This is a genomic window from Neorhizobium sp. T25_27 (genome assembly GCF_002968565.1).
Taxonomy (GTDB): domain Bacteria; phylum Pseudomonadota; class Alphaproteobacteria; order Rhizobiales; family Rhizobiaceae; genus Neorhizobium; species Neorhizobium tomejilense.
This window is the reverse complement of record NZ_PVBJ01000001.1, coordinates 1,064,824-1,177,455: the sequence shown is the minus strand read 5'-3', so window position 1 is coordinate 1,177,455 and position 112,632 is coordinate 1,064,824. Positions and strand designations below refer to the sequence as shown.

Here is a 112,632-nt window from a genome sequence, read left to right as displayed (position 1 = left end):
ATCTTGATTTCGGCTCCCTTGCGGAGGCTGCCCGACTTTCGGAACGGACGCTGGCACGAAAATTCGATGCGGAGCTCGGCATGAGTTTTCGCGATTTCCGGCATCGGGCGCGGATGGTGAGGGCCAAGGAGATGCTGCTCGCCGGCCGGGAGTCGATCACCGAAATCGGCCTCGCTTGCGGGTTCGAAAGCACGAGTTCCTTCATCAAGGCGTTTCGGACCTTTGCGGGCGCGACGCCGCGGCAATACCGGATGGGTAAAGCCGGCTAGGCCCTCAGTCGCGCCAGAAGCTTCTCGCCCGACAATTCCTTCGCGGCATCCTTGCCGATCCAGCGGGCGGTCTTGTCCGGCGAGGCGGCGAGCTTTTCGGCAAGTGCCAGGGCAGGGACGTGGCAGGTTCGGTTGCGCTTGCCGATATTGCGGAGCGCCCAGTTGACCGCCTTCCTGACGAAATTGCGCGGGTCGACAGAATGCGCCTCGATCAGCGGCAGATAGGAAACGAAGGTATCGTCCGGCTCCTGTTTGCGATGCACGGCGGCGCCGGCGATCATCGCAAACGCGGTGCGGCGGACGAACTCCCGATCGTCCTCGGCGAAATCCGCGACAAGTTCCTGCCAGTACGGTGTCTCGGTCAACAGGTCGGCGGCGGTGTCGACGATTTCCCAGGAGGCAAAATCCTCGGCCCATCCGCGCGCCTCGGCCGGCGTCAGCGACGCGGGATCGGCGGTATAGATCGCCAGCATGCGGGCTTCGCGGATGCCGGTGCGCCAGAGGTCCAGCGCCCGGCCGTGATCGCGTTTGACGGCCCGCGCGATCTTCTGCAGGTCGGGATTGGAAATGCCGATGGCCTTGTCGGTGACGATGCCGAAACGGGCCATCCCCAGGATGCTCTCCTCCGAGCGCAGCGTTTCGAGATGCGCGATGATCCCGGCGACGTCGGAGGAGGGGCCGATCATGATCGGCCTATTTCTTTTCGAGCCGGGCGAGCAGCGAGGACGTATCCCAGCGCTTGCCGCCCATCGCCTGGACGTCGCCGTAGAACTGGTCGACGAGGGCGGTGACCGGCAGCTTGGCGCCGTTGCGGCGGGCTTCGGTCAGCACGATGTCAAGATCCTTGCGCATCCAGTCGACCGCAAAACCGAAATCGTATTTGCCGGCATTCATGGTCTTGTAGCGGTTTTCCATCTGCCAGGAGCCAGCCGCACCCTTGGAGATCACCTCGATGACCTTTTCGATGTCGAGGCCGGCCTGCTTGCCGAAATGGATCGATTCGGCCAGCCCCTGGACGAGGCCGGCGATGCAGATCTGGTTCATCATCTTGGTGAGCTGGCCGGCGCCTGCCGGACCCATGAGGCCAACCATGCGGGCATAGGCGTCGATCACCGGCCTGGCCTTTTCGAACGTCGCCTTGTCACCGCCGCACATGACGGTGAGCACGCCGTTTTCGGCGCCGGCCTGGCCGCCGGAAACCGGCGCGTCGATGAAGCCGACGCCCTTTTCCCGGGCCGCGGCATTGAGCTCGCGGGCGACTTCGGCGCTGGCTGTCGTATTGTCGATCAGGATGGCGCCCGGTTTCATGCCGGCGAGTACGCCGGTCTCGGTGATTGTCACCGAGCGGAGATCGTCGTCGTTGCCGACGCAGACGAACACGAAATCGGCATCCCTGGCCGCTTCGGCAGGCGTGGCGGCGGCCTTGCCGCCGAACTTCTTCGCCCAATCCTCGGCCTTGGCAGCCGTGCGGTTATAGACGGTGACGTCATGGCCGCCCTTGACCTTGAGATGCCCGGCCATGGGATAACCCATCACCCCGAGACCGATGAATGCCACTTTCGCCATGCTGAACCTCCAGAATTTTGTTGCCAGAGGATTAGAGCAAAGCGGACCTTCGGAAAAGCGCAGTTCGGTGAAAAGCGCAGATTTCGGTATCCGGCGCGGGACGTTTATCCGCCTGCGGCGGCCAACGCGTAGCGGCACTGCCGGATGTTTTCTCCGCGCGGCCGCGAAAAGCGGTCGACGGTATCGAGATAGTGAAAACCGAGCTTGGCGAGGATGCGTCCGGAAGCCGGATTGTCCTGCGCATGTCCCGATTTCAGGACCGAAAGCCCGATCTCCTCGAAGGCAAAACGGATCGCAGCACGGGCAGCCTCCGACGCATAACCGAAACCCCAGGCGGACCGTTCGAACCAGTAGCCGAGCTCTCCTTCGGCATCGGCAATCTCGTCGATATCGACGAGGCCCACCATGCGGCTTTCGACTTCCACGGCGAAACGGCAGGCTTCACCGGCGAACCATTCCCGCTCGTGATCGGAAAACCATGCTTCCGTCGCCGGGAGGTCCGGCGGAAAGGCGGCCATGCGCAGCATGCGCGTGACCTCCCAGTCGGACTGGATTTCGAGTGCGCGACCGGCATCGGCGCCCGTCGTCGGCCGAAGCACGAGCCGTTCGGTCTTCAGCGGACGGCGCGGGGGGACCGGCATCGGCCTTCGCCGCAGCTCAGAACGGCTTGATGACCGCCAGCGCGACGATGATGACGACCGAGCCGAGGACGATCGGCAGGCCGGCGCGCACGAAGGCCGGAGGATCGAGATGCGGATCGGCTTCCATGCGGCGCATCCAGGCGCCCTGCATGCCGTGCAGCGCCGACAGCATGAGGACGATCAGGAATTTGAAGCCGAACCAGCCGGAAGTATAGAAACCGTAGCCGAAGGCGAGCCACAGGCCGAAAAGCCAGGCGCCGCCGAGTGCGGCCGTGGTGACGGTGCGGTCGTATTTCCTGAGCGCCGAAATGACGCCGGTGCGGATGGTCGGCGGCACCATGCCGATGACGAAGGCGTTGATCAGCATGCCGCCGATCAGCAGGAAGTCGGACAGAATGTGCAGGGCCTTGATAACGAAATACAGCATGGTCAACTCCAGATCATGGCTTCGGTGAAGCCCAGTTCGGCAAAATCCTGTTGTCTCAATTGGTCTTCGCCCATGCAGAAGAACTCGTCGAGCTGCGGCGGTTGAACGGTGGTTCCCGACAGCATGGCGTGAACCTGGCCGCGATGATGGATCTGGTGCTGGAAGAGATGCATCAGCAGCCGATCGGCAGGTTCGACCTGCACGAAGGTGCGCCGGGGAATACGGATGTCCTCGGCGATCGTTTTCTCATCCAAGCTTCGACAGTGGTCGATGAGGCGGCGATCGGCGGCACGCTGCTCGCGATCGAGATCGGCGAAGAGCGGACAAGGAATCTCCGGATCGAAGGCGGCGGGGCCGAGGCAATCGCCTTTGAGCGCGCTGATATAGAGCCAATCGACGGTCAGGATATGGTTGAGGGTATGGATGATCGACGGGAAGAAGCTGACCCGCGTCGCATCCAGCTCTTCGCGCGAAAGTTCTCCGCAGGCTTTCAGCAGCCGGTGGTTGGCCCATGCGTTGTTATAGGCCTGGGCAAGAAGATAGCGCTGCGGCGTCATCCGAATCCCTCCGTTGCGGAGGCAAACTATCGATGAAGAGGGACGATGAGAAGATGGCTCGCGAACACTAGGATGATTTCACTTGGTCGCTGTCGGCGCCTGTCACGACCTGTGACGGCGCCGAGAATTGCCATTGCGCTCTCAACCTGCAATCACGACTTTACAATCAGCCGCGCGATCACCAGATGCCCTGGCGTCGGATTGCCGTCCTGCATCCGCACGTTGATGTCGGAGATTTCAAGAAGCTCGAAGCCGGTGGCGGCGAGGCGTTCGCGGACATAGGTTTCCGAATGGGCGAAACGCTGGTGCGGGGCGACGATGTAGGGCCGGCCGGCAAAGCTCTCGTCGGGCAGGGTCTCAGAGGAGAATACAAACAGGCCGCCGGGAGCCATGTTTTCTGCCGCGCCGAAGAACAGCGGTTCCAGCGCGCCGAGATAGGGCAGCACGTCGGTGGCGGTTACCAGGTCAAAGGGCTCGTCGTCGTTGTCTTCGAGGAAATCCTCGACTTCGGCCACGTAAAGCGTCTCGTAGAGATCCTTTTCGTGCGCGATTTCAACCATGTTCTCGGAAATGTCGATGCCGGTGATGTCGTCGACCATGTCGCGCAAAGTGCCGCCGGTAAGCCCGGTGCCGCAGCCGAGATCGAGCATCCGCTTGAACGGCCCGAGCTTCAGCTCCTGCAGGCGCTGGCGTACGATTACCGGCACGGCATAGCCCAGCTGCTCGACGAGAATGTCCTCGAAGCTTTCGGCGTGCTGGTCGAACAGGGTTTCCACATAGGCGTCCGGCGCCTTGGGGGGCGTCTCGCCGCGGCCCATGGCTGCGATGCGCACGGCGGCGCCGCCATGGTCCTCGGGATCGAGTTCGAGCACCTGCTCGTAGGCCTTGACGGCGGCATCGATATCGCCCGCTTTTTCCAGCGCCAGCGCGCGGTTATAGGCCTCTGCCAGGGCTTCCTCGTCGATCTTCTTCATGGCCAGCGTCCTTCTTTTTGCAAGCGGCTTTAAGCCGCTGGCCGGCATTTGTCCATCAGGGGGAACGCGGCGGGTGCTCATTCGTTGAAAGGTCAAAGCAGAACGGCTTTTTGAGAACCACCTCCGGGAGAAGGTCATGCCTGCCGATGAGGGCAAGAGCGTGCTGGAGCAGAATGTCGAGCGGCGCGCGCCGTCGCTGCCGATGACCTCCGCCGAAAAGGCCAATGTGATCATCCACTATTACCGCGGCGAACTCGGGCGGATGACCAGCTGGCGCGACCGCATCGACCGCACCTCGAACTGGTCGATCACGGTGGTGGCGGCGCTGCTGTCGGTCTCGCTGTCGACGCCGACATCGCATCACGGCGTGGTTCTGTTTGCGATGCTGCTGATCTCGCTGCTTCTCCTGATCGAAGCACGGCGCTACCGCTTCTTCGATGTCTACCGCGCAAGGGTCCGCAAGCTGGAACGCCATTATTTCGCGCAGGCGCTTTATCCGCAGGCGGACCTCAAGCCAGACTGGGCGCAGGCGATCGCCACGAGCCTGCGCAATCCCTGTTTCCTGATCAGCAATCGCGAAGCATTGTTTCGCCGGGTAAGGCGTAATTACGTCTGGATGTACGCCATCCTGCTGATGGCGTGGCTTCTGAAGATTTCGACACCCAAACTCCTGCCCAACGATACTGAGGCGGATGTCGTCTTTTCATGGTCGGAGGCGGTCAATAACGCCGCGCTCGGTCCGCTGCCGGGATGGAGCGTGATTGCGCTCGTCGCGCTGCTTTATGCCGCCGTGATTTTCTCAGCCCTGCATCGCGAGCCGGACGACGGCGAATTCGCCCATGGCGAAGTGCACGTCTGAAACGCGCGGCTGCCGAATGCGAGCCCGCCAACCGAAGCTCCTAATGGGCCTTCATACGATGAAATAACGCTGCGGTTGAAAAGGCGCACACTTGAGAGAAAAAGGAAGTAGACAACCCCACGTAAAATGGAAAAGAAGATGCCGTAAATAAAGTAGATTTTCCAACGTATTTTTCTTCAGAAATCCCAACGTGATGGAAGAACGATATGTTCGTCATGAATAAAGTGATCATATAAAAGATTCCTGTCCCAATTATCATTCCGTTATTGTATCCACCGGCAATATTTAATGTTTTTTGTTTCGAATAAGCAATAATCGCAGCAAAAAATAGGACAGTACTCCCGACAAAATAATTTATCAATCCGGCAACATAATAGAACCCCGAAATATTGTCGTACTTGTTCAAATCTTCAAATCGAGCTTGAAATGACTTACTTAAGTTCAAGGTTGAAAATAGCAATCTATCAAAATATCCAATAGAGAAAAAATATCCCAGCAAATATGTTGCAGATGTGACGATTATTATCGATGATATTATCGTAATATTTATGTAGCTCTGAAGCTGAGGATGATCTTTATATTGGAAAGGGAATATTTTATCGTTATCGATTTTGGGCATTTTTAACCTCTAGAAATGTCGCCACATATCCAATTCGAGCACAACAGAAGATAATAATTTGCAAGCTTCACGTTGGCAAATCAGACATCTACGCTATTCCTTTGTTCGAAATCCGTTCCATATCCAGTCAATAAGCAAATTAAAAGTCTTGTAGGCGTTTGGAATTCTACCGGAGTTGGAGATTTTAACTGAGTAATCAAGGATTTTCGAAAAAAAATAACAAGACAGCATAAATAAAAAGTATTTTCTAGTTTGAATTGAGTAATACATGAGGAAAAACGAGACTAAAATTAGAAGAGTGCGGCCAAAGATCTTCATAAATTTTACTCTTACTCCCAATTAAACCACCATTTAATTTCTTAATTTAAAGTGTGCGCCCCACCCACAAACCTCGCTTCTGCCGCCTTCATCAATCGATCCGTCGCCTTGATGTTGGAGCCCGTTGTCACGTGAATGGAGGAATGGCTGGGTATTGAGCAAGACAGCCCATTGCCTGAAAGTGGCGACGTGCGCAGCAAGAAGGTCGCCCTCCGCACCGGCGGTGCACTCTCCGGACGCCTCAAAACCTGCCACACCTCCCCCGAAGTAACGCCTCGAAGAGCACTGTCATCATTAACAGCCGTTATGCAGAAACCTAGGTTTTCACGTCAAACGTGTGAGGTAATCACACTAAAACAGCAACCAAGGGAATGATTGCCTGGATCGCCAATGCGCGACGGGGTCAATTGACCGCAGGCAAACAAGGCCGACGTTCTGGCTTCAGGCTGGATGCGCATAAGGCATTCATCATCGGCACTTCGCAGCAGCCGGATATGACCCGACTAAAATGGACGCGCCGTAGACCGCTGTTTCTTAGTGCAGGATGATCTCGCCCTTCACGGCTCGCCACTCGCTGGCCGAGATCAGCTTGCGGTGGACATAGCGGACGGAATGCAGCGGGCCGTCGAGCTTCTCCTGCCAGAATTTGAGAAAACCGTTCATCTCCGGGAAGTCCGGGGCGAGGTCGTAGTTCTGCCAGACATAGCTTTGCAGCAGGGCCGGATGGTCCGGCAGGCGGTAGAAGATCTGGGCGGTCGTCAGCCCGTAGCCTTTCAGCATCAGTTCCATTTCAGACATGCAAGCAGTTCCCGTTTGTTGTTTCGAACTGACGTCGTTGCGTCATTCGATAGGAGAACATGCCATGTTTAACCGAAGCTTTACAATTGCGCCTTAAGAGCACATTTGTGATAATTTTCAGTATGTTAGCAGCTATGATTTCCGAGTGCTGCTAACGCTTCAGATGGCGCGTCAGGCGCGCCTCGATGAAGGCCCAGAGGTGCCGCAGCGCTTCGACGATGGCGAGATAGAAGATCGCCGCCCATAGATAGCTCTGGTAGTCGAACGTGCGGGAGAAGGCATAACGCGTCTCGCCCATCAGGTCGTAGACGGTGACGACCGCGACGACGGCCGATCCCTTGATCAGAAGCACGATCTCGTTGCCGTAGGGGCGCAGTGCGACGATCAGCGCCTGAGGCAGGATGACCTTGCGGAAGGCGTTGCGTTTCGAAAGGCCGAGCGCGGCGGCACCCTCGTGCTGGCCGCGCGGGACGCTTTCGATTGCGCCGCGCAGAATCTCCGCCTGGTAGGCGGCGGTGTTGAGTGTCAGCGAAAAAAGGCCGCAATACCAGGCTTCGCGAAAGAACCACCAGAGGCCGACGGATTCCAGCTGCGGGCGGAAACTGCCGAGCCCGTAATAGATCAGGAAGAGCTGGGCGAGCAGCGGCGTGCTTCGGAACACGTAGACATAGGCGTAGGCGATGGCGTTCAGCGCCTTGTTACTCGACATCCGTGCAAAGGCGATCGGCGCCGACAGGACGGCACCGAGGACGACGGCGAGGCCGACCAGCGAGATGGTGGTCCAGAGGCCGTGGAGGTAGCGCGGGCCGTAGCGCAGGAATTTGTCCTCGTTCCAGCCATTGATCATCATGAAGGCAAGCGCGATCGCAAGGGCCGCCCACACCACCAGCACGACGATGCCGGCAATGCGCGCCGGCGCCAGCGTTTTTTGGATCAGGGCCGGGGGCACGCGGGGCGGGATCAGTTCCTTGACGTAGCTCATCGATGCCCCTCCGAACGTTTCGCCCAGCGCTCGACGAAACCGAGGCCGACGGACGAGATCATCGCGAGGATCAGATAGAGCAGGCAGGCGATGCCGTAGAAGAAGAAGGCTTCCTTGCTGACGCGCGCCGCAATGCCTGTCTGGCGCAGGATGTCGGCAAGCCCGATCACCGACACATAGGACGTATCCTTGAGCAGGATCAGCCAGAGATTGGTAAGGCCGGGCAGCGCGATGCGGATGAGCTGCGGCAGGATGACGAGAAGCATGGTGCGCGAACGGTGGAGACCGAGCGCATCGCCTGCCTCGTACTGGCCACGCGGGATCGCCCTGAAGGCCGACAGCATGACCTCCGAGGAATAGGAGGAGAAGACGACGGCGAGCGCCGCCATGCCGGCAATGAAGGCGTTGATCTCGACGCGCCCGGCATAGCCGAAGGAGGCGAGCACAGCCTGGATGAGGATCTGCAGGCCGTAATAGACGATGAACAGGGTCAGCAGTTCCGGCAGGCCGCGGAAGATCGTCGTGTAGATGCCGGCGGCAAGCCTCAACAGCTTGTCCTCGGACTGTGCGGCAAGCGCGATCAGGAAGCCGATGACCAGCCCGACGGGCAGGGTGGCGAGCGCGAGCGTGATCGTCACCTTGACGCCGAAGGCGATCTCGTCGCCCCAGCCGGCCTCGCCGCAGGCAACGATGCTACCGGAACCGAAGAGTGAAAAAAGCCCGACAGGCCCGCAAAGCGGATCAAGCACCGAAAAGAGGGCGGAAAAGAATCCGCTCATAAGGTCGTTTTCCCCTGCGGCCTTTTTGTGTGCCGCTTTTGTCTTGTGTTAACGCCATTAAAAAGAAAAACGGCGGAAGGGCAAGCCTCCCGCCGCGCGGTAACCGGGTTCTCCGGTCGATTACTTGCCGTAGGCGTCGAAATCGAAATACTTGTCGTTGACGGCCTTGTACTTGCCGTTGGCGCGGATCGCGACGATGGCGGCCGAGAACTTGTCGGCAAGCGCCGTTTCACCCTTGCGGACCGCAATGCCCGCACCTTCGCCGTTGATCTCGACGTCGATCGGCAGCGGCGACAGGATCTTGCAGCACTTGCCGGCATCCGACTTGATCCACTGCGACAGCACGACGATATCGTCGATGACGGCATCAATACGGCCGTTGGTGATGTCGAGCTTGTATTCGTCGGCGGTCGGATAAAGCTTCAGCTCCGAGTCGGGCATATGCTTTTCGGCATAGTTCGAATGGGTGGTGGAGCCCTGCGCGCCGATCGTCTTGCCCTTGAGGCCGGCGGCGGTCGCTTCCTTGATCGGCGAATCCTTGGGGACGGCGATGGCCGGCGGCGTGTTGTAGTATTTCTTCGAGAAGGTGACCTGCTCCTTCCGCTCGGGGGTGATCGACATGGAGGCAATGATCGCATCGAATTTCTTCGACTGCAGCGCCGGAATGATGCCGTCCCAGTCATTGGTGACGAAGGTGCAGGTGACCTTCATCTCGTCGCAGAGCGCTTTGGCGATATCGACGTCGAAACCGGTGAGCTGACCGTTGGCTTCCAGGTTGTTGAAGGGCGGGTAGGCGCCTTCGGTGCCGATCACGAGTTTCTCCTGAGCCATCGCCGAACCAGCGAAAAGCGACAGGGCGGCGATCGAGGCGGCAGCAAGGAATCGGGTGGAGATGTTCATTTTGATCCTCTCTGTTGGCAACCTGCGGTGTTGGTCTTTTTCGGCCGCAGGGAGACGGGGCACGCATGGAGGCGGGCTCCGAGTGGATTTTTAGATACCTGCTCGGGAAAAATTGCAACGGCATTTTACGTGCACGTCTAGTTGCCACCAGCTGATGAACAACACATTCATGCGAGGTTCAGGCCATCCGCAACAGGCTGCAACGGAACCATTTTGGTGCAATACAGTTGAGCCGCCGCGTAAGTCCGCCGAAAAAGGCAATAAAGGACGCGCATGAAAGGGATGACACCCTAGAAGAGGAAATGTCCATGTCGAAAAAATTCAGACTGTTCGCCAGTGTCGCAGCACCTTTCGTGTCGCTGCCGCTGATGCTTCAGCCGGCCGGTGCTGTCCCCTTGAAACCCGCTATGGAGACGAGACCCGCCGTTGAGGCCGCCCAGATGCCGGGCATCGTCGAAGTCCAGCAGCAAATCATTGTCCCTCCGGAAGGGCAGGAAGGCGAGGGGCGTCCGCGCCGCAAGTTAAAGCCGGAGGAGCAGCAGGCCCCGGCGGAACGGCCGCAGGCCCCGCCTCAGGCTCAGCAGCAGGAACAGCCGCAGCGCCAGCGCAAGGCTGAGCCGGAAGCCGCCCCACGCGAAGCAGCACCTCGCCAGGCTCCGCAGGCCGAGCGTCCGGCAGCCGAGGCGCCCGCCCAGGAGCGTCCGCGCCGTCAGCAGCAGGAGACCGGCCAGGGTCAAGGCGGAAACGACGCCCAGCCGCGCCGCCAGCGCGAGCAGGCGACACCCAAGACCGAGCAGCCGGCCGCAAGGGAAGCCCAGCAGCCGAAGGCAGCTCCTGCAGAAAAGCAGGCCGAAACGCCGAAGCCGGAACGGCCGGCGACCAATCGCGCCGCAACCCCGGAAGCAGCACCTGAGGCTCCCGTTCGCCGCGACGCCCAGCAGCCAAAGGCAGCCCCGACCGAGAAGCAGGCCGAAACCCCGAAGCCGCAGCCGCCTGCCACCAATCGTGCCGCGACGCCGGAAGCGACACCTGAAAAGCCGGCCAGCGGCACTGCCCAGCAGCCCAAGGCAGCTCCCGCTGAAAAGCAGGCCGAAACACCAAAGCCGACACAGCCACCGGCTACCGATCGCGCCACGGCTCCGGGAGCAGCACCTGAAAAGCCGGCCAGCGGCAACGCAACCGGCCAGGCGCCGGCTCAGGTCCCCGGACAGGCTCCGGGCACCGGAACCGCGCAGGACAGGGGCAACCAGCAGCCGCCGGCAAATGGCCAGGCCGCTCCCGGCCAGCCGCCTGCCGGCGAGACGCCGCGCCGTCAAACCACCGAAGGACAGCCAGTGGTGCCTCAGGGCCAGCCGGTGCCGGGCCAGCCGCAAGGCCAGCAGGCGACTGGAACACCGGCCGCCCAGCCGACCGCGCCCCAGACGGCGACCACGCCTCAGCAGGTCGAACGCGCCAAGGAGCTTGCGAAGGATCCGGCCGCGGCCAAGAGCGGCGAGCAGGTCGTACTGCCCGTTCAGAACGGGGCAGCCGTGCTCGACAGCGCCAAGGAGGCGCCCTCTGCACGTCCGCCGCGGGATGGAGAGCGTCCGCGCCGCCAAGCTCCGCAGCAGGCCGACCAGCAGCAGCTTGCACCGCCGAAAACCGATGCGGAGGCCCAGGGCAGCACGCGTGCCACCCGCGAGCAGCTGCAGGAATTTCGTCAGCTGTCTGAAGAGCGCGGCCAGCGCCTCGACCAGCGTCCGCAGTTCGAACGGCCCCGCGGCTGGGATTTCCGCGACGCAGCGGGCCTCGGCGGCAGCCGTGACCGTAACGGCGGTCGCGACCGCGATGGCGGCCGGGTGATCATCTCGATCGACAACCAGACCGTGGTTCGCCATGACGACAGCCGTCGTTTCTACAACGATCGCGATCGGGCGCCGCAATACGAGCAGCTCCGCGACGGCCGGGTGCGCGAAGTCATCGTGCGCGACGACGGTACGCGGATCGTCACCGTCCGCAACAGCTATGGCGAGATCGTCCAGCGCTCGCGTATCGTCAGGGGCGGCGAGGAATACGTTCTCTATTATTCGCCGGATTTGATGGATAACCGCCGTGGCCGCGACTACGTCTGGCGCGATCCGGGCGACGACCTGCCGCCGATGCGGCTGAGCGTGCCGCTCGACAACTACATCATCGACACCTCGACCGAGCCGGACCGGGATTACTACGAGTTCCTGGAACAGCCGCCGGTCGAGCGGGTCGAGCGGGTCTATTCGATGGACGAAGTGCGCTACTCCGCCCGCATCCGCGATAAGGTGCCGCGTATCGACCTGGATACGATCACGTTTGCCACCGGCAGTGCCGAAATCCCGATGAACCAGGCGAGCTCGCTGCGCAAGGTCGCCGACGCGATCAGCAAGGTCCTGAAGCGGGATCCTTCCGAAACCTTCCTGATCGAAGGTCATACGGATGCAGTCGGTGCCGACGACAGCAACCTCGTCCTCTCCGACGAACGCGCTGAAAGCGTTGCCCGGGTGCTGACCGACGCATTCGGCATCCCGCCGGAAAACCTGGCGACGCAGGGCTACGGCGAACGTTACCTCAAGGTCCGCACTGACGGACCCGAACAGGAAAACCGCCGCGTGACCGTGCGCCGTATCACGCCGCTGGTCAAACCGGTCGCTTCGAACCAGTAAGGTTCAGGTACCTTGAACCAAAGCCGCCGGAGCGATCCGGCGGCTTTTTGCATCTTGAAATAGTGCGCCTAATGCACTATTTTCATGGCGTCGCGGGGATAGGTGATGCCGACAATCATAAAACTCGGAAATCTGAAGATCCAGATTTTTGCCGGCGATCACCATCCGCCTCATTTTCATATTGTTACGCCGGATCACGAAGTCCTGGTCCGCCTATCCGACCTGGACATTCTTGCAGGCTCCATCGATCGGCGAAGCCTGGATCGCGCGTTGGTTTGGGTACGGGAAAACAGGAGGGTGTTGAATGAAACCTGGGAGCGCCTCAATGAAAGGTGAGGAGATCGTCACCGTCGGTGGGCCTTTGCCGAGGATAGCGCACGCTGATGCGCTCGATGGGCGTAAGGTGAGGATAGTCTGGGAAGATGGAGAGACGAAGGTCGTCGATCTGGCACCTGCACTGGAAAGCCGCCGCATCTACATTCCGCTTCGACAGGACGATGATCTCTTCCGGCAAATGCGGGTTAGCGAATATCGCAACGCCTTGGAATGGCCGGGGGAGGACCTCGAATTCTCGGCGGTATGGCTCGCCGCGCTACCGCCAGTCACATTCGACAACGGTGATTTTCGCAACGCTATGGATGAGCTCGGCATGACATTGGACGGCATGGCGTCGGCCCTGGAGATCTCGCGCCGGCTCGTCGCCGACTACCGTAAGAACAAGCCTATTCCTCGCCATGTCGCACTTGCTACGCGCTATCTTGTAGAGCATCAGGGCAAGGCCTAGGGGGAAGCCCTGTCACCTGTGCGATGAAATCGGCGATCGTGTTCGTATCGTCGAGGTCGAAGACCGGGATGGTGGCATCCGGGACCGGGTGGTCGGCGGCAATCGCGACGATGTGGGGATCGCTCGGCGCCAGCGGTTCGCGGTTGCTCGCCTCAAGGCGGCGGGCTTCGATCTTCGGGACGGGCTCGCGTTTGTAGCCCTCGATCAGCACCAGATCGCAGGGGGCGAGGCGGGAGAGGATTTCCTCGAAGCTCGGCTCCGGCGCGCCGCGCAACTCGTGCATGATCGCAAAGCGGGTGCCGGAAACGATCGCCACTTCGTGGGCACCGGCCTGCCGGTGGCGGAAGGAATCGGCCCCCACCTTGTCTATGTCGAAATCGTGGTGCGCGTGCTTGATCGTCGAGATCGCGTAGCCGCGGCGGGTGAATTCCGCCACCAGCCGCACTGCCAGGCCCGTCTTGCCGGAATTTTTCCAGCCGGAAATGCCGAAGACGCGGGGAGGGGTCATGACAGCTCCTCGGCGAAACGACGCGCCTCTTGAAGATCCTCGGGCGTGTTGATGTTGAAGAAGGGATCGAGCGCCCCCTGCGGCGTCTCGGTCACCGGGAATTCGACGGTCACCGTATGGTGACGGTCGAGGAACGCCTTGATCCGCCGGTTGCCCGGATCGGAAAGCCAGGTTTCCAGATCGTCGGCGATGGAAACCGGCCAGAGCCCGAAGACCGGATGATCGCGGCCGTCCGAGGCGGGGATGACGATCGCGTTCGGATCGTCCGCCTCAGCCTCGAGCCGGCGCGCGAGATCGGCGGGTACGAAGGGACTGTCGGAGGGGACGGTGAGGAGATGGGTTGCTTGAAGGCCGCGCGCCTGGATGTCGCGCAGGCCGGCGAGTACGCCGGCAAGCGGGCCGATCTGGCCGGGAACCAAGTCCGGCAGCAGGCGCAAGCCGAGCGGATTGGTGAAGCCCATCGGCGCGTTGAGGGTGATTTCCGAGATCTGGGGCAGGAGCCGCCGCACCACATGGCCGAGGATCGTGTCGCCGCCGATGGTGAGAAAAGCCTTGTCGGTGCCCATGCGGCTCGATTTGCCACCGGCAAGGACCAGGCCCGGAGGCCGGATGGGAGGAGCGGCGGGCGTGGTCATCAGTCCTCATCCTTTGTCGGGATGGCGCCTTCGCGGCGGTCGATCTGCCGGACATAGGCGGTTGCGACGAGCGCCAGGATGGTCGTGACGCCCATGACGACGAGAAGCGGCATGGCGCCACTCTCTTCCTTGAGTAACGCCGCGGCAAGGGTCGACAGCGCGGCGCCGCCGCCGACGGTGATCGCGCCGCCGAGGCCGGAAGCGGAGCCGGCGAGGTGCGGCCGCACGCTGACGATGCCGGCATTGGAGCTCGGCAGGGTGAGGCCATTGCCGACGCCGGTCAGCGCCAGGGGCGCGAAGAAGGCGAGCGGCCAGGGCGCTTCCGCGACGAGGAACCCGGCGGTGATGAGAACGCCGACAAGGCTGACCAGGCTGCCTGAGATCATCATGTTCATCGTGCCGAACTGGCGGGTATAGCGGCCCGAAATGAAGTTGCCGATCATGTAGCCGGCCGCGATCAGGAAGAACTGCACGCCGAGCATGGTCGGCGATAGATGATAGATTGCCGTGCCGACGAAGGGCGCTCCGCCGAGGAACGAGAAGAACACGCCCGACGAGAAAGTGGAAGTAAACGTATAACCCCAGAAGCGCCGCGAGCGGAAAAGGTCCGGCCAGCTGCGGAATTGGGCGGTGAAGCTGGCGGCCGGCGCGTGGTTCGTTTCGCCGAGATCTGTGAAGACGAGCGTCAGGGTCAACAGGCCGAGACCGAGTATCAAGGCGAAATTCGCCTCCCAGCCGAACATGTCGTTGAGCACGCCGCCGATCGTCGGGCTGATCATCGGCACCAGCGACATGCCCATGGTCACATAGGCGATCATCGAGGCGGCGCTCTCCATCGGCACCGTATCGCGGATGATCGCGCGCGGCAGCACGAAGCCCGCGACCACTGCGGTCTGCAGCAGCCTTCCGATCATGAAGACGGTGACGTTTGCGGCCATCAGGCAGATCACCGTGCCGACCAGCATGATCAGGATGCTGCCGATCATTACGCGGCGGCGTCCAAAAAGGTCGGAAAGCGGACCGAGTACCAGCTGCAGCAAGGCGGTGCCGGCGATATAACCGGAGACGGCGAGCTGCATGACGGCGTAGTCGGTGCCGAAATGGATTGCCATGGCGGAAAGCGACGGCAGGAAGACGTTGAGCGATAGGGCGCCAAGTCCGGCGCAGACGACGAGCGTCAGGATATGGGGCGGGGTTCGTCTATCCAGAAATCGGCTTTGCTGCACGTCGTCTCGTCCTTTCACGCCTGCCTTTCGGCCCTTTCAATCCGGCCCTTCCTCAGGCCGGCGGGGCGGCGGCTGCCTTGCCGGTGGCAATGCCCTGCCGCTTGCGCTCGCGATAGAAAGTATAAAGGCCGGAACCGATAACGACCGCCGCGCCCACGAGCATATAGGCGTCCGGACGTTCGCCGAAGGCGAAAATGCCGATAACCAGAGCCCAGAGCAGGCCGGTATAGCGGAAGGGCGCGATGAAGGAGATCTCGCCCGTCCGCATCGACTGGATGACCGCCTGGTAGCCTGCGAAGACCAGCACGGAAGCAATTGCCAGATGTCCCAGCGCATAGGTGCTGACCGGCTGCCATCCGCCCATCGGCACGATCAGGATTGCCCCGAGAACCGTGTTGGCGAGGGACGTGAAGAGTGTCACCGTCAACGAAGGGATGTCCGCCTGGATGCGCTTGGTGGTGAGATCGCGGCATGCCGTAAAACAGCAGGCGACGACGGCGAGCAGGGCTGCCGGCGTGAAGCCTTCCGGACCCGGGCGGATGATGATGAGCACGCCGAGGAAGCCGATGCCGATCGCCGTCCAGCGCCGCCAGCCGACGGGCTCGCTCAGGAAAAGGGCCGCCCCCAACGTCACGGCAAGCGGCAAGGCCTGCATGATCGACGAAATGGCGGCAAATTCGATATGGGCAAGTGCGGAGAGGAAGGTCAGGGTGGCGCCGAGCTCGAAGAAAGTGCGCAGCAGCACCAGCGGATGCATGACCGCCTTGGCCGACAGGGTCACGCCCATGTAGCGGGCGACACAGTAGATCAGCAGTGTCGCCATGACGCCGCGCACTGCCATGATCTGGGGGATGCTGAGCTCCGGGGTGACCGACTTGACCAGCGCGTCGTTGCAGGTGAAAGCCGCCATGGCGAGCGACATGAACAGTGCGCCCCGCGAATTTTCAGACCATGCCATCTGCGAGATTCCTCCGGTACCGGGTCTCTTAAAGCAACGGCTTACGCGTCGCCAGCCGATTGCCTCCCGGGCGGTACTCTTTTGGGTAGCGACGGGAAATTCCGATATCCGATACAGTGTAATAAAACGAAATGTAAGGGTCCCGAATTAACCGTTGTTCAACCGAATTTGACCATTGTGAACCCATTCATTCCCGCATGAGGCTGGGATCGTGCCGTTGCCGTTTCGCGATGCCGCAGACGCGAAAGCCGCATCTGGTTTGCAGTTGGGGGAAAAATGTCTTTTATCGATCGTCTTCTTCAGAGTCGCAGGATCGTCACCAAGGTCCTTCTTTTCGTCATCCCGCTGGTGCTCTTGATCGCCGGCGTCGGTCTTGCCGGTTATTATACGGCCAGCATGCTGAACGGCCATATGACGGTGACGCGTGCGACGATCGAAAACATCGGCGACTTTGAAAATCTCCAGGCGGTCCTTCAGGAATTCAACAGCAAGCCCGACAATGCATCGCTTGCGGCCTTGAAGGCTGCGATCGACAAGCAGGAGAGCGGCGTCCGCGTGCTCGGCGGGCTGCTCGTGACGGCCGGGGACCGCGAGCGCATCGCCGTGGTGACCGGGCTTGCGCCCAAGATGCGCGCCGATACGGACGTGCTCTGGAAGATAAAGCAGAGGCGAGACGAAAACGCCGCAGCGCTCGACGACAGCATCGATAATGTCCGCACCGTCGCGACAGGGGTCTCGGATCAGGTCGCCAACGTCCGCAAGCAGTTCGAAGGCAAGGAAAAGTTCGCCAAGGGCATGGTGCTGGAAGCCTACGCCTACAAGGCGATCGCCGAACAGATCGGCGAGCTTCGCAATTCCGTCAAGGAGACCGGCACGGACGACGGTGCGATCAGCACCGCCGACATGTATCTCGGCATTCTGGACAAGGCGTTCCAGGAGGTGCAGGCCTTCCTCACCCCGAACGGCATCAAGCAGCTGAAGCCGATCAACGACGCGATCAGCGCACTTGCCGCCACCATCAAGGGCAATCAGGAGGTTCCGGAAAAGGCGAAGGCGGTGCGTGACACCGTTGCCGGCATGGAGAAATTGCAGGCGAAAATGGAGGCGGAAGTCACCAGCAAGGCCGGCAACGCGGCCAGCCGTTTCGCCAGCATCGAGGGCGAGGTCGCGAGCCTGCGCACGCTTCTCGACCGCAGCGCCGAATCGCTGCGCCTGATCGACGCCATGCAGCTCTACGTCGAGCGGCTGCGCGCCAACCAGACGGAGGATGCGCGCAAGGTCGTCCTCGACGTCATGGCAAAGCTGAAGGCCGCCAGCGGGGAAGTGTCCGAACTCGCCAGAAATCCGGCCATGCGCGAGTTCTCGACGACGCTTCAGCCCCGCCTGAAATCGATCGAGGAGGATACTGCCAAGCTTCTGTCCATCGCCGCCGACTGGAAAAAGGCGCGCGCCGCCGCCGGCGAAACTCTGACGGGCGGCATGGCCGGCCTCAAGAATTTCGTCGCCCAGGCCCAGGAGGTCGGCAAGGAAGACAGCGAACGGTCCGCCCAGCTGTCGCTGATCGCCATGGTGGTCGGCACGCTGCTTGCCATTGCCGGTGGCCTGATGCTGGTGGAAACGCTGCGCGGCCCGCTGCGCCGCGTCACCGAAGTGATGAAGCGGCTCGCTGACGGCGACCTCGAGGTCAAGATCGAAGGCCGCGAACGTGGCGACGAAATCGGCGACATGGTTCGCTCGGTCACCGTCTTCCGCGATGCCGCGGTCGAAAATGTCCGTCTCGAGCAGGATGCCGCCGCAGCCCGCGAGCTCTCGACCGCCGAGTCGGAGCGCCGCGCCTCTGAGCGTGCCCGCATTGCCGGCGAGCAGCGCCAGGCGCTGACCGCACTCAACGACATGCTCGGCAAGCTTGCCGAGGGCGACCTCGAGCGCAGCATGGACGAAAACCTGCCGGAAGACTTCATCGAGATGGCGCGCACCTACAACCAGGCTGTCGAGGCGCTCCGTGCCACACTCGCCGACGTGCGCTCGACCGCGGAAGAGATCGACGGCGGCACCGGCAATCTCGCCGCTTCGGCGGACGATCTTGCCCGCCGCACGGAACAGCAGGCGGCAGCGCTCGAACAGAGCTCGCGCGCACTGCGCCATCTGAGCGAAATCGTCCGCTCGACGGCCGAAAGCGCCAAGCAGACATCCGTCTCGGTCAACGAGACGGAAGATTTCGCGGTCCGCTCCGGCGAGGTCGTATCCCGCGCCGTCGACGCCATGGGTGAGATCAGCCGTTCTTCCGAAAAGATCGCGACCATCATCGGGGTTATCGACGAGATCGCCTTCCAGACCAACCTGCTGGCGCTGAATGCCGGCGTCGAGGCGGCGCGGGCCGGCGAGGCAGGCCGCGGCTTTGCGGTCGTCGCCCAGGAAGTCCGCGAACTGGCGCAGCGTTGCGCGGGTGCTGCCCGCGAAATCAAGGGCCTCATTTCGGCAAGCTCGACTCAGGTCAGCAACGGCGTGCATCTCGTCGAGGAGACGGGTACGGCGCTCACCGAGATCATCACGCACATCACCGATGTCCGCAAACTGGTGTCCCAGATTTCGGCGGCCACCGGCGAGCAGTCGACCGGCATCAACGAAGTCACCAAGGCCGTGCAGGAGGTCGAGCTGATCACCCAGCGCAACGCGGCGATGGTCGAGGAAAACAACGCCGAGATCCACGGCCTGCGCCAACGTGTGGAGACGCTGTCCGAGAAGATCGAGCGCTTCAAGACGCGCGATCCGAACATCAGCTTCCATGCCGGCGCCAACGAACGCCGGGGAGGCTTCCGTCGCAGCGACGCTGCCTGAGGCCTGGACAGTCAGGCAAGCGCCGAGACCGTTTCGAGGAAGCGCTGCCCGATCGCAGAAAGTCGCGGTTTCAACCAGGACGCCGCCATCGGCAACGATGGCGGCGTCGGCGTGACTGGCCGGAAAACGACGCCGGGACGCGGCAGGCGAGACAGGCCGCCCGTGACGAACCCCATTCCGACCCCCGCCGCCACCAGGCCTGCAAGTGTGGTCATGGGCGTAACCTCCTGCACGATGCGCGGGCTGATGCCCTGGTCCCGGAAGAGAGCGATGACCCTGTCGTAGATGCTCGGTCCGATGGAGCGGGGTGCGAGGAGGAAGGGTTCGTCGGCGAGCTCGGAGAGCCGGATCTCGGTTTTCATCGCAAGCGGATGGCTTTCCGGCAATGCCAGGACGAGAGGCTCGGCCGGCAGATCATGGGTCGCCAGTTCAGGATTGACGAGCGGTGGATGCAGGACCGCCAGATCGATCGTTCCCGTCATCAGTGCGGTTTCGAGCGACGGGGAGTTGAGCTCGACAAGCTCTATCTCGACCTGCGGATAGCGCTTCCGGAACGCCTGCACCGCTTCCGGCAGGATGCCGTAGAAGGCGATGACCGTGAAACCCAGCCGCAGCCGGCCGACTTCGCCGCGAAACGCCCGTAACGCCTGCTGCCGGGCGACTTCGGCATTTTCAATCGCCCGCCGGGCGGGTTCGAGGAACGCCTGGCCGGCCGGCGTCAGCGCGACGCTGCGGCGATCGCGCGCGAAGAGGTCCGTGCCGATCTCCAGCTCGAGGGCACGAATGCGCTGGCTAAGCGAGGGCTGGGTGAGGTGCATCCTCTCGGCCGCCCGGCGGAAATGCAATTCTTCGGCGACCGCCACGAAGCAGGCCATGGAGCGTATATCCATCGACATTCCTGATATGTTTTGCCTATCACAGATGATGGAATTCCGATTGGAACTCTATCAGAGTGGACCCTATCCTCCCTTCAGGCAATAGGCGGCAAATGTCGCCGCTTCTCGGAAGGAGAATGGATCATGAAGGCTTTGGTTTTTCTCGCAGGCACAGCCCTTTCCTTGGCGACCGTGGCGCCCGGTACTGCTGTCGCGCAATCGGCGGATATCCTGGGCGCGATCTCGGCCGGTCGCGTCGCCGTCATCTCCGACGGCGACTATCTGGCGCGCACCTACGCCGATTCAGTACTGGCTCCCAAGGAGGCTGGGCACAGGGACGTGCTCACCATTCTATCGATAGCCAATGGCCGCGTGACGAGAGGTTCGGTCCCCGTCTCGAACTCGGTGACGGCGGCGCCCGAAATCCTGGAACTGACGCCGGACGGCAGCACGGCATTCGTGACCGAACGATTGGGCGAGCGGCCGGATGGCGGCGGAACGGTCAGGGACCTGCCGCCAGGCAGGCGGCTGTTTGCCGTCGATCTCTCCGACCCATCCACGCCGAAGCTTGCCGATACGGTGGAGGTCGGCATCAATCCGGAGGCATTGGCCGTCAGCCCGAACGGGCAGCGGGTGGCGGTCGTTTCCAATACCGCCGATGCGGCCCTGCTTCAGATCGTCGAATTTGCCGATGGCCGATTCGGCGAAGTCGCCCGCTTCGATCTGGCTGAACTCGGCATTCCCGGATCGCTGGATGCTCCGCGGGGCGGCGTGACGGCCACCAATGTTCAATGGCATCCTTCCGGGCGGTTCCTGGCGGCCAATATCAACACGCGGAACCGTGTCGCGTTCTTCGAATTTGCCGATAGCGATCAGGAGCCTGCCTTGCAGCCCTGGGGCAACAGCGTGGAGGTGGGCAGGGATCCTTTTGTCGGCCGCTTCACGCCGGATGGCCGCCACTATCTGACATCGAACTGGGGGCGCGATTTCACCGCGACCAGCCTCGATGGCCGCATCCCGAATGCGTCCTCCACCATGACCGTGATCCGGCTGGCGGACCCCGAGGCGTCCGAAGCCCGGCACGAGCGGTTGATGACAGTCGACACCGGCGTTTCGGCCGAAGGAATGGCGGTGAGCCCGGATGGCCGGCTTGTTGCGACGATCAACATGCGCGGCACGTCCTTTCCGCCCGGGTCTCCGCGTCATGAACGCGAGGCGGCCGTATCGCTTCTGACGTTCGATCCGGCCGCGGGCAGGCTACACAAGGTTGGCGACTATACGTTCGAGGGTGTTTTGCCCGAGGGCGGAACCTTCGACCTGACGGGTGATCACCTTCTCGCAACCGTTTTCGAGGGACATGAGGGTGCAGGCCCCGAGACCGGGGCGGGGCTTGAAGTCTTCAGGGTGATCAGGGGCGATACGCCGTCGCTGCGACGGATCGCGCGGGTGCCCTTGCCGCACGGAGTACATCATGTCGATATTTCGCGATGATCCCCATATTTCGCGATAATCCCCGGGCGGCGGCAGCGGTCGCCGCTGCGATCCCTGACCCCGGCGCGGATATCACCCACCGGTGACGCTCATGTGGCGGGCGACGGCGGGGCGCTTGTGGGTGCGATCGATGATGAAATCGTGGCCCTTGGGCTTGCGGGTGATCGCTTCGTCGATCGCGGCCGACAGATAGCCGTCGTTTTCGGAGGCGCGCAGCGCGGTGCGCAGGTCGGCCGCGTCGTTCTGGCCGAGGCACATGTAGAGCGTGCCGGTGCAGGTGAGACGCACGCGGTTGCAGCTCTCGCAGAAATTATGGGTCATCGGCGTGATGAAGCCCAAGCGGCCGCCGGTTTCCTTCACTTCGACATAACGGGCGGGGCCGCCGGTCTTGTAGGGGATCTCTGTCAGCGTGAACTGCTCTTCGAGATCGGCGCGCAGCTTGGAGAGCGGCAGATATTGGTCGGTGCGGTCCTCGTCGATCTCGCCCATCGGCATGGTCTCGATCACCGTCATGTCCATGCCGCGGCCATGCGCGAAACGCAGCATGTCGGCGATCTCGAATTCGTTGAATTCCTTCAGCGCCACGGCATTCAGCTTGATCTTCAGCCCGGCTTTCTGGGCGGCGTCGATGCCTTCCATGACCCTGTGGTAATCGCCCCAGCGGGTGATCGCCTTGAATTTTTCGGGGTTCAGCGTGTCGAGCGAGACATTGATGCGACGCACGCCGCTGTCATAGAGCTCGTCGGCATATTTTGCCAGCTGCGACCCGTTGGTCGTCAGCGTCAGTTCGTCGAGAGCGCCGGCCTTGACGTGCTGGCCGAGCTCGCGCACCAGAAACATGATGTTCTTGCGCACCAGCGGCTCGCCGCCGGTCAGGCGAATCTTGCGGACGCCCTTGGAAATGAAGGCGGAACAGAGCCGGTTGAGCTCTTCGAGCGTCAGCAGGTCCTTTTTCGGCAGGAAGGTCATGTTTTCCGCCATGCAATAGGTGCAGCGGAAATCGCAGCGGTCGGTGACCGAGACGCGCAGATAGGTGACCGCACGGCCGAACGGATCGATCATCGGCGCCTGGTCGGCGATGATCGGGGCTGCTCCTCCGACCGGTCCTGCGAAACTGTTCACGTGATAATCTCCCTTACCCGGAAAGTGGGGGTTTCGAGCCGTCGCGTCAAGTGTATGACATCGATCCAGATAGTACAGCGACGGACGCAAAACCGCTTGCAGCGAAACGCCGTAGCTCATAATCCTCCGCCAGGCATATGACAATCGGGAGCCTGAAAAGCATGAGCGACATCTGGCCGACGGAACTGAGGGTCTCCAAGGACCGCCACACGCTGAACGTTACCTTCAGCGACGGCGCGGCTTTTCCACTGCCGGCCGAAACGATGCGCGTGCTGTCGCCTTCGGCGGAAGTGCAGGGGCATGGTCCCGGCCAGAAGGTCACCGTGCCCGGCAAGCGCAATGTCGGCATCGCGGCGATCACGCCGGCCGGCAACTACGCGGTGCGGATCCGCTTCGACGACGGCCATGACAGCGGCATCTTCACCTGGCCTTACCTGCGCGAACTGGGCGAGCGCGGAGCCGAACTGTTTGCCGACTATGAGCGCGATCTCATCGAGAAGGGCCTCTCCCGCGATCCGCCGCAGAGAACGCGGTAGGCGTCAAGCGGTGGTCAGGCCGGTTCGCGGCTGTCCTCCCGGATTTCCGACTGCAGGGTGACGATCAGCCGCTCCATGGACTCCGCCATCGCCATGCATTGATCCAGCGGCTCGGAGGAGAGCGTCCGCTCGATCAGCGCCGTCTGGATCGCCATCGCCTTTTCCGTCACCGAGCGGCCTTCCCGGGTCAGGTAGAGGCGCAGCACGCGCTTGTCCTTCGTATCGCCGCGCCGCTCGATCAGCCCGCGCTTTTCCATCTGCGGCAGCGCCATGCTCATGTTGGAACGCCCCACCAGCAGTTTGTGGGCGAGCTCCTGCTGGGAGATCCCCTCGAACCGGTAGAGATTGATCAGGATGTCGAGATGCGGTGGCTTGATGTCAAGTTCGGTGAGTTCGCGGGTCAGCACGGTTTGCATCAACTGGCAGGCGCGGGCGACGGCAATCCAACTGCGAAAACGCGGATGATCCCAAGGGAGGGATTGATTTTTGTTCATCATTGTACTTTATTGTTCAGCATTGAACATTATTGGGTTTTCTCACTATGCCATCCTTTGCACTCAAGGTCATCCGTTTCGGATTTGCCGCCATGGGGCGGCCTTTCCCCAATGCCGCAGCCGGGCTCGCCTTTCGGCTCTTCTGCCTGACGCCCTCGCGCCGTCCCAAGGGCGGCAAGGCGAGGGCGATGGAGAATGAGGGGCGGGAGCGGCTCTCGGCCGCCCAGAAGATCCCGCTCACCGTCGGACGCTCGACGGTGATGGCCTATCGCTTCAACGGCGACGGCAAGCCCGGCCGGCCCCGTTACCTGGTCGTGCACGGCTGGGGCTCCAATGCCGCCTATATCGCCGCGCTGCCGGCGGGCCTGGCCGAAACCGGCGCCGAGGTCGTGGTGCTCGATTTTCCCGGCCATGGGCTTTCCAGCGGCCGCAGCCTCAACATGCGCCAGGCCGTCGAGGCGATCGTTGCGGCGGAGAACCGGTTTGGCCATTTCGATGCGGCGGTCGGTCATTCGTTCGGCGGTGCGAGCATGATGCTCGCCGCCGGCGGGGTGATGAGGCAAGTCGGCTCGATCTCTCCCTCGAAGCTGGTAGTTATCGGTGCGCCGAGCCATATCCATTGGCTGTTCGACGATTTTTCGCGGATGGTCGGCCTGCCGCCGCGCGTCAAGGCGCTGCTGATCCGGCGGGCAGAAAAGATAGCCGGCGCCTCGCTCGACGATTTCGACACGGTGGCAAGCGCCGCGCGGCTCGAAACGCCCCTGCTGGTCGTGCATGCCGAGGAGGACAAGGAGGTAGCCGCCGACCACGCCCGCCGTTTCGAGGGGCTTGCCACGGCACGGCTCGAATGGGCGAACGGGCTCGGGCATCGCCGCATCGTCAGCGACCGCGGCGTGATCGAGACCATTGCCTCCTTCCTGACGAACGATCGCCGGCCGCTGCGCGAAACCTCCATCGCCGCCAAGCCCGGCAACGACGCCGCTGCTTGATCCACAGGGGACGTCATCATAGTGTCGCCCGCGCGGGCTAAGGCCCGCCGATACCAGAGGGGCGAGCCATGACCATCATCACATCCGTCGAGGAACTGAAGGCGATCTATGACGGCGTCTCGGAGGCTTCGCTCGCCAAGGTGACGAAGACGCTGACCCCGGAATACCGGCAGATGATCGAGGCCTCGCCTTTCCTCGCATTCGCGACCGTGGGGCCGGAAGGGCTCGACTGCTCGCCGCGCGGCGATCTCGGCGGGGCGGTGCGTATCGAGGACGATTCGACGCTGCTTCTGCCCGACTGGCGCGGCAACAACCGCATCGATTCGCTGATCAATATCGTGCGCGACCCGCGCGTGGCTTTGATGTTTCTGGTACCCGGCTCGAACACGACGATGCGCATCAACGGCCGCGCCGTGATCTCGGTGGAGCCCGCGCTGCTCGAAAGCTTCGAGATGGACGGCCGGCATCCGCGCAGCGTCACGGTGATCACCGTCAACGAGGTCTATTTCCAGTGCGCCCGCGCCCTGATACGCGCCGAACTCTGGAACCCGGAGCATTTCGTCGATCCGAAGAACCTGCCGACGCCCGGAACGCTGCTGAAGGCGGCCAAGGCCGACTTCGACAGGGAGACCTACGACCGGGAATGGCCGGAGCGCGCCGCCAAGACCATGTGGTAGACGCCGCACCGGCGTTTTCTTCGTGAAGAAGACATGCCTAGTCGCCGTCCTCATGGACATTTCCAGCGCTCGAGGCGACAATCGAATCGACCCGCCATAGGGGACGGGCACGGGGGATTTCATGAAGTTTGGAACCGGCTTTGCGGCGGTGGTCCTGGCTGCGACGATGTTCGGCGCCCAAGCGGCGCGTGCGGACCAGTTGATCGAGGAATATACGGCCTTCATCGGCGAGGACGACCTGTACAATTCCAACAATGTGCGCCTGCAGGAGCCCTGGCAGATTGTCCGCCAGGATCGCGCGAATTTTCATCGCTTCGGCGTCTCGCAGCGCGGCGACCAGAGCGACAGCTTCTTCGACGATGCCGGCAATCGGGAACTCGTCGAGCGCATGATCAGCCGTGGCACCATCGATCGGGCCGCTCGCAACGCCGTCGTCCGCGGGAATGTCATGATCAACGTGCAGATCTTTCGAGGCCCCCGCGGCGATTACGTCAATGTCCTGGTCTACTGACAGGCCGTTCCTCCGGGCGGCAGCCGTGATGCTGTCGGTCCTCGTCTGCGGCCCGGGCGAGGCGCGCGAATTGCGCCTGGAGGAGAAGATCGCGGCCCTCGTGAAGGCCTATCCCGACATGATCGTGGCCAGCCGCGAGGGCAGGCTGATCATGAAGGAGGGCGCGCCGATTCCGATCGACGACGGGACCAGGCGCAGCCATGCGCAAATGCTGGCCGAGGGCGATGTCGAGGACAGCCTGTCTCAGGCGTATCGGTCGGGCGCATGCGAATACCGCCCGCCGGTCGATTCCGATCCGGGCCGCATCCGCAGCGACGAGTTGATGAAGCGCCTTTATGGCGCGAGCGCCAATGCCGTGCAGTCGAGCCTCGTGCCGGTCGCATGGTTCGGAGAGACGGTGCGCGTCACCAGCCGTAACGGGGTCGACAAGGCGCTCGCCGCCGTCCGCGATGAGCTTGCCGCCGACCCGGGCCTGAAAACCTACCTGACGCCGTCGGCCGGCGTCTTCAACTGGCGCAAGGTTGCTGGACAGACCAATCTCTCCGTCCACAGTTTTGGCGCGGCGATCGATCTCAACACGAAATACGCCGATTACTGGCTTTGGTCGGGAGGCAAACCCGGCAATGTCCCGAACTACAAAAACCGCTTTCCGATGAAGATCGCCGCGGCGTTCGAGCGCCATGGCTTTATCTGGGGCGGTCGCTGGTATCACTACGACACCATGCATTTCGAATACCGCCCGGAACTGCTGGCCATCGCCGGCGCCGCAGGCGTCTCGGCCTGCGACTGAGGGAAATCTACTTCCTGTAGATCAGCCAGCTCTTGCCGACATAGTCCTTCTTCATGCTGTCATCAAAGAAGATCGAGCGGTTCCGGCCGGAGTTCTTGGCGTTGTAGAGGGCCGTATCGGCATTGGCGTAGAGTTCTCCGGGATCGCTCGCCTGCGAGGCCATCGCAAAGCCGAGAGAAATGGTGACCGGGCCGTAGTCGATGCCGGAGCGCGAATTGCGGAAGATGCGGGTTTCCAGTGCGCGGCGGACCCGCTCGCAGATGATCACCACCTCTTCCGGCGTGTTGCCTTCGACGATGATCGCGAATTCCTCGCCGCCGGAGCGGGCGACGAAGACATCCTTGCGGACGTTCGAGCGGATCACGGAAGCAACCGTCGCGAGGATCTTGTCGCCGACCGGATGGCCGTAGCTGTCGTTGATTTTCTTGAAGTTGTCGATATCGGCCAGTACCAGTGCGGTGACCGGCAGCAGGGCCGTATTGTCGTAAGTCGCCGCAAGGCGCTCGTCGAAGGCACGGCGGTTGGCGATCCGGGTCAGCGAATCGGTGTTGGCGATACGCTTGTATTCATCGAGTTCCCGGCGGACCTGGTCCATTTCCTGCGAGCGTTGGACGACGCCGCCGACGGTCTTTTCGCCGTGCGCCATGGTGCTGCCGGTTGCCTCGCTCAGGAGCGCCAGCGCGCTGGTCAGCAGGTCGTTGGAAAAATTGCTCTTCGAGTTGATCCGCTGAGCGGTTTCTCCAAGCAGCTTGCCGTAGCTCTCGAGCGAGTTCTGCTCCTGACGCAGCAGCTTCAGGAGCGCGTCGAGTTCGCCAAGAATCCTGGAATGGGCGTCTTCGATGACGGCCACCTGGCCGGTTCCAAGGTAACGATGCGAAAGCGCGTCCAGCTCCTCCTGCGTGGCACGGCTTCCGAGCCCCGCCAGATCACGGGTCAGGTCGGGATTGGAACCGATATAGGCCTCGTAAAAAAGCTGATAATTGCGAGGGATCGGGGCGACGCCCATCGATCGCACCGCGTAGATGATCTGGCCGATCAGATCGCTAGATTGCGCTCTCGGCGCCGTTGCCGTCGTCATCGACGATCCCCACTAGATCCCACCTGTATGCTATAAAATGAAGTAGTATGTGAAAAATGTTCGAAAAGAATTAAGGGGTGCGAGCTGAAAAGCTTATTCTTAAATTTATTTCGCATTTCTGAAATACCCGATTTTCCCTCAAAACTAATGGGTTTACAGACTTCGAGCCCGAAAAGATATTCACCTGTAGAATGTTGATATATTGTCGGAATTAACCAATGTAGGCTGACCGAAAGAGAAAGCCCGCTAATCGGGAGGCCGGCTTGCTGGTTATATTGTAAATCAGGTCCCCTTATTTGGGGCCGATCATGTTTTCAGGGCGGACATACTGGTCGAACTCCTCGTTCGTCAGGTATCCGCCGCCGACTGCTTCTTCACGGAGCGTCGTGCCGTTCTTGTGGGCTGTCTTGGCGATCTTGGCGCAGATGTCGTAGCCGAGCCTGGTGTTAAGCGCTGTGACCAGCATCAGCGAGTTTTCCACGCCGCGTCTGATATTGTCTTCCCGGGCTTCGATGCCGACCACGCAATTGTCGGTGAAGGAGACCGCGGCGTCGCCGAGCAGCTGCACCGACTGCAGGAAATTGTAGGCCATCATCGGATTGTAGACGTTGAGCTCGAAATGGCCCTGGCTGCCGGCGAAGGTGAGAGCCGCATGGTTTCCGAAGATGTGGGCGCAGACCTGGGTGAGCGCTTCCGACTGGGTCGGGTTGACCTTGCCCGGCATAATCGACGAACCCGGCTCGTTTTCCGGCAGCGACAGTTCGCCAAGGCCCGCACGCGGGCCGGAGCCGAGGAAACGGATGTCGTTGGCGATCTTGAAGAGAGCGGCGGCGGCGGCGTTGATCGCGCCGTGCGCAAACACCATCGAGTCGTGCGAGGCGAGTGCTTCGAACTTGTTGGGGGCCGTGACGAAGGGCAGGCCGGTGATCTTCGAGATCTCCTCAGCGACCTTTTCGGCAAAGCCGACCGGGGCGTTGAGGCCGGTACCGACCGCCGTGCCGCCCTGGGCGAGCTTGGAAAGTGCCGGCAGCGTCAGCTCGATATTGGCGATCGCCGAGCCGACCTGCGCCGCATAACCGGAAAATTCCTGGCCGAGCGTCAGCGGGGTGGCATCCTGCGTGTGGGTGCGGCCGATCTTGATGATGTGGGAGAAGGCCTTGACCTTCACTTCCAGCGCTTCGTGCAGCTGCTTCAGCGACGGGATCAGGTGGCGCACGATGGTTTCGACGCAGGCGATATGCATGGCCGTCGGATAGGTATCGTTCGACGACTGGCTCATGTTGACGTGGTCGTTCGGATGCACGGGCTTCTTGGAGCCCATCACACCGCCGAGCATTTCGATCGCGCGGTTGGAGATCACTTCGTTGGCGTTCATGTTCGACTGGGTGCCGGAACCCGTCTGCCAGACGACCAGCGGGAAATGGTCGTCGAGCTTGCCGTCGATGACTTCCTGGGCCGCTTCGACGATGACCTTGCCGATCGAAGCGTCGAGGCCGCCCAGTTCCATATTGGCGCGGGCGGCGGCCTGCTTGACGATGCCGAGCGCACGCACGACCGCGAGCGGTTGTTTTTCCCAGCCGATCTTGAAGTTGCCGAGCGAGCGCTGCGCCTGGGCCCCCCAATAACGGTCGCTCGCCACGTCGATCGGGCCAAACGTATCGGTTTCGGTGCGGGTCGATGCCATCTTCGCTGCCTCTTTTTGCTCGTGGTCGCTGCCGGTGTCCTTAAAGATCAACAACGCGTTACCGCGTCGGAGCCGGCCGGCGGCATTACTATACGATTGGTGAACGTCCGCAAGCCGGCCGAACAGGCTTTTTGGCAGGCTTTCGTCGTGCCTTTTATGACACGGACAGCGGAATTATACAGCGGAATCCGCCCTCTGGCCGGGTGCTTGTCGGTGGTCGTCAGTAAAAATTTAACGAATAGTTTCTTAACCTTCCGGCTGCGCACCGATGCTGTTTCCGGCGGAGCCGAAACCCGCCGGCCGCTCGGGCGTTTCTTTCCATCCCTCACGCGATCGGTTAGATGGCGTGATATATATTCGAGCCCGCGGATCAAGACGCGGATGCAGGTGACGGGGACGACATTGCAGTACAAACACAAAAGAACTTCGATCGCATTGGCGCTCGTCTCCGGCATCTCGATGTTTACCGGTGCGGCCGTTCCCGCACATGCCGTGACACTTCTCGATCTCTTGCGCGGCGGTCCCGGCGCGGAACGGGCAGGGCGGCACGATAACGGCCTGCCGGGCGTCGGCGGCAATTCCGGCATGCCGACCGAGCGCAGCCTCGCCGATCCCGAGCCGCTGCCGAAAGTCTCCGGTCCTCGATATTACACCTACAAGCCGGATGCCGAGCGGGCCGTGAAGACGACCGCCTTCGCAGCAGCATCCGCGACGGACGGCACGCGCCTCATCGCCGAGGCCAAGGTTTCGGCGCCGGCGGAAATCGCGACCGCGCTCGAAGCCTTCTACAGCAAGGCTGCCGAGCCTCTCTGGGTCACCGCCGGCGACGTCAACGAGAAGGCGAGGGGCGTGCTGTCGCTCTTCGAGCGGGCCGGCGAATACGGGCTGGAACCGGCAGACTACGTCCTGCCGGTCCCGGCGCTGACCACGGCAAGCGTTGCTGCGCCGACGGATGCTACAACCCCCATCAATGTCTCCGCAACGGCATCTGCACCGGTTTCCGCCGCCGACAGCCACGATCGCGCGCTGATGCAGTTCGAACTCGCGCTGTCGGAAAAGGTGCTGACGTTCGCCCAGGACATGACGCGTGGCCGCATCGACCCGAACAAGGTGTCCGGTTACCACGACTTCAAGCGCAAGGACGTCAAGCTCCCGCTCGTCCTGCCTTTCGCGCAGACCGGTACCGACGTGGCGGCCTACCTCGAAGGCCTTGCGCCGCAGGGCCCTCAATTCCAGGCGCTGAAGGCCGAGCTTGCAACGCTGCGCGCCGCAGCGGCCAACGACGGTCCGCAGATCTCGCTGCCGAGCGACATTCTCCTGAAGCCGGGCAAGAGCAGCGCGGATATGGCGAGCATCATCGCCGCCATCCAGCACACCGGCTCGGAAGCGCTGAAGACCAAGCATGCGGCGACGCTGACGGCCTATCAGCAGACCCCGGACTACACGCCGGAACTCGTCGACGTCGTGAAGTCCTTCCAGGCGGAAGTCGGTCTCAAGGCCGATGGCGTCATCGGCAATGCGACGGTGCGCAAGATGGTCGGCCATACGTCGAAGGACAAGATCGAGAAGGTCGAAGTCGCCATGGAACAGGCGCGCTGGCTGCCGGACGATCTCGGCCAGCGTTACGTCTTCATCAACCAGCCGGCCTTCACGGTCTATTACCATGACCGTGGTGCGGAACAGTTTTCGATGCGCGTCGTGGTCGGCAGCAAGTCCAACCAGACCTATTTCTTCCAGGACGAAATCGAAACCGTCGAGTTCAACCCCTATTGGGGCGTGCCACAGTCGATCATCATCAACGAGATGCTGCCGCACCTGCGCCAGGATCCGAGCTACCTCGACCGAATGGGTTATGAGGTGTCGGTCGGCGGCAGGGCGGTCTCGTCGAGCAGCATCAACTGGTTCGGCTCCACCGAGAAGATCTCCGTGCGTCAGCCACCGTCGGGTGACAACGCGCTCGGCGACCTGAAGATCCTGTTCCCGAACAGCCACGCGATCTACATGCATGACACGCCCTCGAAGAGCTTCTTCCAGCGCGACATGCGGGCGCTGAGCCACGGCTGCGTGCGTCTTGCCGAACCGCGCAAGATGGCGGCTGCCGTACTCGGCACCACGATCGACGACGTGAACGGACGGATCGCCGCCGGCGAGAACGTCTCGACCAAGGTGCCGGTCAGGATTCCGGTTTACGTCGCCTACTTCACCGCCTGGCCGAACAAGGACGGCAAGGTCGAGTATTTCGACGACGTCTACGGCCGCGACAATGCGACGGTGAAGGCTTTCGTGGCGACCACCAAGGTCCGGGCGGCCCAGAGCTAAGGTCGGCTAAGGTCAGCTTTGGGCTGAGAATGAGTTTCGGATTGCAGAAGAAGGCGGCCTCCGGGCCGCTTTTTATTTGGCAGCCGCCAGCCGCGTCACGTCGGCGGAAATCAGCGTTTCCACCATCCCCACGGTCAGCTCGTCATAACCGCCGATCACCTGATCCGGGTTGAGCGTATCGACTGCGACGTCGGAATAACCGAAGGTCACGGCGACGGAGGCAATGCCGGCATTCTGCGCGGCAAGGATATCGTTGACGCTGTCGCCGATCATGATGCTCGTCGCCGGAATTCCGCCGGCCCGTTCGATCGTACCGAAAATGTGCCGGGCATCCGGCTTGCGGACGGCGAAAGTATCGCCGCAGGTCATCGCGACGAAGCGATCCAGGAGGCCGAGCTTTTCGAGAAGCGGGAAGGCGAGCCGCTCGGACTTGTTGGTGCAGACCGCGAGCCGCATCCCGGCTGCTGACAGGCGGTCGAGACATGCGACGACGCCGTCATAGGGGCGGCTCCTGCCTGGCATCTGCGCCTCGTAGTGCTCCATATAGCGATCAAACAGCCTGGCCGCCGTCGGCTCGTCGAGCGGAACCCTGCGAAGTTCGAAGGCGCGGCGGATCATCACGCGCACGCCCTGGCCGACGAGATGGGTGAGGTCCTCGAAGGTCACCGGCTGGAGACCTTCGTCCTCGATCGTATAGTTGAGGCTGTCGATAAGATCCGGTGCGGTGTCGATCAGCGTGCCGTCGAGGTCGAAAATGACGAGTGGAGCGGTCAATGGAACCTCGTGAGCGTCGTTCGGGAGATGCCCCGGATTAAGCAATGCTGCCGTGAAAAGCAAATATGCGAGATTCGCCCACCTTCGTAAAACCCATGGCTTCGTAAAACCCGCCGCGAGGGGACTTTCGTTTGTGGGGAGAGGCGTGTAAACAGCGGGTCGGCGAAAACAGCGGGGAGCTTTTGGCGGATGGACGCCCGGGAAATGAAAGTCAAGGCGGCGCAAGCGGCACTGGCCTATGTCGAGGACGGCATGCGGCTGGGTATCGGCACCGGTTCGACGGCGGACGAATTCGTCAGGCTACTTGCCGAAAAGGTCCACGGCGGCTTCAAGGTCGAAGGCGTGCCGACATCCGAGCGCACCGCGAGGCTCTGCGTCGAGCTCGGCATTCCGCTGAAATCGCTCGAAGAGCTCCCGGAACTCGATCTGACGATTGACGGTGCCGATGAAGTCGATGCCAACCTGACCCTGATCAAGGGTGGCGGCGGTGCATTGCTGCGCGAAAAGATCGTCGCCGCGGCGTCTGCCCGCATGATCGTGATTGCCGACGAAAGCAAGCTGGTCGATATGCTCGGAGCCTATCCGCTGCCGATCGAGATCAATCCCTTCGGCCAGACGGCGACGCAGATTGCCATCGAAAAGGCCGCTTCCCGGTTAGGATTGACCGGTGAATTGAAGCTGCGCAAATCGGGGGCTGAAGTCTTCACGACAGATGGCGGCCACTACATTTTCGACGCATCTTTTGGCCGCATTCCTGATGCAGACGCACTGTCGGCGGAGCTTAATTTCATTCCCGGTGTCGTGGAACACGGGCTGTTCATTCATATGGCGTCCTTAGCGATCATTGCCGGTGAGGCTGGAGCGCGGACGCTTGAGGCGAAGTAAACTAGGAGCAACCAACTCATGATCAGATTCGCGCTTTTCGGCCGTGCCGCCGCTGTGGCCATCCTCTTCTCCGGCGCCTTCACGGTATCGGCTCGCGCGCAGGAAGTTTCGGAAGCCCAGCTTGCCGCTGCGCGCGATGCGATCGCGTCGCTCAACGTCACGGATCGTTACGACAATATCCTGCCCAACCTGGCAGAGCGTCTGAAGGCCCAGTTCATCCAGGCCTCCCCGAACTTCCAGGGCCAGATCTCCAACGTCGTCGACGAGCAGGCGCTCGTGCTCGCGCCGCGCCGCGCCGATCTCGAGAAGGAAGCAGCGACCATCTACGCCAAGAGCTTTTCGGTCGATGAACTGAAGTCGATTTCTACCTTCTTCAACACCGAGACCGGCAAGAAGCTGCTGACCAACCAGCCGCTCGTCAGCCGTGAACTGACCAAGGCCGCTGAAATCTGGGCAAACGGGATTTCCCGCGACCTGACCAACCACAGCTCGGAAAAGCTGCGCGGCATCATCGACGCAAATCCGATCCAGGCGCCGGTCGTCGATCCGGCACCGGAAGCACAGGCCGCTGCACCCGCACCGGTAAAGCCTGCCACTCCGCCGGCCCCGGCCAAGCCCGCTGCTGCGCCTGCGGCCAAGCCCGCTGCTCCGGCCGCCACCGCTCCGGCCAAGCCCGCCGCCCCGGCTGCCAAGCCGGCTCCGGCCCCGGCACCAGCGCCGAAGCCCTGATAACATCGTCGGCCCGTCGAATTTTAAGGAAGCCCGGAGCAATCCGGGCTTTTCCTTTTGGGCCTCTCATCCCTATATGTGAGCCACATCCAGCCGCCTGCTCTCAAGGAGAATACCATGACCGCCTATGACTATGATCTCTTCGTGATTGGCGGCGGATCGGGCGGCGTGAGGGCGGGCCGCGTGGCGGCATCGCTCGGCAAGCGGGTGGCGATCGCCGAGGAATATCGTTTCGGCGGCACCTGCGTCATTCGCGGCTGCGTGCCGAAGAAGCTCTTCGTCTACGCATCGCAATATCACGAACATTTCGAGGATGCGGTCGGTTACGGCTGGGAAGTCGGAGCGAGCATGTTCGATTGGAAGAAGCTGATCGCCGCCAAGGACAGGGAGATCGCCCGCCTCGAAGGCCTCTATCGCAAGGGTCTCGAAAACAACGGTGCGGAAATCCTCGAGACCCGCGCCGAGCTGGTCGATGCCCATACGATCCGGCTCGTGAAGACCGGCAGGACCGTGACCGCCGAAAGGATCGTCATCGCCACCGGCGGCGCGCCCAATCCGCATGCGGCGCTGCCCGGCCATGAACTCTGCATCTCGTCCAACGAAGCCTTCGATCTGCCCGAGCTGCCGCGCTCCATCCTAATCGCCGGCGGCGGTTATATCGCGGTCGAATTCGCCAACATCTTCCACGGCCTCGGCGTCGACGTGACGCTGATCTATCGCGGCAAGGAGATCCTGTCGCGCTTCGACCATGACATGCGCCAAGGCCTGCACAAGGCGATGGTCGAGAAGGGCATCCGCATCGTGCTGACCGATGTGATCGAGGAGGTCACCAAGGCGCCAGCCGGTGGGCTTGTTGCCAGGACAATGAACGGCGAGACGATGGCCGTCGACACCATCATGCTGGCGCTTGGGCGCGATCCGAATACCAAGGGGCTGGGCCTGGAGGCCGCGGGCGTCGAGATGAACGAGCGTGGTGCCATCGTCGTCGACAGATATTCCCGCACCAGCGTGCCGCATATCTATGCCCTCGGAGATGTCACCGACCGGGTACAGTTGACGCCCGTGGCGATCCACGAGGCGATGTGCTTCATCGAAACCGAGTACAAGGACAATCCGAGCGCCCCCGACCACGACCTGATCGCCACCGCCGTCTTCTCGCAGCCGGAGATCGGCACGGTCGGCCTGTCGGAAGAGGAGGCCGCCAAGCGCTATCCGGAGATCGAGGTCTACCGCGCCGAATTCCGGCCGATGAAGGCGACGCTTTCGGGACGGTCGGAGAAGATGATCATGAAGCTGGTCGTCGACGCGGCAAGCCGCAAGGTGGTCGGTGCCCACATCCTAGGCCACGATGCCGGCGAGATGGCGCAGCTTCTCGGCATTTCGCTGAAGGCCGGCGTCACCAAGGATGATTTCGACCGCACCATGGCCGTCCATCCGACGGCTTCGGAAGAGCTCGTCACCATGTACAACCCGAGCTACCGGGTGAAGAACGGCGAGCGCGTCTGACGCGCTCGCGAGTTCCCGCTAGCTGGTGATCCGCGGCGCGCTGACGATCTTGCGGAAGAGGGTATTCATGGCGGCGGCGATGCCTTCGGTCGGGCTGACCTCGAAATAATAACCTTCGGTGGCGCAGGCCCGCATGTTGTTCGGTATGCTTGGCTGGAATGGCGCGATCCAGCTCTTGTAGAAGTCGTTCTCCGGAAGGGGCAGGTAGGTTGTGTAGAGCACGGCAATCTTCACGCCCCGAAGCTTTATGTCGTTACAGTATTCTACGTCGATCGGTTCCATGCAGCGCGGCAGCTGTTCCGACCCCTTTTTCGTGTGGGTCAGTTTTTTCTTGCAGTTGGAGCGCTGCGCATCGCTGACGCCATCGCCAACCAGGAAGACGATCGCCTGCCGGTCGGCGGTGCTGGTGCCATTGCCCGTCGACTTGATCTTCTCGTCGATGCCGGCGAGAGCCGCATTGTAGTCCGTCTGATTGTTCGGGTAATCGTGACTTGGGATGCTCATCAACCCGATATTTTCCGTGGCCTTACCGAGGGCCTCCAGGTCGGTCGTCGGACTGGCGACTGTATAGAGGTTCGCGTCGAGTGCGGAGCGCCCGAACGTATAAGCCGACATCCGGAACTGACTGCTAACGGTCTGCGTATCCTTGGCGGTCGTCATCAGCGCGGCGACCGCATCGGCCACAACGTCGATGCGGATCGTCGCCCCGATCTTTTTGGCGAGGTTGTAATAGCTATCCTTGTCCTCGACGCCGCTTTCCGAAACGACGTGACAGGCGAACGCGCAATCCTTATCTTTTCCGTTGCGGCCATTGATAGTGGCTGCCCGGAGTTTGGCGACGTCCACAGGTGTCGCCCCAACGCCCATCGAAGGCGTATTGTCCAGCAGCATGTAGAAGTCGAGGAACGACGGCGTCTGGTATTGCGCGGTGGCCTGGCCGGAAACGGTGATGTCGTCCTTGCCGAGGATCGTCATGAAAGTGGTCGGCAAGGTCGCGCTGAACGATACGCGCGAGGTCAGGATGCCGTTGTTCTTCGCGACCGCGATATCGACGTTGACCGGCAGGGTGGAAAGCTCACCGGACATCTGGCCGAGGAAGATGCTTCGGGCCTCGGCCGGATCGAGCGCCACGCTTCCGTCGCCCTGCAATTGCATCGCCTGAGCGACAGCCTTCGATTTTTCGGCGATCGCGCCGACGGCGGCCGCATCGGCCGCGCCGACGAGTTGCTGCTTCACGGTCAGCGCGTGGCCGAAATCGAGCGCCAGGCCGGCCGTTCCGATCAGCGGAACCAGTAGAAAGGCAGTCATGACGCCGAAATTGCCGCCGCGATCCTTCCAGAAACGTGTCATCGGATGCATCGCCTGCTCCCCAGCAAGAAAACCCTGCAGGAACGTCGCGCAAATTCGTGAAATTGTGGCTAAGAACGGGATTAAAATTCAAGGCATGTCCTGATTTCATACTGCATACGATCCGCCCGGGTACGGCGTCAGCTTGATATTCGTGGCCCTTCGCGGGGGACGGGCCGGCGGTGAAGGCGGGCAAAACGGCTATGCAACGCCGCTGTTAAGGTCTATAAGCCGCCTCGATTTTAAAGACTTGCCCGGCAGAAGATGGCCGAGGCTGAAACAGGTGAGCGAGATGGCACAGAATTGGACCCCGAGCAGTTGGCGGCAAAAACCGATCCAGCAGCTCCCGGAATTCCCGGACAAGGCTGCGTTGGCGGCGACTGAAGCTCAGCTCGCCACCTTTCCGCCGCTCGTGTTTGCCGGTGAGGCCCGCCGGCTGAAGAAGCAGCTCGCCAGCGTCGCGGAAGGCAATGCCTTCCTGCTGCAGGGCGGCGACTGCGCAGAAAGCTTCGTCGAACACGGTGCGGACAACATCCGCGACTTCTTCCGTTCGTTCCTGCAGATGGCGGTTGTCCTGACCTATGGCGCCCAGCTTCCGGTCGTCAAGGTCGGCCGCATCGCCGGTCAGTTCGCCAAGCCGCGTTCTTCGAATGTCGAAGTGCAGGGAGGCGTCGAACTGCCGTCCTACCGCGGCGATATCATCAACGGCATCGAGTTTTCGCCGGAGTCGCGCATTCCCGATCCGGAACGCCAGATGATGGCCTATCGCCAGTCGGCGGCAACCCTCAACCTTTTGCGCGCCTTTGCCATGGGCGGCTACGCCAATCTCGAAAACGTCCACAAGTGGATGCTCGGTTTCGTCAAGGATAGCCCCCAGGGCGAACGCTACCGCAAGCTCGCAGACCGCATCAGCGAGACGATGGACTTCATGACCGCGATCGGCATCACCTCGGAAAACCAGCCGAGCCTGCGCGAGACGGACTTCTTCACCAGCCACGAAGCGTTGCTGCTCGGTTACGAAGAAGCCTTCACGCGCATCGACTCCACGTCCGGCGACTGGTATGCGACGTCGGGCCACATGCTGTGGATCGGCGACCGCACCCGCCAACTCGACCACGCGCATGTCGAATATTTCCGCGGCATCAAGAACCCGATCGGCCTCAAGTGTGGTCCGTCGCTGCAGCCCGACAACCTGATCGAATTGATTGACGCGCTCAACCCGGCCAACGAAGCCGGCCGCCTGACGCTGATCTGCCGTTTCGGCCATGACAAGGTTGCCGAGAACCTGCCCAAGCTGATCCGCGCCGTCGAGCGCGAAGGCAAAAAGGTGGTCTGGTCCTGCGACCCGATGCACGGCAACACGATCACCCTCAACAACTACAAGACCCGGCCGTTCGAGCGGATCCTGTCGGAGGTCGAGAGCTTCTTCCAGATCCATCGTGCGGAAGGCACCCATCCGGGCGGCATCCATATCGAGATGACTGGCAAGGACGTCACCGAATGCACCGGCGGCGCCCGCGCGGTCTCGGCCGGCGACCTGCAGGACCGCTACCACACCCATTGCGACCCGCGCCTCAACGCCGACCAGGCCTTGGAGCTCGCCTTCCTGCTCGCTGAGCGGATGAAGAGCGGCCGCGACGAAAAGCGGATGGTCGTCAACGGCTGAACCGCCGCGCATGATCGTTGAAAATCGAAGAAGGCCGGCGTCACCGCCGGCCTTTCTGCATCTTGATATGGCTTCCGTTGATGATCATCATCAGCGGAATAGATTTGACCTCGCGGCCCGCGCTCGCAACACTCGGCCGTCGCTTCGTCGAGGATGGTGCATGGAGCAGAAGAACAGCGGTCGTTGCCTGTGCGGCGCGATCCGATTTGAGACGGTGGGTCCGCTGCGGACCGTCACGGCCTGCCATTGTTCGCAATGCCGCCGCCAGACTGGGCTTTATTACGCGGCGACCAGCGTTCGCGTCGAGAACATGACGCTCGAAGGCGAGGAGAGGCTCAGCTGGTATCGCGCCAGCGACGAGGCGCGGCGCGGCTTCTGCTCGCAATGCGGCTCCGCGCTGTTCTGGCAGGCGGAAGGCGCGGCAAGCATTTCGATCCTGGCGGGCGCTTTCGACCAGCCGAGCGGGCTTGTCATGGGCGAGCATATCTATTGCGCCGACAAGGGGGATTTCTACCAATTGCCGGAGGACGGCGTGCCGCATTATCCGGGCGATCGTCCCGCATCCGCCTGAATGACAAAAAACTCTCGGAACGACGTTGCCGCCGTCTGCTGCGGACGTTAAATCGGTATCATGACCCAGGATATAAGCCAGACACTCCGTATCGCCGTTGCCCAGCTCAACCCGACTGTCGGCGATATCGCCGGCAACCTGGCGCTGGCCCGAGAAGCCCGAAAGGATGCCGCCCGCGAAGAGGCGGATCTCATCCTGTTCACCGAGCTCTTCCTGTCCGGTTATCCGCCGGAGGACCTCGTCCTGAAACCGGCTTTCCTCAACGCCTGCCTGAAGGCGGTGGAGGAGCTTGCGGCCGATACGGCAGACGGCGGCCCCGGCGTCATCATCGGCTTCCCGCGTCAGGGCGCGGAAGGCCGGCACAATTCGATCGCCGTGCTCGACGGCGGCAAGGTGATCGCGGTGCGCGACAAGATCGACCTGCCGAACTACGGCGAGTTCGACGAGAAGCGGGTTTTCATCGCCGGCGAGATGCCAGGCCCCGTCAATTTCCGCGGCGTCCGGCTCGGCATCCCGATCTGCGAGGATATCTGGGGCGATCTCGGCGTCTGCGAGACGCTCTCGGAGAGCGGGGCGGAAATCCTGCTCGTGCCGAACGGCTCGCCCTATTTTCGCGGCAAGGTCGACATCCGCCATCAGGTCGTTCTGAAGCAGGTGATCGAGACCGGCCTGCCGATGATCTATGCCGCCCAGCTCGGCGGCCAGGACGAACTGGTCTTCGACGGCGCCAGCTTCGGCTTCAACACCGACAAGTCGCTCGCTTTCCAGATGAGCCAGTTCGAGCCGGCCGTCGCCGTCACCGAATGGAGACGGATTGGCGAGACCTGGCATTGCGCCCGCGGGCCGATGGCGCGCATTCCGGAAAAGGAGGAGGCGGACTATCGCGCCTGCCTTCTGGGCTTCCGCGACTACGTCAACAAGAACGGCTTCAAGTCGGTCGTGCTCGGCCTGTCCGGCGGCATCGACAGTGCCATCTGCGCGGCGATCGCCGTCGATGCGCTGGGCGAGGAGAGGGTGCGCACGGTGATGCTGCCCTACCGCTATACGTCCGAGGATTCGCTGAAGGACGCGGCCGATTGCGCCAAGGCGCTCGGCTGCCGCTACGACATCGTGCAGATCGCCGAGCCGGTGGACGGTTTTTCGTCGGCGCTGGCCGAACTGTTCGAAGGAACCGACGAGGGGATCACCGAGGAGAACCTCCAGAGCCGCGCGCGCGGCACGATCCTGATGGCGATCTCCAACAAGTTCGGCTCGATGGTGGTGACGACTGGCAACAAGTCGGAAATGTCGGTCGGCTATGCGACCCTCTACGGCGACATGAATGGTGGCTTCAACCCGATCAAGGACCTCTACAAGATGCAGGTCTATGCGCTGGCCGCCTGGCGCAACGAACATCTGCCGCCGACGGCTCTTGGCCCGAGCGGCGAGGTGATCCCGAAGAACATCATCTCCAAGGCCCCGTCCGCGGAACTCAGACCCAACCAGACCGACCAGGATTCGCTGCCGCCCTATCCGGTGCTCGACGATATCCTCGAATGCCTGGTCGAGCTGGAAATGGGGACCGAGGAGATCGTTGCCCGCGGCCACGACATCGCAACTGTTCACCGGATCGAGCACCTGCTCTATCTCGCCGAATACAAGCGGCGCCAATCGGCGCCGGGCGTCAAGATCACCAAGAAGAACTTCGGCCGCGATCGGCGTTATCCGATCACCAACCGGTTCCGCGATCGGTAGGAGAGGATCATGGCCCTGCGCAGCTCGGTCGAGATCTTCAATATCCGGACGAGGACGATGCGGGTGGTCTGGCAGACGGAAGCCCTGTTCGAGGCGCCCAACTGGTCGCCCGACGGGTGTTATCTGATGCTGAACAGCGAGGGCCTGATCTATCGGCTGTCACCGGAGGGTGACGACGGGCCAGGACTGGTCGATACCGGCTTTGCCCGCCAATGCAACAACGACCACGGCATTTCGCCGGGCGGTTCGCTGATCGCCATTTCCGACAAGGTAGAGTTCGGCAAGTCGGCGATCTATGTGCTCCCCGCCGGTGGCGGCGTGCCACGGCTGGTGACCCGGAACCTGCCGTCCTACTGGCATGGCTGGTCACCGGACGGAAAAAGTTTCGCCTATTGCGGCATCCGCGGCGACGAGTTCGACATCTATACGATCGGCATCGAAGGTGGCGCAGAGACGCGGCTGACCTTCGGCGAGGGCCGCAACGACGGGCCGGATTTTTCGCCGGATGGAAAATGGATCTATTTCAATTCCAGCCGCACCGGATTGACGCAGATCTGGCGGGTTCCGGCCGCCGGCGGCGTGGCCGAGCGGATCACCGATGGCGGTTACGGCGACTGGTTCCCGCATCCGTCACCGAAGGGTGACAAGATCGTCTTTGTCTCCTACGACGCCGATGTCTTCGACCACCCGCGCGATCTCGACGTCCGCGTCAGGCTGATGGACATGGACGGCGGCAATGTCGAAACGCTGTTCGAGCTCTTTGGCGGGCAGGGCACGATGAATTCACCGAACTGGTCGCCGGATGGCGATGAGTTTGCCTACGTGCGCTATTTCCTAGTCGCATGAGCGCCTTGCGCGGAGGATAGCGTAAGGGCATAACCGATCCTGTCAGGTGCCGGCGACAAGCCGGAGAATCGGGAATCCGGGGTGGAACCGGAACGTGCCCAACGCTGTGAGGTGGACGCTCGGCCGCAGGATTGAAAGCCACTGGGATTTTCCCGGGAAGGCGGCGGCGGAAGCGGACGAAGCCAAGTCAGAAGACCGGCCTGACAAGATAGACCAGCCCGCGCGGACAGCGGAAAGGTTTCGGACCTCTCTTTGCTTCTGAAGGGCAAGGGAGCGACGGCATTGTTGGGGACAAACGATGCAGCCTGATCCTTTCGCGCATGCCTTGCTGCCTGCCGGTGAATTTTCGAAGGCCGAGCGCGCGGCCGTCTACAGGGCGATCGAGACGCGCCGCGACGTGCGCGACCAGTTCCTGCCCGATCCACTGCCGGACGACCTGGTAAGGCGGCTGCTTGGCGCAGCGCATTCGGCACCCTCGGTCGGCTTCATGCAGCCCTGGAATTTCATCCTCATCCGCGATCCTGCAGTGCGAGAGGCGGCTCGTGCCGCCTTCTCGCGCGCCAATGACGAAGCCGTCGAGATGTTTGCCGAGGAAAGCCGTGACCTCTATCGCAGCCTCAAGCTCGAAGGCATCGTCAAGGCGCCGCTGTCGATCTGCGTCACCTGCGATCCGGATCGTGCCGGCCCGGTCGTGCTCGGCCGCACCCACAACCCGCGCATGGACGTCTATTCGACCGTCTGCGCCGTGCAGAACCTGTGGCTTGCGGCAAGGGCCGAGGGCGTCGGTGTCGGCTGGGTCAGCATCTTTCACGAGGAGGACGTGCGTGCGCTGCTGGGCATTCCCGATCGCGTCGAGATCGTCGCGTGGCTGTGCCTCGGTTATACCGACCGCCTCTACGCCGAGCCGGAATTGGCGCTCAAGGGCTGGCGCCAGCGGTTGGCCCTGGAGGAGCTGATCTTTCAGGATCGCTGGGATAACCGTTGATCACTGCTGCGGCTGCGGTCCTGCCGATTTCGGATTGCTGAGGTCGATATCCGCTTCAGGCAGGAAAGCCGGCCCGACGGTGCGCACCTTCTTGTTTGGATCGTATGGCCGCTCCGGCGGCGGCGTGAGCACCGGCGGCTGGACCGCGGCCTGCGGCTTTTGCGGGCGGGTCTGCAGTTTGGTGATCCCGGAATAGGGCTGCTCTTCCCTCGGAAGTTCGATGCCCGGCACCTTTCGGCGATCGTCGACAACAGGCGGCAGCGGCTCGAACGAGGGGATGCAGCGCTGTTCGCGAATGGCGGCGAGAATGGCATTCCGCTCTTCCGAGGGCAGGATCATCTGCCGCGAACTGTTCCGTTCCGCCGCCAGCGCGTCGCGGCTCTGCTCCATTCTTTCCAGCGCATCCCGCATCTGGCCGCAGACCTCGGCATTCGGGCCACCCAGAACCACGACGCTACCATTGCCGCAGCCGGCGCGGCGCATGTCGACCCGCAACTCCCGGATATCGGCATTGTATTCGCCAAGCTGCTGGGCGTAGCTGCGCGCCGCAGACGTGTTGCCGATGATCTGCGGGCTGTTTCCAAGTTTCCGGTAAAGGGCCGCACAAACGGCAGGGTCCCCCGCCAGCGCTGCGGCAGGCAGAAGCAAGAGCGGTATGGTCAGCAGGCCGCGAAGCGGTATCGGCAATTCCGGCATCCTCTCCTAATGGGAGATGGCATCATGGAACGTGCAGGTTGATAATCTCATAAAGCCGCGATCACCGCACGGTGAAATCGATCCCAAGCGCCGTTCGAGCCCCGAACGGGGCCCGCGCTAAGGCATGAGAAGATCGGCAACTCAGGATTGAATTTGCAGATTTGGCTGCGAGGCTTCCACGACGGCGAGCGCCGCCATGTTCACCACGCCGCGAGACGTCACCGAGGACGACAGGATATGCGCCGGTTGGGCCGCGCCGAGAAGAATCGGGCCGACATGCAGAGCGTCCGTTAGGTTACGGACCAGACCGAGCGAGATGTTTGCCGCATCTAGATTCGGGAAAACCAGCAGGTTGGCTTCGCCGGTCAGCGAACTGTCCGGCATGGCCCGCTTGCGCAGCGTTTCCGACAATGCCGAGCCACCCTGCATTTCGCCGTCCACTTCCAGCTCCGGCGCCCGCTGGCGCACCAGTTTCAGGGCGGCCCGCATCTTCTGGGCGCTTTCGGAATCGCGCGAGCCGAAATTCGAGTGGCAGATCAGCGCCGCCTTCGGGGCGATGCCGAACCGGCGGATTTCCTCTGCCGCCAGAATGGTGATCTCGGCGATCTCCTGCGCGGATGGGTTGTAGTTCACGAACGTGTCGGTGAAGAACATCGCGCCGCGCTGGGAGATGACCAGGCTGAGGCCCGAGAAGGCGCAGACGCCCGGCCGCTTGCCGATGATCTGGTTTACGTCGCTGAGATGTTTGTCGTAACGGCCCTCGACGCCGCAGATCAGCGCGTCCGCATCGCCGCGCTTGACCGCCAGTGCACCGATTACCGTATTGTTGGTGCGCACGATGGTGCGTGCCGCTTCCGGATTGATACCTTCGCGGCCGACCAGCGCAAAATATTCGTCGACATAGTCCCGGTAGCGCGGATCGTCTTCCGGATTGACCACCGCGAAATCCACATTCGGCCGGATACGGATGCCGAAACGCGCCAGTCGCGCCTCGATGACCGAAGGACGGCCGATCAGGATCGGGGTTGCCGTCTTTTCCTCGAGCAGGACCTGCGCGGCGCGCAGCACCCGTTCGTCCTCGCCCTCGGCGAAGATTACCCGGTTCTTTTCGGAAACCTTGGCGGCGCTGAAGATCGGCTTCATGACGAAACCGGAGCGCCAGACGAAGCGGTTCAGCTGGTCGAGATAGGCCTCGAAATCCTGGATCGGCCGCGCGGCGACGCCGGTCTCGGCAGCGGCCTTTGCGACCGCAGGCGCAATGCGCAGGATGAGGCGTGGATCGAAGGGCGAGGGGATCAGATAGTCTGCGCCAAAAATCGGCGACTCGCCGGAATAGGCGCGCGCCGCGACGTCGGAGACTTCCTCGCGCGCAAGCGCCGCGATGGCCTTGACCGCCGCCATCTTCATTTCTTCGTTGATCGTCCGGGCGCCGCAATCGAGCGCGCCGCGGAAGATGTAGGGGAAGCACAGCACGTTGTTGACCTGGTTCGGGAAGTCCGAACGGCCGGTGCAGATCATCGCGTCGGGACGGGCGGCGCGGGCAAGCTCGGGCATGATTTCCGGCGTCGGATTGGCAAGCGCCATGATCAGCGGCTTTTCGGCCATCTGTGCCAGGAGTTCGGGCTTCAGTACACCCGCGGCGGACAGACCGAGAAACACGTCGGCACCGCCGATGCTGTCGGCAAGCACACGCTTGTCTGACTTCTGGGTGTAGATTTCCTTCCACTCGTCCATCAGCGTATTGCGCCCGTCATAGACGAGGCCTTCGATGTCGTGGACCCAGATATTTTCTTTCTTCGCACCGAGCGAAACGAGGAGATGCAGGCAGGCGAGTGCTGCGGCACCCGCGCCCGACGTCACGATCTTTACGTCGGCGATGTTCTTGCCGGCGAGTTCCAGCCCGTTCAGGACCGCGGCGGCGACGATGATCGCCGTGCCGTGCTGGTCGTCGTGGAAGACCGGGATGTTCATTTTTTCGCGCAGCCGGCGCTCGACTTCGAAACACTCCGGCGATTTGATGTCTTCGAGGTTGATGCCGCCGAAGGTCGGTTCGAGCGCCGAAACGGTCGAGACCATCGCCTCGATGCCGGGGGCGTCGATCTCGATATCGAACACATCGATGCCGGCGAACTTCTTGAAGAGGACGGCCTTGCCTTCCATGACCGGCTTGGAGGCCAGCGGGCCGATATTGCCGAGCCCAAGCACGGCCGAACCGTTGGAGACGACGGCGACGAGGTTGGCGCGAGCGGTATAGTCCGCGGCCAAATCCGGGTTGTCGCGGATCGCCAGACATGGGGCTGCAACGCCCGGAGAATAGGCAAGCGCCAGGTCGCGCTGGTTGCCGAGCGGCTTGGTCGCCTGGATCTCCAGCTTGCCGGGCCGCGGATAGCGGTGGAAGAACAGCGCCTGCTCGTCGAGATCGGCATTGGCTGGGGAAGTTACGGGCATGTTCGATGTCATTGCGACCTCGGCGTCTTTCTCGGGAATGGGTTCCTCAATACAACAAATCGAACGGGGGTCCATCCCAGATATTTGGCCTCGCCGAATAAAACAAAGCCTGGAGAGGCGCTTGGCCTCTCCAGGCTTTTCGTCGTTTGGGTCAAGGCCCTTAAGTCACTCTCTTGGTATCAGCCGCGGCTTTTCGACAGCATGGTACGCATTTCGGCGCCGAAGGTCTTCAGGGCCTGTGCTTCCGGCGTCTTGCCGAGCACGATGGCTTCCCAGACCGACGGCTCCTTGGCGCGGATTGCCGGCATTGCCGGCGGGCGCGAGCGCACAAAGGCCACGTCGAGCTGCTTGATGGCAACCGAATAACCGGGCTCTTCAGCGATCGCTTTTTTGGCGATGTCAACGTCTGCGGTTTTCTTCATGATCGGCAGGTAGCCGGTCTCGACGAAGGTGATCGCATTGATTTCCGGGCGCGAAATGAATTTCAGGAACGCCCAGGCGCCCTTGCGATGGGCTTCGTCGGAGGCCGAGTTGATGCCGATCGTCGCACCGCCGATCGGGGCTGCGCATTTGACGCCGCAAGGCAGCGGGGCAACGCCGAGATCGAACTTCACGGCACCACGGAGTGCGCCGAAGCCGCCGGTCGAGTCGAAATTGATCGCAGCCTGGCCGCTGGTGAAGTATTGGCTGCCGAGGCTTTCGTTGATCGCCGCTGCTTCCGGCGAAACCTTGTCCTTGCGGATCAGGTCGGCCATGTAGGTGTAGGCACCGATCGAAGCATCGCTATCCATCAGCACGGAATTGTCCTTGGGATTGACCCATTCGCCGCCGGCCTGTGCGACGAATGCCCAGCGCACGAACTGGCCGAACCCGACGACACCCCACTGCTTGACGTCATTGCCTTGGCGAACCGTGAGCTTGGCGGACATCTGGCGCAGTTCATCCCAGGTCTTCGGCGGTGCATTCGGGTCGAGGCCTACAGCGCGGAAGGCGTCCTTGTTGTAGTACATGACCGGCGTCGAGACGTTGAACGGCAGCACGTAGGACTTGCCGAGATATTTCGGGCCTTCGAGTGCGAACGGCTGGTATTGGTCAAGGAATTCGGCGCCTTCCTTCTGAAGGTAGGGGTCGAGTTGCTCGAGCACGTCGGAATCGGCGAACAGGCCGTAGCGGGTGACTTCCAGCATCATGAGGTCCGGCGCCTGGCCGGCCGGGACGGCGGCCTGCAGCTTGGTGGTCGTGTCGTCGTAATTTCCGGTATATTCGGCCTTCAGCTTGTATTCGTTCTGCGAGGCGTTGAACTTGCCGACGATCTGGTTGACCGCGTCTGTGCCCTTTTTGGCGAGCGAATGCCAGAAGGTGATTTCGACGGGGGCGGCAAGAGCCGGCTGGCCCGCAAGCACCGCGACGGTCGCCGCGATAAGCAGTTTTCTCAACATCCCATTCTCTCCTGTTGGTTGAAACGGCGGTTGAACCTGTTGGTTGAAACGGCGGTTGAAATACCGGTTCGACGGCCCAGACCGCTATCGCGAAAGGGTAGGAAGGGGACGTTACAGGCGAATGACGCGGGGAGTGGAAAATGTCACGAGACTTTCGTACTGGGCCGCTAAGTCAAAGCATGACACGGGGAAAACGTCGGAACGCGATGCGGATATTGAGGCCCTATCTCTATCTTCTGCCCTGTGTCGGGCTGCTCGGCCTCTTCATTTATTGGCCGATCGTCTATTCCGCCTGGCTCAGCATCCACCAGACCAACATCCTCAACGGCCGCTCCAGATATGTGGGCTTCGACAACTATCTTGAGCTGTTCGGCTCGGACCAGTTCCATCATTCCCTCTGGGTGACCTTTCTCCTGATGTTGGTGAGCGTGCCGCCGCGGCTGATCCTGGCGCTCGCGCTCGCCCATCTCCTCAGGGAAAGCCATGCTTTCGCACGGTTGCTGCGGGGCGTCTATTTCCTTCCCTATGTCACCAGTTCCGTGGCGATTTCGGTGATCTGGAGCTGGATGTTCAACACCGATATCGGCTTCATCAACCTGACGCTCGGCGCCATCGGCATCGGCCGGGTTCCTTGGCTGCAGGACGTCAACCTGGCGCCGGTCGCCGTCGGCATCGTGGCGATCTGGAAGCAGCTCGGTTACGATACGCTGCTATTCATTGCCGGGCTCAACGCCATTCCCGTCGATTATTACGAGGCGGCGCGCATCGACCGGGCAGGGCGCTGGCGCCGGTTCAGGGATATCACCTTTCCATTGGTCGCACCGACCACCCTGTTCCTGCTCGTGGTCTCGGTGATCGACAGTTTTCAGATCTTCACGCTGGTCAACGTCATCACCCGTGGCGGGCCGGCCAACGGCACCGATGTCCTGATGAATTTCCTCTATTATTTGAGCTTTACCCTGTTCGACATCTCGACAGGATCGGCACTGGCCGTGCTCCTGTTCCTCGGACTGGTCGCCATCACGCTCGCAAAGCTCGCCTTTGCCAGGGACAAGGTAAATTATGACCTTTCCTGATCGTCTCCTCCATTTCCTCGGCTGGGCGGGAGCGGCGCTGCTCGGTTTCGGCGTGGCCTTCCCCTTCCTGATCGGCATCGGCGCCTCGCTACTGGCACCGTCCGACCTCCTCAATCCCAATGTAGCCGAATGGTCGCTGCATCCGGACAATTATCTGCGGGTGTTCACCGAGGCGGGGCTCGGCGCCTATTTTGTCAATTCGATCATCATCGCGCTATCGACCACGGTCGGCACGATGATCACCTCGATCCTTGCGGCCTATGCCTTTGCCCGCATGGAGTTCCGCGGCCGCAACATGCTGTTCTGGGCGGTGCTCGGCACGCTTGCCATTCCGGAACTGATCTGCATCATTCCCAACTATCTGCTGATGGCCAAGATGAAGCTGGTGCCGAGCATCTGGGCGGCGGTGCTGCCCCAGCTTGCCTCCGGTTTCGTGACCTTTTTCCTGCGCCAGCATTTCATGGGCGTGCCAAAGGTTTACGAGGAGGCGGCGCGCCTGGATGGCGCCAGCCATTTCAAGATCCTGGTCGACGTCATCGTCCCGATCTGCTGGGCGGCGATCGCCTCGATGGCGCTGTTTGCCTTCATCGCCCAGTGGAATTCCTATCTCTGGCCGCTGATCGTGCTGCGCGGCGATACGCAGACGGTGCAGATCGCGCTGGCCAATCTTCAGGCATCGGTACGCGAACAGCCCTTTACCGACTGGCCTCTCATCCTTGCGGCGAGCTGTGTAGTCCTGCTGCCGAGCATCGTGTTCTTCTTATTTGCCGAACGCCAGCTGGTGCAGGGCGCGGGTCTCGGCGGCATCAAGTGAGGTTTCGAATGACCAAGATCGCATCCCATCGCGGCGGCACCCATCTGTGGCCGGAAAATTCCAGGCTCGCCTTCCGCCAGACCGCCGCGCTGCCGGTCGAGCTCGTCGAATTCGACGTCCACCACACTGCCGACAAGGTTCTGGTCGTCCACCACGATGCAACTATCGACCGGATGACTGACGGCAAAGGTGAGATCGGCAGGCTCACCTACGATCAACTGTCGAAGTTCGTCATCGTCGGCGCGGCAGGTGAGACCATTCCGACCCTCGACGAGGTAATCGACATCTTCGCGCCGTCGCCGGTCGACCTGCGCCTCGAGATCAAGACACGGCCGGATGGGACTGCCTACGAGGGCATGGAGGAGGCGATTGTCGAGCGGCTGGTCGCCAGCGGCATGCTTTCCCGCTGCATGGTGACGAGCTTCTCCCTGGAGCGGCTCGACGCCTTCCGAAAGGCGCTTGAGGCGGCTGGCCGCAACGTTTCGGAGCTTCTCGGCTTCGTATGGCTCTGCTCGCCGGCAGTCATCCGTCAGGTGGGCTGGATCGGCGTTGACGCCGCCTTGGCCGCCTATAGAGTTTTCGAGATCGGCATTCGGGCTGAAATGATCTCCGTGCCTACAATTGCCCCGTTGAGCGACCGTGGCGTGATCATCCACGGATGGGCCGCGCACGACATCGAGATGGCAACGCGGATGTTCGATCTGGGCATTGCGAGCTTCACCACCGATCGCCCGGATATCGCGATTGCGACCCGCGCCAAGCAGGAGATGAGGTAGTCATGCGGCATCCTGTCATCATCCTGAAACACGAGTCTGGTTTTGAAGCCACCAGAAGCGGCAGCGAAAGGACGACTTCGTGACCGGTGAGATGGATACAAGACATTTCAGAACGCTCTTCATTTCGGACGTTCATCTGGGCTCCAAGGCAGCCCGAACGGACTTCCTCCTGGATTTCCTGCGCTATCATGAAGCGGATACCATTTTCCTGGTCGGCGACATCGTCGACGGCTGGCGGCTGAAGCGCAATTGGTATTGGCCGCAGGGCTGCAACGACGTGGTCCAGAAGCTGCTGCGCAAGGCGCGCAAGGGCACCCGCATCGTCTACATCCCCGGCAACCACGACGAATTCCTGCGTTCCTTCCCGGGCACGCATTTCGGCGGCATCGAAGTCGCCGAGCGCGAAATCTACGAAATGGCCGACGGCAAGAAATACCTGGTCCTGCATGGCGACGAATTCGACGTCGTGGTCCGCAACGCCCGCCTGCTCGCCTATCTCGGCGACTGGGCCTATGACGCGGCGATCGTCATCAATATCGGGCTGGCCGCCATCCGCCGCCGCCTCGGCATGCCATACTGGTCCTTCTCCGCCTGGGCCAAGCTGCAGGTCAAGCACGCGGTCAATTTCATCGGCGAGTTCCAGCGGGTCGTCGCCGACGAAGCCCGCCGCAACAATGTCGATGGCGTCATCTGCGGCCATATCCATCACGCCGTCATGGAGGACATCGACGGCATCCACTACGTCAATACCGGCGACTGGGTGGAAAGCTGCACGGCAATTGCCGAGAATTTCGACGGCACGCTGGAATTGATTTCCTGGCAGAACATGGCCGCCACGGCGGAAATCAAGTCCTTGCCGGCGCCGCAATCCATCGAGGACATGCGGGCCGCCTGAGCGGCCTGCAACAGATGGACCGGCCTGCCAGAGGGCTATATCTTGCCATAGGCAGGCACAAGGGTGTGTGTTAGGTAAGCTGAAACTTCAGCAACCCACCCGTGAAATCGTGATTCCCTCAAATACGGCGCAGACAGCGCCCCGGTTCTTCCAGTTGCGCTGCGCGATCGCCTATGGGGCGCCGCTCGGGGTGAACGGCGTGATTCTGCCCTATCTGCCCGTCTGGCTCGACGGGCTTGCCTTTACCGAATTCGAAATCGGCCTCGTGCTCGCAGCCCAGCTTTTCCTGCGGGTGGCCGCCGCCCCGGTTGCCGGCCTGCTTGCCGACCGCATGACGGAACGGACCCTGATGCTCGCCTGGTCCGGCGCGTTGTCGTTGTTGACGGCATTCGCGATGTTCTTCACCCGCGACTTCTGGCCGGTTCTCATCGTCATCGCCGTTCAGGCGGCGGTCTTCGCGCCCTATGCGCCGATCGTCGAATCGATCGCCGTCAGCGGGGTCCGGCGCTGGGGTTTTCAGTATGGTTCGATGCGCGTCTGGGGATCAGTCGGCTTCGTGGCGGTGGCGCTCCTCGTCGGCGAACTGCGCGGCTTCTGGGGTTTCCAGGCTATTCCGTGGGCGATAGCGGTCGGTTTTCTCCTGACCGTCGCCGTTGCCTTCGCGGCTCCGAAGCTCGGCCGGGCGGTTGCAAGGCCGGACCCGGACAGGATGCCTCAGCCGAGTTCGCTCAGAAGGCTCGACCTGCACGTGCTGATGATCGGCGCGTCGGTGGCGCAGGCAGGGCACGGCATGTTCTATACGTTCGGCACCATCCACTGGCAGCAGATCGGGTTTTCGAGCGGCTCGATCGGCGTCCTGTGGAGCGCGGCCGTCGTGTCGGAGATCATCGTCTTTTTCGCGGCGGGCTGGATCGCCAGACGGATTTCTCCCTGGACGCTGATGCGGGTCGGATGCGCGGTCGCGGTGGTCCGCTGGACGCTCTTTCCGATGCCGCTCGATTTCTGGGGATATCTGGCGCTGCAGGCCACTCACGCCTTCACGTTCGCCTTCGTCCATATCGGCATCCAGCACCGGCTGGTCGAGGCGGTGCGCGAAGACCAGGAAGCCTCGATGCAGGGCGCCTATGTCTTTTACAACGGCGTCTTTTTGGCGCTTGCGACGGTGCTTTCCGGCGTACTCTACCGCCAGTTTGGCCCGACGAGCTATGTGGCGATGTCGGTTCTGGCGCTGGTCGGCCTGTCGATCATCGCGCTTGCGGCAAGAATTCAGCCCCAGAGGGTCGCTTCCGGCGGATAGACGAGGGAACCTTCGTAACGCAGCCCGTCCGGCCGGTCGCGGGAAAGCAGCAGCGGCCCGTCGAGATCCGCATAGTCGGCATCCTGGGCCAGCAGCACGGCCGGCGCCATGGCGAGCGACGAGCCGACCATGCAGCCGATCAGCACGGCAAATCCGAGCCGCTGTGCTTCCGCCTTCATCGCCAGCGCCTCGGTCAGTCCGCCGGTCTTGTCGAGCTTGATGTTGACCGCGTCGTACCGGTCGCGAAGGCTTTCCAGGTCCTCCGTGGCGTGCACGCTTTCATCGGCGCAGACGGAAACGAGGCGGCGGATACGGCCGAGCGCCGCATCCCGGCCGGCAGGCAATGGCTGTTCGATCAACGACACATTGGTTTCCGCGGCAATCGCCATGTGGTGGGCGAGGTTTTCCTCGGTCCATCCTTCGTTCGCATCGACGATGATCCGCGCGGCCGGTGCTGCGTCGCGAACAGCCCTCAGCCGCGCCTCGTCGTTGTTCGTTCCGAGCTTGACCTTGAGGAGCGGACGTTGCGCGTTCCTTGCAGCTTCGGCCGCCATGTCCTCCGGTTCGCCCAGCGACAGTGTGAAAGCGGTGACGAAGGGTTTGCGGCTGATGGCGCCGATCATATCGGCAACGCGCTGCCCATTTAGCTTCGCCTCGAGGTCCCATAGAGCGCAGTCGACGGCATTTCGGGCGGCGCCGGGCTTCATCCGCCTCTGCAGTTCTGCACGGCTCAGACCGGCGCGGATGGCATCGGAGACCGCTTCGAGCTCCGCCATCACGCTGTCCAGGCTCTCGCCATAACGCTTGTAAGGCACACATTCGCCGCGGCCGGAAACGCCGTTTTCACGGACGGCGCAGGTGATGACTTCCGCCTCGGTCTTCGAGCCGCGGGAGATCGTGAACGAACCGGAGATTGGAAACGTCTCTATTGTGGCTTCGAGGTGACGGCTCATGGTTTTACGCGTCCCGTTGTGGCAAATCCCTATGACGCAGCTATATTGCCGGTCTCGAAAGTGCGATCAACCGCATCGTATTGAAACTTCTGACAAGCTTAAGCGCGAAAGAAACACGTGACGTTCCAGCCAGCCGAAATCAAGGCCGAAAATATGCCCGGCGATGGCGGTGAACGATACGTATTGGCCGGCGAATGGCGCGGCCCGACGATAGCACCTGTGCTCAAGGAGTTCGAGCGGTTCGAAAATGCCGCAAACCGGGGCAAGGTGGAGATCGATCTTTCCGGGATCACCGGCGTCGATACAGCCGGTGCCTGGCTTATCCGGCGGCTGATGACCGCCAAGGGCGGGCAGGGCGGAGAAGCGGCCCTGGTGGGCGGCGAAGGCCCCATCCGGGAACTGATCGGCGTCTTGCCGGAACACGTTCCTGCGCCGCCTGCGGACGGCGGAGCTAAGGGAAACCTGTTCGAACGCCTGTTTGCTCCGGTCGGCCAAGTGATGGTCTCGCTCGGCGGCGATTTCTACGCAGCCATGCATATTCTCGGCTCGGCGGTTCGCGGTGCGCAGATGAAATTCGGCCGTGGTGCCGGCGTGTCGCCGGCCTCGGTCGTCACCCATATCGACCGCATGGGCGTGCGCGCGGTGCCGATCATCGTGCTGATGTCCTTCCTGATCGGCGCTATCATCGCCCAGCAGGGCGCCTTCCAGCTCCGGTATTTCGGCGCCGAGATCTTTGTCGTCGATCTGGTCGGCATCCTGCAGCTTCGCGAGATCGGCGTGCTGCTGACGGCGATCATGATCGCCGGTCGGTCGGGCAGCGCCATCACCGCCGAAATCGGTTCGATGAAGATGCGCGAAGAGATCGACGCATTGACGGTGATCGGTCTCAATCCTGTCGGCGTGCTGATTTTTCCGCGCCTGGTGGCCCTGACGGTGGCGCTGCCGCTGTTGACGATCATCGCCAACTTTTCGGCCCTGTTCGGAGCGGCCGTCGTTGCCCTTGCCTATTCCGGCATCACCTTCGATACCTATCTGTCGCGCCTTCATGAGGCGATCGACCATACCTCCGTCGCGTCGGGCATGATCAAGGCGCCGTTCATGGCGCTGGCGATCGGTATCGTTGCCGCCGTCGAGGGCATGAAGGTCGGCGGCAGCGCCGAATCGCTCGGCCAGCACGTCACCACCTCGGTGGTGAAATCGATCTTCGCCGTTATCTTCATAGACGCGATGTTCGCCCTTTTCTATTCCGCGATCGATTTCTGATGGAGAACGGTTTGGAAGAAGTGCCGCAGACCGCGATCAAGGACAAGTCGAAAGGCCGGCAGGTGGTGCTGTCGGTCCGCGACCTGACGGTCGGCTTCGGCGAAAAGCTGGTGCTCGACCACCTGAACCTCGACATCTATCGCGGCGAGATTCTGGGTTTCGTCGGCGCATCCGGCACCGGCAAGTCGGTGCTGATGCGCACCGTGCTCAGCCTTCTACCGCACCGTTCCGGCACGATCCACATTCTCGGCGCCGACTACGACACGGTTTCGGAAGACGAGCGCATGGCGCTAGACACACGGCTCGGCGTGCTCTTCCAGCACGGAGCGCTGTTCTCGGCCCTGACGGTGAAGGAAAACATTCAGCTGCCGATGCGCGAATATCTCGATCTGCCGCAGTCGCTAATGGACGAGCTCGCCTACCTGAAGATCGAGATGGTCGGCCTGCCGCCTGACGCCGCCGACAAATATCCATCCGAACTCTCGGGCGGCATGATCAAGCGCGCTGCACTTGCCCGTGCCCTGGCGCTCGATCCGGACCTCGTTTTCCTCGATGAGCCGACCTCCGGCCTCGATCCGATCGGCGCCGCCGATTTCGATGCTTTGATCGCCAGGCTGCGCGATACGCTGGGCCTGACCGTCTACATGGTGACCCACGACCTCGACAGTCTCTTCTCGGTCTGCGACAGAATTGCTGTGCTTGGAGAGAAACGGGTCTTGGTCGAGGGTACGCTAGAGGATATGTTTGCCTGTGACGATCCATGGGTAAAGTCCTATTTCCGCGGCAAGCGGGCGCGGTCAGTCGTGGTCCAAGAAAAGCAGCCTGCGGCAGAAGTAGAAGAGTGACGTAATCTATGGAAACCAGAGCCAACTACGCCCTTGTCGGTTTCTTCACCTTGCTGGTGATCGCTGCCGCTTTCGGCTTCGTCTACTGGATGGCGCAATCCGGCCGCGGCGGACCGACGGCCGAACTGGCGATCCGCATCCCGGGCTCGGCGAACGGCTTGTCGGTCGGCTCTCCGGTTCGCTTCAACGGCATTCCGGTCGGTTCGGTGCGCAGCCTCACGATCGACCCGGACGATCCCCGTTATTCGATCGCCTTCACCGAAGTACGGGCCGATGCGCCCGTCTACCAGTCCACCCAGGCTGCACTCGAAGTGCAGGGCTTGACGGGAGCTGCCTATATCGAGCTTTCCGGCGGCGCCAAGGGGGAAGATAACATCCTCCAGAAATCGATCGAGAACGGCCGGCCAGCCGTGCTGATCGCCGAGCAGTCGAGCGTCACCAACCTGCTCGCCACCGCCGACAAGATCCTCGACCGGGCAGACGCGGCGATCAGCGATATTCAAGGCTTTGTCGCCGATGCCAGAGGTCCGCTGACCCAGACGATCCGCAATGTGGAAACCTTCACCTCGGCGCTTGCCCAGAATTCCGACAGTATCGACAAGTTCCTGAACAGCCTCTCGACGCTTTCGACGACGATCGACAGGGTCTCCGGAACGCTGAACTCCACGCTTGCCGCCGCCGAACGCCTGGTGAGCGCGATCGATGCGGAAAAGATCAACGCCGTGGTCTCCAATACCGAGCGCGCCACCCGCAATATCGCCACGGCCTCGGATAAGTTCGACGACCTGGTGATCAATGTCCGGAACGCCGCCGCCAATTTCGAGAAGGCGGGAGCGGACGCCCAGGTCCTTCTGAAGCGCGCCGATACCGTGCTGGGTGCCGTCAATACCGACCAGGTCGCGACGACGATCCGCAATATCACCGCCGCCTCCGAAGACGCCCGCCAGACCATCAGCTCTGCCCGCAGCGTGGTCGACAATTTCGCGCACCGCAAGGACGATATCGACCGCGCGATCGGCGATTTCACCGACCTAGCCCGGAAGCTCAACGAAGCCTCGACCCGTGTCGACGGCATTCTTGCCAAGGTGGACGGGCTTGTTTCGAGCGACGATTCGCAGGGCCTGTTCGCCGAGGCGCGCAAGACGCTGGAATCCTTCCGCACCGTTGCCGACAACATCAATGCGCGGGTCGGGCCGATCGCCGACAACCTGTCGCGCTTTTCGGCAGGCGGCCTGAGGGACATCCAGACGCTGGTCAACGATGCGCGCCGCACCGTGCAGTCGCTCGACCAGACGATCACCAATTTCGACCAGAACCCGCAGCGACTGATCTTCGGCGGCGAGACGGTGAAGGAATATGACGGCAGAACGCGGCGGTAGGCGGGGCATTTTCAGTGTTGGAAAGAGTGGGATTTTGATGACCGGTTCTGAGGTTCTGATGCGACGCGCGGCCCGTGTCCCGGTTCTGCTTGCGCTGCCGCTTGTCGCGGCGCTGTTGGGCGGTTGCGGCAGCAAGGCCAACAACGACACGTTCGACCTGTCGATCACCCCGTCCGGCCAGGGCGTCTCTGCCCGCAACCGGCAGATCCTCGTGCCCGAACCGACGGCGCTGAAATTGCTGAACAGCGAACAGGTCGTGGTGCGTGTTTCCGCTTCCGAAATCCAGTATCTCGCCGATTCCCGCTGGGGCGACCGCCTGCCGGCGCTCGTCCAGTCGAAGCTCGTCGAGGCCTTCGAGAATTCCGGCCGTCTCGGCGGCGTCGGCAAGCCGGGGCAGGGCCTTGCGATCGACTATCAGGTCGTCACCGATATCCGCGCCTTCGAGGTCACAGCCGGCAGCCCCCGTCTCGCCAACGTCGAAATCTCGGCAAAGATCCTCAACGACCGCAACGGCACCGTGCGCGCCCAGAGCGTGTTCAAGGCAACCGCACCGGTCTCGGGCGCCGAGAACCGCGATTTCATCGAGGCCCTGGATCGTGCCTTCGCCAAGGTCGGCGCCGAGATCGTCGACTGGTCGCTGAAGTCGATGTGATGCATCAATGGCCAAAGTCCGGTTCAGGGATGTTCTAAATACCACGGGCCGACCCTATGTGATCCAGTGCACTGCCGACGGGGATGCTCTGTCTCGTCGGATCAGCGCGACGAGTGACTGCGTCCAACCCCGCGAAATCGATTTTCATGGATGTACGAAAGAAGAAGACCTCTTCGCTGCCGTCATCCGCGGCTTGTCCATGCCCTATAGCCAGCTTAATTGGGACGGTTTCGATGAGGCCATGTGCGATCTGTCTTGGATCGAAACCGGTAGTATCAATATTGTTATACTGAACGGCGTCTTCTTATATCGCCACAATCCCAATCTTTTCCAAAGGTTCGTGAGTTCTCTCGACGCTATCGGTGCTGAGTGGGCCAAGCCGGTGACCGAAGGCGAGTCATGGGATAGGCCGCCGAGAGCCTTGCATGTCCTCTTTTCCAGCGACCGGAAATCCGATCTGCCTTTGCCGCTTCTTGACATCAATCTCTGATCCGGACTTCGTTATCTCCAAACAAAAAAGCCGCCCTGAAAGGGCGGCTTTAAACTTCGCGCAGTTCCAATCCAGTTCTTAGTTGAACCGGCCGGCGGCGTGGGCCAGCATCGTGTAGACCTTGCCCGTGTCCGAGGTGAGGTAGCTCTGGGTTACCGTCTTGTCGCGGTCGGTGCGGGCGACGTCGGCGAGCAGCTTTTCGAAATCGGCGATATAGCGGTCGACAGCGGTGCGGAATTCCGGTTCGCGGTCGTACTTGCGCTTGATCTCGTCGAAGGTCTGCTGACCCTTCAGCGTGTAGAGGCGACGGGTAAACACGTCGCGCTCGCCGCGCTGGTAACGCCGCCACAGGTCGACCGAGGCGTCATGGTCGATCGCACGGGCGATATCGACCGACAGCGAATTCAGCGATTCCACCATATGGCGCGGGTTGCGGTTGTCGCCGTTGCCGCGCGGAGCGGGGGCCGGTTCGGCGGCACGTGGTGCCGGCTGCGGCTGCTGACGGGGTGCCGGCGGTGTCTCCGCCACTTCGTCGCGCGATGCGCCGCGCAAGAGGTCGCTGATCCAGCCGCCATCGGTGCCACGTGGCTCCGGTGCACGGGCGACGGGCGCCTGTGCCTGGCGATCGAGCGGCAGCGTGCCGCGCAGGGCGTTTCCGGCATAGGGATCGTTGCGTGGCGCAGGCGGAGCCGGCTGCGGAGCAGGCGCCTGGCGTGGTGCCGAAGGCTCGGCAATCTCGAAGTTCTGCGTCGAGCGACCGACCAGAGCCGAGATGTCCTGCAGCGCCTTGATCTGCTCGGCGACGGCACGCCGCATGGCGGCGGCACTTTCCTTGGCTTCTTCCGGCAGGTCGAAGGCGCCACGCTTGAGTTCGGTGCGGGTCGTATCCAGCTCGCGGCGGATATCCTGCGCCGAGCGGCGGATTTCGTCGGTCGCGCCGGCGAAGCGGTTGATGGCTTCCTCGACCGATTCCCGGAGCGTGTCGCGCAGCTGTTCGGCGGCGCTGCCCGAGCGGTTGGTGGCTTCCGACAGCAGCTGCTCGACGTCGCTGAGCGACTGCGAAATGCTGCCGCGCATCCGCTCGGAAAGGTCGCGGGTGCGCTTCTCTGCGTCAGACAGCGTCGTCTCAATGGCGTGGTTGGCGTCGCTGCCGGCGCTGATCAGCGCTTCGCGCATCGCATCGGCGGTAACTTCGGCGCGATGCTGGGTTTCCCCGAGCGTCCGGCCGATATCGGCAAACGAGGCATGCAGGCTTTCGCGAAGCCGCGAGCCGACCTGCAGCGAACGTTCTTCCGCCCGCTCGAAAGCGCCGTCGACCAGGGTCGTCAGGCTGCGCATCGTCGTCTCGATTTCCTCGGAACGCTTGACCAGGCCGGTCGACAGGTTGCGCAGTGCATTCTGGCGTTCGTCCAGCGTGCTGACGAGATTGGACTGTGCCGCACCGAGGAGTTCAGATGCTTCGACAAGCACCCTCGAGTGGTCGTCGAACCGGCCGACGAGGCTGCTGACCTGCTCGAGCGTATTGCCGAAGACGTCCGACATACGGCCGATATTGTCTTCGAGCATGCGAGTCGAGCCGGAAACGATATCGGCGGAGTTGGTTGCCGACTGCACGAACCGGTTGGCCGTGACGCTGAGCTTGCGGTCGGCTTCCGAAAGGTGATGGGCGACGGCATCGGCGGTGCTGCCGAATTCCTTCGCTGTCTCCTGGACCATCGCGGAAATGTTCGAATTGCTTTCCGCCAGCTTGTCGATGAGGCTGTTGACGCTGGCCGACAGGCCTTGTTCGACGTGACGCATGGTGCCGGCGGCGCTTTCGGTCCGCTGGGTGATGGCGGCTAGCGTCTCGTTGGTCCGCGCGGCGATCGCGTCGACAAGCGCCGAGTTCTCGTTGCGAATGCGCGCCGTCGATTCTTCCGTAGCGGAGGAAAGCCGCGCGGTCGTCTCTTCAGCGGCAGAGGAAAGCCGTGCCGATGTTTCTTGCGCTGCGGCCGAGAGAAGCTCTGCACCCTGCTGGGCAGCGGTCGTCATCTGTTCGATGGCGGTGCGGCCTGTCGCGGCATATTCGTCGACCATGGGCTTTGCCTTCTCATCGAGAAGGCGTGCCAATTCAGCCGAGCGGCCGGCGAGCATCGAGTTCAGATCGCGGGCGCGGGCGTCGAGAGCCGAGTGGATGGCGTCACCGCGGGCCGCGAGTGCCCGGTCGACGGCGTCCATGGCGGTGTCGAGCTGGTTCGCGGTATCGGCAAGCGTGGTGCGGATACCGTCGCCGCGCGAGTCGAGTGCTTTCTGTGCTTCGTCCAGCGCCTCGGAGATTGCCGTGACCTGGCGCTTCACCAGGCTGTCGGCTTCCGCGACCTTGTGGACGATCGCATTGCCGGCTTCCGAGAAGGCAAGTGCTACGGTTGCCGCCTGGCCGGCGAGCCGGTTCTGGGTTTCCGAAATCCGGCCGACGATCTGGGTCGACCGTTCCTCGATCGCCTTGGTGAATTCGGCGTTGCGGTTGGTGAGTTCCTCGGTGAACTCGGCACCGGCACGCGCCAGCACTTCGGCGGAGCGGGTGGCTTCGCTGTCCATGCTCTGGGCCGCGGCGCCGACTGCTTCGCGCAGCGTCGAGGCAAGGCCGACGGCCTTGCTTTCGATGGTCTTGGTGACGTTGTCGAGACCGATGGTCAGCGCGCGGTCGATCGTGCCGAGGCGTTCCTCGATCCGGGCGGTGCGGCCGTCCATTGTCTCGGTGATGCGGTCCGAAGCCTCGACGGCGACACGTTCCAGATCGGCCGTGCGGTTGGTGAGCGTGGTGGAAAGATTGACGCCGGCCTCGTCGACGAGCTGAGCCGCCTCGAGGATTTCGCCCCGGATCCGGCCTTCGAGCCCACCGAACGTCGATTCGATGCGGCTGCCGGTTTCTTCGAGTGCGCCCTGAACCCCGCCGACCGTCTGACGGATACGGTTGGAGAAGGCGTCGGCCGAGCGGCCAATTTCGCTCGCGGCATCGGAAAGCCGGACGGCGAGCGTGCCGACATTGTCACGCAGACGTTCTTCGAGCGACTGCCCCGCAGTGTCGATAGCGTCGCGCAGCGCGCTCTGCTGCGTTTCGAGCGACATTTCCAGCATTCCAGCGCTGGCCGCGATCGAGGTTCCGAAGGAGGTGACCTGATCCTGCATCAGGTCGCCGAGCTGGCTCTGGGCGTCGCTGAGCGTTGTCGTGAGCGACTTCGTGCGTTCGTCCAGGGTGTCGCGGATCTGCTCGTAACCGGAGCCGAGCGTTGTTTCCAGCTGCTGGTGCCCAAGGCCGATGGTTGCGGCGATACGCTCTTGCGTCGAGCCGAGAACGGCTTCGACGCGCTCCAGCCCGTCCGCCATGCCCGTTTCGAAGCGCTGTGCGCCGGTTGTGAGCGCGGTCTCGATACGGCCGCTTGCGCTGCCGACGGTTTGTTCGAGGCGATCGCCGCCGCTTTCGAGAACGCGGGCGATCTCGGCCGTCCGGTTTTCGAGCGACAGGTCGAGATTGAGCTGGTTATCGGCATAGGCGTTGCGGATCGCTTCGGCGCGGGCCGCGAAGGATTGCTCGATGCGGACATCGGCATCGATGAAGGTGTTGGCGATTGCCGTCGACTTTTCGTCCAGCATGCTGGCGAGGCGGTCTTCGCCAAGCGCGAAGGAGGTGGCGATTTCCATCGACTTGTCGTCGAGGATTTCTGCGAGCCTGTCCCGGTTGACGCCCAGCGCCTCGTTGATTTCCGAGCTACGGCGGGCCAGGTCTCCGCTCATGCGCTGTTCGGTTTCCGAAAGTGCGCGGGTGATGGAATCCGACTTCTCGTCGAGCATGCCGGCGAGGCGATCTTCGCCGAGCGCGAAGGACGTGGCGAGTTCCATCGACTTGTCTTCGAGGATTTCGGAAATCCGCTCGCGGTTGGTATCGAGCGACGTCTGCATTTCGGAAGCGCGCCGACCCAGCTCGTCACCGAGCCGCTGTTCGCTGGCAATGAGCGTGCGCGAGATGTGCTCCGACTTTTCGTCGAACATGCCGGCGAGCCGCTCCGGTGCGCCGGACATCAGCGTTTCGATCGCACTGGCTTTCTGGCTCAGCACTTCGGTCAGATGATCGTGGCTGCCGGAAAGGGCAGCGACAATGGCGCCCGAGCGGATGGCCAGGCTCTGTTCGAACTTTGCCTGGTTTTCCGAAAGCGTGCTGAGAAGGCTGCTGCTGCGGTCGGCGATCGTTGTTTCGATGTCCTGACGAGCGTTGGCAAAGCCGGCGTGAAGTTCGCCGGTGCCGGATGCAAACACGTCCTTGAGTTCGCCGGTGCGCAATGCAAGCGCGTCCTGAAGCTCGGTGGTGCCCGTCCCGAGCACTCCGTGCAGTTCCCCGGTGCCTGAGGCGAGTACGCCCTGGAGTTCGCTGGTGCGCGTCGTCAACACATCCTGGAGTTCGGTGGTGCGTGTTTCCAGTGCTTCGTGGAATGCGCCGGTGCGCGTGGTGATGACGTCCTGGAACTCGCTGGTGCGTGCTTCAAGGGCTCCCTGAAGTTCCTCGGTGCGCGAGACGAGCACGGACTGGAGTTCGCCCGTGTGCGTCACGAGTGCATCCTGAATTTCGGTGGCGCGGGAGGCCAGCGTATCCTGAATTTCAGTGCTGCGGGCCGACAATGCGTCGGACAGCTCGCGCGAGCGGCTTCCGAGCATGGCATCCAGCATTTCCTGGCCGGTGCCGAGCGTCGTCTCGAGTGCGAGCGACTGGTCGGTCAGCGAGGAACTGATGCGCTCGACGCTGGACGAGAGGATGTTTTCGATCGCATCCGAGCCGCTTGCCACCGTCTCGTTGATGCGGGCGAGGCTGTCCATCAGCTTGCTGTCGAGCGTGCCGGCACGCTGGTCGAAGGCGGAGGTGAACTGCGAGATGTTGTCGTCGAAGGTGGTGCTGAGCAGGCCGACGGTCGTCTGCAAGCGCTCTTCGAAGAAGCCGGTGCGCATGTCGAGGTCGAGGACAACGTCTTCAACCGTGCTTTGCAGGTTCTGGCGGAAAGACGAGCTCTTTTCTTCGAGCGAGCTGTTGAGGGCCGCAAGGATGCCGCCGAGCGAACCGGTAAGCGTCTGTTCGCTTTCGGCAAGTCCGTCAGTGATTTCCTTCGTGCGGGCCAGCAGCGTCTCGTTCAGCTGGCGGGTGCGGTCCGCAAGCGCCGCGTTGAGCTTTTCGGTATTGGCGTCGAGAGAAGAGGCGCGCGTCTGGAATTCGTTGAGAAGCGCCTGGCCGCGCTGAGACAGCACGGTATTGATCGCATCCATGCGCTCGTCGAATTCGTGGGCGAGCGCGAAGCCGGAGGAATTGAGCGTCTGCAGCAGGTTTTCGGTCTTGGTCGTCAGCAGGCTGCCGAGTGCTTCGCCGGCGGCGTTGGACTTCTCCATCAGCGCCGCGCCGCGCGTCTCGATCATCGACGCAAAGGCTTCGCCTGATGTCGCCAGGCGAATGGAGATTTCTTCGGTCGCAAGCGACAGCTCTTCCTTGAGCTGATCATGGGCCCCGACGATCGACGAGCGAATGCGCTCGGCATGGTTGACGATCGCGTCGCGCTCGGCGCCGAGTTCGTGAACGAGGCCGCGAACGCGCAGTTCGTTGTCGGTGAAGCTCCGCTCCAGCGCATTCACTTCCGAATGCACGAGCGTCTCGAGCTCGGCGGCACGGGCAATGGTGCGCTCGATGCCTTCGTTCATTGCCGAGACTTCGCGGCGCACGGCCTGGCCGACGCTCATGATTCGCTCGGAGGCGACGGTTTCCGGATCGGACAGGCGCAGCGCAACCTCGGCCATCGAACGGGCGGCGGTTCTCAGGTCCTGAGCGCGGGCCATCATGATCGCGAAGGCGAAGAACAGCATGATGGGAATGAGGATACAGACCGCCAGCGCGACGATGCCGGGAGCGGCAAGAACGCCTTCAACCGAGGTGATCTGCCAGAGCTGGTTGCCGTAGATCATCTGCCCGAGCGCGATGCCGCCGATTGCCCAGAGGATCGAGACGATCACCGCATTGCGGATGGACGAGCGCATCGCGCCGCCTTCCAGCGTCCGCAGGATCGCAGTCGAACTGCGTTTGCCCGCATCGTTGGCGGGCTGGAACGTCGGGGATTTGGCAGCGGTCTCGGTGGCTGCCGATCTGTATGATTCGGCGGCATCGTCCTGGTACTGGGTCTGACGCGGTTTGTTAGTGTCTGACACTCTTGCCTCCGAGGCATGGGGCACTGATCTTTGGCGCGACTGATCATCGTTGAAGTTGATTTTTAGGGCATCTTCCAACGCCTGGAACGCCGTCTCATCGATCGACTCGCTGCTAGGGTTCTTTGCCATGCGGTTACGCCTCGTTACATACTCGCCCGGCAAATCCCATCTGACGCGCTGCCGCCCGCAGACCGACAGATGGAACGCTGCCTGCCGGAAACTCTCCACCCACAAAGCGGATTTCCAGTTTCCTATTCATTTTCAAGTCGGATGGCCGTTCTTTCAAACGGATGATAATGAAAGCTTACCAACCTACCATCCGGGGCAAAAGGACGATATTCCTCGCCACCTTAGGCGTATTGTAGTGGCACATTCGGCCACCCTGCACAATTATGACGCCTGCCTTCGAATGATGCCGTGGAATGTTGTTAACAGAATTTAAACCATACGAAGATGCAAAACTCCTAAAATCCCGGGAGCTTAGCAGAAATTAACCATATGGGAAGAAACCGGCCCAGATTGTGCCGGAATTTAACGGGATAGCTCCGATTGGCCCGCACAATTCGGGACATTATCAGAAGAGCAACAGGGAAAACAGGTTCATGGCAATGGCAGCGGTCAGTATCGCGTTCGAAGCTCCAGAAACGCTGAGGGGTGGTTGCCCTTCCCAGTCCCGTCCGATCGATCTCGTTCATCTCGCGACACAGACCATGGGCGACAAGACCCTCGAAATCGAAGTGCTCCAGATGTTCGCGCGCCAGGCACGCCGCGCACTGCATGACATCGCAAGCGCCGACAGCGCCTATGTCGTCGCAGCCGCGCACCGCCTGAAGGGTGCCGCCAGCGCCGTCGGCGCCTTCAAGGTTTCGACCGCTGCCGAGCGTCTTGAAGACAACGCCTCCGACGCCTCGTTGCGGGCCGCGGTCGCTGCCGCCGTCGTCGAGGCCGAAAACTTCATCAACAAGCTCTGCCGCTGAGCGATTCGCCGAATCGGTACGCAAGGGCGCCGATTGAACAGCCGGCGGCGCCCGAAAATGTTGACTGCGCGGGGGTTTTATCGGAAGACAGCGCCCTTAAATAGTGTGCCCTGACCCTTCAACATCCCGGATTTCCCTATCATGACGAAACTGACCATCGTTGCCTTTGACGGAACGCGCTTCGATATCGAAGCCGAGCCGGGCTCCACGGTTATGGAGAATGCGGTTCGCAATTCCGTTCCCGGCATCGAGGCCGAATGCGGCGGTGCCTGCGCCTGCGCCACCTGTCATGTCTATGTCGACGAGGCCTGGACCGAAAAGGTCGGCCCGCCGGCTCCCATGGAGGAAGACATGCTCGACTTCGCCTTCGAGGTGAAGCCGACCTCGCGCCTTTCCTGTCAGATCAAGATCAAAGCGGATCTCGACGGGCTCGTGGTCAACGTACCCGAGCGTCAAGCCTGATCGCGGCCTGATCGTCGCTCTGCCGACACGCCTGTCTCAGATGTTTCTGGGCAAAAAAAAGCCTCGCTCCGCAAAAGCGGCAAGCGAGGCCAGGCGGGCGCATCACCAGCAGGGGAGGGAGGAACCACCTGCGGCTTGAAGACGCGCCAGGAGAACTAAAACACCGGAAACCAAACTCAGGAACACCTGAAACAACCGCGTCCGACACGTCGGTTCGAAAACCGGAAAGGTACGCTGATCCTGCGGCTATCTACCTCATGTGCCTCGTTTTTCGAAGCGTTGGTAGGTAAGCTATGTCTTAGGTTGTATCCGAGATTCCTATTTTAGACTATCACCATAAATCACCCGTTATTGACGAGGGATGGCGCAAGCTCCGCAAAAGCCTGGATGCGATTGGTCGGGCTGATTCACGCCAAAAAGCGGATCAATTGCCGGATCGCTTCAGGCGATACTGCAGCAGCCGAATCATCCGCGAGTCGAAATTGGCCGCCTCGATCTGGTCGAACCGCAGCTGCTCCCGGTCATGCGCCTCAAGAACACGGCGGGTCGTCTCCGCCACCTGTCTTTCCAGCGCATCGCAGGTTCTGTTGGCGGGGAGGCCAAGCAGTTCCCGTTCGAGCTGGCGCGCGTGGTTGCGGGCGATTTCCGCATGCCGCTCCTCGTGGCGCTTGATGTCCTTCGACAGGGTATCCCAGATGAAGCCGAGATCGGCGGTGGCACGGCCGCGATTGCCCCAGCGCGGCAGGATGATGTGGGTTCGGAGTGTTACGCGCGCCCCGCCGACCGAGCAGCGCCCGCCCTTTTCCACATAGGTGACGTCGCCGCCGAACTTGATTTCGGTGGCGCCGGGATGGCGATGGCCGGTGCTGCGGGTGAGAGGGCCGCGGTTTTCCAGTTCCTTGTCGAGGTCCTCGGCCGTGCGGCCGCCGATCCGGAAATAGGAATAGGTCTTGTTGATGATCGGTTCTGCCATGGCCGTCGCAGGGATCGTGCAGAGGAGAAGAAAGACACCGAAAAACCGGCGGACTCTGCGCATGGAGAACATTCTATGGCCTGCGACGTTGAACTTATGGGGACCTTGGGGCATAGCCAGCCTGAGCGCAACACAAAGGCATCAAATTTTGCGTTACCCTTCGAAAGACGGCCGGCCGGTGATATCGCAGCGCAACAGCACCTGGCGTGTCGGGCGGGGCCGTGTCCTCGAACTCGGTCGCCAAGGCCAGATTATGGCGATCATCAACATCACCCCCGATTCCTTTTCCGACGGCGGAAGCTACGCAAACATCGATGCCGCGGTTGCTCACGCCGTTTCCTGCATCCGCGACGGCGCCACCATCCTCGATATCGGCGGTGAGTCGACCAGGCCCGGCGCCGCCGATGTGACCGCGGCGGAAGAGCAGGACCGCGTCCTGCCGGTGATTGAAAAACTCGCCGCGGAGACCGATGCGCTGATCTCGATCGATACCTACCGCGCCGAAACCGCCCGCCTGGCGATGGCGGCGGGTGCCCATATCATCAACGACGTCCATGGCCTGCAGCGCGAGCCGGAGATCGCGACCGTTGCGGCTCAAACATCTGCCGGGGTCTGCATCATGCATACCGGCCGCGGGCGCGAGCAGGAAAAGCGGCCCGATCGCATCGCCGACCAGGAGTTTTTCCTGCGGCAGTCTCTCGAGATCGCGCGCAGCGCCGGCATTTCCGACGAGGCGATCGTGCTTGATCCTGGCTTCGGCTTTGCCAAGGACCGTGACGACGACGTGGAATTGATGGCGCGTTTTGCCGAACTGCATAGGCTCGATTTTCCGCTGCTCGCCGGCACCTCGCGCAAGCGGTTCATCGGCGCCCTGACGGGACGGGAAAAAGCGAACGAGCGTGACGTCGGCACTGCCGCGACCACGGCGATCCTGCGCCTTGCCGGGGCTTCGATCTTTCGCGTCCACAACGTTGCCGCCAACCGCGATGCGCTGGCGATGGCCGACGCGGTTCTCGCCGCAGCCTCCGCTTACAACGCTAGAGAGGGCCTTTGATGGCGATCTACACGATCACGCTGAAGAACTGTGCGTTCTACGCCAAGCATGGCGCTTTCGAGCAGGAGGCCACGCTCGGCCAGCGTTTCTTCATCGACGTCATCATGGACGTCGAGGCGGACGAGGCACTCGAAAACGACGATGTCGCGAGCACGGTGCATTACGGCATCGCCTACGAAATCGTCGAGAAGGTGGTGACCGGCCACCGCCGCAACCTCATCGAGACGCTCGCCAAGGACATCGCCAAGGCGCTCTGCGCATGGTCGCCGCAGATCCGCCGGGCAGAGATCGCCGTGCGCAAGCCGAGCGTGCCGATCCCCGGCATCCTCGATTATGCGGAGGTGCGTGTTGAGCATTTCGCCTGAAAAGACGTTCGAGGTCGCGGCTCTCGGGCTCGGCGGCAATATCGGCGATCCGCCGTCGTCCATGGCCGAGGCGCTCAGGCAGCTCGATGGGCGCGACGACTGCCGGGTTCTCGCCGTCTCGAAACTCTATTCAACCCCGCCCTGGGGCAAGACCGACCAGGCAGATTTCTTCAACTGCTGTGTTCTGGTGGAGACTTCATTGGAGCCGGAGGACCTGCTGGACGTCTGCCTGTCGATAGAGCGCGGCATGAAGCGCGTTCGCCTGGAGCGCTGGGGACCGCGCACCATCGATATCGACATCCTGACCTATGGCACGCGGGAGCAGAGACGCGAAAAACTGGAAGTGCCGCATCCGCGCATGACCGACCGCGGCTTCGTGATGATGCCACTTGCCGACATCGCCCCGGATCTTCTGGTGAAGGGAAGGAAAGTGCGCGACTGGCTTGGTGGAGCCGATACTGCCGGCATCAAGGTCGCGCGGGACAGCCAGGACTGGTGGCAGGGCGCCTGAGGCGCCCCTTGGTGTCTTATTGTTGGATCGAGCCGACGGCGATCGAATCCATGTCGCGGTCGAGGCTGAGCCCGATCACCGGAACCATCTGGTCTTCGACCTTGATCGAGATGGTGATGTTCATCTTGTTCTCGCCGCGCAGGCTCGCGACCATCGCGCCGTTGAGCTGATTGCGGTTGATGCCCATGACGACCTTGTCGCCGCTGACCGAACCGGAAATGATGTCGAGCCCCTTGCCCTCGGCGCCGTCCAGGAACTTGCCGGTGTAACCTCGGCCGCTCTGGGTAATCGTTGCCGACATCGGCTGCTGAAACACGCCAACGCGGCAGGTTCCATCGAGCTTGATGCCGACATTGCTGTCCGGAACGGAAGCGCCCGTGAGGTTGCAGCTGAATTTGGTGCCCTTGTACTTGCCGGCGACGATTTCGCCAGGGCCTTTCCAGACGCCCGCGACCGACTGGAAGAAAGCCTTGTCACGTGGAGCGGCCTCGGCCTGCGGCGCCACGGCGGAGGTGGCCGCGACAGTCAGAATGGCGAACCCGCCAAGAAGCGAAAAGAAGCGCGAATACATGAACTTTCCCCTGACGAGCAGCAACTTTAAGTGTCCCGTAATTTAGGGTGGAATGGTTAACGAGTGGTGACGATGGCCGGGTTTGAGCCATGGTCGGACACCCTATTGTTCATCTTTTCGCCCGCCGACGGTCGCGATATCCGAGATGAAATCGCCGATCCCGGGCCTTTTGACCGCCCGGAAGGGCAGCGGCCGGCAGAGATCCATAGCGGCGATGCCGATTCGCGCGGTCAGCAGGCCATTGATCACGCCTTCGCCCAAACGCTTGGACAGTTTCGAGGCGAGGCCGTGTCCCAGAAGCTGTTGCGCGACACCGTCGCCGACGGCGATCGAACCGGTCACGGCGAGATGGGCGATGACGTCCCGCATCAGCCTCATGAGCCCAAGCGTGCCCGGCCTGCCGCCGTAAAGCTCGGCCATGGCGCGAATCAGTCGCGTCACTTCGAAAAGCACATAGGCGAGATCGACGATGGCGCGCGGGCTGACGGCGGTGACGATCGAGACACGTTTGGACGATCCGAGGATGAGCGCGCGGGCCTTGCGGTCGAGCGGCGCCAGGAGTTCCCGTTCGGCCAGTTCGATGAGTTGCGGGCCGTCGATGATCTCGTCTTTCGTCGCGTCGAGGTTGGCGCGCCCCTTGGCGGTCTCTGCCCGGTGACTGAGGATCTTGGTGAGTGCGGCGACGACGGTGCGGGCAGCTGCAGGGCGAGGGGAAAGGGCTGCCTCTTCCGCTTGAGCCTTGAGGGTCTGGACGGCGGAAAGCCGCATCATGCCGAAGATTTCGCGGCCGACGATCACGGCGACGGCGACAAGCCCGATGGCAAGCGCGGTAAGCGCTGCATATCCCAGCCAGTCGGCTCGGCTGAACAGGTCGCGGATGACGCTGTCGGCCCACAGGCCGAAGGCGAGCGACAGGAAGGTGCCGAAAGCGGCCGTCGCCAGGTTGACGAACGAGAATTTCTTGCGGGCCCGGGGCTCGGCGACCGGGATGGCTTCTGCGGCGAGGTCGGGCGGCGTCACGAACGGATCCTGTTCGTCGGGCGTCACCACAACGCCGTCCTCGAAGCTGCGCGGGATGCGGCGAGGGACAGGCAAGGTTTCGTTTCGGGCAGCACTTTCCTCTTCGACCGAGAAAGATGCGGGGCGGCGCTTGCCGTTCTGAGGTGATTCGGGCTGTCTCATGCGAGGCGATCTCCGAACAGGAACTGCATGGCGCGGTCGAGCCGGATATGCGGCACGGAGAGCTTCATGCCGCCATTCGCCTCTTCCAGCGCCGGCGGACGAAAGCGCACCACATTGATCTCCGGAAGCTCCGCGTGGATGGAATCCAGCTGTTGAAAGAATGCTTCAGGATTTTCCGGCAAGTCACCGGGAAATATCGCAGTTTTCTTGTTTCCGTCAAAACGTTCGCCATTGATCATCTCGCCGGAGATAGGCGTGCCGACGATGACCGGCAGGAGATGATTGTCTTCCTTGACGGTCGCCTCGCGGGTGGCGCGCACCGATGCGATCGCCATGACATCGATGCCGGCGCCGGCCATGCCGATCCGCTGCACGGCGCGATCGACCAGGCGGCCGGTGAGCCGTTCCAGGCGGTCATGGCTTTCGTGATGCAGGTGATCCGCCTTGGTGGCCGCGACCAGGACCTTTTCGATCCGGCGGCCGATCAGGGAGGAGAAGAAGCTGTTATGGCCGGGACGGAAACAGGCGAGCACGTCGGTCAGCGCCCGTTCGAGATCCTGCACCGCTTCGGGTCCGCGATTGATCGCCTGCAGCGCGTCGATCAGCACGATCTGGCGGTCGAGCCGGGCAAAATGCTCGCGGAAGAACGGCTTGACCACGACGTTCTTGTAGGCCTCGTAGCGGCGCTCCATCATCGCCCGCAGCGAGCCCTTCGGCGCTTTGGTCTCGGACATGTTCGGCAGCGGCGCAAATGTGAGCGCCGGCGAGCCTTCGAGATCGCCGGGCATCAGGAAACGGCCGGGCGGCAGGGTCGAAAGCGATCGTTCGTCCGCCTTGCAGGCCTTGAGGTAGCCCGCAAAGGCTTCCGACAAGCGTCTCGCGGTCATTTCGTCAGCCGGGGCGTCCGCATCTATGCCATTTGCGAGGGCGAGCCATTCCCGCGACAATTCCTCGCGGATGCCGGTTCCGGCAAGGGCTACGGTATTGTCGCTGAAAGTGCGAAAATCCTGCGCCAGCAGCGGCAGGTCGAGCAGCCATTCGCCCGGATAGTCGACGATGTCGATCGACAGCCGGCCGCGCGAAAACATCCGGCCCCAGCCGCTGGCGCTCTGGTAGTCGAGGGTGATGCGCAGTTCGGAGATCGCACGGGTCGAATCGGGCCAGATGCGGTCGCGCACCAAGGCCTGGATGTGGTCTTCGTATTGGAAACGCGGGATGGCATCATCCGGCTGCGGCTCGAGCCGCACGGCGGAAATCCGGCCGGACCGGAACGCCTCGAAGAGCGGCAACCGGCCCCCGTTCAGGAGATTGTGGACGAGGGACGAGATGAACACGGTCTTGCCGGCCCGCGACAGGCCGGTCACGCCGAGCCTGATCGTCGGATGCACGAGGCCCGAGGCACGGTCGGCGAGATTGTCGAGCGCGATGCGCGCGTCATCCGAGAAGCTGGTAAGCGAAGGCGGCAAGGCGTCGTTCCGGGTCCAGAGTTTACGCCTATATAGGAAGCCGGTGCGAGGCCGCAAAGCCGTCGCCTGGGTCCAGTTCAGGCCGTCAGGAAGTCGGTCAGTGTCCAGGCTCCATCCGAGCCGGCGACAAAACCGCGATAGTCGAGCACGGCGAGGCCGGCAGGAGGATAGCCGCCGGGGATGGCCGCCACCATCTGGTCGGCGCCGATCAGCCCTTCCAGCACTTCTTCCATGGTCGGGTTGTGGCCGACGAGCATGACCGAGTTGCTGTCCCGCTGTCCGCCAAGAATCGCAAGGTAGGTGCCGAGCGAGCCGTTATAGAGTTCGTCGATGAAGACAGGCTCGATCTCCTCGCTGATCGCGCGGCGGATCGCTTCGGCGGTCTGGCGGCATCGCGTGGCGGTGGAACCGAGAAGGATATCAGGCCTGTAGTTGCGATCGGCAGCCTTGTCGGCAACGATCTCGGCCTGCGCAAAACCCTGATTGTCGAGAGGGCGATCGAAATCGTGCTGTCCCGGCTCCGCCCAGCCGGATTTGGCATGGCGCAGCAGGTAGATGCGGGAAGGAGGAGGAGTGATCGTCGTCATGCCCGGCACCGCTAGTGAGAGGATGGAAGCGATGGGTAGCCTTTCGGCACGAGACTCGTCAACTGCCGCAGATGTTCTGAAATAGCCTGGCCCGGTGCAGCCTCCTGTGGAGAAGAGTTTCGGACATTCAGAATAAAAGCTTAAAAAATAGCCGTTTAGCGGATTTTTATGACAGTTTTAAAAAAGCCTTAATACTGAGCGCGAGGCTTGAATCCGGATGGGAGGATAGGATATAGAGCGCCGCATGAGATGTTCTTCAGGAGAATCGCGTTGAGTGAGAAGATCGATCTTAGCAATTATGTGCTCTCGGAAAACGATGAGTTCATGAATGCAAATCAGAAGGCGTATTTCCGGGCAAAGCTTATCGCCTGGAAAAACGATATCCTGAGAGAAGCGCGCGAAACGCTGGGTCACCTGGCAGAAGAGAGCGCCAACCACCCGGATCTCGCCGACCGGGCTTCCTCCGAAACCGACAGAGCTATCGAGCTTCGAGCCCGTGACCGCCAGCGCAAGCTGATTTCCAAAATCGATGCCGCCTTGCAGCGCATCGAAGATGGCACCTACGGTTACTGCGAGGAAACGGGCGAACCGATCGGTCTCAAGCGTCTCGACGCTCGTCCGATCGCCACGCTGTCGATCGAGGCACAGGAACGCCACGAGCGCCGCGAAAAGGTCTATCGGGACGAATAATCCGCCCGATCAGTCGAAAACGAATTCAAGGCACGGTTTTCCGTGCCTTTTTTCTTGGCGGAAAATTCAATCCTCGCGCCGGCTCACTTGTCGCGGGTGCCCGCTCACTTGTCGCGGGTGACGGACATCTCGCCGAAGATGCGGGCAACTTCCGACTGCAGGCTCGGTTCCGGCGTGGCGCCGGTGACCGGCGGGACGCCGGGGTTCCTCGGCTGTATCTGCCGATTCGGCTGGGGGATGACGGCGGTCTCGCGGGCCGCAAGGTTGTTGGCCATTTCCTCTTCGAGAATCCGTTCAAAGTCGCTGCCGAGCTGTTTCGGCTTGTCGGCGGCCGATTGCAGGGCAGGCGGCACGATCGCAGCGCTGACCGGCACGGCGCGCGGCTCGGGTGCTTCCTGGAAGACCCGCCCACGGGCGGCGTCGAGCACGTCGGCCGCGTCGTCGAAAGCCGGAACCTGGGCTGGGGCAGGAGCCGGAGGCGGCGGAGGTGCAGCAGCGGCTGCCAGTGCCGCGATCGGCCGCAACTGTTCGGGTTTTACCTCCGGGGCCTGACGGGCCGGCGGTTCGATCCTGGGGGCGGCAGCCGGCTCGGGAGCTGCTGCGTTGTTTGCCGGGGCGGGCGATGCAGGCCGCGGTGCCAGTGTACCGCTCATCGGTATCGGTCCGGTCGTGGGAGCCGCCGGCGGAGCGGCGCGCGGCGTGTCTCGCGGCGGCACGACGCTTTCCCGAGCCGGCTCGACACGCGGTTCCGGAGCCGCGGGACGTGGGATCGGGGCAGGGCGTGGTTCGGCAACGGCAGCCGGTCGGGCTTCCATGGCGGCTGCGGCCTGAGCGGGAACCGTCATGTCCATCGGCTGGAACCGGCTGGCCGCTGTTGCCGGCATGGCATGTGCCGCCGTCGATATTCCGCTTTCGATGACGATATCGGTCGGTCCGCCGATCATGATCAGGTGTTCGACCCCGTCGCGGCGGATCAGAACCAGGCGACGCCTTGCATCGACGGCCGCCGCATCCAGGACCTGAAGCCGCGGCTGGCGGTTCTTGCCGCCGCGCACGAAGGGCGAAGGGCCGGAACGGCTGCGGATGAGCCAGAGCACGCCGATCAGGACGAGAAGCCCAACGCCGACGCCGACGACTGCGATCACCAGGCGGCCTCCATAGGCGCCCATCAGCTCTTCGAACATCTCTTGCTACTCCTCATATGAACGCCGCGGTAAAAAACGACTTTTTTCCTACCGAAGCAAGCTGCTAACTGTCACTGTCCCGCGCTGAAAAACAGCGTAGAAAAGCAAAGATAGGTCACTCCGCCAAACTGTCCCGGGTTTTGTGGCGAAGCAGAGCTTTTTGCTTAACCTGCAACTTGCTAATAAGGAATCGCGGGATTCCCGATCCCTGAATGTTCATGGCCGCAGCGCCGGTCGAAATGCGAGGAATTGATGACGAAGTTGCAGCAGAGCGGCAACTACGAGGCGCCCCTGGTGGAAAAAGGGACGCGTGGCGGCACCATCATCCGTATCGTCCTCCTGGCGCTCGTTCTCTGTGGCGTGGCCGCCGGATTCGTGCTGTTTCAGCATGCGCTCGACAATGAACTGGTGCTCGGCCTGCTCGGCATTCTCGCCATGGTCGGCATCTTCTTCCTGGTGTCGTCGATCATCGGCCTCGTCGAGGTCATGCCGCAGTCGCGTTCCGACGAGCTGGCCCGCGGTTTCCTCGCCAATCATCCCGACGGCATTCTGATCACCGACGCCAAGGGCCGTATTCTCTACGCCAATGCCGCCTATGGCCGGATGACCGGCGCGACCAAGGCGAGCAACGTGCAGTCGCTCGAAGCGCTTCTGTCCAAGACCCGCGAATCGACCGAGGCGCTCTACCGGCTGACGACGGCTCTGCGCGAAGGCCGCGAAGGCCATGAGGAGTTCCGGCTTCTCCAGCCGATCGGACGGACGACCGGAAACGGTTCCGGCGCCCACTGGTACCGTCTCAAGGCACGACTGCTGACGCCCGCCGACAGCCGCAAGGGCCAGCTCGACATCTGGCAGATCACCGACATCACCTCGGAACGCGACGACCAGGAACGGTTCTTCCGCGAGCTGCAGAACGCCATCGACTATCTCGATCACGCGCCCGCCGGGTTCTTCTCCGCCGGCAAGAAGGGCGAAATCTTCTACCTGAATGCCACGCTTGCCGAATGGCTCGGCATCGACCTGACCAAGTTCGTGCCGCGCTCGGTGACGATCGCCGATCTGGTGGCGGGCGAAGGCATGGCGCTGATCCAGTCGGTGCAGGCCGCACCCGGTCTGAAGCGCACCGAAACGCTTGATCTCGACCTGCGCCGCGCCAACGGCCAGAGCCTGCCCGTGCGCCTGGTGCACAATGTCAGCGCCACCCGCGACGGCGCGCCGGGCGAAAGCCGGACCATCGTGCTGGCACGGCCAAAGGGCGGCGAGGGCGACCAGTCGGCTTCGGCGATGCGCTTCACGCGCTTCTTCAACAATACGCCGATGGCGATCGCCTCCGTCGATGGCGAGGGCAGGATACTGCGCATCAATGCGCCGTTCCTCAAACTGTTTGCCGGCGTCGTTTCCCGCGACGATGTGGATGCTGGTATCGAACTCGACCGCATCGTTCACGACAATTCACGCCAGCATCTGATGCAGGCGATTGCCGCTGCCAAGGACGGGCAGGGCGATATCGCCCCGATTGATTCGCGCCACCCGGGTGACGAGAACCGCTATGTGCGCTTCTATGTGAACGCCGTGATCGACGAGAGCGACGAGGCACCGGAAGAGGCCGCGATCGTCTATGCCGTCGAGACGACCGAGCAGAAGGCGCTCGAAACCCAGATGGCCCAGACCCAGAAGCTCAATGCGGTCGGCACGCTGGCGGGCGGCATCGCCCACGACTTCAACAACGTCCTGACCGCGATCCTTTTGTCCTCCGATCACCTCCTGCTGCAGGCGCGCCCCTCCGATGCGAGCTTTGCCGATCTGATGGAGATCAAGCGCAACGCCAACCGCGCCGCCGTGCTGGTGCGCCAGCTGCTGGCCTTCTCGCGCAAGCAGACCATGCGGCCGGCGGTGCTGAACCTGACCGACGTCGTCGGCGACCTGCGCATGCTGGTGGACCGGCTGATCTCCGGCACCAATGTGAAGCTCGAAGTGGATTACGGCCGCGATCTCTGGCCGGTGCGCACCGACCTGTCGCAATTCGAGCAAGTGCTGATCAACCTCTGCGTCAACGCGCGCGATGCCATGCCCCAGGGCGGCACGATCCTGATCAAGACCCGCAATGTATCCGCCGAGGATGCCGGCGGTTTCAACCAGGCGGATCTGCCGGCCGAAGATTTCGTGATGGTCGAGGTTTCCGACACCGGCACGGGCATTTCGCCCGAAATCATGGACAAGATCTTCGAACCGTTCTTCACCACCAAGGAAGTGGGCAAGGGCACAGGCCTCGGCCTCTCGATGGTCTACGGCATCGTCAAACAGTCCGGCGGCTATATCTATCCCGAATCGGAAGTCGGACGCGGCACCAGTTTCCGCATGTTCCTCCCACGCCACATTCCCGAAACGCCTGTCGTCGTCCAGGACGTTACCGCAACCGGTACGCAGGCGCAGCCCGCCGCTATCGCGCCTGTCGTGTCGACGCCTGCTTCCGACGACCTCGACCTCACCGGAAAGTCGGCGGTGGTCCTGCTCGTCGAGGACGAGGAGGCCGTCCGCCGCGGCGGCAAGCGCATGCTGGAAACCCGTGGCTATACCGTGCACGAGGCGGGTTCCGGCACCGAGGCGCTCGACATCATGGAAGAGCTGCAGGGCAAGGTGGATATCGTCGTCTCCGACGTCGTCATGCCGGAAATGGACGGCCCGACGCTTTTGACCGAGCTGCGCAAGATCTATCCGGACATGAAGTTCATCTTCGTTTCGGGCTATGCCGAGGATGCGTTTGCCCGCAACCTGCCGGCCGACGCCAAGTTCGGCTTCCTGCCGAAGCCCTTCTCGCTGAAGCAGCTCGCCGTGGCGGTTCGGGAAATGCTCGATTCGGAGTGAGAATCGGATTGTCCCTCATAAATTTCAGACGCCGCGATTTCCTCGTCAAATTGCGGCGCAGCTTTGATTTCAAACGGGAATTTTCCACACCCCGGCGGGCGTGAACATCATGAGAACGAAATCGAAATATCTATTTTGACTCAATCGCTTGAGCGACCCTTGCCAAATGAGAACAAAATAGGTACATCACCTTTATCGGCTGCTTCATTGCGTGCGCGGCGGCAATAACCTAAAGGTGGGACCAGATGGCACAGAATAGTTTGCGGCTCGTAGAGGACAAAGGCGTGGACAAGAGCAAGGCGCTGGAAGCAGCATTGTCGCAGATCGAACGATCCTTCGGTAAGGGATCGATCATGAAGCTCGGTGCGAACGAGAGCATTGTCGAGATCGAGACGGTTTCCACCGGCTCTCTCAGCCTCGATATCGCGCTCGGTATTGGCGGCCTGCCGAAGGGCCGCATCGTTGAAATCTACGGTCCGGAAAGCTCGGGCAAGACGACGCTTGCATTGCAGACGATCGCCGAAGCCCAGAAGAAGGGCGGCATCTGCGCCTTCGTCGACGCCGAACATGCGCTCGACCCGGTCTATGCCCGCAAGCTTGGCGTCGATCTCCAGAACCTTCTGATCTCGCAGCCGGATACCGGCGAGCAGGCGCTTGAAATTACCGACACGCTGGTCCGTTCCGGTGCCGTCGATGTCCTCGTTATCGACTCGGTTGCGGCACTGACGCCGCGCGCCGAAATCGAGGGCGAAATGGGCGACAGCCTGCCGGGCCTCCAGGCACGCCTGATGAGCCAGGCGCTGCGCAAGCTCACCGCTTCGATCTCCAAGTCGAATACGATGGTGATCTTCATCAACCAGATCCGCATGAAGATCGGCGTGATGTTCGGTTCCCCCGAAACCACCACCGGCGGCAATGCCTTGAAATTCTACGCCTCGGTTCGCCTCGACATCCGCCGCATCGGCCAGGTCAAGGAACGCGAGGAAGTGGTAGGCAACCAGACCCGCGTCAAGGTCGTCAAGAACAAGATGGCGCCTCCCTTCAAGCAGGTCGAATTCGACATCATGTATGGCGAGGGCGTTTCCAAGACCGGCGAACTGGTCGATCTCGGCGTCAAGGCCGGCATCGTCGAGAAGTCAGGTGCCTGGTTCTCCTATAACAGCCAGCGCCTCGGCCAGGGCCGCGAGAACGCCAAGACCTTCCTGCGCGATAATCCGGAACTCGCCCGCGAGATCGAGACGTCGCTCCGCCAGAATGCCGGCCTCATCGCCGACCGTTTCCTGCAGAATGGCGGCCCGGACGCTGACGACGGTGACGTGGCTGCAGATATGTAAGCCTTCCCGCCGCACTCGGAGTTTTCTCCGGCTGATTGCTTTTGAACCGGTCGCGCATGGAAAGATGTGCGGCCGGTTTCTCGTTCGGTTAGGCGGTGGGGCGGCTGGACAGTTGGGGGTGTCGGCGATACAAGCCTTTGGTTTTCGAATAATAGGACCGCATCCGGCGGTAAAAAGGGCGTAGCATGAGCGGCGTGAATGAAATCCGGTCGACCTTCCTCGACTATTTCCGAAAGAACGGACACGAGGTCGTCTCCTCCAGTCCGCTGGTGCCGCGCAACGATCCGACGCTGATGTTCACCAATGCCGGCATGGTTCAGTTCAAGAACGTGTTCACCGGTCTTGAAAAACGCCCCTATACGACCGCGACGACGGCACAGAAATGCGTTCGCGCCGGTGGCAAGCATAACGACCTCGACAATGTCGGTTATACCGCTCGTCACCACACCTTCTTCGAGATGCTCGGCAATTTCTCGTTCGGCGACTATTTCAAGGCGAATGCGATCGAGCTTGCCTGGAACCTGATCACCAAGGAATTCGGCCTCGACGCCAAGCGCCTCCTGGTCACCGTCTACCACACCGACGACGAAGCTTTCGACCTCTGGAAGAAGATCGCCGGTCTTTCGGACGACAAGATCATACGCATTCCGACCAGCGACAATTTCTGGGCGATGGGCGATACCGGTCCCTGCGGCCCGTGCTCGGAAATCTTCTACGACCATGGCGACCATATCTGGGGAGGCCCTCCCGGTTCGCCTGAAGAGGATGGCGACCGGTTCATCGAGATCTGGAACCTCGTCTTCATGCAGTATGAGCAGGTGACGAAGGAAGAGCGGATCGACCTGCCGCGCCCGTCGATCGACACCGGCATGGGCCTGGAGCGTGTTGCAGCCGTTCTGCAGGGCCAGCACGACAATTACGACATCGACCTGTTCCGCGCGCTGATCTCAGCCTCGGAAGAGGCGACCGGCATCAAGGCGGAAGGCGAGCACCGCGGCAGCCACCGCGTCATCGCTGACCATCTGCGCTCCTCCGCCTTCCTGATCGCCGACGGCGTTCTGCCCTCGAACGAAGGCCGCGGTTATGTGCTCCGCCGCATCATGCGCCGCGCCATGCGCCACGCGCAGCTTCTCGGCGCCCGCGATCCGCTGCTCTGGAAACTGCTGCCGGCGCTCATCCAGCAGATGGGCCGCGCCTATCCGGAACTGGTGCGTGCGGAATCGCTGATTTCGGAAACGCTGAAGCTCGAGGAAAACCGTTTTCGCAAGACGCTGGAGCGCGGGCTTTCGCTGCTGTCGGACGCGACGAACACGCTTCACAAGGGCGATATGCTCGATGGCGAAACCGCCTTCAAGCTCTACGACACCTACGGTTTCCCGCTCGATCTGACGCAGGACGCTTTGCGCGCCCGCGAAATCGGCGTCGATATTTCCGGTTTCACCGACGCCATGCAGCGCCAGAAGGCGGAAGCCCGGTCGCACTGGACCGGTTCCGGCGACAAGGCGACGGAAACGATCTGGTTCGAGCTCAGGGAAAAGCACGGCGCGACCGAGTTCCTCGGCTACGACACTGAAACGGCCGAAGGCGTGGTGCAGGCGATCGTCCGCGACGGCAAGGCTGTCGATAGCGCCTCCGCCGGCGAACAGGTACAGGTCGTCGTCAACCAGACACCGTTCTATGGCGAATCCGGCGGCCAGATGGGCGATACCGGCGTAATCTCGACCGACAATGGCAAGCTGAATGTCTCGGATACCCAGAAGAAGGGCGAGGGCCTGTTCGTCCACATCGCGACCGTCGCTGAAGGCACGTTGAAGGTCGGTGATGCGGTGGCGCTGACGGTCGATCATGTCCGTCGCTCGCGCCTGCGTTCCAACCATTCGGCCACCCATCTGCTGCATGAGGCGCTTCGTGAAGTGCTCGGCACCCACGTGGCCCAGAAGGGTTCGCTGGTGGCGCCGGAGCGGCTGCGTTTCGACGTCTCGCATCCCAAGCCAATGTCGGCCGAGGAGTTGCAGAAGGTCGAGGACATGGCAAATGCCATCATCCTGCAGAATGCACCGGTCACGACACGGCTGATGAGCGTCGACGACGCCATCGCCGAGGGTGCCATGGCGCTGTTTGGCGAAAAATACGGCGACGAAGTTCGTGTCGTTGCGATGGGCAAGGCGATCGAAGGTCCGAAGGCCGGCAAGCCCTATTCGGTCGAACTCTGCGGCGGCACGCATGTCAACGCGACCGGCGATATCGGCCTTGTCCGCGTTCTCGGCGAAAGCGCGGTCGGCGCCGGCGTTCGTCGCGTCGAGGCGGTGACGGGCGAGGCTGCGCGGGCCTATCTCGCTGAGCAGGATGAGCGCGTGAAAACGCTCGCCAGCGCCTTGAAGGTGCAGCCGGCGGAATTGGTGTCGCGCGTCGAAGCGCTGATCGACGAGCGCCGCAAGCTCGAGAAGGAGCTGGCGGATGCGAAGCGCCGGCTTGCGATGGGCGGCGGGCAGGGTGGTTCGGCCAGCGATTTCAAGGAGATCGGCGGCGTCAAGTTCATGGGCAAGGCGCTCGACGGCATTGATGCCAAGGACCTCAAGGGCCTGGCGGATGAAGGCAAGGTGAGCCTCGGCTCCGGCGTCGTCACCTTGATCGGTGTTTCGGAAGACGGCAAGGCAAGCGCCGTGGTCGCGGTCACGCCGGATCTGGTCGAGCGCTTCAGCGCCGTTGATCTGGTCCGCATCGCATCCGTGGCACTCGGTGGCAAGGGCGGCGGCGGCCGTCCGGACATGGCCCAGGCCGGTGGACCCGATGGCGCCAAGGCCAACGAGGCGCTCGATGCGGTGGCAGCCGCTCTCGGCGCCTGACGGCAAACACCAGAAGCGGGCATGGCCCGCTTTTCGGTTTCAAAGGAAAACCAATGGGCGTGACGGCCAAGATCGACGACGAGCTGGACGAGGTCGAAAATGGCCTCGTGCCGGCGCTCTTTAGGGATGCGCCGAGCTCGGTCTCGTTCAACAAGCTGCGCAAGCGCCTGCTCCGGCAGGTGCGGCAGGCCTTCGACGATTTTGGCATGCTGAACGGCCAGAAACGCTGGCTGGTCGGTCTCTCGGGCGGCAAGGATTCCTATTCTCTGCTCGCCGTACTTCTCGACCTGCAATGGCGCGGCCTGCTGCCCGTGGAACTCCTTGCCTGCAATCTCGACCAGGGCCAGCCGAACTTCCCGAAGCATATATTGCCGGAATACCTTGCCTCGATCGGCGTGAAGCACCGCATCGAATATCGCGATACCTATTCGATCGTGAAGGAAAAGGTGCCGGAAGGCGCCACCTATTGTTCGCTCTGTTCCAGGCTGCGGCGCGGCAACCTCTACCGGATCGCCCGCGAGGAGGGCTGCGATGCTCTGGTGCTCGGCCATCACCGGGAAGACATACTCGAAACCTTTTTCATGAACTTTTTCCATGGCGGCAGGCTCGCGGGCATGCCGGCAAAGCTCTTGAACGACGAGGGCGACGTGATGGTGCTCAGGCCGCTTGCCTATTGCGCCGAGGACGATCTGGCCAAATTCGCCGCCGCCATGCAGTTCCCGATCATCCCATGTGATCTCTGCGGCTCGCAGGATGGCCTGCAGCGCAATTCCATGAAGGCGATGCTTGCCGATATCGAGGCCCGCATGCCGGGCCGCAAGGATACGATGCTGCGAGCGCTCGCGCACGTGAACCCGTCGCACCTGCTCGATCCGAAACTCTTCGATTTCTCCGGCCTGCAAGCCACTCAAAGTCTCTGAATTCCTCCCCAATCCCGTCTTCCCGCACCAATCCCCCAAGAGACCACGTCATGACCCTTCCGCTCGACATCACGAAGCTTGCCGATCTTCTGCGCCTTGCCGCCAAGGCGGAAATCCTGCCGCGTTTCCGGCGGCTCGGCAGCGGCGACGTACGTTCGAAGAGCGAGCCGTCCGACCTCGTAACCGAGGCCGACGAGGCCGCCGAGCGGATGATCCGCCGCGAGCTCGAAGCCTTTGCGCCCGGCGCGCTCTTCGTCGGCGAGGAATCGGTGGCGGCCGATCCGTCCCTGCTCGCCAAGCTCGTCGATGCGGAATTCGCGGTGGTCGTCGATCCGGTCGACGGCACCTTCAACTTCGCCTCGGGCATCCCGGCCTTCGGCGTCATGGCCTCCGTCGTCTGGAAGGGCGAGACGGTCGCCGGGATCATCTACGATCCGATGGGCGACGACTGGGTCATGGCGGAAAAGGGCGCCGGCGCGTTCATGAGGCGGCCGGACGGCGAGGCGATCCGGCTTTCGGTCGCCGACGCCCGGCCGATCGAAGCCATGATCGGCATGGCATCGCCCGGATATTTCTTCGGCGGCGAGCGGGAACGGATTCTCGGCAACCTCGCAAAGGTCCGGTTCTTCGCCAACTATCGTTGTTCGGCCCATGAATACCGCACGTTTGCCGGCGGCCATGTGCAGTTCGTGCTCTACAACAAGCTGATGCCCTGGGACCATCTGGCCGGCACGCTGATCGGCACGGAGGCTGGCGGTTACGTGGCGCGCTTCGACGGCTCCCCTTACATGCCGCACCATATCGACGGCGGGCTGCTGCTCGCCACCGACAAGGAAAGCTGGCAGATGCTGCGCAACGAGATCATCGGCCACTGAAATAGCGGTCATCAACAAGAAAAAGGCCGGATTGCTCCGGCCTTTTTCGTTGGGACTGTAGCTCAGATCTTCGGATTATGCGGCTGGAAGAGTTTTCCCTTTTCGCCGATCAGCACGAAGATCAGCCCGATGATCGAGACGGTGAAGAAGCCTGCGACCAGGGGCAGGGCCGTACCGTCGAAGGCCTGGCCGATTGCGACGCCGATCAGCGCGCCGCCGACCGTACTCATGAAGCCGAGGACGGCTGACGCCGTTCCGGCGACATGGCCGAGCGGCTCCATGGCGAGCGAATTGAAGTTCGAGCCGATCCAGCCGAACTGGAACATGGCGAGCCCGAAGAACACGATGAAGATCACGAGCGGCATGGGTTGAGGCCCGAAGATCTGCACGAGCATCCAGACGAGCGTGATGCCGATAAAGCCAAACAGCGAGCCGTGCGAAAGGCGCCGCATGCCGAAACGCCCAACAAACTTGGCGTTCAGGAAGGATGCGGCAGACATGAACACCGCCACGCAGGCGAAGACCACCGGAAACCAGACGCCGACGTCGTAAATCCCGACATAAATCTGTTGGGCCGAATTGATGAAGCCGAACAGGGCGCCGAAGATGAATGTGCTGGCAATCGTGTAGCAGAGGGCGAGGCGATTGGTCAGAACCATCTGGAAGGCGTGCAGGATCGAGGAAATGGTGAAGGGACGCACATCCGCCGGATCGAGCGTTTCCGGAAGGCGCGAATACATCCAGAAGCCGATGCAGAGCGAGGCGAGTGCCATGAACACGAAAATCAGGTGCCAGTTGCCGAACAGCATGATCACCTGGCCTGTTGCCGGCGCAATGACCGGCACGACCATGAAGACCATCATGATCAGCGACATGACCTCCGCCATGGCGCGACCACCGTATACGTCGCGCACGATCGAAATAGAGATCACCCGTGTTGCGGCCGCTCCGGCACCCTGGATGAAGCGAAGGGCCAGCAGCGCTCCGAACGATGGCGCGACGACGGCGCCGACCGCGCAGACGAAATAGAGGCCGAGGCCGAAGAGCATCGGGTTCCTGCGACCGAAACGGTCGGAGATCGATCCATAGATGATCTGCGCGGCGCCGAGGCCGAAGAGATAGGCGGAGACGACATATTGCCGATGGTTCTCGTTGACGACGCCGAGCGAGGCGCCAATCTCCTGCAGGCCAGGGAGCATGATGTCGATGGCGAGCGAATTGATGGCCATCAGCATCGCCATCATCGCGATGAATTCGACCCGGCCCATGCCGCGCAGGCGGTCCGGGGCCGTTTGTGAAGGATTGGTCACAGCAGCTTCCTAAAAACAACGTGAAAGGCGCCGTTGGGAGCGGCGCCTTGAAAATATCTTATAAAAATCCCGGACCGGAGCCCGGAAGATCTCAGGCCGCGCCGCGGACGCTGATGCCCTGTTCCTGCAGGTGAGTCTGCAGTTCGCCGGACTGGAACATCTCGCGGACGATATCGCAACCGCCGATGAATTCGCCCTTGACGTAAAGCTGCGGAATGGTCGGCCAGTTGGAATAGTCCTTGATGCCCTGGCGGATTTCCGCATCGGCGAGCACGTTCACACCCTTGTAGTCCAGGCCGAGATAGTCGAGAATCTGCACGACCTGGCCCGAGAAACCACACTGCGGGAACTGCGGGGTGCCCTTCATGAAGAGAACCACATCATTGGTCTTCACTTCGTTGGCGATAAAATCGGTAATTCCGCTCATGTCCTATCCTTTCACATGCGGTTTCAAGGGCCGCTGCGCTGCGTCATCTGCCTTAAATAGCAACGTGGCATCGGGAATTCCAGCGGAATAGTCCGTTGGAAAGCGCTTATTGCCTCGCATGACTGCCGTTTAACCCCATGGACCGGGTACATTGAGGTCAGCGGCTGCGCTGCTTGCTGCGGCTTGCCGTCGTGCGCCGACGGCTCACTTGTTTCGCCGCCGGCTTCGCCGCGCGTCTGGCTGTGGTCTTGGTGGGGGCAGTCTTCCTGGCGAAACGCCCGGTAGTGGCCGAGCGGATCTGCCGCTTCTTGCGTTTGGCGGGCGTGCGGCCATGCGACTTGCCGAGAAGTTCCTTCAGGGCAGTCTCGACCAGGCCGGTAACGATCTCCTTGATCAGGTCAGGCATCGCTCACTCCGCCGGAGCCGAAGTCTGCAATGCCAGCGCGTGGAGCACGCCGCCCATATTGCCCTTCAGGGCCTCGTAGACCATCTGGTGCTGCTGCACCCGGCTCTTTCCCCGGAACGCTTCCGCCACCACTTCCGCGGCATAGTGGTCGCCGTCGCCAGCAAGATCCCGGATGGTGACCTTGGCACCGGGAATGCCGGCCTTGATCAGGTCTTCGATTTCACCGGGTCTCATAGCCATGATGTCATCCCTTTTCTCTCCGCGGGACTCAAAACCGCGGAACCTTTTGTCAGGATACACTGCCTCAAAGCTGCTCTCCGGTCAAAGCTGGATCGAACAGCTCCGCCTCAATGGTGCAAGAATACGTGTTTCACCTTATGGAGGCTGGCTTTGGCTCGGGTTCTGAGCGGTGGAAGATGCTGGGTGCGGGAGAAGCGGAAAAGCCAGATCGAGCTCAGGGTCAGGATCATGAAACCGTAGGATTCGATGCTCTCCTCCATCACGACAATATCGAAATGCTCGGCAAGTTGGCTGCAGGCGAGAACGCCGGCAACCAGGGCCAGCGGCCAGGAAAGGCGCGGGTGAACGGCTCGGAGAAGGCCTCCTCTATGGCGATATTCGAACACGATCGTCGCGATCAGCAGGATAAGAGCGGCCGCGCCGATAATAATCGGCAGCCAGGTCTTCGACACGCAATAAACTGTCACATTGTCGCGGCATATTGGCATCTCGCGCATGAAGAATACGACGGAGATGCAGGCCGTCGTGATTGCGACGAAACGGGCCAATATCCGCGTCCCCAATGCCGCCATGACGGCAAAAAGGGCGGTGATGGCAAGCGAAGCAGACTGAATGTCTTCGATGGGGCCGTCTTCATTGAAGATGTCGTAGGTGGTCATACCCATCTTCGAAAAAACCATCCAAGCCAGAACGTTCAGGCAAAGGGTGATGATCAGTGCATCGAGCCAGATGCGCTTGTAGTGCCAGGTCGGGCCCGATGACCTCATCCAGGTCAAAATCGGCATAAGCATTTTTGCGCGCTTACTTTCCTATTTCAGAAAACCGCAATGCTTATCGGGATAGCCCGAGTCCATCAATCCCCCGCGCTTCAACTTTTGTTCACGCGTGCAGATAAACCGCGATCCCTGGACCGCGGCATATCGCGCCGGTGCGTTCCGGCTGAGTGTCAGGCCATGAAGGCCGGGAACCAGCTTTCGTGGGCTTCCGCAAGCTGCGGGACCGCAATGCTGATGAGGTCGTCGATCACCAAGCTGTCGCCGGCGACGGTACCGAGCGTCCGGAAGGGCACGCCTGCGCCTTCAGCATTCGCTTGCACGAAATTGGCGAGATCAGCTGGGACCGCGATCACATAGCGGGCCTGGTCTTCGCCAAACAGCAGCCCATGGGCTGCGCCGCGCTGTTCCTTGAGGCTGACCTTCATGCCCTTGGCCGACGCCATTGCCATTTCGGCAAGCGTGATCGCAAGACCGCCCGAGGAAATGTCGTGGCAGGCCGTTACCTGGCCGTTGCGGATGAGTGAACGGACGAAATCGCCGTTGCGGCGCTCGGCCTTCAAATCGACTTCCGGCGGCGGGCCGTCGATCGTGTCGAGAATGTCGCGCAGATAGACCGAAGAGCCGAGATGGCTGCCGTCCGTGCCGATCATGATCAGCTTGTCGCCGTCGTTGGCAGAACCGATCTTCGCCATCTTCTGCCAGTCGGGCAGCAGGCCTACACCGGCAATCGTCGGGGTCGGCAGGATCGCGACGCCGTTGGTCTCGTTGTAGAGCGACACGTTGCCGGAAACGATCGGGAAATCGAGCGCCTTGCAGGCCTCGCCGATGCCTTTGATGGCGCCGACCAGCTGGCCCATGATTTCCGGTTTTTCCGGATTGCCGAAATTGAGGTTGTCGGTGGCGGCGAGCGGCTCGGCGCCGGTAGCGACGATATTGCGCCAGCATTCGGCGACCGCCTGCTTGCCGCCTTCGAACGGGTCGGCCTCGACATAACGCGGCGTGACGTCGGACGAGAAGGCGAGCGCCTTGGTCGGATGGCTTTCGATGCGCACGACGCCGGCATCGCCGCCCGGACGCTGCAGCGAATTGCCCTGGATCAGCGTGTCATACTGTTCCCAGACCCAGCGGCGGCTGGACTGGTTGGCCGAACCGATGAGCTTCAACAGGGCCTGGTTATAGTCAGCGGGTGCCGCGACCTGCGAGGCGGGCAGGGGTGCGCGAACATCCGACTGGACCCACGGCCGATCGTATTCCGGAGCCTGGTCGCCGAGATCCTTGATCGGCAGGTTGGCGACTTCCTCGCCCTGATGCAGGACACGGAAGCGCAGGTCGTCGGTGGTCTTGCCGACGATCGCAAAATCGAGGCCCCACTTGACGAAGATCGCCTTGGCCTGCTCTTCCTTTTCCGGCTGCAGCACCATGAGCATGCGCTCCTGGCTCTCCGAAAGCATCATTTCGTAGGCCGTCATCCGGTCCTCGCGCACCGGCACCTTGTCGAGGTCGAGTTCGATGCCAAGATCGCCCTTGGCGCCCATTTCGACGGCCGAGCAGGTGAGGCCGGCCGCACCCATGTCCTGGATTGCGATCACCGCACCGGTCGCCATCAGTTCGAGGCAGGCTTCCAGCAGGCACTTTTCGGTGAAGGGGTCGCCGACCTGAACGGTCGGGCGTTTCTCCTCGATGGATTCGTCGAATTCGGCCGATGCCATCGTGGCTCCGCCGACACCGTCGCGGCCGGTCTTGGCGCCGAGATAAACGACCGGCAGACCGACGCCCTTGGCTTCCGACAGGAAGATGGCATTCGACTTGGCAAGCCCGGCCGCAAACGCGTTGACCAGGATATTGCCGTTGTAGCGCGGATCGAACTCCACTTCGCCGCCGACCGTCGGGACGCCGAAGGAATTGCCGTAACCGCCGACGCCGGCAACGACGCCGGACACAAGATGCTTGGTTTTCGGATGATCGGGCGCGCCGAAGCGCAGAGCGTTCATAGCCGCGATCGGGCGGGCGCCCATCGTGAAGACGTCACGCAGGATGCCGCCGACACCCGTCGCCGCGCCCTGGTAGGGCTCGATATAGGACGGGTGGTTATGGCTCTCCATCTTGAAGACGACGCAATCGCCATCGTCGATGTCGACCACGCCGGCATTCTCACCCGGCCCCTGAATGACGCGCGGGCCCTTGGTCGGTAGCGTTCGCAGCCACTTCTTCGAGGATTTGTAGGAGCAATGCTCGTTCCACATGGCCGAGAAGATACCGAGCTCCGTGAATGTCGGCTCGCGGCCGATCAGATCGAGAATCCGCTGATATTCGTCGGGCTTCAAGCCGTGCGAGGCGACGAGTTCGGGGGTGATCGCGATACTGTTCGGGATGGTCATGATCTTCTCTGGATTGAAGGGCCAAGCTCTTGGCGCTCTTTAACCTATGTCGCAATGCGGCGCGACAGGAAAATACTGCCATGCGGCGGTACGGCGTGGCGACCGGAAAACAAAAAGCGCCGGAAAACCGGCGCCTCAGTTGGAAAATACGCGATCTGGATCAGAACTTGTAGCCGACCGCGATGCCTGCGTAGGAGAGGCCGTCGTTGTGATCGCACAGATCGGCGTTCGAAGAGTGCTCGACGGTCGCAAGGACGCGCCAGTTGTTGGTGATGTTGTAACCGAGACCGAGCGACTCATGGAAGAGCACATGGCAGCCGAGCTTCGGACCGTCGTTCGGCTTGTCGAGGTTGCCGTTGTTGAAGGCGCCGCCGAAGCCGAGATCGACGAAGATCTTGTCGGTGATCGGTGCCGTCCAGGTGAAGCCGGCAAACACCTGGCTCGCTTCGCCTGCCGTCGACACGATCGCGCCGACATGGACGCGCGGACGCAGCATGTGGTCCATGAAGCTCTGGGCATGGCGCTGGTCGAAGGGGTCGAAGAAGACGGTGGCGGACGGGAATGCGCCCTTCTCGAACGTGCTCTTGCTCTGGATCGAACCGGAAACGCCGATTCGCACTTCATCGAACAACCGCTCCTGCGCAACGGCCGTAGAAGGCAGCGTCGACACCGCCAGGATTGCACCGACCACGGATCCGAAAATTGCCTTGTTCATTCCATCGCCCTCATACGCGCCGCGATTTTCTGCGGCTGGCGCGATCCCGATACGGGCCGCCCGCTTCTCGATGGTGAAAGTGGTACAATGACGGGTAGCGCCCGTCCAGCGCCGGTTCACAGACCGTTATGACTTGTGGCGAAAAAAAGCAAAGATTCGGGCGGGCCGGTGCAGAGCTGCAACAGATTGTTTACAGAGATGTAAATTCAAAGGGTTAATATCAGCAGCCGCTGGCGCCGCGGGCCCAGCGGAGCACATCGCGCTTGATTCTTTCGCCTTCCGGGCCGCCCATCATCGGACCGAACGCGTCGAGGCGGGCAGGGTTGCCCTCCGCCTGGACCACCAGCATCGGGCGCGATTCGGGACTGTTGCGCGGCACGGCGAGAATGCGCGGCCGGCCGGAGAAGGAGTTGAGTTCCGGTGCCAGCCGATAGGGCTTGAAGGCCGCGTCGCCCGACTTGAACCAGCAGCTATTGGCGGCGACCGCCACGCGTTCCATCGTCGGCAGCGCCGCACGGTTCGCCGTCACCGCTGCCGGACGTTCCGTTTGGCAGGCGGAAAGCGCTATGCCAAGGGCGGCGAGAGGAAATGCAGCGAGCAGGCGATAAGTGAACGGCATCAAGCGTCCTGACGTGGCTTTCGATCGTACTGGGATCGATCCGGATAAGATGAAGGTTCAGACGGTCGCGGCGATCACATCGAGCGCCGAGGCGAAAATCCCGCGCCCGTCATTGCCGCCATGGGCGGCTTCGATCAGGTTTTCCGGATGCGGCATCATGCCGAGCACGTTGCCGCGCGTGTTCATGACGCCGGCGATGTCGTTCAGGGAGCCGTTCGGATTGGTGCCTTCCGCATAACGGAAGACGATTTCGCCACGATCTTCCATGCCGGACAACGTCTCCGCGTCGACGAAATAGTTGCCGTCGTGATGGGCGACCGGGCAACGGAGCACCTGGCCTTTTTCATAGGCCCGGGTGAAATCCGTTTCGGCATTGACCACTTCGAGCTTCACTTCCTTGCAGACGAACTTTAGCGAGGAATTGCGCATCAGGGCACCGGGCAGCATGCCGGCTTCGACGAGAATCTGGAAACCGTTGCAGACGCCGAGCACCTTGACGCCCTTGTCTGCCTTGTCCCTGATCGCCTGCATGACCGGCATGCGGGCTGCAATCGCTCCGCAGCGCAGGTAGTCGCCATAGGAGAAACCGCCCGGAATGACGATGAGGTCGACATCATCCGGAATGTCGGTCTCGGTCTGCCAGATGGTGATCGGCGCCTTGCCGGAAATCTTGGTGAGGGCGGCGATCATGTCGCGATCGCGATTGAGACCGGGAAGCTGAACGACGGCGGATTTCATGGGTGCGGTTCAAACCTTGCCTGGGCCTCGGCGAGCTCGCGCAGCTCGAGGCGGTTTTCGATGCGGTCAAGGCGCTGTCCGTGCCTTTCCAAAGTCATGTAGATGTTATGAATATCCTGATGCATGGAGACCATTGTTCCACGCATCGCATTCATTTCAGCCTTTATCTCGCGCTGGCCGACTTTCAAATCAGCAATATCAGCATGCATGCGCCTCATCAGCTCATACATCAGTTCACTTGTGACTTCGGCCATCACACGCTCCGCAACCTTCAGTCGAGAGCGATAGTATAGTTCTCAATCACAGTGTTTGCCAGCAGCTTCTCGCACATGGCCTTGAGGTCCGCCTCGGTCTTCGCCTTGTCGCTGCCCTCGAGTTCAAGGTCGAAGACCTTGCCCTGGCGCACATGTCCGACGCCGGAAAAGCCGAGACTGCCGAGCGCGCCTTCGATGGCCTTGCCCTGCGGATCGAGAACGCCGTTCTTGAGCGTGACCGTCACGCGTGCCTTGATCACAGATCCAACCCCCAGATTACTTGACGAGAACCGGCCCGGTGCCGCGGACGGGTTCGTTCTCATTGATGATGCCGAGACGCCGCGCGACTTCCGAATAAGCTTCCACAAGCCCGCCCAGATCCTGCCGGAAACGGTCCTTGTCCATCTTTTCCCTGGTTTCGATATCCCAGAGGCGGCAGCTGTCCGGCGAAATCTCGTCGGCGAGAATGATGCGCATCATGTCGCCTTCGAACAGGCGGCCGCATTCGATCTTGAAATCGACGAGCTGGATACCGACGCCGAGGAAAAGCCCGGAGAGGAAGTCGTTGACGCGGATGGCGAGCGCCATGATGTCGTCGAGTTCAGCGGGGTTCGCCCAGCCGAAAGCGGTGATGTGCTCCTCGGAGACCATCGGGTCGGCGAGTGCGTCGGACTTGTAGTAGAACTCGATGATCGAGCGCGGCAGGACCATGCCTTCTTCGATGCCGAGGCGGGTCGAGAGCGATCCGGCGGCAACGTTGCGCACCACGATCTCGAGCGGAATCATCTCCACTTCCTTGATCAGCTGCTCGCGCATGTTCAGCCGGCGGATGAAATGCGTCGGGATGCCGATCTTGTTCAGATGGGTGAAGAGGTATTCCGAGATACGGTTGTTGAGAACGCCCTTGCCGTCGATGACGTCATGTTTCTTCTTGTTGAAGGCAGTGGCGTCGTCCTTGAAAAACTGGATCAGCGTGCCGGGCTCGGGGCCTTCATAAAGGATTTTGGCCTTGCCTTCGTAGATACGGCGGCGACGGTTCATGATTCTTGTCTCATTGTTGGCGCCCCTGGCGGACGCAATGGATGATGTTGAGCGGTCCCTTATCGGAAAAGAACGGGTTTCACAATGCGGGCCTCCAAACCTTTGTGGGCGAGGGGTTGCGAAGCGCAACCAGGAATCAGTGAGCTTCAGATTACACGGCTTCTCGAAGGTTTTGCTCTAACAACTGGGGGCGCCCGGGCTGAAAGGGCGGTAATGAACAGGAAATCAGGGAGGCTCCGCAGGACTTAGCCACCAAATTGCGTCATGATTTCGACGCGGCCGGTATCGCAATTCCAGGCGGGGAGCTGTTGATTGGCGATGCCGGCCCTGCCGCCAGACGAGGCCAGGGTGCGCGGACAAAGATCATCCCGGCGCCGGTTGCCCTGGCGCGGAATTCGCATTCGTCAATTGCCGGCCACGATTCCGCTTCCGTCAATGCCGGAATCGACATCTCGCCGATTGCGCTCCGCTCCTCTTTTGATTATGGGGGTTCCCATAAAGTTCACTTTGGGAGACCCGAGATGAGTGGCCTCAGCGATCGCGAAAAAGCCTTTGAAAACAAGTTTGCCCTGGACCAGGAATTGAAGTTCAAGGCGCTCGCCCGCCGCAACAAGCTCGCAGGCCTCTGGGCAGCCGGCCTGCTCGGCAAAACAGACGCTGACGCTTACGCGAAGGAAGTCGTGGTTGCCGATTTCGAGGAAGCGGGCGACGAGGATGTATTCCGCAAGCTGCGCGGCGATCTCGATGCCGGCGGCGTCTCCATCTCCGACCAGGATATCCGCACCAAGATGGTGGAGCTTCTGGCTCAGGCGGTTGAGCAGATCGAGAACCAGTAACCAGCTTGTTCAAAGCCTGGCATGAAGGCTGCGTCCCCGTCGGGCGCGGCCTTTCTTATGCCCCTCAAAGCGGGTTCTCAGCGGTCGGTGGGGTGCCGCTTGCGGCTGTCGGGTGGCGGGCTTTCGCCGGGGCGCCAGCGGCCGGAAAGTATGAAATCCGGAATGCTACTGCGCGGCATCGGCCTTGCCAGCGCATAACCCTGCAGGATATCGCAGCCGAGATCGCGCAGGATGCGGATCTGTTCCGTGGTCTCGACGCCTTCCGCGACAACGTCGATATTCAGCGATTTGCCGATCTCGATGATCGATCCGACCATCTTCCGTTGCTTTTGCGACTGGGAGACGAGACGTACGAGCTCACGGTCGATCTTCAGCGCACGCGGATTGAGCCGCAGGAGGCCGATGATCGAGGCGTGGCCGGTGCCGAAATCGTCGATCTCGATCTCGATGCCGAGCTTCCTGATGCGCGCCAGGTTCCTCAGGACATCCTCGTCGCAGTCGTCGAGGAAGATCGATTCGAGCAGCTCGAAGGAGACCGTGCCGGGCTCGATCCTGAGTTTCCTGAGTTTGCGCGATAGCGAGGCATCACGCAGCCGCCGGTAGGAAACGTTGACCGAGAGTTTCGGGATCGGAAGGCCTTGCGCGCGCCAGTCCCGGAAATCGGCAAGCGCCTTGTCGAGGATGGTCCCGTCTATCACCGAGACGACGTCGAGTTCCTCGGCCATATCGAGGAACTTGTCGGGAGACAGCATGCCACGTTCCGGGTGCATCCACCGCGCCAGCGTTTCCACGCCGGCGATCTCCAGCGTCTTTGCATCGAACTGCAGCTGATAATACGGAATGAACTCGTCGCGCTCGAGAGCAAGAAGGATCTCGTCCGAAATGCGCTTGGTGCTGATGATCTCGTTCTGGGTCTCGGCTGAGAAGAATTCATGCCGGTTGCGGCCCCGGTTCTTGGCCCGGTAGAGCGCGATATCTGCATTCAGGAGAAGCTGTCTCGCATCCACATCCGCTCCCGTATGGCAGGCGATACCGATGCTGGCGCCGAAACGGCAGTCGTGGCCCTCATAGGATACCGGCTTGCGCAACTCCCTGATGATGCGGTCGGCCAGATGCGAGAGCTTGCGCGGCGATCCTTCGAATTTCGACAGGATGACGAACTCGTCGCCGCCGATACGGGCGACGAAATCTTCCTTGCGGATCGTGCCTTTGAGAACTTTCGCCACATGCTTCAGCATCGTGTCGCCGGCACTGTGGCCGAGCGTGTCGTTGATCTGCTTGAAGCGATCGAGGTCGATATGGAGGATGGCGATGCCATGCCGGTCGCGGGCGCATTCCGCCGCCACGCGATCCAGCATCTCGTCGAGATAACGCCGATTGGGGAGATCGGTCAGGTAATCGTGCATCGCATTGTGCTCGATGCTGCTGCGCGCGGCTTCGAGTTCGCGGTTGCGCGCCTCCGCAAGGGTCTTTGCCCGTTCCAGCTCGCGGTGAAGCGTTACGTCGGCCGTGACGTCCCAGTTGGCGCCGACCATCTTCTGGTGACCGTTACCGTCGATGAAGGACATGGTGCGGGTGCGTATCACACGTTCGGAGCCGTCCCGCAGTATCACCCGGTATTCATCGAAAAAGCGTTTGCCCTCCTCGATATTGTCGAGAACATTTGCCTGAACGCGTGCGGCATCGTCAGGGTGCAGGAAGCTCTCCCAGAGCCCACCGATCTTCACTTCCTCGCTCTTTTCCAGCCCGTAGATCCGGAACATCCGTTCGTCCCATTCAACCGCGCCGGTGGAGAAGTCGGATTCGTAGACGCCGATGCCGGATATTTCGAGCGCCATGTCGAGCCGCCGCGACATCTGCGCCGTTGTTTCCTCCGCGGCCTTGCGGGCGGTGACGTCCGTGTCCGTGCCGACGACGCGGGTCGCCTTGCCGTTGGCGTCCCATTCGACGCAGGCGCCCCGGCATTCGATCCAGACCCAATGCCCCTGCTTGTGGCGTTCGCGATAGTCGAAGACTGCGTAGGCGGGATCCCCGGCGATCTGCCGCTCCATGGCATGGGTGACACGCGCATGGTCGTCCGGATGGACAAGCTTGAGCCATTCCTCGGTGCTGGCCGCCAGCGGGTCCTCCGCCGACATCCCCCGAATCTGCCGCCACACCGGCGAGTAATATTTCTGGCCGGTCGCGTAATTATGGTCCCAGACGCCCGAGACGGAGCTGACCAGCGCGTTGTCCCAGCGGCTTTCGCGTTCGGCAAGTTCTTCGAACTGCCGCCTTTGGTCGGTGATGTCAGTCAGGTGGGCCGCAAACAGACACTGGCCTTTGAAATTTTTTCCGAGCGGGGTGACGGTCGCCACCGCCCATCGCTGGGAGGCGGCCGGGCTCACCATGCGCAGTTCGAGACGTTCCGCTGGGGAACCGATGTTCAGGCCCTGGATCGCCAGAGGGACCTTGGCTTGGTCGTCGGGATGCAGGAGGGCCGACAAGGCAGTCGGTAGCCGGCCCGCGCCGATCCATTCGCGTTTGAATGTGCTGTTTGCGAACAGCAGCACGGCGGCATGATCGATGATGGCAATCGGGAAAGGAGCCGCCTGAAATACCGTCTCAAGAACGCCGATCTCGTCCCCCGGGTCGGAGTCCAATAGGCGTGAGAGAACATTTGACGGCATCGGCACAGCCTGGCGCGCTAGAAAACGAGCGCGCACCTTAGCAAGTGTCAATTAAGTCCAGCTTAAAAATGCCGTTCGAATTGACGCACCCGAAAATTAGGGGTCAACGCCTATTCTGTCGTATTTTCAAGGCTTGAGGCGACTGAGGAACTGGGCAAAAACCATTGTTCCTTCCGGCCACGGCCCATGGCCGGAATCCTGGTTGATGTGGCCGGCTTCCCCGGCATCGACCAGCATCGAGCCCCAGGCGGAAGCGATGTCGTCCGCATGTTCATAGGAGCCGAAGGGATCGTTGCGGCTTGCGACCGTCAGAGACGGGAAGGGAAGCGGATCACGCGGGTAGGGGCCGAAGGTCTGCAGGTGCCTGGGCCGGATGGAGGGATTGTCCACTTCCGGCGGAGCCACGAAAAAGGCGCCGGCCACCGGTTTCGTGAACAGCGGAACGGCGTGAATGACGGTCGGGATCCCGAGCGAATGGGCGACGATGACGACGGGCCGTGTCGCACGGTTCACCTCTTCGGCGACACGTGTGACCCAGTCCTCGCGCACCGGCTTCGACCATTCCTCCTGCTCGACCCGGCGGGCCGTCGTCAGCTTCTGCTCCCAACGGGTCTGCCAGTGATGCGGCCCGGAATTGGTGTAGCCGGGGACGATCAATATATCTGCTTCGGATGCCTTCATGGCGCTTATCTGTGTTCGCAGAGGGTCAAGATCAAGCCTCGCCGAAGACCCGGCGGAAGATCGTGTCCACGTGTTTGGTGTGATAGCCGAGGTCGAACTTTTCGCGCAGGTCCTCTTCGGAAAGTGCGGCACGGACTTCCTGGTCCGCCAGCAGTTCCTCGAGAAAATCCTTGCCTTCTTCCCAGACCCGCATCGCGTTGCGCTGCACGAGACGGTAGGCGTCCTCGCGGGAGACCCCGGCTTGCGTAAGGGCAAGCAGCACCCGCTGCGAGTGAACAAGACCACGGAACTTGTTCATGTTCTTCATCATGTTCTCAGGGTAGACGAGCAGCTTGTCGATCACGCTGGTCATGCGCGCGAGCGCGAAATCGAGCGTTACCGTCGCGTCCGGGCCGATCATGCGCTCGACCGAGGAATGGGAAATGTCCCGCTCGTGCCAGAGTGCCACATTCTCCATCGCCGGCAACGCGTAGGAGCGCACCATGCGGGCAAGGCCCGTCAGGTTCTCGGTCAGCACCGGGTTGCGCTTGTGCGGCATAGCCGACGAGCCTTTCTGGCCCGGCGAGAAAAACTCTTCCGCTTCGAGCACTTCGGTGCGCTGCAGGTGGCGGACCTCGATCGACAGCCGTTCGATCGACGAGGCGATCACACCCAATATGGCGAAATACATGGCGTGACGATCACGCGGAATGACCTGGGTGGAGACCGGTTCCGGCTTCAGGCCCAGGGCTGCGGCGACGTGTTCCTCGACGCGGGGGTCGATATTGGCAAACGTGCCGACGGCGCCGGAAATCGCGCAGGTGGCGATCTCGTCGCGGGCTTCGAGCAGGCGCGTCTTGTTGCGGTCGAATTCCGCATAGGCCTGGGCGAGCTTGACGCCGAACGTTGTCGGTTCCGCGTGGATGCCGTGGCTGCGGCCGATCGTGACCGTGTCCTTGTGCTCGAAGGCGCGGCGTTTCAGCGCTTCGAGCAGCTTGTCGATATCGGCGATCAACAGGTCGGTGGCGCGCACCAGCTGTACGCTGAAGCAGGTGTCGAGCACGTCCGAAGACGTCATGCCCTGGTGGATGAAGCGGCTGTCGGGACCGACGAATTCGGCGAGATGGGTGAGGAAGGCGATGACGTCATGTTTGGTGACGGCTTCGATCTCGTCGATGCGGGCAACGTCGAACGTGGCCGAGCCACCCTTTGCCCAGATCGTCTCCGCTGCCGACTTCGGGATCACGCCGATTGCCGCAAGCGCATCGCAGGCATGAGCCTCGATCTCGAACCAGATGCGGAACTTTGTTTCGGGCGACCAGATGGCGACCATTTCGGGCCGCGAGTAACGGGGGATCATGGGCTTGTCGTTTCCTTCACGAGTGTCGGCTGCGCTGTAGCAAGAAGCGCGGCGAAGCTCAAGTTTTTGAGGCAATCAAACAGGATTACGGCGCTGTCTTGACCGGAACGGCGATCCAGCGGCCGTTCTGGCCCTCGAAACCGGCGCTGAGGACCATGATCAACGCGACTTCCACCGGAGCGCCTTCGAGCGACGAGCCGCTGACGACACCGGCGAGCCGGTAACCGGTGACGCAGCCGCGGGAGGCTGGAATGCGCTGGTCTTCGTGAACCACGTCGTTGACAGGCTTCCCGTTCCGCTCGGTAAAGCGAAGGCGCAAGGAGACCGTCTTTTCGACTATGCCTTCACATTGGGGCCCGAGCGGTTGCGGGACTTCGTCGAGGACAAGCGTATTGGCTTCTCCGACCGGCGGTACGGCCGCAACGCTGCGATAGCGCAGCTGATGGGGCTCGTTGCCGATCTCGGTGATCGGGTTGAATGCGACGAGTTCGCCTGGATGATTGGCGAGCTCGTGGGTTTCGATCATCCCATCCGCATCATTGTGCACCTGCCAGCGGGCCTTGGCGATCGTCGCTCCATCCTGTTCCAGCCGGACGCGGTACGGCGTTCCCGGCAGGTAGGTATCCTTGTTGAGGTCGAGTGCGTAAATATTGGCATAGGGGAAGCCGGATCCGTCCTGGATGCCGTATTCCTCGAAAGCGAAAACCGCGCCGTCGGAGGAAAAGCCGATCGGGCGGACGCTTGCGATATCGGCCGCGGATGTGGAACCGGCGAACAACATCGCCGCAAGTGCCGGAACCGAAGATCGCAAGGCTGATATCATCTGCGTCCGTCCTCCGCCGCAGCTTTCAGCCGCGCGATGTTCTCACGATAGGCCGCGATTCCTTCGCCTTTGTAAACCGCAGATCCGGCAACGAAGACATTGGCGCCCGCAGCGGTTGCCGCGCCGATCGTGTCGGCGGTAATGCCGCCGTCGACTTCCAGCTCGATCGGCCGGCAGCCGATCATCGCCTTGGCAGCGCGGATCTTGTCGGTCATCGCCGGAATGAACTTCTGCCCGCCGAATCCCGGATTGACGCTCATGATCAGGATCAGGTCGATATCGTCCAGCACGTTTTCGATCGCCGAGAGCGGCGTTGCCGGGTTGAGCGTGACGCCGACCTTCTTGCCGAGCGAGCGGATCGTCTGAAGCGAGCGGTGCAGGTGCGGCCCGGCCTCCACATGCACGGTAATGCCGTCGCATCCGGCCTTGGCGAAGGCTTCGAGGTAGGGATCGGCCGGTGAGATCATCAGGTGGCAGTCGAAAAAGGCGGTGGTATAAGGCCGCAGCGACTTGATGACATCAGGACCGAACGAGATGTTCGGCACGAAATGCCCGTCCATCACGTCGAGATGGACCCATTCGGCTCCCGCTTCGACGGCGTCGCGCACTTCCTGGCCGAGCTTTGAAAAATCGGCCGCGAGAATGGACGGGGCGATGCGGATCGGCAGGGCGGTGGCGAGCGTCATGGGTCGAAGTCTCCGGTTGTCGACGGTCCCTCTAACATTGCGGCGTGGGCGGAACAATCGTCAGTCTGTCGCCGGACGCGACAGGATGAACGTGGATCCACGCCATTCGAGCAGGCGGAACGGATTGTCCTTCAGTTCGTGACCGCGATCGAAGGCGATCGGGCCGATCACGGTATTGAAGGAACGGCTGCCGATTGTCTGCGCCAGGGGCTGGCCTGTCGCCGCGGTCACCGCCTGGTGAACAAGTTCGGTCGCGGCATAGGCAGGCAGCAGATAACCGTCCGCATCGATATTTTTCGCGCGCAGGGCTGCGACGGCCGTCGCCGCGGAGGGCAGGGTGGCATAGTCGGGGAGGGCGACGGCCAGGACGCCCTCGCGCAGAGGAACCGGACGGTTGGCCGCACGCAAGTTATCGCCGCCGAGCAAGGTGAGGGGAAAGTTTTCCGAAGCGCCGTCGCGGGCGATGATCGCCATGTCATTGCGGTCGCCGCCGACGAACACATGGCTTGCCCCCGCCTTGGCGAGACGGCGCACCAGCGCCACCTGCTGCTCCTGACCAGGTCGGAACGTGTCGGTGAAGATCGGCGTGATGCCCATCGGTTCGAGGCGCTGACGGATGGCGCTGGCGAGCTCGCGGCCGTAGATCGTACCGTCCTCGACCAGCGCGATCGGCTCCGCCTTCCATATGCTGAGTATGGTTTCGGACAGTTTCTCCGCCTCGTCGCCTTCGGCCGGCGCCATGCGGAAGAACGGCCAGCCGTTGCGCAGCGTGTCTTCCATCAGGATCTTCGAGCGCACCGAGACGGTAATGGCCGGGATCTGCGCGGCCTTCAGCAGCGGCAATGCGGTGGAGAGCGTCTCGACGCAGAGGAAACCGACAGCGGCGGACACTTTCGCGTTGGCGAGGTTCTTGGCGGCGGCAGCGCCGCCGTTTTCATCGCAGCTCTCGTCGATCTCGACGACGGTGTCGCCGCCCGCTTCCGCTGCCGCGCGTGCGCCCTGAAAGACCTGGGTGCCAAGCGGTGCGTATGGGCCGGAGCGCGGCGCGACCACCCCGATCACTGCCGCCGGTGCCGATCCGCATCCGAGAAACGAAGCCAGCAGTCCGGCGATGATGAAACGTCGTGCTGTCATGTTTTTCCTGGGATTCTTTCTTGAAGCGACATTTAGCTTTCTGATTGCAGCCGTCAAAGAGAATCGGCTTGTCGAAGTAAAAAGCCGCAACTCCGGTGGACATCAAGGGTTTTTGCCACCATATCTCAAAGAGTAATGCGGGACTGACAGCAGTCCTCCGATGCCTTTCAAGAGATGCCTTTGACGGACCAGCCTTTCCTCGATCCCGTCCACTACCGGAACGGCATGGCACGATACGCTGGCCACGTCCAGGTTGTGACGACGGAATTCGAAGGCGTGCGGCGCGGCGTGACGGTGACGGCAGCCTGTTCTGTCTCGGACAACCCGCCGACCGTGCTCGTCTGCCTGAACGGCAGCAACGCGAGCAATGCCATCTTCGAGAGGAGTGGCGTCTTTGCTTTGAATTCGCTGGCGGCGCATCATCAGGCGCTGGCGACGGGGTTTGCGGGCCTGAGCGGGGTTCCCGCCGAGGAGCGGTTTGCGCTCGGAGATTGGAAGACGCTGGTGACCGGCGCTCCCGTGCTGGCCGATGCCGTCGTCAGCTTCGATTGCCGGCTGACCGACATAAAACGGGTTTCGACCCATTTCGTCATGTTCGGCGAGGTGAAGGCCATGCATTTCGGCGAGGCGAACCCCTCGCTCATCTATCTGGATCGCGGCTTTCGCAGCTTATAGGATGCCGTCTGAAAGGGTGTGATTATGCCTGAAGGAAAAACGAGCGCTCTACCGACCTCGATCGATGAGACGATCGCGCTTTTGGGCGCCGAGGATTATCTTGCCGGACGCTCGCTCGGCACGGTGATCTTCCTGGCGCTGAAGATGAAACGCCCGCTCTTCCTCGAAGGCGAAGCGGGCGTCGGCAAGACCGAGATTGCCAAGACGCTGGCCAAGGCCTTGAACCGGCCGCTGATCCGGCTGCAGTGTTACGAGGGCCTCGATATCTCCTCGGCGGTCTACGAGTGGAACTATCCGGCCCAGATGCTGGACATCCGGCTTTCGGAAGCATCCGGCGTCAAGGATCGCACCCGGATCGAGGCAGACCTGTTTTCCGAACGCCACCTGATCCGCCGGCCGGTGCTGCAGGCGCTTGGCCAGCCGGGTGGTCCGGCGCCGGTCTTCCTGATCGACGAGCTCGACCGCACGGACGAGGCCTTCGAAGCGTTCCTGCTGGAAGTCCTGTCCGACTTCCAGGTGACGATCCCGGAACTTGGGACGATCAAGGCCGAGGAGCCGCCGATCGTCATCATCACCACCAACCGCACCCGCGAAATCCACGACGCGCTGAAGCGGCGCTGCCTCTATCACTGGGTCGATTATCCGGATGCGGCACAGGAACTGGAGATCATCCGCCGCAAGGTGCCGCAATGCTCCGAAACCCTGTCGCGGCAGGTGGTCGCCTATGTGCAGAGGCTGCGGACAGTCGATCTCTTCAAGAACCCCGGCGTTGCCGAAACCATCGACTGGGCGACGGCGCTGACAGAGCTCGACCGGATCGCCCTCGATCCGGAAACGATCGCCGATACGCTCGGTACGCTCTTGAAATATCAGGACGATATCGCCCGCATCAAAGGCGGAGAGGGCGAACGGGTGCTTTCCGAAGTGAAGGCCGAACTTCTGGCAGCAGGATAGGGGCCATGGCAGGCTTGAGCGATGACGGAATGATCGTGCCCCCGGTCCCGGCCGGCGCTGGTGGGTTCGGTCTGGGGAGGTCTGGCGATGATGGCCGGCTCGCCGACAATCTCGTCTATTTTTCCCGCGTATTGCGTCGTGCCGGGCTGAAGACCGGGCCTGTCGCTGCCGGCGACGCAATTGCTGCGGTCGATGCGATCGGCATCGGTTCGCGCGAGGAATTCCACGCGGCGCTGTCGGCCGTCTTCGTCAAGCGCCACGAGGACCAGCCTGTCTTCGACGAGGCCTTTCGCCTGTTCTGGCGTTCCCGCGATCTGGTCCGCAAGATGATCGCGATGATGTCGCCGAAGGCTGTCGACAATCGCGAGAGGGAAAAGCAGAAGGCTGGCGCCACCCGCGTCAGCGAGGCGCTGACCGCCGACCAGCCGGAGACCCCGAACCGCAAGAAACCGCCGGAGATCGAAGTGGACTCCCGCTTCACGACCTCTGCCGGCGAAATCCTCAAGCGCATGGATTTCGCCCAGATGAGCGCGGCGGAACTGGCCGAAGCCCGGCGCCAATTGGTCAAGCTCGCTCTGCCCCTGGACAAGGTGGCGACTCGGCGGTTCCGGCCGTCCAGCCGCCCGCCGAGGATCGACCCGCGCGCCACCATGCGCCAGGTGATGAAGAGCGGCGGCGATCTCATTTTGCCGCGGTTCCGCCAGCGAAAGACGGCCCCGCCGCCGCTGGTCGTGCTCGCCGATATTTCCGGCTCGATGAGCCAGTACACCCGGATCTTCCTGCATTTCCTGCATGCGCTGACCGAAAAGCGCACCCGGGTGCATACTTTCCTGTTTGGCACTCGGCTGACCAACGTCACCCGCCAGATGCGCCGCCGCGATCCGGATGAGGCGCTTTCGGGCTGCACCGATGCGGTGCGCGACTGGTCCGGCGGAACGCGGATCGGCGCGACGCTTGCCGAATTCAATCGGCTCTGGTCCCGCCGCGTGCTGGGGCAGGGCGCCGTCGTGCTGTTGATCACCGACGGCCTTGAGCGAGAGGGCGTCGAGGAACTGGCACGGGAAATGGACCGGCTGCACCGTTCCTGCCGCCGCCTGATCTGGTTGAACCCGCTGTTGCGCTTCGATGGTTTCGAGGCCCGGGCGCGGGGCGTACGCGCCATGCTGCCGCATGTGGACGAGTTTCGCGCCGTCCATAACCTGCGCTCACTTGCCGATTTGGCGATTGCATTGTCGGATGATCATACAAAGGCCGCGGACCCGCGGCGCTATTTGGACATGAGGAGGGTCGCATGACTGTTTCCGAAATTCTGGACCCGTTGCTGACCGCCGAGAGCTGGAAGCAGGCCGGCCGCAACGTGGCGATTGCAACCGTGATCGAGACCTGGGGCTCGGCTCCGCGGCCGACCGGCAGCCATCTCGTTATCGATGGCGAAGGCAATTTCGAAGGCTCCGTCTCCGGCGGCTGCGTCGAAGGCGCTGTCATCACGGAGGCGATCGACGTCATCGAGAGCGGCGCTCCGAAAATGCTGGAATTCGGCGTTGCCGACGAGACCGCATGGCGGGTCGGCCTGTCCTGCGGCGGCCGGATCCGCGTCTATGTGGAAAGGCTCGGTTGATGCAGCTCGAGGTACTGACGAAACTCAACGCCGCCAGGCGTTCCCGCCGGGCTGCCGTGGTCGTCACCGATCTTGCCAGCGATGACACGCGGGTCATCCTCGAAGGCGAGGCCGCGTCCGGTCCGCTCGACGAGGAGATCGCCAGGACGTTTCGCAGCGGCAAGGCGGGGACTGTCGAGGTCGAAGGCCGGTCGCTGTTCCTTAACGTGCATCTGCCGCCGCCGCGCATCGTGGTGATCGGCGCCGTGCATATCAGCCAGGCACTGGCGAGACTGGCCCCGGTCGCCGGATATGACCTGACGATCATCGATCCGCGCACGGCTTTTGCGACCGAGGAGCGTTTCAAGGGTGTCGAGCTGATCGCCGACTGGCCGGAAGACGTGTTGAAGGATCGCCCGCTCGACGCCTATACGGCACTGGCGGCCGTTACCCATGATCCGAAGATCGACGATTTCCCGCTCTCCGAAGCGCTGCGGGTCGGGTGCTTTTATGTCGGCGCGCTCGGCAGCCGGAAAACCCATGCGAAGCGTGTGGAGCGGCTGAAGGAAATGGGCCGCGACGACAACGAGATCGGCCGTATAGCCGCTCCGATCGGCCTCGACATCGGGGCCGCGAGCCCTGCCGAGATCGCGCTCGCCACGCTGGCCCAGATCGTCCAGGCGTTCCGCCGGCGCGATCTCGTCACCGCGGGGTGACGTCATGAGATACGGGACGTTCGAACTCGGCGAAGCTGAAGGTGTGGTGCTGGCGCACAGTATCAGACTGGCCGCCGGCCGCATGTCGAAGGGACAACTTCTCTCGCGAGAGGATATCGCCCGACTTTCGGAAGAAGGCGTCGCATCCGTCGTAGCGGTCCGGCTCGATCCCGGTGACATGCTGGAGGACGACGCGGCCCAGGCGATCGCCGATGCGATCGCGCCCGACAATCTGCGTTTCTCGGAGGCGACGACCGGCCGCGTCAACATCTATGCCAGGGTGGATGGGCTTTTTGTCGCCGACAAGAAGGTGGTCGATGGGCTGAACCGCATCGATCCGGCGATCACGCTCGCCTGTCTTGACGACCATGTGGCGGTGCGCGCCGGCGACATGGTGGCGACGGTGAAGATCATTCCGCTTGCCGTTGGCGGGGCAAAGGTCGCGGAAGCCGTGGCGCTGCTGGCAGAATCGGTGGCGTTCGAGGTAAAGGCCTTCAGTCCCCGTGCGGTGACGCTGGTCGCGACGGAGCTTCCTTCGCTGAAAGTGTCGGTCATGGATCGGACCGCGAAGCTGCTGGAGCAGAGGCTCGCACCATCCGGTAGTCGGCTAATAAAAGAGATCCGCATTCCCCATTCCGCCGAACGCCTTACCGAGGTTCTTCGGCGGCTTCGGCTGGAGGAAATTAATGAGCCGGCTATGATTATCGTCTTCGGCGCCTCGGCTGTGGCCGATCCCGACGACGTCATTCCGGCCGCCATCCGCCGCGCGGGCGGTGAGGTGGATCAGGTCGGCATGCCCGTCGACCCCGGCAATCTGCTGGTTCTCGGGCGGATCGGCAAGGTCCCCGTGCTGGGTGCGCCGGGCTGTGCGCGTTCCCCGAAGGAAAACGGTTTCGACTGGGTGCTGAACCGGCTGATGGCCGGCGAGACGCCGACCTCCTTCGATATCACCGGCATGGGCGTCGGCGGCCTGCTGATGGAAATCCCGACCCGCCCGCGCCCGCGCGATGCCACGGCGGAAAAGGCGGCGACATTGTCTGTCGGTGCCCTGATGCTTGCCGCCGGCCAGGCGCGGCGCATGGGCAAGGACGGGCCGCACAAGCTGCTCGCCGAGTTCGACGGCATTCCGCTTGTCCGCCGCACCGCCGGTATCCTGCTGGCGTCGCAGGCCTCGCCGGTGGTCGCAGTGACCGGTCATCGGCGCGACGAGATCGAGATCGCGCTGGCCGGCCTCGATATCAGTTCTCACTTCAATCCGGACTACTCTTCCGGCATGGCAAGTTCGCTGGTTGCCGGTTTCTCCAATCCGGAACTGGCCCAGAAGGACGGCATCCTGGTCATGCTAGCCGACATGCCGGGCGTCACCACGGAGCATCTGAACACGCTGATCGCCGCGTTCCGGCAGGCGGGCGGCGGGGTCGTGGTCCGTTCGGTCTCGGATGGAAAACGCGGCAACCCGATCATTCTCCCGCGAATCGCTTTCGATGCCGTATTGCGGCTGGAAGGCGATGTCGGAGCGCGTGCGATCATCGAAAACTCCGGACTTTCGGTGATCGACGTTGATATCGGTCCTGCCGCCCATCTGGACGTGGATACGCCGGAGGCGGTAACGGCCGCCGGCGGGATTTTGAAAAGGTAGGCGAATGGACAATTCCGACATCGAGGAAATGTTCGAGGGGCTCGGCCCGGTCTCGATCCGCCGCATGTTCGGCGGCAAGGGCATCTATCACGACGGTTTGATCGTTGCGATCGACCTGCGCGGCGAGATCATGCTGAAGGTGGATGCCGTCAGCGCGCCGGAATTCGAAGCGGCCGGCGCCAAGCAATGGTTCTATGAGGGAAAGAAGGGGAAACCGGTGCTGATGCCCTATTGGTCGGTGCCGGAAGACGCCTTCGACGATCCTGACGAGATGCGCAAATGGGTGCGGCTCGCATTCGACGCGGCCGTGCGCGCCAACTCGAAATCCTGAACTTGGATCCCCGAGTGCTAGATTTCGCAACTTGCTGGACGGAATGTGAAGAGCGTAGGTTCGCCTGGTATTGAGGGGCGTGGGCTGCCGAATCTCGACCAGGGTCGCGTCCGGAAATTCTGTCAAAATGATTTCATCAAGTCGGCCGCTTCGGTTTTCCGGAGCGGCTTTCGCTTGAGTTCATTTCGGAAGATGCGCGAAGGCCTTGGCGGAAAAGGCCGAAAGCGGCAGAGGCGGGTTGTGAGGGTCGAACCAGCCGATGTCCGACAGTTTGTCGGGCTCCGTGAGTGAAGGTTCGCCGGTGAAATCCCTGGTGACGTAGATCAGCGACACCCAGTGCTGCCGGTCGGCCTCGATGATCTCCTCGGCCATGCAGAGAAAATCGACCTTGCCGATGGTGAGGCCGGTTTCTTCCTCCGCCTCGCGGCGGGCGGCTTCCGAGGAAGGTTCCATCGGATCGACCTTGCCGCCGACAATGTTCCAGAAGCCCGCTTCCGGCGCCTTGAGGCGACGGCAAAGCAGAACCTTGCCGTCGTCGCGCAGAATCACCAGCCCGGCACCGACGCCAGGGAAATCAACGCCGGGCGTGAACACGGAAGTGCTAAGCCTTGCCGCCGTTTGCGACGATCAGCATGAAAGCCGGAATATCGTCGCCGAAGCCGATCGGGGTAGGGCCGTCGTCGTGATCGCGGTGGTAACGCTGGCGACGCTCGCGATTGTCGTCGTTTGCGGGTGCCGGGGCAGGTGTCGGCCGCGCGTTGCGGTTGCCGCCACTGTTCTGCGGCTTCCTGTCTGCCTTGCGTTCCGGTTTCACGGTTTCCACCCTAGCTTCCACAAATGCCTCTTCGACTGCTTCAATCGGATTATCTTGAATTTTCGTGTCAGCCTTGTGACTCGAATCCCCGCGCCCAGAATCAGCACGTCCCGAATCGCTTCGTCTGCCGCGACCGCGCTCCTTATCACGATCCCGGCCCTTGCGACCACCACGTTCGCTCTCATGGCTTTCCATCGGCGCCGGAAGGGCGGAAATGTCGCCGTTCAGCCATTCGATCTTCTCGTTGATGAGATTCTCGATGGCAGCGAGATATTTGGTGTCGGAGCGGGTGACGAGGGTAAACGCGCGGCCCGAACGGCCGGCGCGTCCGGTGCGGCCGATGCGGTGGACATAGTCCTCCGCATGGATCGGTACGTCGAAGTTGAAGACGTGACCGACGTCCGGCAGGTCGAGGCCGCGCGCGGCGACGTCGGAGGCGACCAGCAGCTGGATATTGCCGTCGCGGAAATTCTGCAGCATCGTCGTGCGCGAACGCTGGTCCATGTCGCCATGCAGCGCGCCGACCGAGAAGCCATGCCGCTCGAGCGAACGGAAAAGATCGGCGACGTCGACCTTGCGGTTGCAGAAGATGATCGCGTTCTTCAGATCGTCCTGGGCCTTGATGAGATCGCGCAGCACGGCGCGCTTCTCATAGTCCTTGTTGTGCGAAGCGACGAGGCGCTGCGTCACGGTCTTGGCGGTCGACGAAGGCTTGGCGACTTCGATCCGTTCCGGGTTCTGCAGGAAGCGGTCGGCGAGCTTCTGGATCTCCGGCGGCATGGTGGCCGAGAAGAACAGCGTCTGCCGGGTGAAGGGGATCATCTTGGCGATCCGCTCGATATCCGGGATGAAGCCCATGTCGAGCATGCGGTCGGCCTCGTCGATGACGAGGATCTCGACCCCGGTCATCAGCAGCTTGCCGCGCTCGCAATGGTCGAGCAGGCGGCCGGGCGTGCAGATCAGCACATCGGCGCCACGTTCCAGCTTGCGGTCCTGGTCGTCGAAGGAAACGCCGCCGATCAAAAGCGCGACGTTGAGCTTGTGGTTCTTGCCGTATTTTTCAAAATTTTCGGCGACCTGGGCGGCGAGTTCGCGGGTCGGCTCGAGGATCAGCGTACGCGGCATGCGGGCGCGGGCGCGGCCCTTTTCCAGAAGCGTCAGCATCGGGAGAACGAAGGAGGCCGTCTTGCCCGTGCCGGTCTGGGCGATGCCGCAGATATCGCGGCGCTGCAGAGCATGCGGGATCGCCCCTGCCTGGATGGGCGTGGGGATCGTATAACCCGCGTCTGTGACAGCGGAGAGGACTTTCTGGCTCAGGCCAAGATCAGCAAATGTGGTCAAAGGGAATTCTGTTTCCGTTCCGGTTCTGTACGAACACTATGGGAGTCGATGCATGGCTGCTCGACAACTGGCCCGCGACATAGGACCAAAATGTCCAAAAGTCAAGGAAAGCAAGGCGATTGGCCGCCGGATTGGTGAATGAAGATGCTCGCGGGGCAAGCCGGCTATCGTTCCGCCGGCAAAGGATTGCCTTTTGGCCGACAGCTTACCTCAATTGAGGTAGGTGGTGAGCTTCATGCCGGCATTGAGGAAGTGCACGGGATCGATGGGATTGCCGTCGCGGCGGACCTCGTAGTGGACGTGCGGGCCGGTGGACCGGCCGGTCGAGCCTGCCTTGCCGATCACGTCCGCGGCAGCCACTTCGTCACCTTCCTTCACCAGGATTTTCGACATGTGGCCGTAGCGTGTGGCGATGCCCTGGCCATGGTCGATCTCGACCATGTTGCCGTAACCGCTGGTGAAGCCGGCCGAAACCACCTTGCCGGCGCCGGTGCTTTTCACGTCGTCGCCGGTCGAGGCCTGAAAATCGATGCCCGCATGCAGCGCAAGCCGGCCGAGGAAGGGATCGATGCGGTTGCCGTAGCGGCTGGTGACCGGACGGCCGGGCGCGGGATTGCCGAAGGGTAGGTCTCGCGCCGTCTCGCGCACGGCTTCCAGCCGGCTGAGTGCTGCATCGAGTTCGTCGAGCGAGGCATCGAAGGCACCGATCTGGGTTTGCGGTGCGACATAGGGGCCACCAACGCCGCTCGTGGCGTCTTCCGTCACCTTGTCTGCGGATGCCACCTCGACGCCTGTTCGCTTCAGGATTGCGGCGATCGCATCTGCGGTTTCCGAGGCGCCGGTCGTCAGGTTGGCGATCTTGGCAAGCTGTTCCTTCTCGATGTTCTTCAGCGACAGCGTCACTCTGGAGAAGACCCGATCGGCCCTGTCGGCGATGTTTTCGCGGAGCGGCGCATAACCAAGCGCGGTCGACGTCTGGAGCGGTGTGGCCGAGGTTTCGCCGGAGAGGAGTTTCTCGATCGCCTTGACGCCGCCGCTGCCACCGGAAAGCGAAGCCTGGCGTTCCTTGGCCGGCGGCTGAAGCACGGTCGGTGCCGGTGTTCCCGGCGTCGTGAGGCCGGACTCCTCGGCGCGGTTCAGAAGAGAACCAAGTTTGCCGTGGCGCGAAAAGAGGGCGTTCTGCTGTTCCAGCAGCTTCTCGACTTTCTGCTCGACCACCTGCTGGTCGAGAAGCTGGCGCGAGGTGATGCGGTCGAGCTGGGCGCGCAGCGCGGCGATCCGATCCTCGTAATCGTGCTGCATGCGAGCCTGCCGCGCCATGGTCGCGCCGATCAGGTCGTCGCGGATGACCAGATAGGAGGTGGCACCGAGATAGCCGATCGCGAAAACGCCGAGAAAACAGAAGGTCAACGCGGCCATCCAGGGCCGGATCGTCATGTGGCGGATCTTTTCACCGCTGGCGAAAATGAGAACGTGCTGAGGCGCCCGCTTCCCAAACACCCGGTTTTCGGTTCCCTTCGCCACGCGGATCTCCCGGAGATGCGACTCGTCCGGCCGCTGTTCCCATTGTCGGGATTACACATGGATATGGTTAACGAACGCTTTAATCGAGGCGTTCAGGCGTAGCTGGTGGAGGTCAGCGACCTGTAGAATGATGGCGTCAGGCCCGCCTCGGCCCGGGCGATATCGTTGAATGGCGCCTTGAGCGATCCGCGGAAATTGGCCCGCACCAGCTGCTGGAACGTCGCTGCCGGGTCCTTCCGCTCACGGGCGCATAGAAAGCGGAACCATTTCGCGCCGATTGCTACATGGCCCTTTTCGTCATTGTAGATCACGTCGAGAACGGCTGCACTTTCGAGATCGCCGGTCTCGCGCATCTTCGCCTGCAGCGATGGCGTTACGTCGAGCCCGCGGGCTTCGAGAATGAGCGGCACGACGGCAAGGCGGGCGGTGAGGTCGTTGCGGGTGGAATGGGCCGCCTGCCAGAGACCGTCATGGGCGGGCATGTCGCCATAGTCGGCACCCATGTCGTTCAGCCGAGCCCGCACCATCCGGAAATGTTTGGCCTCCTCGAAAGCCACCTGCATCCATCCGTCGAAGAAGGAGTTCGGCACCGGTTCGGTCGCAAAGCGGGCGACGATGTCGAGCGCCAGGTCGACGGCGTTGAGCTCGATATGGGCGATCGCATGCAGCGTCGCGATACGGCCGTTGACGGTGTGCAGCGAACGTTTGCCAACTGCCTTCGGCGGCACCAGCTCGGGCTTTGCCGGCCGGCCGGGCCGCTCGGGCAGGGGCGGATCGAGCGGCGAGCGGAGCGACAGCCGCCGCTCGAACCAGCGGGTGGCGGTCTCCTGTGCCAGCCGCGTCTTGATATCGAGATCGGCCGACAGGATTGCCGCCGTTGCGCCGCCCCGAAGCGACGTGATCGAAAACTCGCCCGACATCGATGCCTCCTGCCTTACAACGCCTTGAGGCTTTCTAGCACCTCCTCGGCATGCCCTTTTACCTTCACCTTCGACCAGATCCGGGCGATGCGCCCGTCGGCGCCGATCAGGAAGGTCGTGCGTTCCACACCCATATAGGTGCGGCCATACATGCTCTTCTCCTTCCAGACGCCGTAGAGATTGGCAAGGGAAGTGTCCTCGTCGGCGGCGAGAATGACCGAAAGCGCGTGTTTCTGGGCGAACTTGTCATGCTTCTTGACGCTGTCGGGCGATACGCCGATGACCGGCGCACCGGCCTTTTCGAATTCGGCCAGGAGGCCCGTAAACGAGATCGCCTCCTTGGTGCAGGCCTCGGTGTCGTCCTTGGGATAGAAGTAGAGGACGACGGGTTTTCCCGAAAAAGCCTTGAGGGAAACGGTGCCGCCGCCGTCGCGTGGAAGTTCGAAGTCCGGTGCGATGTCGCCAATGGTCAGGTCGGCCATGGATTTCCTTTCTTTCGCCGGTATCGTGAGTGATATTTGCCGCAATCGGTATATATTCGCCCGAGCGACGTCCAGAGCAGTCGCGCCCGGTCCGAATACCATTGCAGAAAGACGAGTCCTCAACCTGATGTCGGAAATTCGCGGAGAAAGGGTCAGTTTCAGCCGGAAAGAACTCGTTCCGCTGCATGAATTGCCTTCCGCGCAGGTGGAGGATCCGATCATCGTGCATTGCCCGCTGCCAAGCCGGCGGGGCAGGCGATTCGGCAAGACCGTGCTGCTTTTCCTCCTGCTGGTGTTTCTTGCGATCGGCAGCGCCGTTTTCGCGATCGAGGGCGGCATGGTCGACAGCACGCTTTCGTCGCGCGCCCAGAGCGCCATCAACAACGCCATCGGTCCGCGTTACGTAGCCACCGTCGGCTCGACGGCCATCCGGTTCGATTCGAGGTTGCGCCTTGCGCTTGAGGCACGCGACGTCGATATCGTCGAACAGGCGACCGGCCAACATCTGAGCCGCGCCGGCGCCATGCGCATGGCGGTCGATCCGCTGGCGCTTCTCGGTGGCCGGGTGTCGATCAAGCATATGGAGGCGGAACATATCCGTCTCGACACCGCGCAATTGCCCTCCGGCGATCCGTTGCCGATCTCGGAAGTCCGCATCGATGCCATGCCGGCGCTGCTGGAAGAGATTTTCCAGCGCCTCGACGAAGCTCGCGCGCTCATCGAACGAACCGGGACGGGCTCCGTCAGCATCGCCGGCATCGAAATCCTGCTGCCGGCAGCACCTGGACGCAAGCCGATCGCGCTGGTCGTCGACGATCTCGAGCTGACGCGCAGCGCCGAAGGAGAGGTCGAGATCAACGGTGCGATCAGCCTCAACGGTCGCAAGGCGGTTCTCGTGGCAGCGTCGAAGACCGTCGAGGGGGTCACCTCGTCACTCTCGGCCAAACTGACGGGCCTCGAGGTGACATCTTTCATGTTGCAGCGAACCGAGGATGGCCGGCCGCGCGAGGGGATCGAGGGCTCCCTCGATCTCGATCTTTCGGCGGTTCGCTCACGCGAGGCCGTAAAGCCGGCTATCACCGCGACCCTTCGCCAGTCGCCCGGCCACTTCTATTTCGACGGCATCCAACAGACCTTGAGCGGCGCCAATATCAACGTGGCCTACGACTTTTCGAAGAATTCGATCGAGCTGCTGAAATCCGAGGCCCGTTTCGGCCCGACCATCCTGCCGTTCACGGGCGCGATGATCGATCTCGACAGGCTCAATCCGGACGACAAGCGCCCCGGTTTCGGCCTCGACGTTCTGATCAGCGGGGCGACGGCCGTCGGCGCCACGACAAGCGAGCAGCCGGCGCGCTTCGATCTCAAGGCGAACGGGCGCTACCTGTCGGCGGATCGCGAGCTTCAGTTCGATGAAATGGCGGTTTCCAGCCCCCTCGGCCGCATGGCCGGATCCCTGAAGGTACGGTTCGGCAACCAGTCTCCAGAGATCAGTTTCGGGGCGCAACTGCCGCATATGGAAGTGACCGGGGTCAAACAGCTCT

At 62.2% G+C, this 112,632-nt stretch carries 106 protein-coding genes, 1 pseudogene and 1 riboswitch (2 of these 108 cut by a window edge); of the genes and pseudogenes, 51 read left to right on the top strand and 56 right to left on the bottom strand.

The features are described from left to right. Positions 1 to 269, top strand: the 3' end of a protein-coding gene (locus C5J24_RS05855) for an AraC family transcriptional regulator (protein ID WP_105416263.1). Its footprint begins 484 nt before the window's first position; 269 of the gene's 753 nt are visible here — the last part of the coding sequence; its start codon lies beyond the left edge, outside the window; its stop codon occupies positions 267 to 269. Here C5J24_RS05855 and C5J24_RS05850 read toward each other — a convergent pair. From C5J24_RS05850 to C5J24_RS05825, 6 genes are all read right to left on the bottom strand, one after another. Then, complete coding sequence (locus C5J24_RS05850; protein WP_105416261.1) at positions 266 to 955, bottom strand: DNA alkylation repair protein; 690 nt, start codon at positions 953 to 955, stop codon at positions 266 to 268. The two genes, C5J24_RS05855 and C5J24_RS05850, sit on opposite strands and share 4 nt — an antisense overlap. A gap of 7 nt (positions 956 to 962) precedes the next feature. Next, complete coding sequence (locus C5J24_RS05845; RefSeq protein ID WP_256427131.1) at positions 963 to 1,862, bottom strand: NAD(P)-dependent oxidoreductase; 900 nt, start codon at positions 1,860 to 1,862, stop codon at positions 963 to 965. A 77-nt stretch (positions 1,863 to 1,939) separates the two neighbouring features. After that, positions 1,940 to 2,476 (bottom strand): GNAT family N-acetyltransferase, encoded by a 537-nt coding sequence (locus tag C5J24_RS05840; RefSeq protein ID WP_105416257.1) that lies wholly within the window; start codon positions 2,474 to 2,476, stop codon positions 1,940 to 1,942. 16 nt (positions 2,477 to 2,492) lie between these two features. Beyond that, positions 2,493 to 2,903 (bottom strand): CopD family protein, encoded by a 411-nt coding sequence (locus C5J24_RS05835; RefSeq protein WP_105416255.1) that lies wholly within the window; start codon positions 2,901 to 2,903, stop codon positions 2,493 to 2,495. Positions 2,904 to 2,905: 2 nt separating this feature from the next. Further along, entirely contained in the window at positions 2,906 to 3,460 is a 555-nt protein-coding gene (locus C5J24_RS05830) for a DinB family protein (RefSeq protein WP_105416253.1), read from the bottom strand. Between the two features lie 152 nt (positions 3,461 to 3,612). Further along, complete coding sequence (locus tag C5J24_RS05825; RefSeq protein WP_105416251.1) at positions 3,613 to 4,434, bottom strand: class I SAM-dependent methyltransferase; 822 nt, start codon at positions 4,432 to 4,434, stop codon at positions 3,613 to 3,615. 136 nt (positions 4,435 to 4,570) lie between these two features. Between C5J24_RS05825 and C5J24_RS05820 the strand changes: the two genes are divergently transcribed. After that, positions 4,571 to 5,293: a DUF2270 domain-containing protein gene (locus C5J24_RS05820; RefSeq protein ID WP_105416249.1), complete on the top strand. Its 723-nt coding sequence runs from the start codon at positions 4,571 to 4,573 to the stop codon at positions 5,291 to 5,293. 40 nt (positions 5,294 to 5,333) lie between these two features. On the opposite strand, the gene C5J24_RS31750 is transcribed toward C5J24_RS05820, so the two are convergent. From C5J24_RS31750 to C5J24_RS05795, 5 genes are all read right to left on the bottom strand, one after another. After that, positions 5,334 to 5,912: a hypothetical protein gene (locus tag C5J24_RS31750; protein WP_172723850.1), complete on the bottom strand. Its 579-nt coding sequence runs from the start codon at positions 5,910 to 5,912 to the stop codon at positions 5,334 to 5,336. Between the two features lie 852 nt (positions 5,913 to 6,764). Further along, positions 6,765 to 7,028: an usg protein gene (locus C5J24_RS05810; protein ID WP_046608852.1), complete on the bottom strand. Its 264-nt coding sequence runs from the start codon at positions 7,026 to 7,028 to the stop codon at positions 6,765 to 6,767. A 151-nt stretch (positions 7,029 to 7,179) separates the two neighbouring features. After that, positions 7,180 to 8,010 (bottom strand): ABC transporter permease, encoded by an 831-nt coding sequence (locus C5J24_RS05805; RefSeq protein ID WP_105416247.1) that lies wholly within the window; start codon positions 8,008 to 8,010, stop codon positions 7,180 to 7,182. Then, positions 8,007 to 8,789, bottom strand: a complete 783-nt coding sequence (locus tag C5J24_RS05800; RefSeq protein ID WP_105416245.1) for an ABC transporter permease — start codon at positions 8,787 to 8,789, stop codon at positions 8,007 to 8,009. The genes C5J24_RS05805 and C5J24_RS05800 overlap by 4 nt, the downstream gene beginning before the upstream one ends. A 120-nt stretch (positions 8,790 to 8,909) precedes the next feature. Next, a complete protein-coding gene (locus C5J24_RS05795; RefSeq protein ID WP_105416243.1) occupies positions 8,910 to 9,689 on the bottom strand; it encodes an ABC transporter substrate-binding protein in 780 nt (259 codons plus the stop codon). A 308-nt stretch (positions 9,690 to 9,997) separates the two neighbouring features. Here C5J24_RS05795 and C5J24_RS05790 point away from each other — a divergent pair, with 308 nt between their 5' ends. From C5J24_RS05790 to C5J24_RS05780, 3 genes are all read left to right on the top strand, one after another. Then, positions 9,998 to 12,364 (top strand): OmpA family protein, encoded by a 2,367-nt coding sequence (locus tag C5J24_RS05790; RefSeq protein ID WP_105416241.1) that lies wholly within the window; start codon positions 9,998 to 10,000, stop codon positions 12,362 to 12,364. A 105-nt stretch (positions 12,365 to 12,469) separates the two neighbouring features. Next, on the top strand, positions 12,470 to 12,700 hold the full coding sequence (locus C5J24_RS05785; protein ID WP_105416239.1) for a DUF4160 domain-containing protein: 231 nt from the start codon (positions 12,470 to 12,472) through the stop codon (positions 12,698 to 12,700). After that, positions 12,690 to 13,148: a DUF2442 domain-containing protein gene (locus C5J24_RS05780; RefSeq protein WP_172723849.1), complete on the top strand. Its 459-nt coding sequence runs from the start codon at positions 12,690 to 12,692 to the stop codon at positions 13,146 to 13,148. The genes C5J24_RS05785 and C5J24_RS05780 overlap by 11 nt, the downstream gene beginning before the upstream one ends. Here the strand turns inward: C5J24_RS05780 and mobB are convergent. The 4 genes from mobB to C5J24_RS05760 are packed head-to-tail and all read right to left on the bottom strand — an operon-like array spanning position 13,111 to position 16,475. Then, positions 13,111 to 13,656, bottom strand: a complete 546-nt coding sequence (gene mobB, locus C5J24_RS05775) for a molybdopterin-guanine dinucleotide biosynthesis protein B (protein ID WP_105416236.1) — start codon at positions 13,654 to 13,656, stop codon at positions 13,111 to 13,113. The genes C5J24_RS05780 and mobB overlap by 38 nt on opposite strands. Then, a complete protein-coding gene (gene mobA / locus C5J24_RS05770; RefSeq protein ID WP_105416234.1) occupies positions 13,653 to 14,291 on the bottom strand; it encodes a molybdenum cofactor guanylyltransferase MobA in 639 nt (212 codons plus the stop codon). The genes mobB and mobA overlap by 4 nt, the downstream gene beginning before the upstream one ends. After that, positions 14,291 to 15,517, bottom strand: a complete 1,227-nt coding sequence (locus C5J24_RS05765) for a multidrug effflux MFS transporter (protein WP_105416232.1) — start codon at positions 15,515 to 15,517, stop codon at positions 14,291 to 14,293. The genes mobA and C5J24_RS05765 overlap by 1 nt, the downstream gene beginning before the upstream one ends. A gap of 52 nt (positions 15,518 to 15,569) precedes the next feature. After that, on the bottom strand, positions 15,570 to 16,475 hold the full coding sequence (locus tag C5J24_RS05760) for a DMT family transporter (protein WP_105401317.1): 906 nt from the start codon (positions 16,473 to 16,475) through the stop codon (positions 15,570 to 15,572). Between the two features lie 276 nt (positions 16,476 to 16,751). Between C5J24_RS05760 and C5J24_RS05755 the strand changes: the two genes are divergently transcribed. Further along, a complete protein-coding gene (locus C5J24_RS05755; protein ID WP_105401318.1) occupies positions 16,752 to 19,313 on the top strand; it encodes a methyl-accepting chemotaxis protein in 2,562 nt (853 codons plus the stop codon). Positions 19,314 to 19,324: 11 nt separating this feature from the next. On the opposite strand, the gene C5J24_RS05750 is transcribed toward C5J24_RS05755, so the two are convergent. Continuing rightward, positions 19,325 to 20,203 carry a LysR family transcriptional regulator gene (locus C5J24_RS05750; protein ID WP_105416687.1) on the bottom strand — a complete coding sequence of 293 codons (879 nt, stop codon included), beginning with the start codon at positions 20,201 to 20,203 and terminating at the stop codon, positions 19,325 to 19,327. A gap of 129 nt (positions 20,204 to 20,332) precedes the next feature. Here C5J24_RS05750 and C5J24_RS05745 point away from each other — a divergent pair, with 129 nt between their 5' ends. Then, complete coding sequence (locus C5J24_RS05745; protein WP_105416230.1) at positions 20,333 to 21,679, top strand: hypothetical protein; 1,347 nt, start codon at positions 20,333 to 20,335, stop codon at positions 21,677 to 21,679. A 72-nt stretch (positions 21,680 to 21,751) separates the two neighbouring features. On the opposite strand, the gene moaA is transcribed toward C5J24_RS05745, so the two are convergent. Beyond that, positions 21,752 to 22,741 carry a GTP 3',8-cyclase MoaA gene (gene moaA, locus C5J24_RS05740; RefSeq protein WP_371673842.1) on the bottom strand — a complete coding sequence of 330 codons (990 nt, stop codon included), beginning with the start codon at positions 22,739 to 22,741 and terminating at the stop codon, positions 21,752 to 21,754. Between the two features lie 221 nt (positions 22,742 to 22,962). Between moaA and C5J24_RS05735 the strand changes: the two genes are divergently transcribed. Beyond that, positions 22,963 to 23,337: a gamma-butyrobetaine hydroxylase-like domain-containing protein gene (locus tag C5J24_RS05735; RefSeq protein WP_105401321.1), complete on the top strand. Its 375-nt coding sequence runs from the start codon at positions 22,963 to 22,965 to the stop codon at positions 23,335 to 23,337. Between the two features lie 14 nt (positions 23,338 to 23,351). Here the strand turns inward: C5J24_RS05735 and C5J24_RS05730 are convergent, their stop codons facing one another. Next, entirely contained in the window at positions 23,352 to 23,831 is a 480-nt protein-coding gene (locus C5J24_RS05730; RefSeq protein WP_105401455.1) for a MarR family winged helix-turn-helix transcriptional regulator, read from the bottom strand. A gap of 47 nt (positions 23,832 to 23,878) precedes the next feature. On the opposite strand from C5J24_RS05730, the gene C5J24_RS05725 reads away from it, so the two are divergent. The 4 genes from C5J24_RS05725 to C5J24_RS05710 all read left to right on the top strand — a co-directional run bounded on the left by C5J24_RS05725 (position 23,879) and on the right by C5J24_RS05710 (position 26,798). Continuing rightward, positions 23,879 to 24,820 (top strand): alpha/beta fold hydrolase, encoded by a 942-nt coding sequence (locus tag C5J24_RS05725; protein ID WP_105416226.1) that lies wholly within the window; start codon positions 23,879 to 23,881, stop codon positions 24,818 to 24,820. Positions 24,821 to 24,888: 68 nt separating this feature from the next. Continuing rightward, complete coding sequence (locus tag C5J24_RS05720) at positions 24,889 to 25,497, top strand: pyridoxamine 5'-phosphate oxidase family protein (protein WP_105416225.1); 609 nt, start codon at positions 24,889 to 24,891, stop codon at positions 25,495 to 25,497. Positions 25,498 to 25,618: 121 nt separating this feature from the next. After that, positions 25,619 to 26,008 (top strand): hypothetical protein, encoded by a 390-nt coding sequence (locus C5J24_RS05715; protein ID WP_046669606.1) that lies wholly within the window; start codon positions 25,619 to 25,621, stop codon positions 26,006 to 26,008. Then, positions 25,992 to 26,798 carry a M15 family metallopeptidase gene (locus C5J24_RS05710; protein WP_105416223.1) on the top strand — a complete coding sequence of 269 codons (807 nt, stop codon included), beginning with the start codon at positions 25,992 to 25,994 and terminating at the stop codon, positions 26,796 to 26,798. The genes C5J24_RS05715 and C5J24_RS05710 overlap by 17 nt, the downstream gene beginning before the upstream one ends. Positions 26,799 to 26,805: 7 nt before the next feature. Here the strand turns inward: C5J24_RS05710 and C5J24_RS05705 are convergent, their stop codons facing one another. Together C5J24_RS05705 and fumC are read right to left on the bottom strand one after the other, a co-directional pair. Further along, complete coding sequence (locus C5J24_RS05705; protein WP_105416221.1) at positions 26,806 to 27,876, bottom strand: GGDEF domain-containing protein; 1,071 nt, start codon at positions 27,874 to 27,876, stop codon at positions 26,806 to 26,808. Between the two features lie 292 nt (positions 27,877 to 28,168). Then, positions 28,169 to 29,560, bottom strand: coding sequence for a class II fumarate hydratase (fumC, locus tag C5J24_RS05700; protein ID WP_046606369.1), 1,392 nt, complete (start codon positions 29,558 to 29,560; stop codon positions 28,169 to 28,171). 381 nt (positions 29,561 to 29,941) lie between these two features. Between fumC and C5J24_RS05695 the strand changes: the two genes are divergently transcribed. Beyond that, positions 29,942 to 31,879, top strand: a complete 1,938-nt coding sequence (locus tag C5J24_RS05695) for a L,D-transpeptidase family protein (RefSeq protein ID WP_105416218.1) — start codon at positions 29,942 to 29,944, stop codon at positions 31,877 to 31,879. A 72-nt stretch (positions 31,880 to 31,951) separates the two neighbouring features. On the opposite strand, the gene C5J24_RS05690 is transcribed toward C5J24_RS05695, so the two are convergent. Further along, a complete protein-coding gene (locus C5J24_RS05690; RefSeq protein ID WP_105416216.1) occupies positions 31,952 to 32,653 on the bottom strand; it encodes an HAD family hydrolase in 702 nt (233 codons plus the stop codon). A 189-nt stretch (positions 32,654 to 32,842) separates the two neighbouring features. Here C5J24_RS05690 and rpiA point away from each other — a divergent pair, with 189 nt between their 5' ends. The 3 genes and pseudogenes from rpiA to gor all read left to right on the top strand — a co-directional run bounded on the left by rpiA (position 32,843) and on the right by gor (position 35,773). Continuing rightward, positions 32,843 to 33,538: a ribose-5-phosphate isomerase RpiA gene (gene rpiA, locus C5J24_RS05685; RefSeq protein WP_105401328.1), complete on the top strand. Its 696-nt coding sequence runs from the start codon at positions 32,843 to 32,845 to the stop codon at positions 33,536 to 33,538. Between the two features lie 18 nt (positions 33,539 to 33,556). Further along, positions 33,557 to 34,120, top strand: a pseudogene (locus C5J24_RS05680) (DUF2059 domain-containing protein); the annotation flags it as partial. Between the two features lie 264 nt (positions 34,121 to 34,384). After that, entirely contained in the window at positions 34,385 to 35,773 is a 1,389-nt protein-coding gene (gor, locus tag C5J24_RS05675; RefSeq protein ID WP_105416212.1) for a glutathione-disulfide reductase, read from the top strand. A gap of 18 nt (positions 35,774 to 35,791) precedes the next feature. Here the strand turns inward: gor and C5J24_RS05670 are convergent, their stop codons facing one another. Further along, positions 35,792 to 37,132 (bottom strand): TadE/TadG family type IV pilus assembly protein, encoded by a 1,341-nt coding sequence (locus C5J24_RS05670; protein WP_105416210.1) that lies wholly within the window; start codon positions 37,130 to 37,132, stop codon positions 35,792 to 35,794. Between the two features lie 280 nt (positions 37,133 to 37,412). On the opposite strand from C5J24_RS05670, the gene C5J24_RS05665 reads away from it, so the two are divergent. From C5J24_RS05665 to bluB, 5 genes are all read left to right on the top strand, one after another. Continuing rightward, entirely contained in the window at positions 37,413 to 38,786 is a 1,374-nt protein-coding gene (locus tag C5J24_RS05665; RefSeq protein WP_105416208.1) for a class II 3-deoxy-7-phosphoheptulonate synthase, read from the top strand. A gap of 160 nt (positions 38,787 to 38,946) precedes the next feature. Further along, the gene (locus tag C5J24_RS05660; protein WP_105416206.1) at positions 38,947 to 39,357 is read left to right on the top strand and encodes a GFA family protein; all 411 of its coding nucleotides are present in this window, start codon (positions 38,947 to 38,949) and stop codon (positions 39,355 to 39,357) included. Between the two features lie 60 nt (positions 39,358 to 39,417). Next, positions 39,418 to 41,091: an NAD+ synthase gene (locus C5J24_RS05655; RefSeq protein ID WP_105416204.1), complete on the top strand. Its 1,674-nt coding sequence runs from the start codon at positions 39,418 to 39,420 to the stop codon at positions 41,089 to 41,091. Between the two features lie 15 nt (positions 41,092 to 41,106). Then, positions 41,107 to 41,937: a TolB family protein gene (locus tag C5J24_RS05650; RefSeq protein ID WP_105416685.1), complete on the top strand. Its 831-nt coding sequence runs from the start codon at positions 41,107 to 41,109 to the stop codon at positions 41,935 to 41,937. A gap of 27 nt (positions 41,938 to 41,964) precedes the next feature. Further along, a riboswitch (cobalamin riboswitch) is annotated at positions 41,965 to 42,156 on the top strand. Between the two features lie 79 nt (positions 42,157 to 42,235). Then, positions 42,236 to 42,922: a 5,6-dimethylbenzimidazole synthase gene (gene bluB / locus C5J24_RS05645; RefSeq protein ID WP_105416202.1), complete on the top strand. Its 687-nt coding sequence runs from the start codon at positions 42,236 to 42,238 to the stop codon at positions 42,920 to 42,922. Here the strand turns inward: bluB and C5J24_RS05640 are convergent, their stop codons facing one another. The 3 genes from C5J24_RS05640 to C5J24_RS05630 all read right to left on the bottom strand — a co-directional run bounded on the left by C5J24_RS05640 (position 42,923) and on the right by C5J24_RS05630 (position 47,505). Then, entirely contained in the window at positions 42,923 to 43,618 is a 696-nt protein-coding gene (locus C5J24_RS05640) for a hypothetical protein (RefSeq protein ID WP_105416200.1), read from the bottom strand. A 141-nt stretch (positions 43,619 to 43,759) separates the two neighbouring features. Continuing rightward, the gene (locus C5J24_RS05635; protein WP_371673760.1) at positions 43,760 to 46,066 is read right to left on the bottom strand and encodes an NADP-dependent malic enzyme; all 2,307 of its coding nucleotides are present in this window, start codon (positions 46,064 to 46,066) and stop codon (positions 43,760 to 43,762) included. 179 nt (positions 46,067 to 46,245) lie between these two features. Continuing rightward, complete coding sequence (locus C5J24_RS05630; RefSeq protein ID WP_105416196.1) at positions 46,246 to 47,505, bottom strand: ABC transporter substrate-binding protein; 1,260 nt, start codon at positions 47,503 to 47,505, stop codon at positions 46,246 to 46,248. Between the two features lie 206 nt (positions 47,506 to 47,711). On the opposite strand from C5J24_RS05630, the gene C5J24_RS05625 reads away from it, so the two are divergent. From C5J24_RS05625 to C5J24_RS05605, 5 genes are all read left to right on the top strand, one after another. Next, positions 47,712 to 48,581: a carbohydrate ABC transporter permease gene (locus C5J24_RS05625; RefSeq protein WP_105416194.1), complete on the top strand. Its 870-nt coding sequence runs from the start codon at positions 47,712 to 47,714 to the stop codon at positions 48,579 to 48,581. Then, positions 48,568 to 49,395, top strand: coding sequence for a carbohydrate ABC transporter permease (locus C5J24_RS05620; protein ID WP_105416192.1), 828 nt, complete (start codon positions 48,568 to 48,570; stop codon positions 49,393 to 49,395). Before C5J24_RS05625 ends, C5J24_RS05620 begins: the two co-directional genes overlap by 14 nt. An 8-nt stretch (positions 49,396 to 49,403) precedes the next feature. Continuing rightward, a complete protein-coding gene (locus C5J24_RS05615; RefSeq protein ID WP_105416190.1) occupies positions 49,404 to 50,171 on the top strand; it encodes a glycerophosphodiester phosphodiesterase family protein in 768 nt (255 codons plus the stop codon). Positions 50,172 to 50,262: 91 nt separating this feature from the next. Further along, complete coding sequence (locus C5J24_RS05610; RefSeq protein ID WP_172717146.1) at positions 50,263 to 51,066, top strand: UDP-2,3-diacylglucosamine diphosphatase; 804 nt, start codon at positions 50,263 to 50,265, stop codon at positions 51,064 to 51,066. A 109-nt stretch (positions 51,067 to 51,175) separates the two neighbouring features. Next, a complete protein-coding gene (locus tag C5J24_RS05605) occupies positions 51,176 to 52,363 on the top strand; it encodes an MFS transporter (protein ID WP_046669587.1) in 1,188 nt (395 codons plus the stop codon). Here the strand turns inward: C5J24_RS05605 and dgcA are convergent. Continuing rightward, positions 52,333 to 53,316, bottom strand: a complete 984-nt coding sequence (gene dgcA, locus C5J24_RS05600) for an N-acetyl-D-Glu racemase DgcA (protein WP_105416185.1) — start codon at positions 53,314 to 53,316, stop codon at positions 52,333 to 52,335. The genes C5J24_RS05605 and dgcA overlap by 31 nt on opposite strands. A 153-nt stretch (positions 53,317 to 53,469) precedes the next feature. On the opposite strand from dgcA, the gene C5J24_RS05595 reads away from it, so the two are divergent. Genes C5J24_RS05595 through C5J24_RS05575 form a run of 5 tightly spaced genes read left to right on the top strand, consistent with a single transcriptional unit; the run spans position 53,470 to position 57,945 of the window. Further along, positions 53,470 to 54,579, top strand: a complete 1,110-nt coding sequence (locus tag C5J24_RS05595) for an ABC transporter permease (protein WP_105401459.1) — start codon at positions 53,470 to 53,472, stop codon at positions 54,577 to 54,579. Next, positions 54,579 to 55,424 (top strand): ABC transporter ATP-binding protein, encoded by an 846-nt coding sequence (locus C5J24_RS05590; RefSeq protein ID WP_172723848.1) that lies wholly within the window; start codon positions 54,579 to 54,581, stop codon positions 55,422 to 55,424. The genes C5J24_RS05595 and C5J24_RS05590 overlap by 1 nt, the downstream gene beginning before the upstream one ends. Positions 55,425 to 55,432: 8 nt before the next feature. Then, positions 55,433 to 56,803, top strand: a complete 1,371-nt coding sequence (locus C5J24_RS05585; protein WP_105416181.1) for an MlaD family protein — start codon at positions 55,433 to 55,435, stop codon at positions 56,801 to 56,803. A 37-nt stretch (positions 56,804 to 56,840) separates the two neighbouring features. Beyond that, positions 56,841 to 57,455, top strand: coding sequence for an ABC-type transport auxiliary lipoprotein family protein (locus C5J24_RS05580; RefSeq protein WP_105416179.1), 615 nt, complete (start codon positions 56,841 to 56,843; stop codon positions 57,453 to 57,455). Positions 57,456 to 57,462: 7 nt separating this feature from the next. Beyond that, positions 57,463 to 57,945 (top strand): barstar family protein, encoded by a 483-nt coding sequence (locus C5J24_RS05575; protein WP_105416177.1) that lies wholly within the window; start codon positions 57,463 to 57,465, stop codon positions 57,943 to 57,945. 78 nt (positions 57,946 to 58,023) lie between these two features. Here C5J24_RS05575 and C5J24_RS05570 read toward each other — a convergent pair whose 3' ends face one another. Next, positions 58,024 to 64,161 (bottom strand): hypothetical protein, encoded by a 6,138-nt coding sequence (locus C5J24_RS05570; protein WP_371673755.1) that lies wholly within the window; start codon positions 64,159 to 64,161, stop codon positions 58,024 to 58,026. Between the two features lie 608 nt (positions 64,162 to 64,769). Here C5J24_RS05570 and C5J24_RS05565 point away from each other — a divergent pair. Together C5J24_RS05565 and C5J24_RS05560 are read left to right on the top strand one after the other, a co-directional pair. Beyond that, positions 64,770 to 65,138, top strand: coding sequence for an Hpt domain-containing protein (locus C5J24_RS05565; protein ID WP_046667178.1), 369 nt, complete (start codon positions 64,770 to 64,772; stop codon positions 65,136 to 65,138). 141 nt (positions 65,139 to 65,279) lie between these two features. Further along, positions 65,280 to 65,600, top strand: coding sequence for a 2Fe-2S iron-sulfur cluster-binding protein (locus tag C5J24_RS05560; RefSeq protein ID WP_046638420.1), 321 nt, complete (start codon positions 65,280 to 65,282; stop codon positions 65,598 to 65,600). A 424-nt stretch (positions 65,601 to 66,024) separates the two neighbouring features. On the opposite strand, the gene C5J24_RS05555 is transcribed toward C5J24_RS05560, so the two are convergent. Then, complete coding sequence (locus C5J24_RS05555) at positions 66,025 to 66,573, bottom strand: DUF922 domain-containing Zn-dependent protease (protein ID WP_371673838.1); 549 nt, start codon at positions 66,571 to 66,573, stop codon at positions 66,025 to 66,027. A gap of 253 nt (positions 66,574 to 66,826) precedes the next feature. Between C5J24_RS05555 and folP the strand changes: the two genes are divergently transcribed. Genes folP through folK form a run of 3 tightly spaced genes read left to right on the top strand, consistent with a single transcriptional unit; the run spans position 66,827 to position 68,503 of the window. After that, positions 66,827 to 67,627, top strand: coding sequence for a dihydropteroate synthase (gene folP / locus C5J24_RS05550; RefSeq protein ID WP_371673836.1), 801 nt, complete (start codon positions 66,827 to 66,829; stop codon positions 67,625 to 67,627). Further along, complete coding sequence (folB, locus tag C5J24_RS05545; protein ID WP_105416173.1) at positions 67,627 to 67,992, top strand: dihydroneopterin aldolase; 366 nt, start codon at positions 67,627 to 67,629, stop codon at positions 67,990 to 67,992. The genes folP and folB overlap by 1 nt, the downstream gene beginning before the upstream one ends. Then, positions 67,976 to 68,503 (top strand): 2-amino-4-hydroxy-6-hydroxymethyldihydropteridine diphosphokinase, encoded by a 528-nt coding sequence (gene folK / locus C5J24_RS05540; RefSeq protein ID WP_256427125.1) that lies wholly within the window; start codon positions 67,976 to 67,978, stop codon positions 68,501 to 68,503. Before folB ends, folK begins: the two co-directional genes overlap by 17 nt. Positions 68,504 to 68,519: 16 nt before the next feature. Here the strand turns inward: folK and C5J24_RS05535 are convergent, their stop codons facing one another. The 4 genes from C5J24_RS05535 to C5J24_RS05520 all read right to left on the bottom strand — a co-directional run bounded on the left by C5J24_RS05535 (position 68,520) and on the right by C5J24_RS05520 (position 72,309). After that, positions 68,520 to 69,074: a hypothetical protein gene (locus tag C5J24_RS05535; RefSeq protein ID WP_046667140.1), complete on the bottom strand. Its 555-nt coding sequence runs from the start codon at positions 69,072 to 69,074 to the stop codon at positions 68,520 to 68,522. A 102-nt stretch (positions 69,075 to 69,176) separates the two neighbouring features. Further along, positions 69,177 to 70,256, bottom strand: a complete 1,080-nt coding sequence (locus C5J24_RS05530; protein ID WP_105416169.1) for a YcjF family protein — start codon at positions 70,254 to 70,256, stop codon at positions 69,177 to 69,179. Then, positions 70,253 to 71,722, bottom strand: a complete 1,470-nt coding sequence (locus C5J24_RS05525) for a YcjX family protein (protein ID WP_105416167.1) — start codon at positions 71,720 to 71,722, stop codon at positions 70,253 to 70,255. The genes C5J24_RS05530 and C5J24_RS05525 overlap by 4 nt, the downstream gene beginning before the upstream one ends. Before the next feature lie 77 nt (positions 71,723 to 71,799). Then, positions 71,800 to 72,309, bottom strand: coding sequence for a histidine phosphatase family protein (locus C5J24_RS05520; RefSeq protein WP_105416681.1), 510 nt, complete (start codon positions 72,307 to 72,309; stop codon positions 71,800 to 71,802). A 270-nt stretch (positions 72,310 to 72,579) separates the two neighbouring features. Here C5J24_RS05520 and dksA point away from each other — a divergent pair, with 270 nt between their 5' ends. After that, positions 72,580 to 72,999, top strand: coding sequence for an RNA polymerase-binding protein DksA (gene dksA / locus C5J24_RS05515; protein ID WP_007771163.1), 420 nt, complete (start codon positions 72,580 to 72,582; stop codon positions 72,997 to 72,999). A gap of 104 nt (positions 73,000 to 73,103) precedes the next feature. On the opposite strand, the gene C5J24_RS05510 is transcribed toward dksA, so the two are convergent. After that, the gene (locus C5J24_RS05510; RefSeq protein ID WP_105416165.1) at positions 73,104 to 74,183 is read right to left on the bottom strand and encodes a flagellar biosynthetic protein FliO; all 1,080 of its coding nucleotides are present in this window, start codon (positions 74,181 to 74,183) and stop codon (positions 73,104 to 73,106) included. Positions 74,184 to 74,435: 252 nt separating this feature from the next. Here C5J24_RS05510 and cckA point away from each other — a divergent pair, with 252 nt between their 5' ends. The 5 genes from cckA to C5J24_RS05485 all read left to right on the top strand — a co-directional run bounded on the left by cckA (position 74,436) and on the right by C5J24_RS05485 (position 83,023). Further along, complete coding sequence (gene cckA / locus C5J24_RS05505; RefSeq protein ID WP_105416163.1) at positions 74,436 to 77,048, top strand: cell cycle histidine kinase CckA; 2,613 nt, start codon at positions 74,436 to 74,438, stop codon at positions 77,046 to 77,048. A gap of 245 nt (positions 77,049 to 77,293) precedes the next feature. Beyond that, positions 77,294 to 78,382, top strand: a complete 1,089-nt coding sequence (recA, locus tag C5J24_RS05500) for a recombinase RecA (RefSeq protein WP_105401351.1) — start codon at positions 77,294 to 77,296, stop codon at positions 78,380 to 78,382. 185 nt (positions 78,383 to 78,567) lie between these two features. Beyond that, positions 78,568 to 81,228: an alanine--tRNA ligase gene (gene alaS, locus C5J24_RS05495; protein WP_105416161.1), complete on the top strand. Its 2,661-nt coding sequence runs from the start codon at positions 78,568 to 78,570 to the stop codon at positions 81,226 to 81,228. A gap of 53 nt (positions 81,229 to 81,281) precedes the next feature. After that, positions 81,282 to 82,148 (top strand): tRNA 2-thiocytidine(32) synthetase TtcA, encoded by an 867-nt coding sequence (ttcA, locus tag C5J24_RS05490; protein WP_105401353.1) that lies wholly within the window; start codon positions 81,282 to 81,284, stop codon positions 82,146 to 82,148. Between the two features lie 50 nt (positions 82,149 to 82,198). After that, positions 82,199 to 83,023, top strand: coding sequence for an inositol monophosphatase family protein (locus C5J24_RS05485; RefSeq protein WP_105416159.1), 825 nt, complete (start codon positions 82,199 to 82,201; stop codon positions 83,021 to 83,023). Between the two features lie 62 nt (positions 83,024 to 83,085). On the opposite strand, the gene C5J24_RS05480 is transcribed toward C5J24_RS05485, so the two are convergent. From C5J24_RS05480 to purC, 12 genes are all read right to left on the bottom strand, one after another. Beyond that, entirely contained in the window at positions 83,086 to 84,333 is a 1,248-nt protein-coding gene (locus C5J24_RS05480; RefSeq protein WP_371673749.1) for a multidrug effflux MFS transporter, read from the bottom strand. A gap of 91 nt (positions 84,334 to 84,424) precedes the next feature. Then, on the bottom strand, positions 84,425 to 84,760 hold the full coding sequence (gene grxD / locus C5J24_RS05475; protein ID WP_007770088.1) for a Grx4 family monothiol glutaredoxin: 336 nt from the start codon (positions 84,758 to 84,760) through the stop codon (positions 84,425 to 84,427). Positions 84,761 to 84,917: 157 nt separating this feature from the next. Beyond that, on the bottom strand, positions 84,918 to 85,166 hold the full coding sequence (locus tag C5J24_RS05470) for a hypothetical protein (protein ID WP_105416157.1): 249 nt from the start codon (positions 85,164 to 85,166) through the stop codon (positions 84,918 to 84,920). A gap of 3 nt (positions 85,167 to 85,169) precedes the next feature. Then, complete coding sequence (locus tag C5J24_RS05465) at positions 85,170 to 85,406, bottom strand: BolA family protein (RefSeq protein WP_007770085.1); 237 nt, start codon at positions 85,404 to 85,406, stop codon at positions 85,170 to 85,172. Between the two features lie 107 nt (positions 85,407 to 85,513). Beyond that, positions 85,514 to 86,191 (bottom strand): hypothetical protein, encoded by a 678-nt coding sequence (locus tag C5J24_RS05460; RefSeq protein WP_105416155.1) that lies wholly within the window; start codon positions 86,189 to 86,191, stop codon positions 85,514 to 85,516. 161 nt (positions 86,192 to 86,352) lie between these two features. Continuing rightward, positions 86,353 to 88,560, bottom strand: coding sequence for a phosphoribosylformylglycinamidine synthase subunit PurL (purL, locus tag C5J24_RS05455; RefSeq protein WP_105416153.1), 2,208 nt, complete (start codon positions 88,558 to 88,560; stop codon positions 86,353 to 86,355). Between the two features lie 160 nt (positions 88,561 to 88,720). Continuing rightward, complete coding sequence (locus tag C5J24_RS05450; protein ID WP_105416151.1) at positions 88,721 to 89,275, bottom strand: acyloxyacyl hydrolase; 555 nt, start codon at positions 89,273 to 89,275, stop codon at positions 88,721 to 88,723. A 220-nt stretch (positions 89,276 to 89,495) separates the two neighbouring features. Then, positions 89,496 to 89,894 carry a hypothetical protein gene (locus tag C5J24_RS05445; protein WP_105416149.1) on the bottom strand — a complete coding sequence of 133 codons (399 nt, stop codon included), beginning with the start codon at positions 89,892 to 89,894 and terminating at the stop codon, positions 89,496 to 89,498. A gap of 57 nt (positions 89,895 to 89,951) precedes the next feature. Beyond that, positions 89,952 to 90,632, bottom strand: coding sequence for a phosphoribosylformylglycinamidine synthase subunit PurQ (gene purQ, locus C5J24_RS05440; protein ID WP_105416147.1), 681 nt, complete (start codon positions 90,630 to 90,632; stop codon positions 89,952 to 89,954). Then, positions 90,629 to 90,886 carry a hypothetical protein gene (locus C5J24_RS05435; protein ID WP_046636394.1) on the bottom strand — a complete coding sequence of 86 codons (258 nt, stop codon included), beginning with the start codon at positions 90,884 to 90,886 and terminating at the stop codon, positions 90,629 to 90,631. The genes purQ and C5J24_RS05435 overlap by 4 nt, the downstream gene beginning before the upstream one ends. Before the next feature lie 17 nt (positions 90,887 to 90,903). Continuing rightward, complete coding sequence (gene purS / locus C5J24_RS05430) at positions 90,904 to 91,146, bottom strand: phosphoribosylformylglycinamidine synthase subunit PurS (RefSeq protein WP_105416145.1); 243 nt, start codon at positions 91,144 to 91,146, stop codon at positions 90,904 to 90,906. A gap of 16 nt (positions 91,147 to 91,162) precedes the next feature. Continuing rightward, positions 91,163 to 91,927 (bottom strand): phosphoribosylaminoimidazolesuccinocarboxamide synthase, encoded by a 765-nt coding sequence (purC, locus tag C5J24_RS05425; RefSeq protein ID WP_046606788.1) that lies wholly within the window; start codon positions 91,925 to 91,927, stop codon positions 91,163 to 91,165. Between the two features lie 521 nt (positions 91,928 to 92,448). On the opposite strand from purC, the gene C5J24_RS05420 reads away from it, so the two are divergent. Beyond that, entirely contained in the window at positions 92,449 to 92,763 is a 315-nt protein-coding gene (locus C5J24_RS05420) for a DUF1476 domain-containing protein (protein ID WP_105416677.1), read from the top strand. A 77-nt stretch (positions 92,764 to 92,840) separates the two neighbouring features. On the opposite strand, the gene C5J24_RS05415 is transcribed toward C5J24_RS05420, so the two are convergent. The 6 genes from C5J24_RS05415 to C5J24_RS05390 all read right to left on the bottom strand — a co-directional run bounded on the left by C5J24_RS05415 (position 92,841) and on the right by C5J24_RS05390 (position 100,095). Further along, complete coding sequence (locus C5J24_RS05415; RefSeq protein WP_105416143.1) at positions 92,841 to 95,432, bottom strand: EAL domain-containing protein; 2,592 nt, start codon at positions 95,430 to 95,432, stop codon at positions 92,841 to 92,843. A gap of 126 nt (positions 95,433 to 95,558) precedes the next feature. Next, a complete protein-coding gene (locus C5J24_RS05410; RefSeq protein ID WP_105416141.1) occupies positions 95,559 to 96,113 on the bottom strand; it encodes an alpha/beta hydrolase in 555 nt (184 codons plus the stop codon). A 31-nt stretch (positions 96,114 to 96,144) separates the two neighbouring features. Further along, entirely contained in the window at positions 96,145 to 97,452 is a 1,308-nt protein-coding gene (gene purB / locus C5J24_RS05405; RefSeq protein WP_105416139.1) for an adenylosuccinate lyase, read from the bottom strand. An 85-nt stretch (positions 97,453 to 97,537) separates the two neighbouring features. Then, positions 97,538 to 98,275 carry a DUF2259 domain-containing protein gene (locus tag C5J24_RS05400; protein WP_105416137.1) on the bottom strand — a complete coding sequence of 246 codons (738 nt, stop codon included), beginning with the start codon at positions 98,273 to 98,275 and terminating at the stop codon, positions 97,538 to 97,540. Further along, positions 98,272 to 98,961 (bottom strand): ribulose-phosphate 3-epimerase, encoded by a 690-nt coding sequence (gene rpe, locus C5J24_RS05395; protein WP_105416135.1) that lies wholly within the window; start codon positions 98,959 to 98,961, stop codon positions 98,272 to 98,274. The genes C5J24_RS05400 and rpe overlap by 4 nt, the downstream gene beginning before the upstream one ends. Positions 98,962 to 99,021: 60 nt before the next feature. Continuing rightward, on the bottom strand, positions 99,022 to 100,095 hold the full coding sequence (locus tag C5J24_RS05390) for an ABC transporter substrate-binding protein (protein ID WP_105416133.1): 1,074 nt from the start codon (positions 100,093 to 100,095) through the stop codon (positions 99,022 to 99,024). Positions 100,096 to 100,269: 174 nt separating this feature from the next. Between C5J24_RS05390 and C5J24_RS05385 the strand changes: the two genes are divergently transcribed. Genes C5J24_RS05385 through C5J24_RS05355 form a run of 7 tightly spaced genes read left to right on the top strand, consistent with a single transcriptional unit; the run spans position 100,270 to position 106,007 of the window. Further along, complete coding sequence (locus tag C5J24_RS05385; protein WP_105416131.1) at positions 100,270 to 100,770, top strand: flavin reductase; 501 nt, start codon at positions 100,270 to 100,272, stop codon at positions 100,768 to 100,770. A gap of 24 nt (positions 100,771 to 100,794) precedes the next feature. After that, a complete protein-coding gene (locus C5J24_RS05380; RefSeq protein WP_105416129.1) occupies positions 100,795 to 101,724 on the top strand; it encodes a MoxR family ATPase in 930 nt (309 codons plus the stop codon). 29 nt (positions 101,725 to 101,753) lie between these two features. Continuing rightward, positions 101,754 to 103,019: a VWA domain-containing protein gene (locus C5J24_RS05375; RefSeq protein ID WP_245446550.1), complete on the top strand. Its 1,266-nt coding sequence runs from the start codon at positions 101,754 to 101,756 to the stop codon at positions 103,017 to 103,019. Next, a complete protein-coding gene (locus C5J24_RS05370; protein ID WP_105416125.1) occupies positions 103,016 to 103,342 on the top strand; it encodes an XdhC family protein in 327 nt (108 codons plus the stop codon). The genes C5J24_RS05375 and C5J24_RS05370 overlap by 4 nt, the downstream gene beginning before the upstream one ends. Beyond that, positions 103,342 to 104,037 carry an XdhC family protein gene (locus C5J24_RS05365; protein ID WP_105416123.1) on the top strand — a complete coding sequence of 232 codons (696 nt, stop codon included), beginning with the start codon at positions 103,342 to 103,344 and terminating at the stop codon, positions 104,035 to 104,037. The genes C5J24_RS05370 and C5J24_RS05365 overlap by 1 nt, the downstream gene beginning before the upstream one ends. A 4-nt stretch (positions 104,038 to 104,041) precedes the next feature. Next, a complete protein-coding gene (locus C5J24_RS05360) occupies positions 104,042 to 105,676 on the top strand; it encodes an NTP transferase domain-containing protein (protein ID WP_105416121.1) in 1,635 nt (544 codons plus the stop codon). A 4-nt stretch (positions 105,677 to 105,680) separates the two neighbouring features. Further along, positions 105,681 to 106,007: a TfoX/Sxy family protein gene (locus C5J24_RS05355; protein ID WP_105416119.1), complete on the top strand. Its 327-nt coding sequence runs from the start codon at positions 105,681 to 105,683 to the stop codon at positions 106,005 to 106,007. A 180-nt stretch (positions 106,008 to 106,187) separates the two neighbouring features. Here C5J24_RS05355 and C5J24_RS05350 read toward each other — a convergent pair whose 3' ends face one another. From C5J24_RS05350 to bcp, 5 genes are all read right to left on the bottom strand, one after another. Then, positions 106,188 to 106,601 (bottom strand): NUDIX domain-containing protein, encoded by a 414-nt coding sequence (locus tag C5J24_RS05350; protein ID WP_105416117.1) that lies wholly within the window; start codon positions 106,599 to 106,601, stop codon positions 106,188 to 106,190. A gap of 7 nt (positions 106,602 to 106,608) precedes the next feature. Then, positions 106,609 to 108,162: a DEAD/DEAH box helicase gene (locus tag C5J24_RS05345; protein WP_105416115.1), complete on the bottom strand. Its 1,554-nt coding sequence runs from the start codon at positions 108,160 to 108,162 to the stop codon at positions 106,609 to 106,611. A 210-nt stretch (positions 108,163 to 108,372) separates the two neighbouring features. Next, positions 108,373 to 109,686 (bottom strand): M23 family metallopeptidase, encoded by a 1,314-nt coding sequence (locus C5J24_RS05340; RefSeq protein ID WP_105416113.1) that lies wholly within the window; start codon positions 109,684 to 109,686, stop codon positions 108,373 to 108,375. A 92-nt stretch (positions 109,687 to 109,778) separates the two neighbouring features. Continuing rightward, positions 109,779 to 110,606, bottom strand: coding sequence for a ferritin-like domain-containing protein (locus tag C5J24_RS05335; RefSeq protein ID WP_105416111.1), 828 nt, complete (start codon positions 110,604 to 110,606; stop codon positions 109,779 to 109,781). A gap of 14 nt (positions 110,607 to 110,620) precedes the next feature. Further along, positions 110,621 to 111,088, bottom strand: coding sequence for a thioredoxin-dependent thiol peroxidase (gene bcp / locus C5J24_RS05330; RefSeq protein ID WP_105416109.1), 468 nt, complete (start codon positions 111,086 to 111,088; stop codon positions 110,621 to 110,623). 127 nt (positions 111,089 to 111,215) lie between these two features. On the opposite strand from bcp, the gene C5J24_RS05325 reads away from it, so the two are divergent. Continuing rightward, positions 111,216 to 112,632, top strand: the beginning of a protein-coding gene (locus C5J24_RS05325) for an AsmA-like C-terminal domain-containing protein (protein WP_105416107.1). Its footprint extends 1,985 nt past the window's final position; the window shows 1,417 of its 3,402 coding nt (coding positions 1-1,417); its start codon is at positions 111,216 to 111,218; the stop codon falls past the right edge of the window.

What these genes read in the sequence shown, in the direction of transcription:
- C5J24_RS05660 (WP_105416206.1), top strand. Translation starts at nt 38,947, where the DNA reads ATGGAGCAGAAGAACAGCGGTCGTTGCCTGTGCGGCGCGATCCGATTT.
- bluB (WP_105416202.1), top strand. Translation starts at nt 42,236, where the DNA reads ATGCAGCCTGATCCTTTCGCGCATGCCTTGCTGCCTGCCGGTGAATTT.
- purC (WP_046606788.1), bottom strand. Translation starts at nt 91,927, where the DNA reads ATGAACCGTCGCCGCCGTATCTACGAAGGCAAGGCCAAAATCCTTTAT.
- C5J24_RS05695 (WP_105416218.1), top strand. Translation starts at nt 29,942, where the DNA reads ATGCAGGTGACGGGGACGACATTGCAGTACAAACACAAAAGAACTTCG.
- C5J24_RS05575 (WP_105416177.1), top strand. Translation starts at nt 57,463, where the DNA reads ATGGCCAAAGTCCGGTTCAGGGATGTTCTAAATACCACGGGCCGACCC.
- C5J24_RS05435 (WP_046636394.1), bottom strand. Translation starts at nt 90,886, where the DNA reads ATGGCCGAAGTCACAAGTGAACTGATGTATGAGCTGATGAGGCGCATG.
- C5J24_RS05620 (WP_105416192.1), top strand. Translation starts at nt 48,568, where the DNA reads ATGACCTTTCCTGATCGTCTCCTCCATTTCCTCGGCTGGGCGGGAGCG.
- C5J24_RS05470 (WP_105416157.1), bottom strand. Translation starts at nt 85,166, where the DNA reads ATGCCTGACCTGATCAAGGAGATCGTTACCGGCCTGGTCGAGACTGCC.
- C5J24_RS05410 (WP_105416141.1), bottom strand. Translation starts at nt 96,113, where the DNA reads ATGAAGGCATCCGAAGCAGATATATTGATCGTCCCCGGCTACACCAAT.
- C5J24_RS05625 (WP_105416194.1), top strand. Translation starts at nt 47,712, where the DNA reads ATGCGGATATTGAGGCCCTATCTCTATCTTCTGCCCTGTGTCGGGCTG.
- C5J24_RS05555 (WP_371673838.1), bottom strand. Translation starts at nt 66,573, where the DNA reads ATGGCAGAACCGATCATCAACAAGACCTATTCCTATTTCCGGATCGGC.
- C5J24_RS05810 (WP_046608852.1), bottom strand. Translation starts at nt 7,028, where the DNA reads ATGTCTGAAATGGAACTGATGCTGAAAGGCTACGGGCTGACGACCGCC.
- C5J24_RS05710 (WP_105416223.1), top strand. Translation starts at nt 25,992, where the DNA reads ATGTCCTGGTCTACTGACAGGCCGTTCCTCCGGGCGGCAGCCGTGATG.
- C5J24_RS05705 (WP_105416221.1), bottom strand. Translation starts at nt 27,876, where the DNA reads ATGACGACGGCAACGGCGCCGAGAGCGCAATCTAGCGATCTGATCGGC.
- C5J24_RS05420 (WP_105416677.1), top strand. Translation starts at nt 92,449, where the DNA reads ATGAGTGGCCTCAGCGATCGCGAAAAAGCCTTTGAAAACAAGTTTGCC.
- C5J24_RS05630 (WP_105416196.1), bottom strand. Translation starts at nt 47,505, where the DNA reads ATGTTGAGAAAACTGCTTATCGCGGCGACCGTCGCGGTGCTTGCGGGC.
- cckA (WP_105416163.1), top strand. Translation starts at nt 74,436, where the DNA reads ATGACGAAGTTGCAGCAGAGCGGCAACTACGAGGCGCCCCTGGTGGAA.
- C5J24_RS05670 (WP_105416210.1), bottom strand. Translation starts at nt 37,132, where the DNA reads ATGCATCCGATGACACGTTTCTGGAAGGATCGCGGCGGCAATTTCGGC.
- C5J24_RS05745 (WP_105416230.1), top strand. Translation starts at nt 20,333, where the DNA reads ATGAAGGCTTTGGTTTTTCTCGCAGGCACAGCCCTTTCCTTGGCGACC.
- C5J24_RS05375 (WP_245446550.1), top strand. Translation starts at nt 101,754, where the DNA reads ATGATCGTGCCCCCGGTCCCGGCCGGCGCTGGTGGGTTCGGTCTGGGG.
- C5J24_RS05730 (WP_105401455.1), bottom strand. Translation starts at nt 23,831, where the DNA reads ATGAACAAAAATCAATCCCTCCCTTGGGATCATCCGCGTTTTCGCAGT.
- C5J24_RS05805 (WP_105416247.1), bottom strand. Translation starts at nt 8,010, where the DNA reads ATGAGCTACGTCAAGGAACTGATCCCGCCCCGCGTGCCCCCGGCCCTG.
- rpiA (WP_105401328.1), top strand. Translation starts at nt 32,843, where the DNA reads ATGGACGCCCGGGAAATGAAAGTCAAGGCGGCGCAAGCGGCACTGGCC.
- ttcA (WP_105401353.1), top strand. Translation starts at nt 81,282, where the DNA reads ATGGGCGTGACGGCCAAGATCGACGACGAGCTGGACGAGGTCGAAAAT.
- C5J24_RS31750 (WP_172723850.1), bottom strand. Translation starts at nt 5,912, where the DNA reads ATGCCCAAAATCGATAACGATAAAATATTCCCTTTCCAATATAAAGAT.
- C5J24_RS05785 (WP_105416239.1), top strand. Translation starts at nt 12,470, where the DNA reads ATGCCGACAATCATAAAACTCGGAAATCTGAAGATCCAGATTTTTGCC.
- C5J24_RS05780 (WP_172723849.1), top strand. Translation starts at nt 12,690, where the DNA reads ATGAAAGGTGAGGAGATCGTCACCGTCGGTGGGCCTTTGCCGAGGATA.
- C5J24_RS05365 (WP_105416123.1), top strand. Translation starts at nt 103,342, where the DNA reads ATGCAGCTCGAGGTACTGACGAAACTCAACGCCGCCAGGCGTTCCCGC.
- C5J24_RS05390 (WP_105416133.1), bottom strand. Translation starts at nt 100,095, where the DNA reads ATGACAGCACGACGTTTCATCATCGCCGGACTGCTGGCTTCGTTTCTC.
- alaS (WP_105416161.1), top strand. Translation starts at nt 78,568, where the DNA reads ATGAGCGGCGTGAATGAAATCCGGTCGACCTTCCTCGACTATTTCCGA.
- C5J24_RS05465 (WP_007770085.1), bottom strand. Translation starts at nt 85,406, where the DNA reads ATGGCTATGAGACCCGGTGAAATCGAAGACCTGATCAAGGCCGGCATT.
- C5J24_RS05835 (WP_105416255.1), bottom strand. Translation starts at nt 2,903, where the DNA reads ATGCTGTATTTCGTTATCAAGGCCCTGCACATTCTGTCCGACTTCCTG.
- C5J24_RS05760 (WP_105401317.1), bottom strand. Translation starts at nt 16,475, where the DNA reads ATGGCATGGTCTGAAAATTCGCGGGGCGCACTGTTCATGTCGCTCGCC.
- gor (WP_105416212.1), top strand. Translation starts at nt 34,385, where the DNA reads ATGACCGCCTATGACTATGATCTCTTCGTGATTGGCGGCGGATCGGGC.
- folB (WP_105416173.1), top strand. Translation starts at nt 67,627, where the DNA reads ATGGCGATCTACACGATCACGCTGAAGAACTGTGCGTTCTACGCCAAG.
- C5J24_RS05725 (WP_105416226.1), top strand. Translation starts at nt 23,879, where the DNA reads ATGCCATCCTTTGCACTCAAGGTCATCCGTTTCGGATTTGCCGCCATG.
- C5J24_RS05335 (WP_105416111.1), bottom strand. Translation starts at nt 110,606, where the DNA reads ATGTCGGGCGAGTTTTCGATCACGTCGCTTCGGGGCGGCGCAACGGCG.
- C5J24_RS05565 (WP_046667178.1), top strand. Translation starts at nt 64,770, where the DNA reads ATGGCAGCGGTCAGTATCGCGTTCGAAGCTCCAGAAACGCTGAGGGGT.
- mobA (WP_105416234.1), bottom strand. Translation starts at nt 14,291, where the DNA reads ATGACCACGCCCGCCGCTCCTCCCATCCGGCCTCCGGGCCTGGTCCTT.
- C5J24_RS05755 (WP_105401318.1), top strand. Translation starts at nt 16,752, where the DNA reads ATGTCTTTTATCGATCGTCTTCTTCAGAGTCGCAGGATCGTCACCAAG.
- C5J24_RS05750 (WP_105416687.1), bottom strand. Translation starts at nt 20,203, where the DNA reads ATGGATATACGCTCCATGGCCTGCTTCGTGGCGGTCGCCGAAGAATTG.
- C5J24_RS05360 (WP_105416121.1), top strand. Translation starts at nt 104,042, where the DNA reads ATGAGATACGGGACGTTCGAACTCGGCGAAGCTGAAGGTGTGGTGCTG.
- grxD (WP_007770088.1), bottom strand. Translation starts at nt 84,760, where the DNA reads ATGAGCGGAATTACCGATTTTATCGCCAACGAAGTGAAGACCAATGAT.
- C5J24_RS05370 (WP_105416125.1), top strand. Translation starts at nt 103,016, where the DNA reads ATGACTGTTTCCGAAATTCTGGACCCGTTGCTGACCGCCGAGAGCTGG.
- mobB (WP_105416236.1), bottom strand. Translation starts at nt 13,656, where the DNA reads ATGACCCCTCCCCGCGTCTTCGGCATTTCCGGCTGGAAAAATTCCGGC.
- moaA (WP_371673842.1), bottom strand. Translation starts at nt 22,741, where the DNA reads ATGATCGATCCGTTCGGCCGTGCGGTCACCTATCTGCGCGTCTCGGTC.
- C5J24_RS05460 (WP_105416155.1), bottom strand. Translation starts at nt 86,191, where the DNA reads ATGCCGATTTTGACCTGGATGAGGTCATCGGGCCCGACCTGGCACTAC.
- C5J24_RS05840 (WP_105416257.1), bottom strand. Translation starts at nt 2,476, where the DNA reads ATGCCGGTCCCCCCGCGCCGTCCGCTGAAGACCGAACGGCTCGTGCTT.
- purL (WP_105416153.1), bottom strand. Translation starts at nt 88,560, where the DNA reads ATGACCATCCCGAACAGTATCGCGATCACCCCCGAACTCGTCGCCTCG.
- C5J24_RS05530 (WP_105416169.1), bottom strand. Translation starts at nt 70,256, where the DNA reads ATGAGACAGCCCGAATCACCTCAGAACGGCAAGCGCCGCCCCGCATCT.
- C5J24_RS05585 (WP_105416181.1), top strand. Translation starts at nt 55,433, where the DNA reads ATGGAAACCAGAGCCAACTACGCCCTTGTCGGTTTCTTCACCTTGCTG.
- C5J24_RS05655 (WP_105416204.1), top strand. Translation starts at nt 39,418, where the DNA reads ATGACCCAGGATATAAGCCAGACACTCCGTATCGCCGTTGCCCAGCTC.
- C5J24_RS05415 (WP_105416143.1), bottom strand. Translation starts at nt 95,432, where the DNA reads ATGCCGTCAAATGTTCTCTCACGCCTATTGGACTCCGACCCGGGGGAC.
- C5J24_RS05610 (WP_172717146.1), top strand. Translation starts at nt 50,263, where the DNA reads ATGGATACAAGACATTTCAGAACGCTCTTCATTTCGGACGTTCATCTG.
- C5J24_RS05450 (WP_105416151.1), bottom strand. Translation starts at nt 89,275, where the DNA reads ATGAACAAGGCAATTTTCGGATCCGTGGTCGGTGCAATCCTGGCGGTG.
- C5J24_RS05640 (WP_105416200.1), bottom strand. Translation starts at nt 43,618, where the DNA reads ATGCCGGAATTGCCGATACCGCTTCGCGGCCTGCTGACCATACCGCTC.
- C5J24_RS05825 (WP_105416251.1), bottom strand. Translation starts at nt 4,434, where the DNA reads ATGAAGAAGATCGACGAGGAAGCCCTGGCAGAGGCCTATAACCGCGCG.
- bcp (WP_105416109.1), bottom strand. Translation starts at nt 111,088, where the DNA reads ATGGCCGACCTGACCATTGGCGACATCGCACCGGACTTCGAACTTCCA.
- C5J24_RS05485 (WP_105416159.1), top strand. Translation starts at nt 82,199, where the DNA reads ATGACCCTTCCGCTCGACATCACGAAGCTTGCCGATCTTCTGCGCCTT.
- C5J24_RS05615 (WP_105416190.1), top strand. Translation starts at nt 49,404, where the DNA reads ATGACCAAGATCGCATCCCATCGCGGCGGCACCCATCTGTGGCCGGAA.
- C5J24_RS05580 (WP_105416179.1), top strand. Translation starts at nt 56,841, where the DNA reads ATGACCGGTTCTGAGGTTCTGATGCGACGCGCGGCCCGTGTCCCGGTT.
- C5J24_RS05635 (WP_371673760.1), bottom strand. Translation starts at nt 46,066, where the DNA reads ATGCCCGTAACTTCCCCAGCCAATGCCGATCTCGACGAGCAGGCGCTG.
- C5J24_RS05560 (WP_046638420.1), top strand. Translation starts at nt 65,280, where the DNA reads ATGACGAAACTGACCATCGTTGCCTTTGACGGAACGCGCTTCGATATC.
- recA (WP_105401351.1), top strand. Translation starts at nt 77,294, where the DNA reads ATGGCACAGAATAGTTTGCGGCTCGTAGAGGACAAAGGCGTGGACAAG.
- C5J24_RS05400 (WP_105416137.1), bottom strand. Translation starts at nt 98,275, where the DNA reads ATGATATCAGCCTTGCGATCTTCGGTTCCGGCACTTGCGGCGATGTTG.
- C5J24_RS05445 (WP_105416149.1), bottom strand. Translation starts at nt 89,894, where the DNA reads ATGCCGTTCACTTATCGCCTGCTCGCTGCATTTCCTCTCGCCGCCCTT.
- C5J24_RS05520 (WP_105416681.1), bottom strand. Translation starts at nt 72,309, where the DNA reads ATGACGACGATCACTCCTCCTCCTTCCCGCATCTACCTGCTGCGCCAT.
- C5J24_RS05720 (WP_105416225.1), top strand. Translation starts at nt 24,889, where the DNA reads ATGACCATCATCACATCCGTCGAGGAACTGAAGGCGATCTATGACGGC.
- C5J24_RS05795 (WP_105416243.1), bottom strand. Translation starts at nt 9,689, where the DNA reads ATGAACATCTCCACCCGATTCCTTGCTGCCGCCTCGATCGCCGCCCTG.
- rpe (WP_105416135.1), bottom strand. Translation starts at nt 98,961, where the DNA reads ATGACGCTCGCCACCGCCCTGCCGATCCGCATCGCCCCGTCCATTCTC.
- C5J24_RS05385 (WP_105416131.1), top strand. Translation starts at nt 100,270, where the DNA reads ATGCCTTTGACGGACCAGCCTTTCCTCGATCCCGTCCACTACCGGAAC.
- C5J24_RS05355 (WP_105416119.1), top strand. Translation starts at nt 105,681, where the DNA reads ATGGACAATTCCGACATCGAGGAAATGTTCGAGGGGCTCGGCCCGGTC.
- C5J24_RS05790 (WP_105416241.1), top strand. Translation starts at nt 9,998, where the DNA reads ATGTCGAAAAAATTCAGACTGTTCGCCAGTGTCGCAGCACCTTTCGTG.
- C5J24_RS05535 (WP_046667140.1), bottom strand. Translation starts at nt 69,074, where the DNA reads ATGTATTCGCGCTTCTTTTCGCTTCTTGGCGGGTTCGCCATTCTGACT.
- C5J24_RS05820 (WP_105416249.1), top strand. Translation starts at nt 4,571, where the DNA reads ATGCCTGCCGATGAGGGCAAGAGCGTGCTGGAGCAGAATGTCGAGCGG.
- C5J24_RS05735 (WP_105401321.1), top strand. Translation starts at nt 22,963, where the DNA reads ATGAGCGACATCTGGCCGACGGAACTGAGGGTCTCCAAGGACCGCCAC.
- C5J24_RS05850 (WP_105416261.1), bottom strand. Translation starts at nt 955, where the DNA reads ATGATCGGCCCCTCCTCCGACGTCGCCGGGATCATCGCGCATCTCGAA.
- purQ (WP_105416147.1), bottom strand. Translation starts at nt 90,632, where the DNA reads ATGAAATCCGCCGTCGTTCAGCTTCCCGGTCTCAATCGCGATCGCGAC.
- C5J24_RS05715 (WP_046669606.1), top strand. Translation starts at nt 25,619, where the DNA reads ATGAAGTTTGGAACCGGCTTTGCGGCGGTGGTCCTGGCTGCGACGATG.
- fumC (WP_046606369.1), bottom strand. Translation starts at nt 29,560, where the DNA reads ATGGCATCGACCCGCACCGAAACCGATACGTTTGGCCCGATCGACGTG.
- C5J24_RS05830 (WP_105416253.1), bottom strand. Translation starts at nt 3,460, where the DNA reads ATGACGCCGCAGCGCTATCTTCTTGCCCAGGCCTATAACAACGCATGG.
- C5J24_RS05665 (WP_105416208.1), top strand. Translation starts at nt 37,413, where the DNA reads ATGGCACAGAATTGGACCCCGAGCAGTTGGCGGCAAAAACCGATCCAG.
- folP (WP_371673836.1), top strand. Translation starts at nt 66,827, where the DNA reads ATGGCGATCATCAACATCACCCCCGATTCCTTTTCCGACGGCGGAAGC.
- purB (WP_105416139.1), bottom strand. Translation starts at nt 97,452, where the DNA reads ATGATCCCCCGTTACTCGCGGCCCGAAATGGTCGCCATCTGGTCGCCC.
- C5J24_RS05380 (WP_105416129.1), top strand. Translation starts at nt 100,795, where the DNA reads ATGCCTGAAGGAAAAACGAGCGCTCTACCGACCTCGATCGATGAGACG.
- C5J24_RS05590 (WP_172723848.1), top strand. Translation starts at nt 54,579, where the DNA reads ATGGAGAACGGTTTGGAAGAAGTGCCGCAGACCGCGATCAAGGACAAG.
- C5J24_RS05510 (WP_105416165.1), bottom strand. Translation starts at nt 74,183, where the DNA reads ATGTTCGAAGAGCTGATGGGCGCCTATGGAGGCCGCCTGGTGATCGCA.
- dgcA (WP_105416185.1), bottom strand. Translation starts at nt 53,316, where the DNA reads ATGAGCCGTCACCTCGAAGCCACAATAGAGACGTTTCCAATCTCCGGT.
- C5J24_RS05800 (WP_105416245.1), bottom strand. Translation starts at nt 8,789, where the DNA reads ATGAGCGGATTCTTTTCCGCCCTCTTTTCGGTGCTTGATCCGCTTTGC.
- C5J24_RS05595 (WP_105401459.1), top strand. Translation starts at nt 53,470, where the DNA reads ATGCCCGGCGATGGCGGTGAACGATACGTATTGGCCGGCGAATGGCGC.